At 63.1% G+C, this 112,486-nt stretch carries 111 protein-coding genes and 6 pseudogenes (1 of these 117 cut by a window edge); 44 read left to right on the top strand and 73 right to left on the bottom strand.

Annotated elements, in window-relative coordinates:
* The 8 genes from U5A52_RS31905 to U5A52_RS31870 form a co-directional block, all read right to left on the bottom strand.
* Nucleotides 1-561: the 5' portion of a zinc-dependent alcohol dehydrogenase family protein gene (locus U5A52_RS31905; protein WP_321937841.1), read on the bottom strand. Its footprint begins 477 nt before the window's first position; only the first 561 of its 1,038 coding nucleotides appear in the window; it begins with the start codon at nt 559-561; the stop codon falls past the left edge of the window.
* 125 nt (nt 562-686) lie between these two features.
* Nucleotides 687-2,021 (bottom strand): nitrate/sulfonate/bicarbonate ABC transporter ATP-binding protein, encoded by a 1,335-nt coding sequence (locus U5A52_RS31900; RefSeq protein ID WP_321937840.1) that lies wholly within the window; start codon nt 2,019-2,021, stop codon nt 687-689.
* 25 nt (nt 2,022-2,046) lie between these two features.
* Nucleotides 2,047-3,789, bottom strand: coding sequence for an ABC transporter permease (locus U5A52_RS31895; protein WP_321937839.1), 1,743 nt, complete (start codon nt 3,787-3,789; stop codon nt 2,047-2,049).
* Nucleotides 3,790-3,856: 67 nt separating this feature from the next.
* Nucleotides 3,857-5,647 (bottom strand): PHA/PHB synthase family protein, encoded by a 1,791-nt coding sequence (locus U5A52_RS31890; RefSeq protein WP_321937837.1) that lies wholly within the window; start codon nt 5,645-5,647, stop codon nt 3,857-3,859.
* 134 nt (nt 5,648-5,781) lie between these two features.
* On the bottom strand, nt 5,782-6,609 hold the full coding sequence (locus tag U5A52_RS31885; RefSeq protein WP_321937835.1) for a potassium channel family protein: 828 nt from the start codon (nt 6,607-6,609) through the stop codon (nt 5,782-5,784).
* A 180-nt stretch (nt 6,610-6,789) separates the two neighbouring features.
* Complete coding sequence (gene ppk2, locus U5A52_RS31880) at nt 6,790-7,557, bottom strand: polyphosphate kinase 2 (protein ID WP_415774083.1); 768 nt, start codon at nt 7,555-7,557, stop codon at nt 6,790-6,792.
* Between the two features lie 149 nt (nt 7,558-7,706).
* Nucleotides 7,707-8,726 (bottom strand): hypothetical protein, encoded by a 1,020-nt coding sequence (locus U5A52_RS31875; protein ID WP_321937831.1) that lies wholly within the window; start codon nt 8,724-8,726, stop codon nt 7,707-7,709.
* Nucleotides 8,727-8,838: 112 nt separating this feature from the next.
* Nucleotides 8,839-10,260: a DUF2252 domain-containing protein gene (locus U5A52_RS31870; RefSeq protein WP_321937829.1), complete on the bottom strand. Its 1,422-nt coding sequence runs from the start codon at nt 10,258-10,260 to the stop codon at nt 8,839-8,841.
* Nucleotides 10,261-10,658: 398 nt separating this feature from the next.
* Here U5A52_RS31870 and U5A52_RS31865 point away from each other — a divergent pair, with 398 nt between their 5' ends.
* Entirely contained in the window at nt 10,659-11,483 is an 825-nt protein-coding gene (locus tag U5A52_RS31865; protein WP_321937827.1) for a potassium channel family protein, read from the top strand.
* Nucleotides 11,480-12,319 (top strand): universal stress protein, encoded by an 840-nt coding sequence (locus tag U5A52_RS31860; RefSeq protein WP_321937825.1) that lies wholly within the window; start codon nt 11,480-11,482, stop codon nt 12,317-12,319. The genes U5A52_RS31865 and U5A52_RS31860 overlap by 4 nt, the downstream gene beginning before the upstream one ends.
* Before the next feature lie 215 nt (nt 12,320-12,534).
* On the opposite strand, the gene U5A52_RS31855 is transcribed toward U5A52_RS31860, so the two are convergent.
* A complete protein-coding gene (locus tag U5A52_RS31855) occupies nt 12,535-14,772 on the bottom strand; it encodes an ATP-binding cassette domain-containing protein (RefSeq protein ID WP_321937823.1) in 2,238 nt (745 codons plus the stop codon).
* 8 nt (nt 14,773-14,780) lie between these two features.
* Nucleotides 14,781-15,824, bottom strand: coding sequence for a sugar ABC transporter substrate-binding protein (locus U5A52_RS31850; protein WP_321937822.1), 1,044 nt, complete (start codon nt 15,822-15,824; stop codon nt 14,781-14,783).
* Between U5A52_RS31850 and U5A52_RS31845 the strand changes: the two genes are divergently transcribed.
* A complete protein-coding gene (locus U5A52_RS31845) occupies nt 15,823-15,954 on the top strand; it encodes a hypothetical protein (protein ID WP_321937821.1) in 132 nt (43 codons plus the stop codon). The two genes, U5A52_RS31850 and U5A52_RS31845, sit on opposite strands and share 2 nt — an antisense overlap.
* Nucleotides 15,955-16,281: 327 nt before the next feature.
* On the opposite strand, the gene U5A52_RS31840 is transcribed toward U5A52_RS31845, so the two are convergent.
* Both U5A52_RS31840 and U5A52_RS31835 read right to left on the bottom strand, forming a co-directional pair.
* Nucleotides 16,282-16,473: a CBS domain-containing protein gene (locus U5A52_RS31840; protein WP_321937819.1), complete on the bottom strand. Its 192-nt coding sequence runs from the start codon at nt 16,471-16,473 to the stop codon at nt 16,282-16,284.
* Nucleotides 16,461-16,661 carry a CBS domain-containing protein gene (locus U5A52_RS31835; protein WP_321937817.1) on the bottom strand — a complete coding sequence of 67 codons (201 nt, stop codon included), beginning with the start codon at nt 16,659-16,661 and terminating at the stop codon, nt 16,461-16,463. The genes U5A52_RS31840 and U5A52_RS31835 overlap by 13 nt, the downstream gene beginning before the upstream one ends.
* A gap of 339 nt (nt 16,662-17,000) precedes the next feature.
* Here U5A52_RS31835 and U5A52_RS31830 point away from each other — a divergent pair, with 339 nt between their 5' ends.
* On the top strand, nt 17,001-17,537 hold the full coding sequence (locus U5A52_RS31830) for a hypothetical protein (protein ID WP_321937816.1): 537 nt from the start codon (nt 17,001-17,003) through the stop codon (nt 17,535-17,537).
* 45 nt (nt 17,538-17,582) lie between these two features.
* Nucleotides 17,583-18,302, top strand: coding sequence for a Bax inhibitor-1/YccA family protein (locus tag U5A52_RS31825; protein WP_321937814.1), 720 nt, complete (start codon nt 17,583-17,585; stop codon nt 18,300-18,302).
* 242 nt (nt 18,303-18,544) lie between these two features.
* On the opposite strand, the gene U5A52_RS31820 is transcribed toward U5A52_RS31825, so the two are convergent.
* A complete protein-coding gene (locus U5A52_RS31820) occupies nt 18,545-18,994 on the bottom strand; it encodes a CBS domain-containing protein (RefSeq protein WP_321937812.1) in 450 nt (149 codons plus the stop codon).
* Nucleotides 18,995-19,011: 17 nt separating this feature from the next.
* Nucleotides 19,012-19,308, bottom strand: coding sequence for a hypothetical protein (locus tag U5A52_RS31815; protein ID WP_321937811.1), 297 nt, complete (start codon nt 19,306-19,308; stop codon nt 19,012-19,014).
* 391 nt (nt 19,309-19,699) lie between these two features.
* Between U5A52_RS31815 and U5A52_RS31810 the strand changes: the two genes are divergently transcribed.
* A complete protein-coding gene (locus U5A52_RS31810) occupies nt 19,700-21,334 on the top strand; it encodes a bifunctional aminoglycoside phosphotransferase/ATP-binding protein (RefSeq protein WP_321937809.1) in 1,635 nt (544 codons plus the stop codon).
* Between the two features lie 50 nt (nt 21,335-21,384).
* On the opposite strand, the gene U5A52_RS31805 is transcribed toward U5A52_RS31810, so the two are convergent.
* Complete coding sequence (locus U5A52_RS31805) at nt 21,385-22,353, bottom strand: hypothetical protein (RefSeq protein WP_321937808.1); 969 nt, start codon at nt 22,351-22,353, stop codon at nt 21,385-21,387.
* A gap of 411 nt (nt 22,354-22,764) precedes the next feature.
* Between U5A52_RS31805 and U5A52_RS31800 the strand changes: the two genes are divergently transcribed.
* From U5A52_RS31800 to U5A52_RS31790, 3 genes are all read left to right on the top strand, one after another.
* Nucleotides 22,765-23,730 carry a ribose-phosphate pyrophosphokinase gene (locus U5A52_RS31800; protein WP_321937805.1) on the top strand — a complete coding sequence of 322 codons (966 nt, stop codon included), beginning with the start codon at nt 22,765-22,767 and terminating at the stop codon, nt 23,728-23,730.
* A 516-nt stretch (nt 23,731-24,246) separates the two neighbouring features.
* Nucleotides 24,247-24,921 (top strand): lipocalin family protein, encoded by a 675-nt coding sequence (locus tag U5A52_RS31795; protein ID WP_321937803.1) that lies wholly within the window; start codon nt 24,247-24,249, stop codon nt 24,919-24,921.
* A gap of 400 nt (nt 24,922-25,321) precedes the next feature.
* A complete protein-coding gene (locus tag U5A52_RS31790; protein WP_321937801.1) occupies nt 25,322-25,873 on the top strand; it encodes a universal stress protein in 552 nt (183 codons plus the stop codon).
* On the opposite strand, the pseudogene U5A52_RS31785 reads toward U5A52_RS31790, so the two are convergent.
* Both U5A52_RS31785 and U5A52_RS31780 read right to left on the bottom strand, forming a co-directional pair.
* A pseudogene (locus U5A52_RS31785) lies at nt 25,860-27,153 on the bottom strand (NRAMP family divalent metal transporter). The gene U5A52_RS31790 and the pseudogene U5A52_RS31785 overlap by 14 nt on opposite strands.
* Nucleotides 27,154-27,276: 123 nt before the next feature.
* Complete coding sequence (locus U5A52_RS31780; protein ID WP_321937799.1) at nt 27,277-27,519, bottom strand: hypothetical protein; 243 nt, start codon at nt 27,517-27,519, stop codon at nt 27,277-27,279.
* A 311-nt stretch (nt 27,520-27,830) separates the two neighbouring features.
* On the opposite strand from U5A52_RS31780, the gene U5A52_RS31775 reads away from it, so the two are divergent.
* From U5A52_RS31775 to U5A52_RS31765, 3 genes are all read left to right on the top strand, one after another.
* Complete coding sequence (locus tag U5A52_RS31775) at nt 27,831-28,442, top strand: hypothetical protein (RefSeq protein WP_321937798.1); 612 nt, start codon at nt 27,831-27,833, stop codon at nt 28,440-28,442.
* A gap of 38 nt (nt 28,443-28,480) precedes the next feature.
* Nucleotides 28,481-30,076: a chaperonin GroEL gene (groL, locus tag U5A52_RS31770; protein ID WP_321937796.1), complete on the top strand. Its 1,596-nt coding sequence runs from the start codon at nt 28,481-28,483 to the stop codon at nt 30,074-30,076.
* Between the two features lie 81 nt (nt 30,077-30,157).
* Complete coding sequence (locus U5A52_RS31765) at nt 30,158-30,751, top strand: hypothetical protein (RefSeq protein ID WP_321937794.1); 594 nt, start codon at nt 30,158-30,160, stop codon at nt 30,749-30,751.
* A gap of 21 nt (nt 30,752-30,772) precedes the next feature.
* Here the strand turns inward: U5A52_RS31765 and U5A52_RS31760 are convergent, their stop codons facing one another.
* From U5A52_RS31760 to U5A52_RS31750, 3 genes are all read right to left on the bottom strand, one after another.
* A complete protein-coding gene (locus U5A52_RS31760) occupies nt 30,773-32,095 on the bottom strand; it encodes an erythromycin esterase family protein (protein WP_321937792.1) in 1,323 nt (440 codons plus the stop codon).
* Between the two features lie 97 nt (nt 32,096-32,192).
* The gene (locus U5A52_RS31755; protein WP_321937790.1) at nt 32,193-32,885 is read right to left on the bottom strand and encodes a phosphoribosyltransferase; all 693 of its coding nucleotides are present in this window, start codon (nt 32,883-32,885) and stop codon (nt 32,193-32,195) included.
* Between the two features lie 93 nt (nt 32,886-32,978).
* Nucleotides 32,979-33,632 (bottom strand): dienelactone hydrolase family protein, encoded by a 654-nt coding sequence (locus U5A52_RS31750; RefSeq protein WP_321937788.1) that lies wholly within the window; start codon nt 33,630-33,632, stop codon nt 32,979-32,981.
* A gap of 295 nt (nt 33,633-33,927) precedes the next feature.
* On the opposite strand from U5A52_RS31750, the gene polX reads away from it, so the two are divergent.
* The 4 genes from polX to U5A52_RS31730 all read left to right on the top strand — a co-directional run bounded on the left by polX (nt 33,928) and on the right by U5A52_RS31730 (nt 38,708).
* Entirely contained in the window at nt 33,928-35,685 is a 1,758-nt protein-coding gene (gene polX / locus U5A52_RS31745; RefSeq protein WP_321937786.1) for a DNA polymerase/3'-5' exonuclease PolX, read from the top strand.
* A gap of 27 nt (nt 35,686-35,712) precedes the next feature.
* Nucleotides 35,713-36,978, top strand: a complete 1,266-nt coding sequence (gene phaZ, locus U5A52_RS31740; RefSeq protein ID WP_321937784.1) for a polyhydroxyalkanoate depolymerase — start codon at nt 35,713-35,715, stop codon at nt 36,976-36,978.
* A gap of 112 nt (nt 36,979-37,090) precedes the next feature.
* Nucleotides 37,091-37,891: an ATP-binding cassette domain-containing protein gene (locus U5A52_RS31735; RefSeq protein WP_321937782.1), complete on the top strand. Its 801-nt coding sequence runs from the start codon at nt 37,091-37,093 to the stop codon at nt 37,889-37,891.
* Nucleotides 37,848-38,708 (top strand): ABC transporter permease, encoded by an 861-nt coding sequence (locus U5A52_RS31730; protein WP_321937780.1) that lies wholly within the window; start codon nt 37,848-37,850, stop codon nt 38,706-38,708. The genes U5A52_RS31735 and U5A52_RS31730 overlap by 44 nt, the downstream gene beginning before the upstream one ends.
* A gap of 68 nt (nt 38,709-38,776) precedes the next feature.
* Here the strand turns inward: U5A52_RS31730 and U5A52_RS31725 are convergent, their stop codons facing one another.
* From U5A52_RS31725 to U5A52_RS31635, 19 genes are all read right to left on the bottom strand, one after another.
* The gene (locus tag U5A52_RS31725; RefSeq protein WP_321937779.1) at nt 38,777-39,739 is read right to left on the bottom strand and encodes an acetyltransferase; all 963 of its coding nucleotides are present in this window, start codon (nt 39,737-39,739) and stop codon (nt 38,777-38,779) included.
* A 35-nt stretch (nt 39,740-39,774) separates the two neighbouring features.
* Nucleotides 39,775-42,114 (bottom strand): FAD-dependent oxidoreductase, encoded by a 2,340-nt coding sequence (locus tag U5A52_RS31720; RefSeq protein ID WP_321937778.1) that lies wholly within the window; start codon nt 42,112-42,114, stop codon nt 39,775-39,777.
* Nucleotides 42,111-42,647, bottom strand: a complete 537-nt coding sequence (locus U5A52_RS31715) for a flavodoxin (protein WP_321937869.1) — start codon at nt 42,645-42,647, stop codon at nt 42,111-42,113. The genes U5A52_RS31720 and U5A52_RS31715 overlap by 4 nt, the downstream gene beginning before the upstream one ends.
* 29 nt (nt 42,648-42,676) lie before the next feature.
* Nucleotides 42,677-43,126, bottom strand: coding sequence for a CBS domain-containing protein (locus U5A52_RS31710; RefSeq protein ID WP_321937776.1), 450 nt, complete (start codon nt 43,124-43,126; stop codon nt 42,677-42,679).
* Nucleotides 43,123-43,353: a hypothetical protein gene (locus U5A52_RS31705; RefSeq protein ID WP_321937774.1), complete on the bottom strand. Its 231-nt coding sequence runs from the start codon at nt 43,351-43,353 to the stop codon at nt 43,123-43,125. Before U5A52_RS31705 ends, U5A52_RS31710 begins: the two co-directional genes overlap by 4 nt.
* A gap of 16 nt (nt 43,354-43,369) precedes the next feature.
* Nucleotides 43,370-44,020, bottom strand: coding sequence for a BON domain-containing protein (locus U5A52_RS31700; RefSeq protein ID WP_321937773.1), 651 nt, complete (start codon nt 44,018-44,020; stop codon nt 43,370-43,372).
* Nucleotides 44,021-44,070: 50 nt separating this feature from the next.
* A complete protein-coding gene (locus U5A52_RS31695; RefSeq protein WP_321937771.1) occupies nt 44,071-44,766 on the bottom strand; it encodes an NAD(P)H-dependent oxidoreductase in 696 nt (231 codons plus the stop codon).
* Nucleotides 44,767-44,794: 28 nt separating this feature from the next.
* On the bottom strand, nt 44,795-45,445 hold the full coding sequence (locus U5A52_RS31690; protein ID WP_321937769.1) for a BON domain-containing protein: 651 nt from the start codon (nt 45,443-45,445) through the stop codon (nt 44,795-44,797).
* A gap of 79 nt (nt 45,446-45,524) precedes the next feature.
* Nucleotides 45,525-46,391, bottom strand: coding sequence for a FoF1 ATP synthase subunit gamma (locus tag U5A52_RS31685; protein WP_321937767.1), 867 nt, complete (start codon nt 46,389-46,391; stop codon nt 45,525-45,527).
* Nucleotides 46,388-47,917 (bottom strand): F0F1 ATP synthase subunit alpha, encoded by a 1,530-nt coding sequence (locus U5A52_RS31680; protein ID WP_321937765.1) that lies wholly within the window; start codon nt 47,915-47,917, stop codon nt 46,388-46,390. The genes U5A52_RS31685 and U5A52_RS31680 overlap by 4 nt, the downstream gene beginning before the upstream one ends.
* Complete coding sequence (locus U5A52_RS31675) at nt 47,898-48,647, bottom strand: F0F1 ATP synthase subunit B (RefSeq protein WP_321937763.1); 750 nt, start codon at nt 48,645-48,647, stop codon at nt 47,898-47,900. The genes U5A52_RS31680 and U5A52_RS31675 overlap by 20 nt, the downstream gene beginning before the upstream one ends.
* Nucleotides 48,648-48,659: 12 nt before the next feature.
* On the bottom strand, nt 48,660-48,905 hold the full coding sequence (locus U5A52_RS31670; protein WP_321915692.1) for a F0F1 ATP synthase subunit C: 246 nt from the start codon (nt 48,903-48,905) through the stop codon (nt 48,660-48,662).
* Nucleotides 48,902-49,600, bottom strand: a complete 699-nt coding sequence (locus tag U5A52_RS31665; protein WP_321937867.1) for a F0F1 ATP synthase subunit A — start codon at nt 49,598-49,600, stop codon at nt 48,902-48,904. The genes U5A52_RS31670 and U5A52_RS31665 overlap by 4 nt, the downstream gene beginning before the upstream one ends.
* The gene (locus U5A52_RS31660; protein WP_321937761.1) at nt 49,600-49,872 is read right to left on the bottom strand and encodes an ATP synthase subunit I; all 273 of its coding nucleotides are present in this window, start codon (nt 49,870-49,872) and stop codon (nt 49,600-49,602) included. The genes U5A52_RS31665 and U5A52_RS31660 overlap by 1 nt, the downstream gene beginning before the upstream one ends.
* Nucleotides 49,865-50,170 (bottom strand): AtpZ/AtpI family protein, encoded by a 306-nt coding sequence (locus U5A52_RS31655; protein ID WP_415774081.1) that lies wholly within the window; start codon nt 50,168-50,170, stop codon nt 49,865-49,867. Before U5A52_RS31655 ends, U5A52_RS31660 begins: the two co-directional genes overlap by 8 nt.
* Nucleotides 50,167-50,622, bottom strand: coding sequence for a F0F1 ATP synthase subunit epsilon (locus tag U5A52_RS31650; RefSeq protein WP_321937759.1), 456 nt, complete (start codon nt 50,620-50,622; stop codon nt 50,167-50,169). Before U5A52_RS31650 ends, U5A52_RS31655 begins: the two co-directional genes overlap by 4 nt.
* A gap of 9 nt (nt 50,623-50,631) precedes the next feature.
* Complete coding sequence (gene atpD, locus U5A52_RS31645; protein WP_321937758.1) at nt 50,632-52,098, bottom strand: F0F1 ATP synthase subunit beta; 1,467 nt, start codon at nt 52,096-52,098, stop codon at nt 50,632-50,634.
* Nucleotides 52,099-52,115: 17 nt separating this feature from the next.
* Complete coding sequence (locus U5A52_RS31640; RefSeq protein WP_321937756.1) at nt 52,116-52,766, bottom strand: BON domain-containing protein; 651 nt, start codon at nt 52,764-52,766, stop codon at nt 52,116-52,118.
* Nucleotides 52,767-52,811: 45 nt separating this feature from the next.
* On the bottom strand, nt 52,812-53,306 hold the full coding sequence (locus U5A52_RS31635; RefSeq protein ID WP_321937755.1) for a hypothetical protein: 495 nt from the start codon (nt 53,304-53,306) through the stop codon (nt 52,812-52,814).
* A gap of 259 nt (nt 53,307-53,565) precedes the next feature.
* Here U5A52_RS31635 and U5A52_RS31630 point away from each other — a divergent pair, with 259 nt between their 5' ends.
* Nucleotides 53,566-53,772 (top strand): ChaB family protein, encoded by a 207-nt coding sequence (locus U5A52_RS31630; RefSeq protein WP_321937753.1) that lies wholly within the window; start codon nt 53,566-53,568, stop codon nt 53,770-53,772.
* 22 nt (nt 53,773-53,794) lie between these two features.
* Nucleotides 53,795-56,674, top strand: coding sequence for an AMP-binding protein (locus U5A52_RS31625; protein WP_321937751.1), 2,880 nt, complete (start codon nt 53,795-53,797; stop codon nt 56,672-56,674).
* A gap of 82 nt (nt 56,675-56,756) precedes the next feature.
* Here U5A52_RS31625 and ppsA read toward each other — a convergent pair whose 3' ends face one another.
* Complete coding sequence (ppsA, locus tag U5A52_RS31620; protein ID WP_321937749.1) at nt 56,757-59,192, bottom strand: phosphoenolpyruvate synthase; 2,436 nt, start codon at nt 59,190-59,192, stop codon at nt 56,757-56,759.
* Nucleotides 59,193-59,250: 58 nt separating this feature from the next.
* A complete protein-coding gene (locus U5A52_RS31615; RefSeq protein ID WP_321937748.1) occupies nt 59,251-59,703 on the bottom strand; it encodes a universal stress protein in 453 nt (150 codons plus the stop codon).
* A 218-nt stretch (nt 59,704-59,921) separates the two neighbouring features.
* On the opposite strand from U5A52_RS31615, the gene U5A52_RS31610 reads away from it, so the two are divergent.
* A complete protein-coding gene (locus tag U5A52_RS31610; RefSeq protein ID WP_321937746.1) occupies nt 59,922-60,413 on the top strand; it encodes a carboxypeptidase regulatory-like domain-containing protein in 492 nt (163 codons plus the stop codon).
* 117 nt (nt 60,414-60,530) lie between these two features.
* Nucleotides 60,531-60,719: a hypothetical protein gene (locus U5A52_RS31605; protein WP_321937744.1), complete on the top strand. Its 189-nt coding sequence runs from the start codon at nt 60,531-60,533 to the stop codon at nt 60,717-60,719.
* 109 nt (nt 60,720-60,828) lie between these two features.
* On the opposite strand, the gene U5A52_RS31600 is transcribed toward U5A52_RS31605, so the two are convergent.
* The gene (locus U5A52_RS31600; RefSeq protein WP_321937742.1) at nt 60,829-61,479 is read right to left on the bottom strand and encodes a BON domain-containing protein; all 651 of its coding nucleotides are present in this window, start codon (nt 61,477-61,479) and stop codon (nt 60,829-60,831) included.
* Between the two features lie 322 nt (nt 61,480-61,801).
* Here U5A52_RS31600 and U5A52_RS31595 point away from each other — a divergent pair, with 322 nt between their 5' ends.
* Nucleotides 61,802-63,352, top strand: a complete 1,551-nt coding sequence (locus tag U5A52_RS31595) for an NAD(P)/FAD-dependent oxidoreductase (RefSeq protein ID WP_321937740.1) — start codon at nt 61,802-61,804, stop codon at nt 63,350-63,352.
* Between the two features lie 195 nt (nt 63,353-63,547).
* The gene (locus U5A52_RS31590) at nt 63,548-64,129 is read left to right on the top strand and encodes a hemerythrin domain-containing protein (protein WP_321937738.1); all 582 of its coding nucleotides are present in this window, start codon (nt 63,548-63,550) and stop codon (nt 64,127-64,129) included.
* A gap of 162 nt (nt 64,130-64,291) precedes the next feature.
* On the opposite strand, the gene U5A52_RS31585 is transcribed toward U5A52_RS31590, so the two are convergent.
* From U5A52_RS31585 to U5A52_RS31565, 5 genes are all read right to left on the bottom strand, one after another.
* Nucleotides 64,292-64,513 (bottom strand): hypothetical protein, encoded by a 222-nt coding sequence (locus U5A52_RS31585; RefSeq protein WP_321937736.1) that lies wholly within the window; start codon nt 64,511-64,513, stop codon nt 64,292-64,294.
* A gap of 11 nt (nt 64,514-64,524) precedes the next feature.
* The gene (locus tag U5A52_RS31580; RefSeq protein ID WP_321937734.1) at nt 64,525-64,902 is read right to left on the bottom strand and encodes a hypothetical protein; all 378 of its coding nucleotides are present in this window, start codon (nt 64,900-64,902) and stop codon (nt 64,525-64,527) included.
* Nucleotides 64,903-65,155: 253 nt separating this feature from the next.
* Nucleotides 65,156-68,047 (bottom strand): EAL domain-containing protein, encoded by a 2,892-nt coding sequence (locus U5A52_RS31575; RefSeq protein WP_321937732.1) that lies wholly within the window; start codon nt 68,045-68,047, stop codon nt 65,156-65,158.
* A gap of 159 nt (nt 68,048-68,206) precedes the next feature.
* The gene (locus U5A52_RS31570) at nt 68,207-68,572 is read right to left on the bottom strand and encodes a hypothetical protein (RefSeq protein WP_321937730.1); all 366 of its coding nucleotides are present in this window, start codon (nt 68,570-68,572) and stop codon (nt 68,207-68,209) included.
* A gap of 83 nt (nt 68,573-68,655) precedes the next feature.
* Nucleotides 68,656-69,741, bottom strand: a complete 1,086-nt coding sequence (locus U5A52_RS31565) for a transporter substrate-binding domain-containing protein (RefSeq protein ID WP_321937728.1) — start codon at nt 69,739-69,741, stop codon at nt 68,656-68,658.
* Between the two features lie 412 nt (nt 69,742-70,153).
* Between U5A52_RS31565 and U5A52_RS31560 the strand changes: the two genes are divergently transcribed.
* The 4 genes from U5A52_RS31560 to U5A52_RS31550 are packed head-to-tail and all read left to right on the top strand — an operon-like array spanning nt 70,154 to nt 73,114.
* Nucleotides 70,154-71,884, top strand: coding sequence for a SulP family inorganic anion transporter (locus U5A52_RS31560; protein WP_321937726.1), 1,731 nt, complete (start codon nt 70,154-70,156; stop codon nt 71,882-71,884).
* A gap of 48 nt (nt 71,885-71,932) precedes the next feature.
* Nucleotides 71,933-72,295: a hypothetical protein gene (locus U5A52_RS43350; RefSeq protein ID WP_415774082.1), complete on the top strand. Its 363-nt coding sequence runs from the start codon at nt 71,933-71,935 to the stop codon at nt 72,293-72,295.
* On the top strand, nt 72,262-72,675 hold the full coding sequence (locus U5A52_RS31555) for a hypothetical protein (RefSeq protein ID WP_321937871.1): 414 nt from the start codon (nt 72,262-72,264) through the stop codon (nt 72,673-72,675). The genes U5A52_RS43350 and U5A52_RS31555 overlap by 34 nt, the downstream gene beginning before the upstream one ends.
* Nucleotides 72,608-73,114: a GGDEF domain-containing protein gene (locus U5A52_RS31550; RefSeq protein ID WP_321937723.1), complete on the top strand. Its 507-nt coding sequence runs from the start codon at nt 72,608-72,610 to the stop codon at nt 73,112-73,114. The genes U5A52_RS31555 and U5A52_RS31550 overlap by 68 nt, the downstream gene beginning before the upstream one ends.
* 53 nt (nt 73,115-73,167) lie before the next feature.
* Here the strand turns inward: U5A52_RS31550 and U5A52_RS31545 are convergent.
* The 9 genes and pseudogenes from U5A52_RS31545 to U5A52_RS31505 form a co-directional block, all read right to left on the bottom strand.
* Nucleotides 73,168-73,463: pseudogene (locus U5A52_RS31545) on the bottom strand (AMP-binding protein); the annotation flags it as partial.
* Nucleotides 73,460-73,816, bottom strand: coding sequence for a Rieske (2Fe-2S) protein (locus U5A52_RS31540; RefSeq protein WP_321937721.1), 357 nt, complete (start codon nt 73,814-73,816; stop codon nt 73,460-73,462). The pseudogene U5A52_RS31545 and the gene U5A52_RS31540, both read right to left, overlap by 4 nt.
* A 4-nt stretch (nt 73,817-73,820) precedes the next feature.
* Nucleotides 73,821-73,979 (bottom strand): annotated as a pseudogene (locus tag U5A52_RS31535) (alpha/beta hydrolase); the annotation flags it as partial.
* A gap of 91 nt (nt 73,980-74,070) precedes the next feature.
* Nucleotides 74,071-74,454: a BON domain-containing protein gene (locus U5A52_RS31530; RefSeq protein ID WP_321937720.1), complete on the bottom strand. Its 384-nt coding sequence runs from the start codon at nt 74,452-74,454 to the stop codon at nt 74,071-74,073.
* Nucleotides 74,455-74,485: 31 nt separating this feature from the next.
* The gene (locus U5A52_RS31525) at nt 74,486-75,640 is read right to left on the bottom strand and encodes a porin (protein ID WP_321937718.1); all 1,155 of its coding nucleotides are present in this window, start codon (nt 75,638-75,640) and stop codon (nt 74,486-74,488) included.
* 112 nt (nt 75,641-75,752) lie between these two features.
* Entirely contained in the window at nt 75,753-76,613 is an 861-nt protein-coding gene (locus tag U5A52_RS31520; RefSeq protein WP_321937715.1) for an SDR family oxidoreductase, read from the bottom strand.
* Between the two features lie 13 nt (nt 76,614-76,626).
* Nucleotides 76,627-77,931 (bottom strand): MFS transporter, encoded by a 1,305-nt coding sequence (locus tag U5A52_RS31515; RefSeq protein WP_321937713.1) that lies wholly within the window; start codon nt 77,929-77,931, stop codon nt 76,627-76,629.
* A 105-nt stretch (nt 77,932-78,036) separates the two neighbouring features.
* Nucleotides 78,037-79,086 (bottom strand): 3-keto-5-aminohexanoate cleavage protein, encoded by a 1,050-nt coding sequence (locus U5A52_RS31510; RefSeq protein ID WP_321937711.1) that lies wholly within the window; start codon nt 79,084-79,086, stop codon nt 78,037-78,039.
* A gap of 73 nt (nt 79,087-79,159) precedes the next feature.
* Nucleotides 79,160-79,555 carry a carboxymuconolactone decarboxylase family protein gene (locus tag U5A52_RS31505; RefSeq protein WP_321937709.1) on the bottom strand — a complete coding sequence of 132 codons (396 nt, stop codon included), beginning with the start codon at nt 79,553-79,555 and terminating at the stop codon, nt 79,160-79,162.
* 162 nt (nt 79,556-79,717) lie between these two features.
* Between U5A52_RS31505 and U5A52_RS31500 the strand changes: the two genes are divergently transcribed.
* Nucleotides 79,718-80,737, top strand: coding sequence for an AraC family transcriptional regulator (locus U5A52_RS31500; RefSeq protein WP_321937707.1), 1,020 nt, complete (start codon nt 79,718-79,720; stop codon nt 80,735-80,737).
* A gap of 111 nt (nt 80,738-80,848) precedes the next feature.
* Here the strand turns inward: U5A52_RS31500 and U5A52_RS31495 are convergent.
* A pseudogene (locus tag U5A52_RS31495) lies at nt 80,849-81,316 on the bottom strand (bifunctional aspartate transaminase/aspartate 4-decarboxylase); the annotation flags it as partial.
* A 264-nt stretch (nt 81,317-81,580) separates the two neighbouring features.
* Nucleotides 81,581-83,071, bottom strand: coding sequence for a PAS domain-containing sensor histidine kinase (locus U5A52_RS31490; RefSeq protein ID WP_321937706.1), 1,491 nt, complete (start codon nt 83,069-83,071; stop codon nt 81,581-81,583).
* A gap of 1,094 nt (nt 83,072-84,165) precedes the next feature.
* Between U5A52_RS31490 and U5A52_RS31485 the strand changes: the two genes are divergently transcribed.
* Nucleotides 84,166-84,582: a universal stress protein gene (locus U5A52_RS31485; protein WP_321937704.1), complete on the top strand. Its 417-nt coding sequence runs from the start codon at nt 84,166-84,168 to the stop codon at nt 84,580-84,582.
* Between the two features lie 299 nt (nt 84,583-84,881).
* Here U5A52_RS31485 and U5A52_RS31480 read toward each other — a convergent pair.
* A pseudogene (locus U5A52_RS31480) lies at nt 84,882-85,076 on the bottom strand (hypothetical protein); the annotation flags it as partial.
* A 67-nt stretch (nt 85,077-85,143) separates the two neighbouring features.
* Nucleotides 85,144-85,995, bottom strand: a complete 852-nt coding sequence (locus U5A52_RS31475) for an aldo/keto reductase (protein ID WP_321937702.1) — start codon at nt 85,993-85,995, stop codon at nt 85,144-85,146.
* A gap of 213 nt (nt 85,996-86,208) precedes the next feature.
* Between U5A52_RS31475 and U5A52_RS31470 the strand changes: the two genes are divergently transcribed.
* From U5A52_RS31470 to U5A52_RS31455, 4 genes and pseudogenes are all read left to right on the top strand, one after another.
* Entirely contained in the window at nt 86,209-87,180 is a 972-nt protein-coding gene (locus tag U5A52_RS31470) for a LysR family transcriptional regulator (protein WP_321937700.1), read from the top strand.
* Between the two features lie 220 nt (nt 87,181-87,400).
* Nucleotides 87,401-87,565: pseudogene (locus U5A52_RS31465) on the top strand (integrase); the annotation flags it as partial.
* 401 nt (nt 87,566-87,966) lie between these two features.
* Complete coding sequence (locus U5A52_RS31460; protein WP_321937699.1) at nt 87,967-88,572, top strand: GGDEF domain-containing protein; 606 nt, start codon at nt 87,967-87,969, stop codon at nt 88,570-88,572.
* A gap of 405 nt (nt 88,573-88,977) precedes the next feature.
* The gene (locus tag U5A52_RS31455) at nt 88,978-89,289 is read left to right on the top strand and encodes a high-potential iron-sulfur protein (protein ID WP_321937865.1); all 312 of its coding nucleotides are present in this window, start codon (nt 88,978-88,980) and stop codon (nt 89,287-89,289) included.
* Between the two features lie 151 nt (nt 89,290-89,440).
* On the opposite strand, the gene U5A52_RS31450 is transcribed toward U5A52_RS31455, so the two are convergent.
* The 7 genes from U5A52_RS31450 to U5A52_RS31420 all read right to left on the bottom strand — a co-directional run bounded on the left by U5A52_RS31450 (nt 89,441) and on the right by U5A52_RS31420 (nt 95,195).
* Nucleotides 89,441-90,826 carry a cytochrome C gene (locus tag U5A52_RS31450; protein ID WP_321937697.1) on the bottom strand — a complete coding sequence of 462 codons (1,386 nt, stop codon included), beginning with the start codon at nt 90,824-90,826 and terminating at the stop codon, nt 89,441-89,443.
* 195 nt (nt 90,827-91,021) lie between these two features.
* Nucleotides 91,022-91,636 (bottom strand): c-type cytochrome, encoded by a 615-nt coding sequence (locus U5A52_RS31445; RefSeq protein WP_321937695.1) that lies wholly within the window; start codon nt 91,634-91,636, stop codon nt 91,022-91,024.
* A gap of 1,045 nt (nt 91,637-92,681) precedes the next feature.
* Nucleotides 92,682-93,122 (bottom strand): helix-turn-helix domain-containing protein, encoded by a 441-nt coding sequence (locus tag U5A52_RS31440; RefSeq protein WP_321937693.1) that lies wholly within the window; start codon nt 93,120-93,122, stop codon nt 92,682-92,684.
* A 369-nt stretch (nt 93,123-93,491) separates the two neighbouring features.
* Nucleotides 93,492-93,752 (bottom strand): hypothetical protein, encoded by a 261-nt coding sequence (locus U5A52_RS31435; RefSeq protein WP_321937692.1) that lies wholly within the window; start codon nt 93,750-93,752, stop codon nt 93,492-93,494.
* 29 nt (nt 93,753-93,781) lie between these two features.
* Complete coding sequence (locus U5A52_RS31430) at nt 93,782-94,384, bottom strand: helix-hairpin-helix domain-containing protein (RefSeq protein WP_321937689.1); 603 nt, start codon at nt 94,382-94,384, stop codon at nt 93,782-93,784.
* A gap of 7 nt (nt 94,385-94,391) precedes the next feature.
* On the bottom strand, nt 94,392-94,901 hold the full coding sequence (locus U5A52_RS31425; RefSeq protein ID WP_321937688.1) for a BCAM0308 family protein: 510 nt from the start codon (nt 94,899-94,901) through the stop codon (nt 94,392-94,394).
* A 63-nt stretch (nt 94,902-94,964) separates the two neighbouring features.
* The gene (locus tag U5A52_RS31420; RefSeq protein ID WP_321937687.1) at nt 94,965-95,195 is read right to left on the bottom strand and encodes a CBS domain-containing protein; all 231 of its coding nucleotides are present in this window, start codon (nt 95,193-95,195) and stop codon (nt 94,965-94,967) included.
* 500 nt (nt 95,196-95,695) lie between these two features.
* On the opposite strand from U5A52_RS31420, the gene U5A52_RS31415 reads away from it, so the two are divergent.
* The 3 genes from U5A52_RS31415 (at nt 95,696) to U5A52_RS31405 (ending at nt 98,049) form a co-directional block, all read left to right on the top strand.
* Nucleotides 95,696-96,343: a response regulator transcription factor gene (locus U5A52_RS31415; RefSeq protein ID WP_321937685.1), complete on the top strand. Its 648-nt coding sequence runs from the start codon at nt 95,696-95,698 to the stop codon at nt 96,341-96,343.
* A gap of 313 nt (nt 96,344-96,656) precedes the next feature.
* On the top strand, nt 96,657-97,442 hold the full coding sequence (locus tag U5A52_RS31410; RefSeq protein WP_321937683.1) for a helix-turn-helix domain-containing protein: 786 nt from the start codon (nt 96,657-96,659) through the stop codon (nt 97,440-97,442).
* 205 nt (nt 97,443-97,647) lie between these two features.
* Complete coding sequence (locus U5A52_RS31405) at nt 97,648-98,049, top strand: cytochrome C (RefSeq protein WP_321937682.1); 402 nt, start codon at nt 97,648-97,650, stop codon at nt 98,047-98,049.
* A gap of 79 nt (nt 98,050-98,128) precedes the next feature.
* On the opposite strand, the gene U5A52_RS31400 is transcribed toward U5A52_RS31405, so the two are convergent.
* The 3 genes from U5A52_RS31400 to U5A52_RS31390 all read right to left on the bottom strand — a co-directional run bounded on the left by U5A52_RS31400 (nt 98,129) and on the right by U5A52_RS31390 (nt 101,235).
* Entirely contained in the window at nt 98,129-98,458 is a 330-nt protein-coding gene (locus U5A52_RS31400) for a hypothetical protein (RefSeq protein WP_321937679.1), read from the bottom strand.
* Nucleotides 98,459-98,964: 506 nt separating this feature from the next.
* The gene (locus U5A52_RS31395) at nt 98,965-100,311 is read right to left on the bottom strand and encodes a polyhydroxyalkanoate depolymerase (RefSeq protein ID WP_321937677.1); all 1,347 of its coding nucleotides are present in this window, start codon (nt 100,309-100,311) and stop codon (nt 98,965-98,967) included.
* Nucleotides 100,312-100,929: 618 nt separating this feature from the next.
* Nucleotides 100,930-101,235, bottom strand: a complete 306-nt coding sequence (locus U5A52_RS31390; protein WP_321937675.1) for a GYD domain-containing protein — start codon at nt 101,233-101,235, stop codon at nt 100,930-100,932.
* A gap of 322 nt (nt 101,236-101,557) precedes the next feature.
* On the opposite strand from U5A52_RS31390, the gene U5A52_RS31385 reads away from it, so the two are divergent.
* The 9 genes from U5A52_RS31385 (at nt 101,558) to U5A52_RS31345 (ending at nt 109,519) form a co-directional block, all read left to right on the top strand.
* Nucleotides 101,558-101,920 carry a hypothetical protein gene (locus U5A52_RS31385; protein ID WP_321937673.1) on the top strand — a complete coding sequence of 121 codons (363 nt, stop codon included), beginning with the start codon at nt 101,558-101,560 and terminating at the stop codon, nt 101,918-101,920.
* Nucleotides 101,921-101,960: 40 nt separating this feature from the next.
* On the top strand, nt 101,961-103,727 hold the full coding sequence (acsA, locus tag U5A52_RS31380; protein ID WP_321937672.1) for an acetate--CoA ligase: 1,767 nt from the start codon (nt 101,961-101,963) through the stop codon (nt 103,725-103,727).
* Nucleotides 103,724-104,746: a pyruvate dehydrogenase (acetyl-transferring) E1 component subunit alpha gene (gene pdhA, locus U5A52_RS31375; RefSeq protein WP_321937671.1), complete on the top strand. Its 1,023-nt coding sequence runs from the start codon at nt 103,724-103,726 to the stop codon at nt 104,744-104,746. Before acsA ends, pdhA begins: the two co-directional genes overlap by 4 nt.
* Nucleotides 104,743-105,717 (top strand): pyruvate dehydrogenase complex E1 component subunit beta, encoded by a 975-nt coding sequence (locus tag U5A52_RS31370; protein ID WP_321937669.1) that lies wholly within the window; start codon nt 104,743-104,745, stop codon nt 105,715-105,717. The genes pdhA and U5A52_RS31370 overlap by 4 nt, the downstream gene beginning before the upstream one ends.
* Before the next feature lie 28 nt (nt 105,718-105,745).
* The gene (locus tag U5A52_RS31365) at nt 105,746-106,930 is read left to right on the top strand and encodes a dihydrolipoamide acetyltransferase family protein (RefSeq protein ID WP_321937667.1); all 1,185 of its coding nucleotides are present in this window, start codon (nt 105,746-105,748) and stop codon (nt 106,928-106,930) included.
* Nucleotides 106,927-107,178, top strand: a complete 252-nt coding sequence (locus U5A52_RS31360; protein ID WP_321937665.1) for an acyl carrier protein — start codon at nt 106,927-106,929, stop codon at nt 107,176-107,178. Before U5A52_RS31365 ends, U5A52_RS31360 begins: the two co-directional genes overlap by 4 nt.
* An 89-nt stretch (nt 107,179-107,267) precedes the next feature.
* Entirely contained in the window at nt 107,268-108,209 is a 942-nt protein-coding gene (locus tag U5A52_RS31355) for a DnaJ C-terminal domain-containing protein (protein ID WP_321937662.1), read from the top strand.
* Between the two features lie 6 nt (nt 108,210-108,215).
* A complete protein-coding gene (locus tag U5A52_RS31350) occupies nt 108,216-108,533 on the top strand; it encodes a chaperone modulator CbpM (protein ID WP_321937660.1) in 318 nt (105 codons plus the stop codon).
* A 578-nt stretch (nt 108,534-109,111) separates the two neighbouring features.
* Complete coding sequence (locus tag U5A52_RS31345) at nt 109,112-109,519, top strand: response regulator (protein WP_321937658.1); 408 nt, start codon at nt 109,112-109,114, stop codon at nt 109,517-109,519.
* A 34-nt stretch (nt 109,520-109,553) separates the two neighbouring features.
* Here the strand turns inward: U5A52_RS31345 and U5A52_RS31340 are convergent, their stop codons facing one another.
* The 3 genes from U5A52_RS31340 to U5A52_RS31330 all read right to left on the bottom strand — a co-directional run bounded on the left by U5A52_RS31340 (nt 109,554) and on the right by U5A52_RS31330 (nt 111,616).
* Complete coding sequence (locus U5A52_RS31340) at nt 109,554-110,660, bottom strand: PAS domain-containing sensor histidine kinase (protein WP_321937656.1); 1,107 nt, start codon at nt 110,658-110,660, stop codon at nt 109,554-109,556.
* Nucleotides 110,661-110,783: 123 nt separating this feature from the next.
* Complete coding sequence (locus U5A52_RS31335) at nt 110,784-111,020, bottom strand: hypothetical protein (protein ID WP_321937654.1); 237 nt, start codon at nt 111,018-111,020, stop codon at nt 110,784-110,786.
* Nucleotides 111,021-111,259: 239 nt separating this feature from the next.
* Nucleotides 111,260-111,616, bottom strand: coding sequence for an STAS/SEC14 domain-containing protein (locus U5A52_RS31330; RefSeq protein ID WP_321937653.1), 357 nt, complete (start codon nt 111,614-111,616; stop codon nt 111,260-111,262).
* Nucleotides 111,617-112,486 lie beyond the last annotated feature (870 nt).

The following is a 112,486-nucleotide window of genomic DNA, read 5'->3' as shown; positions in this document are numbered from 1 at the left end:
CTGCGCGGTCAGGAGCGCGGCCAGCCCAATCGGTCCCGAACCGACGATGGCGATCGTGCTGCCGGGTTCGACTCGGCCGTTGAGCACGCCGCACTCGAAACCCGTCGGCAGGATGTCCGAGAGCATCACGAGCGCTGCCTCGTCGAGGCCTGCGGGAATCCGGTACAGGCTCGTTTGCGCGTGCGGGGTACGGACGTATTCGGCCTGCGTGCCGTCGATGCGATTGCCGAGAATCCAGCCGCCCGTTTTGCAGTGCGAGTACATCCCGCGCCGGCAGTATTCACATTGCCCGCAACTCGAAATGCAGGACACGAGTACGTGATCGCCGACTTTCAGCGTTGACACGCCGCTGCCGACTTCATGAACGATGCCCACGCCTTCGTGGCCTAAAATGCGGCCCGGCTCGCAGCTCGGCACGTCGCCCTTGAGAATGTGGAGGTCGGTGCCGCAGATCGTCGTTTTCGAAATCTTGACGATGGCGTCGCCAGGCCCCTGCAAAGCGGGCATGGGCCGCGATTCAACGGCGAATTTGCCCGGACCGTTGTAGACCAGTGCTTTCATGGTTCCTCCAGGAGATTTCGGAACGACGGCCATTGTGGCCGTGACGGTATTCACGCCTGTCCCATGATGAGCGGCGGCAAGGCCGCACATTTGATATTGATCAAGCATTTGCCGCCGCGGCAGATTCAATCGCCAAACGTACGCGTGTGGTCGTCGTAGCTGAACAGACCCGCGTACCGGCCCCAGTCAATCCCGGTCCGCAACGTCGTTTCGGCATCGGCGCGATGGAGGTGGTCCTCCAGTTCGAGCTCGAAGCGCGCACGCGGCGCGCGGTGCCCTTCCCGTTCGTCAAGGACCTCGCGGATGTGGGCGATGAGCGGCACGAACTGCACCACATGTTCGCGAAAAAGCTGTTTGCGCTCGTTGTCGTTGGCGTGGGCGAACATGCGTCCGGCCGCCGTGAGCTTGATCGTGCGTTCCTGCAACTCCGCGAATGCCAGCAGGTGCAGCGCCGCAGCTACGGGAAAGAGCTCATCGGGTTTGAGCATCAGCGCCGCGGCCATCGAGGCCAGTTCAGCGTGGCCGTCGTGCGTCGCCGCCGCGAGCGTGTCGAGGAAGCCGACGAGACGATGGCTCGACACCGCCGGCAGGCGCAGGCCAAACGCGCCGCACACGGCGCCTGTGCCGTTGGCGGTTTCGGCCAGGCGAGCGGTCAGGATTCCGTACAGCGTGTCGACGATGACGCGAAACGCCGGGTCGAGCCGGTTGCGCGGGCGCGACAGCGGCACATTCAGCGTTGCCACGACATGGCCCGGATGGCCGCCCAGCACATCGATGCGGTCGCACATCAGCACCGCTTCCTCGATATTGTGCGTGACCATGAGCACCGCCTCGATCGGCGTTTGTCGCTGGGTCCAAAGGTCGAGAAAGTCACTGCGCAGCGTTTCGGCGGTGAGAACGTCGAGCGCCGAAAACGGTTCGTCCATGAGCAGCAGTTTCGGCTCGCTCACCAGCGCCCGCGCAAAACCCACACGCTGGCGCATGCCGCCCGACAGTTCGCGCGGAAACGCGGATTCGAAGCCGTCGAGCCCGATCATTTCGATGGCGGACATCGCGCGCTCGCGCACCACGCCGGGCGCAAGCCCAGACGCGTCGAGCCCCAGCTCGACGTTGGCGAGCACCGTGAGCCACGGATAGAGGGCGAAGGTTTGAAACACCACGGCGATACCCTCCGCAGGGCCCTCGAGCGGCGCGCCCTGGTACAGCACGCCGCCCGACGTGGGGCGCGCGAGGCCTGCGGCCACCCGCAAGAGCGTTGACTTGCCTGAGCCCGAGCGCCCGAGCAGGCCAAGGATTTCGCCCTTGCGCAGCGTGACGTCAATATCCACGAGCACCGGCAGCGGTTCGCCGGAGGGACGCGCGAACGCCATGCCTACGCGGTCGAGTTCCAGTATTGGAGCGGTCGGGCCAACGGGCTTCGCGCCGTCGAGTGCCATTGCGGGATGTGCGAGAGCTGGCATTGGGGCGATTTCCATGGCGACAGGTTCAGGCGAGCCGCGTGCGGCGTTCGGCGAAGGCGTAGAGGGGCCGCCATATCAAACGGTTGGCGGCGACGACCATGATCGACATGATGGCGATGCCGAGGGCGATGCGCGGGTAGTCTCCTTTCGCCGTCATCTGTGCGATATAGGCGCCGAGTCCGCCAGCGCTCAGGCTGGTCGTCCCCCAGCTGACGGTTTCGGCCACGATGCTTGCGTTCCAGGCGCCGCCGCTCGCGGTAATCGCGCCTGTCACGTAATACGGGAAGATGCCGGGCAGCAGCACCTGGAGCCACCGCGCGCGGCGGCGCAGGCGCAGGCTCGTCGCCGCCTCGCGCAAATCGCTCGGCAAGGTTGTGGCGCCCGCTATCACATTGAAGAGGATGTACCACTGGGTACCGAGGATCATTAGCGGGCAGAGCCAGATATCCGGGGCGAGCCTGAAGCGCACGATGCAGAAGGCGACGACGGGGAACAGCAGATTCGCCGGAAAGGCAGCGAGAAATTGCGCAGCCGGCTGGACCCAGGCAGCCAGCCGCGGACGTAGCCCGACCGCCACGCCAATGGGAACCCAGATCACGGAGGCGAGCGCAATGAGCACCGCGACCCGCAGCAAGGTGAGCAAACCACTGTGCACCGCTTCCACCACATCGGCCCATGTGAGAGCCGGCGCAGCGAAGCGCAGCACGGCTACGGCCGCAGCGGCTACGGCCGCGGTGCACAGCGCGAACCAGAGTGCGTCGCCGGCGCGCCGCGAAGAGGCGCGGTGTGCCCATGCGAAGCCGCCCCAACGGGCGCCGGGCGACAGCCGCAGGTGTGCGGCGCGCGTGAGCGCGGCGCCAGCCGGGCGGCACGCGCTCTGCATCCACGGAGAACGATGAAAGAGGTCGAGCAGCCAGCTGCGCGGGCAAGCCTGAGCCGCGATATCGCCATAACGAAACCGGTCGGCCCACGCCACCAGCGGGCGAAACAGCAACTGGTCGTAAAGCACGATCGCGAAGCTCATCGCGAGTATTGCCCAGCCCACTGCCGTAAGATTGCGTTTGATGATCGCCTGCGCGACCCACGAACCCACACCGGGTAGCGCCACCTGCACGTCGCCCACCGAGATGGCCTCCGAAGCGACCACGAAGAACCAGCCGCCCGACATCGACATCATCGCGTTCCATATGAGCCCCGGCATGGCGAACGGCACTTCGAGCCGCCAGAACCGTTGCCAGCCGGAGAGGCGAAAGCTGCGGCTCGCCTCGTCCAGATCGGAGGGCACGGTGCGCAGCGCCTGATAGAAGCTGAACGCCATGTTCCACGCCTGGCTCGTGAAGATCGCGAATATCGAGGCCAGTTCGGCGCCGAGCACGTTGCCCGGACAGAGCGACATGAAGAACACCACCGTGAACGACAGGTAGCCGAGTATCGGCACCGACTGCAGCACGTCGAGCAGCGGGATGAGGATGCGCTCCGCCCGGCGGCTCCTCGCCGCGAGCGTCGCGTACGTAAACGTGAAAATGAACGAAGCCACGAGCGCGATCAGCATGCGCAGCACGGTGCGCAGCGTATAACCCGGCAGCGCCGCAGGCGAGAGCGAGATGGCCGCGCCGTGGCCGCCCGTCAGCGGGCCGCTCATCTGGCGCGCGCCCTCGCCCAGTAACACGATCGTGCCGAACACCAGAACCACGGCTGCCACGTCGCGCCAGCCCGGCATTCGTGGGTACCAACGCTGTCCTCTTAGTACTTCAGCATGGTGTTCCACAGCATTCCTCTGCTTGCCCGGCTGCGTTTGACCTCGATCCGCCGGTCCGCTAACCCGCTGCGCCCGCTCACGGCTCGAGCACGTATTCGCCCGGCGCCGGCCCGAGTCCTGCCTCCGGCGTGCGCGCCGGCACTTCGCCAGACGAGTGCTCGTGCAGCCAGTCGCACCAGCAGGTCCACCAGGAACCGTCGATGACGGGCGTGTCGCTCACGTACTCATGACGGCTGCGGTACGGCGCGTCGGGTTCGCGCGTCGCGCACCGGAAGTAACGCCTCGCATGACCGGGCTCGGACACGATGCCAGCGTTGTGACCGCCCGCCGTGAGGACGAACGTGAGCGCGTTGTGCGTGAGCAGATGCAACTTGTAGACCGAGCGCCACGGCGAAACGTGATCGCGCTCGGTCCCGACGACGAACATCGGCACCTCGATGTCCGACAGCGCGATGGGCCGTCCGTCCACGCAATAGCGCCCCGCCGCGAGATCGTTGTCGAGAAAGAGATGCGTGAGGTATTCGGTGTGCATGCGGTATGGCATGCGCGTCGTGTCCGCGTTCCACGACATCAGGTCGTTCGGCTTCGTACGCCTGCCGAGCAGATACTCGCTCATCATCCGGGACCAGATCAGGTCGCGCGCATTGAGCAACTGGAACGCCGCCGACATCTGCGCACCGTCCAGGTAGCCCTGGCGCCACATCAGCGCATCGAGCGCGGCAAGTTCGCTTGCGTCAATGAACAAGCCCAGCTCGCCGGGTTCGCTGAAATCGGTGAGCGCGGCCAGCAGCGTAACGGAGCGCAGCGTGTCGTGCCTTGCGTCTCGCGCCAGCGCCGCCGCGCCGATCGAGAGCAGCGTGCCGCCGAGGCAGTAGCCGACCGCGTGGACCGGCTCACTGCATCGCGCGCGAACAGCATCGAGCGCCGCGAAAAAGCCGTCGCGCAGGTAGTCGTCGAGGCCCAGATCGCGCGCTTCGGGGCCCGGGTTGCGCCACGATATCGTGAACACCGTATAGCCCTGTTCGACCAGATAGCGGATTAGCGAATCGTGCGGTTTCAGGTCGAGGATGTAGTACTTCATGATCCACGACGGCACGATCAGGATCGGCTCGCGCGCGACGCCGGGCGTCATGGCCGCGTACTGCAGCAGCTCGCACAGCGCGTTGCGCCAGACGACCCGGCCCGGCGTTACCGCGACGTCGCGACCCGGCAACCAGGGCTGCGCCAATCGCGGACGTGCACCCCGCATCGTGTCGGCCGCGGCGGTCGCGTCGTCGAGCCAGTTGCGCATGCCCATTGCGAGGTTGGCGCCGCCCGTGCACCAGGTGGCCTGCAGCACCTCCGGATTGGTCGCGATGAAGTTGCCCGGCGAACACGCGTCGAGCCACTGGCGCGCCGCAAAGCCAACCATTTCTTCGTGGTGCCGCTCGACGCCCGGAACGCCACTCGCCGCCTCGCGCCACCAGCGTTCGGCCGCCAGAAACGCATCGCGGTACATTCGGAATGGCCAGTTCGACCAACCTGGGGCCGTGAACCGAGGGTCGGCCTGACCTGCATACACCGTCGTCCCGCCATCATCCGTATCGGTATCGGAGCGGCTTGCCACAAGCCACGCATCGGAAGCAAGCTGGAAGCATTTTCCGGGAGAGACTGCGAGGTGCCCAGCCCAGTCGAGCGCGGCCAGCGCGAGCGCCAGCGGCGAAAGCCCGAATGTCGCCGCGGCCACACTGGCATGGGCCGCCCGGTTCCATTGATCGGCGGGAGAGTTGTCCGGCCGCCGGCCGCACTCCACGGCGCGCACAGGCGCCCCACGAATTGCCCGGCTCGCATGCAAGGGTTCAACATCGCTAACGGCGGAATCGGTCATGATGGGCGCGCTCTTCTTTCGTCAAGCCGTCCGAGCGCGGTATGGCGCGGCGGCGTCAACCGCATCACTGTGCGTTGGTGGCACGGGTACGCGATTGATCTGAATCAAGTACACGAGCAAGGCCAGCCCCGTTGTCATGCTGCCCTGTGGCCACCACCCTGCGAACCGCTATGCCCGGACGCGAGCCCATCGCGCAACCCTTCGAGTTCGCGATGCAGCAACAGAATTTCCGCATGCAGCGTTTTGATATCCCGGTGCATCTCGCGCCTGAGCCGCCGCTCCTCCTTGCCGATTAACCAGGCGGCGATACCCGCAAATGCCAGCGAAAGCATCCCATAGCCGAGCAACACGACGAACACGGCAAAAACACGCGACGCTGGCGTCGTAGGCGCGTAGTCGCCGTAGCCGACGGTGGCGCTACTTTCAAATGCGAGCCACAGCCCTTCCGCGTAGCTGTGCACGCGCGGCTCCAACGCGTAAAACCCCGCACCGCCTAGTAACACGACAATCGCGCCCACAAGTGGCAGCAGCACGAGCCGGTTTGGCTCGAAATACGCACGCAGGGCAAAGACGATACGTAGCGCGATCATCCCCATGAACGCGAGTCTGAGCGCCCATTCGAGCGAAGACCACGGATTCACTCCGCCGATCATGCTGACGAGCGCGCCACAAGCGATCGCTACATCGAATGCGTTGCGATCCAGAAACCGTACAGGTTTGCGGCTCGACCACGCGGTTCGCGCAATGGCGCCCGCGCAAGCCACCGCCATGCCGCCGTACAGTGCCCGTGCAATCGAAAGCATGAAACTCGAGGTCGCGAGCAGTTCGAGATAGAAAGCGGGTATGGCAATCAGGCAGCCTGCAAGCAAAATCCAGCGGGCGTGTGACCACGCGTGAAGCGCAGCTGCCCCGTCATGTGAATCGACGCCACCGAGTCCTGCCTTGTGCCAGCCGACACTCATTTACCGTATCCCTCGTTATGGAAGACTCGGCGGCCTGGAGGTTGCGTTTGCGCTTCAGGCCGGATTTCATCGCAGGGCACGCCTCGAACTCCGTGCAGCGAGATGCACCCAGCGTCTCACCGCTGCCGGACCGTGCTGTGACCTGGATCAATTCAGGTCGACGGGGCATCGGAACTCAGCTTAGAACCGCTCCTCCACAAAACGAAACGGGTAGTCCCGCTCCTTATATCCACGTGCCTTATCGCGCTGAGGCAGTTTCACCACGGTGCGCGGCACCCGCTTGTAGGGAATTCTGCTTAGCAAGTCACTGATGACATTGAGCCTCGCGCACTTCTTGTTATTCGAGTTCACGACGAGCCATGGCGAGAACTCGGTGTCGGTCGCGACAAACATGTCATCGCGCGCTTTCGAGTAGTCATACCAGCGGTGATAGGATTCCAGATCCATCGGTGAAAGCTTCCAGACCTTGTGCTCGTCGTGAATGCGCGCCTCCAGACGACGCGTCTGTTCCTCCTGGCTCACCTCGAGCCAATACTTAAGCAAGATCACGCCTGAGTCGATGATTGCCTTTTCGACGAGCGGCACATCTTTCAGGAACGTTTTCACCTGCTCCTCTGTGCAAAATCCCATGACCCGCTCGACGCCCGCGCGGTTGTACCAGCTGCGATCGAAAATCACCACTTCGCCCGCGGCTGGCAGATGCGGCAGATAGCGCTGCACATACATCTGGGACTTCTCGCGCTCAGTAGGCGCAGGCAGCGCGATCACCCGGAAGACGCGCGGACTCACGCGCTCCGTGATCGCCTTGATGACGCCACCCTTGCCCGCGCCGTCTCTCCCTTCAAAGACAATGCAGATCTTCGCTCCAGTATGCACAACCCATTGTTGAAGGCTCACCAGCTCCGCGTGCAGCCGCGCAAGCTCCTTCAGGTAGTCCTTGTTGCGCATGGTGCCACTCTTGTCGCGTTGCGCGTCAGCGGTTCGTTTCGCTTTTTGGGAATCACTCATGATCTCTCCAGCGCGGCAAAAATCGGCGTCGAGGGCCGACCACGCGCCTGCCGCATTGCGCGTCGCGTGAATGTCTCCTCGCTCGAAGATCAAATGAGCGGGTGGTTTGCCTGATCGGCCATGCGCGGCACGGGCAGCAGGTCGCGTCGTGCAAATCGAATGAGATCGAAGCCCCTGAATTTCCCCGGCAACGCGGGAACGCGCGCCACCGGTAGATCGAGCACATGTGCAGGCGCCGAAGACGTTTCATCGACGACCACGTTCATTGCATCGAGCCGTACCCGTCTGATCGTCACGTCCATGTGCGCAGCGGGATCGTCCAGCACCTCGCTGATCTGTTCGAGCTCCTGCTGCAGCGCCTCGCTGCGCAGTCCCAGCTTCGCGAGATGCTGCGCATTTTCCTCGATCTGCGTCTTCAGCCTCACTCGTTCCGCGGGGTCGGCGCTCGCCGCACCTCCCACCACCTGCCCCATCCCTACGCCCTGTCGCTCGAGTAGTTGCAGCCGCGTTTTCAGGAGCGCGCGTTCCTGTTCCAGCGCGTCACGTTGCGCGGCGGAGGCGGTGATGCGTGAAAGCCCTTCCAGAACGAGCTGTTCGAGCATACGCAGCACGATTTCCCGCCTGAGCCCGGAGTCTGTGCACCCGCAGATGCGTATCTGGTGGTCAGTAAAGCTGACGGTGGTGCGCACCGCATCCGTGCGCACCATCTCGCCTTCCTGCTTCGCACCCAGCGTGCTGCGTTCGAGGATGACCATGCCCAGCACCGCGAAGGCCTCGTCCGCGCCGGGATTCTCCTCGAAGAAACGTCGCAGATCTTCCGAGCGACTCGACACCTGCGCCACGTCGTCCGGCGCAGCAAAATAAGCGTGAATACAAGGATCCGCCGACCAGGTCTCGCGGCTGGCTTTGCGCGCCGTCGGCAACTTGCCGATCATTTCGTTCAGATGGCGCAGAGAAACGCGCACAGCGCGCGATAGCCGCCGTTCGAATCCGGCGGCAAGGCGCAACTGCGGGTGCAGCCTTATCACCCGTTCGACACCTTCGCGCACGATCGCGTCGTCCTCAGCGCCCGCTTCCTTGTGGCGCGTCAGCCGGCTCAATATACCCATGACCGTTGCCCCCTGCGTGCGGTTATCAGCGCATTGCCCGTGGGAGAGTCCGACTGGCGGTTGCGCACATCATTTCGCGAGTGGCAGTTGATGCGGTGCATGGCTCCCTCGCTCAATCCTCTACCACAGCCTGAATCCGGCCTTCGCGGATCGCCTTGATGAACTCGCGATAGTCCCGCCGGTTCTGGGTGCTGTATTCCGTAGCGAACTCGGTGATGGCGTCGTCGAAAGTCCCGCCCGAGCCCATGTATCCGGCAATCATCGCGGCGTCGCCCGAGCGGGCATGGGCGCGCGCGAGCGCATGTGCGCACATGCGGCCATATTGCCGCAGCAATCCCGCGTCGAGCGCCTCGATCACGACCGACATTTTCATGTCGCGAAGCTGCCTGACATAGAAGTCGCGCTCGTTCTTCCCACGGCTCCAGCCGAGAAACACATCGCTCGCGGACTGCATGATGCGCTGACCCGCAATGACGCGCTGACCGTGGTTCGCGTACAAGCTCTTGCCCGCATAGGGCTCCAGCACCGAAGCTTTCGCTTCCTTGATCTGCAGGAACAGCGGGTCGTTATCGGAGGCCATGAAGAGACCGACACCGCACATCGTGCCGACGCTGCCCACACCCACTACCTTGACCGCCAGGTCGACCAGATGGAACCGGTCGAACAGTACGCGCACATGGTCGGCAAGCGTCTCGCGATACGATGCGAGTGCCTCGGCGTAGCCCGACTCGAGGCCAGGCGCAAGGTCCGCATCAGGATGGAAGATGATCGGCGGCTCGTCCTTGATACGCGGCCGGCCGCCCTCCTCGGTAACGAGCCTGGGATAGAGATGATCCGGTACGGTCTTGCGGCGCTCGACTTCTATCCGCTGGGCGATGCGCTTGCGGGCGTGCTCGACGACATCCGGATCTCCCGACTTGTCCTGATACTTTTGCAGATCGATCCGGTCGTACCAGACGTCCAGCGCACGCATGTAAGCGTAGTCGTGCATATGCTCCCGATATCCACGCGCGAGATCGGTCGTGAGACGCACGGTATCGCTGTAAGGCAGTTCGAGATGCTGGGCCGCGATCACGACGCTCGCGGCGAGCCGCTTCAGGTCCCATTCGAACGGAGCAGGCAGGGTTTCATCGAGATCGTTGATGTCGAAGATCACATTGCGCTCGGGAGTCGCAAACCCGCCGAAGTTCATCAGATGCGCGTCACCGCACGCCTGTACGCGCAACCCGCTGGTGGGCGTCGTCGCAAGATCTGCGGCCATCAGCGCGGCCGCGCCTCGATAGAACGAAAACGGTGACGCTGACATCCGACCGAAACGTATGGGAATCAGGCGTGGCAAGCGGCCCGCGTTGGACTGCTCGAGCAGGTCGACGACATCACGGCGATGCTCAGGCAGCTTCCACCCGGCCTGGGACGAGCGGGGTACCGAGTCGCGAATGAGCCGGCCCTCGGCCGATCTCTCGTCCGGCGTGCGATATGGCGCTGCCGTGGCATTGGCAACGTGCGTAGCCTTGCGTGAAACCGCTTTGTCCATGGCGTCCGCTCCTTTCGCGTGTCATACGTGTGTCTTCATGCGCGATCTGCGCCGGTCGTAGGGAAGGTCATCCGTGCACGCCCCTCTCGTTGCATAAACATTAGCGAAGGGAAAAACGTTGATAATTGACTTGGATCACAGCCCCTGAGAAAGTGATTTCTATGTGCGCTTCAAAAAAAAGCGGCACAGACGATGGCGCATTTCGTCCGACGAGCGAGAGCCACCGCTCCGCCGCAAGTCACCAGGACGATTTGGAATGCTGGCCGCAAACCGGCGCTTGACCTATGTCAATCTGCGCTCCGACGGCCGCCCTAGCCTTCACACAGGCTCCGCGAGATCTGAGCTGGGAACGGTGCGATCACGTTTTCAAATCCGCAACGCTTGACGATGAAGCCGCGTTGAGCACGCCTGAAGCTGACGATATGTGGATCTACCGTGTCAACGAACCGCGCCTCGGCGCGGTTCGGGTGCGTGAATGGCGTCGTCGTGCGCGGCACGCCATTGTCATGCTCGTGATGCTGCTCGCGGCCGCCACCGGCGGCCTCATGTTGCTGGACCAGTCGGCGGCCCCTCTTCATACGCGCCTGTTCAATGCGCTGTGGAACGCGGCCAATCTGACGACGACGCTTGGGGACTTTTCTGACTTCGACGAGCGCCAGAAGATCTTTGTGCTCGCGGCCATGTTCGTGACCATGTTCGTCGCCGCGTTTGCGATATCGAGGCTGACCGGAATTCTGTCCGGCGACGATGTGCTCGCATACAGGGAGAATCGAGCCATGGAACGACATTTCGAACGGCTTGCCGGACATATTGTGATCGTAGGTTACCGATCACTCGGGCAACGCATCAGCGCGAAACTGCGCGAGGCAGGTGAAACCGTACTGGTACTCGTAGCCGATGAGTTGCTCGCGGACAAGGCTGCGGAGAGTGGCAACCTCGTTATCCTCGGCACCGCTGACGCATTTGACGACGCACTCCGGCGCGCCCGGCTCGACAGCGCGAAGGCCCTCATTGCGACGAGCCCCGACGGCGACGCCAATCTGGCCATCACGCTATTGGCGAACACGCTGAACCGGTCGCTTCCGATCATCGTCCCCGGCGAAAACAATTTGAGAAAGACACTGCTGGAAAACGCCGGCGCTACCGAGGTGGTCATTGGCGATGAGATTCTCGCCAACGCATTGATCGGAAAACTCGGTGCTCATGCGGAGGTCGCGCCGTGACCTACAAGACCATGATGGTCCACCTCGACACAAGCAGAGGCGCCAAAACTCGGCTCTCGTTCGCGCTGAAGCTCGCCAGAAAATTCGGCGCCCATCTCGACGGCGTATTTGCCATGCTCGATCCGCATCCGGTGGGGTTTTACGCCATGACGGGCGCAGCAGACTACTATGAGGCTCATCGCAGATTCCTTACGCAAAAGCGCCGTGAAGTTGAGGGGCTGTTTCGTGCAGAACTGACGCGTGCCCGGGTGCCGGGCCGATGGAATGCACCAGACGGTTATCCAGTTACCACGATCGTGCAGCGTGGTAGAACCGCTGACCTGGTGGTCCTCGGGCAATCCCGACCGAAGGATCCAGAGTCCTATGTGGCCGATCATTTTCTGGAAACGGTTCTGCTGGGTGCCGGCAGCCCTGTTCTGCTGGTACCGGAAACCAGTTCCCTGGAGGTGGTCGGCGACCGCGTGCTAATCGGATGGAACGGCAGCCGCGAAGCCGCCCGCGCCATTCACGACGCGATTCCATTTATCGCGCGGGCGACACATGTGACGGTTGTCGCCATTTCCACGGTGGTCAAAGCGGGGCCGACCGAAGCGTCGTGCGCGGACGTCGTGACGATGCTCAGGCGACACACTACGCACCCAGTGGACGTTGCCCGCTTCGAACGTTCGTTGGCGGTATCGACGGGTGACGCGCTGCTCAGATTCGCAATCGATGGCGAATATGACCTGCTCGTCACCGGCGCCTACGGTCACGCCAGGTTTCAGGAGTTCGTCCTGGGCGGCGTCACGCGCGCGATTCTTGCTTCGATGGCGCTACCGGTACTGATGTCTCATTGACCGGCCGTGCGCGAATGGGTCGCTGCGCCGCTCTGCTCATCTCGGCCAGCTGCCCCACGCTTGCCCGCGCCGGAGCAAAAATGAGTTTATAGGGACGCTTCGTAGTGAAGCCTCGCATCGAGTGGCTTACCCTTACCTCTTGCGTCTTGCCACGATCCCAGCGCGCTTCGGTAGCGCAGGCGACGAAAATGCTCCGCCACGCATGACCCAGTGTTTCAGCGAGTTGTCTGGCCGCGACGGCGCACGACCACGTCGACGAAAATGGAAACGAGCAGCACGACGGCGGTCGCCATCAACTGGATTGCGGCAGGCAGCCCAAGCAACGCCATGCCGTTGACGATCGCCGCGATGACAATGCCGCCGAGCACCGCATGCAAAGGCCGGCCGCGTCCGCCAAAGAGGCTCGTGCCGCCAATCACCGCGGTCGCAACGACATAGAGCACGATGGTCCCGCCATCAAAGCTTGTCGAAATCGAACGAAGCCGCGAGCCATAGACGATGCCGCCGACCCCGGCGGTCAGCCCGCCGAGCATAAACGCTAAGGTGCGGATACGAGCGAGATTGATGCCTGCGCGCCGTGCGGCTTCCGCATTGCCGCCTATCGCATAGACACAGCGGCCAAATCGAGTGCGCCCGAGGAGTATCGACCATGCCACCAGCACGACGAACACAATGGGGATCACCCAGGGCATGCCCTTCAGTGGAAAAGCCGCCACACCACGATCGACGTTCGTAACCATGCCAACGACCACACCCGCAGCCACGGCAGCCGCAATCTTGATCCCGGTGACCGTGCGCGGGGGAACCACGAGACCAAGGCGCCGGCACCGACGGTCGCGCGCAAGCGTGAGTCCGCCATAGATCGCGACGGCGGCCCCTATCAACGACCAGCCGCCTATGGTGCTGAGCGTGCCGTTCGCGATGTTGTTGATCGTTTCGTCGGCAATGGGAATGGTACCACCGGTGCCGAGCAGCTCGATCATGACGCCCTGCAAACCCAACAGTCCCGCGAGCGTGACGACGAACGAAGGCAGGCGCAGCCGCGTAATCAACGTACCCTGACATGCGCCGAGTGCAGCAGTCACGGCGAGAGCGACGATGATCGCCGCCCACCAAGGCCACGCCATGCCAGGCTGCACGAGCTGTGTTACGACCGTCGCCCCGATACCCGCCACGTAGCCGAGCGAGAGGTCCATTTCGCCCAATAACAGCACGAACACGGCGCCCATGCCGATCAGCATAAAAACCGAGCCCTGGACGAGCAGGTTCACCATGTTGCCCGCGGAGAGGAAATGCGCGTTCTCGAACTGAAAAATGGCGGCTATGAGGACCACCCCGAGCACGACGGGCAACACTCCGCTCTCGCCCGCCAGTACCCGCGAGCGCAACGCCACCAGATACGCGCGCAGTGTCGTGGGAGCGACTAGCTGATCCGTAGACGGCTCGCGATTGTCGCCCCGTCCGAATGGACGTGAGATTTGACTCCTCTCGCCGGCTTCGCGCTTGTCGCCTCGTTCGACGCACGCGAGCACAGCGGAACCGGCGGCACCGCCGGCGCGTGCGTGAGCGCACTCGCCAGGCTGGGGCTCAGCGCCGCGCGCCGGCCCAGCCACTGCCTGCCCCCCGGGCTGGACTACTGTGGCCGCAGTCGTGTCGAGGTCGGCGTGCTCCCCTTGGTGTCCGTGTCCTTTAGCGCGCCCGAGCGTCATGAGCTCGACCACCTCCTGCGCATCGAATGCCGACGCTTCTCCGACCTGCACCAGCTTGCCGAGCCGCAGGATGGCGAAGCGGTCGGCGACCTCGAAGACATTGCTGAGGTTGTGCGAAATGATGACGACCGCGAGGCCGTGGTCCGCGAGGCGACGCACGAGTTCGAGCACCTGCTGCGTCTGGGCGACACCGAGCGCGGCCGTGGGCTCGTCCAGAATCACGAGCTTCGAGTTCCACATGACGGCGCGCGCAACCGCCACCGACTGGCGCTGTCCGCCAGAAAGCGAGCCGACGGTCTGACGCACCGAGCGCACGGTCGTGACATGCAGACCGGCGAGTGTTTTCACCGCGGCCGTCTCCATCGCATCCTCGTCGAGCATGCCGTACTTCATTCGCTCGCGGCCAAGAAACATGTTCTGGACCACGTCGAGGTTGTCGCACAACGCCAGATCCTGGTAGACGACTTCGATGCCGAGCGCCGACGCATCGCGCGGGGTGCGGATCTGGATGGGTTGCCCCTCCCAAAGAACCTCGCCGGCGTCCGGCACATGAATGCCCGCAATGCACTTGATCAGCACGGTCTTGCCGGCGCCGTTGTCGCCCACGAGTGCGGTGACCTTGCCCGCGGGCACGTCGAGATCGACGTTCTCCAGCGCCTGTACGGCGCCGAAGTGCTTGCCGATGCCGCGCAACTGGAGCAGAGGCGTCGCGGCGGCCGCTTCGCCTCCTGGATTCGCCGCCACGGCGTGCGCTACCGTGTGATACCGGCTGCGTCGCAGCGGCTTGCGAGTCCGGCAGCGCACAGCTTGCCGGCATCCACGAAGTGGTCCTTCACGACGCTCGCCGCCATATTTTTCGGCGTGACCCAGACCGGCGTAAGCAGCACCGAGGGAACGTCGGCGTGCCGCGTGGTGTCGGCGGTCTTGCCGTTCACGAGCGTGGCGGGTGGCTGCACGCCTGCGCGCAGATAGAGCGCCAGCGCTGCCGCAGCTTGCGCCTCGAGATAGATGGGCTTGTACACCGTGCCGCATTGGTAGCCTGCCAGCACGTTCCGCAGCCCTGTGAGCGTGGCGTCCTGTCCCGTGGTCGGAAACGTGGAAGGCGGAACGTGCATGGTCTTCAGATAGGAGATCACGGCGTTCGCATTGTCGTCGTTGGGCGTGACGACAGCGTTAATGTTGGAGTGAGCCGTGTATTGCTGCTCGAACGTTGTGCGGGCCGTAGCCGGATCCCATGTGCCGGCGGGCTCGCCAACCTTCACGTAGCGCCCGGCATCGAAGGACGCACGCAAAACGCCGTTATAGCCCTGTGCGAACAGGGTCGCATTGTTATCGGTCGGCGCTCCGCGCATCACGAGAATTTGTGGCTTCGCGACCCGCCAGGAACTGAGGCAAGCGTTCATGCCTTCGCCAATCAACCTGCCCACGGCCACATTGTCGAAACTGACGTAGTAGCTGCGGTCGCCGCCGAGCGTCAGCCTGTCGTAATCGATCACGGGCACGCCGTGCGACTGCGCGTAGGTTTCGATCGCACCGCCTACGCCGGACGAAATGGGATCGACGAGCAACACCGTGGCGCCCTGCGAGATTGCCGACTGAGCCTGCGTCAGTTCAGTCGCCTCGCTCCCTTGCGCATTCGTGATGATGGATTGATCCGGCGTCAGGCCCGCTGTTTCGAACGCCTTTTGCAGGTATGGCGCGTCGAAAGACGTGTAGCGCGCCGATGTCGTGGTCTCGGGCAACAGCACGCCGATCTTGCCCTTGCCCTGCGCGGCGAGCGCCTTGAGCGAGGCCATGGCCGCGAAATCGGACGTAAATGAGTCGGCCGACAAGGTCGGCGTCTGCCCGACGACAGGCATCGCCAAGAGCGCGGTGACTACCGCCGCGCAACGGGCGAGCGTGCGTAACGCCGGCGTGCGGGGCTAAATAGTGGGACGACCGGCGCTTTCGCGCGAGCCCCGCTTTGACGACCGGCCGTGACGGCCATTGTTCGATCCCATGTCTCCTCCTTTTGGAGGGGCGAGGCGACGCTAAACACGCGCGCTCATGGGAGAACTGTGGAATCGTCGCCGATCTAGACGATGATCTGAATCAAATGGAGTGCATACAATCGAGCCCGGGCTTTCCCGCCTTGAGTCGACCTCGGTCCGCATGACATGCGCCCCTGGATCACGTTGCGTGAGCCACGCCAGACATGGAGCGAATTTACGTCACGAATCGAACCGATACTTTGCGTTCCTTTCTATTGTCGCGCTACACGTGAAGCGGTGTCTGCACGCTGCCGGTGCGTTCGCGATTTTGCCCGCTACGCAAAATAGCGCTCAACATGCTCCAGTCCCGGCCCAGCGCGTCGATCACGTCGTCGAGCGAGAGAACCCCGACGATTTCGCTGCCATCACGAAGCACCGCGAGCCGCCGCACCCCTTGCGTAATCATGATCTGCATGGCAGTGCTGATATCGGTTCGACCGTCACGACGCCCTGAGTCATCAGCTCGCCAACCATCGTTTCACCGGGTAATCTTCCGGTCGCCACCGCATTGAGCACGATGTCCCGATCCGTCACGATCCCGACAATGCGGTCCTGCCGCCCGACATCGGTCACGACCAGTGTGCCCACGTGTTGCGCGGCCATCTGCCTCGCAGCGTCCTGCAAATTGCACTACATCGGGATGTGCACGGTACCGTGACTATGGCATTCCTCGACTCTCATGATTTCACCTCCTGCGGCGTGTCAGCATGGGAAGGGCTGCCTGCCGGGCGTGGCCGGACGGCAATCCATAGGCCAATGATCATGGGCCGGGGCGGCCAGACGATTGATTTCGATCAATTGAGTAACGCCCTGCAGAAATACAGCAGTCGCGCAGGACGTTGATGCAGGTCAAGCGTCGCAGCGCCGGCCGGCGGTCGAATGGGTTAGCCGCGGCGAATCGCCAAATGCCTCAGCCAGTCAGCCTTTACCGGAGACCCGATCGTGCGAAATCTCCCTGTCATGCCCAAGATCACGGCCGCCGCCGTCGGCGACCCCGCAACATTCTGCTTTCGCTACCGCAGCGGCCGACGCCACCACCGACTCTACGATGTGCTCATGACGCTGAACGATCCAGGCGGCATCTGCCATATCGAAGTGTGTCACGCGCTGCCGGCAGGCGCCGACCTTCCGCCGCTCGCGGCGGGCCGTCTCAATGCTGCACGTCTGACACGCGCGGTCGACCTGCTTGGACTCCTAAAACAAGTCACTGCACACGACCACACGAGATTGCAGCCGGGCCGTCTTGTGTTCGACGCGCACATGCAGTTGCCATGGCGGCCCACAGGCGCCCCGGCAAGCGCAGGCGCGCAGCGGGCGGCGGACTCGACCGCTGCACGCCATACGCCTTCGGCCTTCGGCACCGTCGACGTCAACGCTCAGAGGTCCACGGACGCAACGCTTGCGCATCGCCGGGTTCGTTACCCGTTGCACGGGCTGGGGCGTGGCGCACAACTGCATCGACGTGCCAAGGCCGGTTGACCTGAGTGTATTCACGCCGGCTTCACGAACGAAAGGGGATCGACGATGGGAAACGACTTCGCTGGCCGTGCGGGGCCAGGAAACTTGCCACGCGAGTGGGAAGAAGGCGATTACGGCCGCAGGCGTTACTTGCTGCGTGTCTACAACTACATGGCCGGTGGGCTCATGCTGACCGGCGTCATTGCCTATGTCGGGGCAGTGAGCGGAGTCTATGTCTCCATCGCCGCAACACCCCTCTTCTGGATCGTCCTGCTCGCGCCGCTGGCCCTGGTCGCATTGTTGAGCTGGCGCATCGAGCGCATGACCGAGACCGCAGCGCAGATTAGCTTCTGGACCTATGCCGCTCTGGTCGGCCTGTCACTTTCAGGCATCGTTCTTGTCTACACCGGTGAGAGCATCGCGCGCGTGTTCGTGATCGCTGCCGCTACCTACGCCGCAACGAGTGTCTACGGTTACACCACGCGAGCGGACCTTGCACGCTTCGGCTCGTTTCTGTTCATGGGGCTGCTCGGCATCGTGGTCGCAGGTCTCGTGAACCTTTTCCTGGCTTCCACTGCACTGCAGTTCACTGTTTCCGTGATCGGCGTGCTTGTTTTCACAGGTCTCACCGCATACGACACGCAGCGAATCAGGAACCTGTATGTCGCGGACGAAGACGATGTCATCGCTGGCAAGAAGGCGATCATTGGCGCGCTCGCGCTCTATCTCGACTTTCTCAACCTATTTCTGATGCTGCTACGCCTGCTGGGCTATCGGCGACGCTAGGCACCTCGCTTGCCATTGAATGTCACCCTGGTGCTTCTTTCTAGCGCGTCTGCCATACCAGACCAGACGCCCGAAGGCGTCGACATGGAGAAGCTCGAAGCGAGCTTCAAGAAGGGCGCGTGGCCGCGATGCTCCTCGGGAACTGCCGTGCGCACGTCTGAGGCGCACAAGTCTCTTGCCTCGAGCGCCGCAAGCGCGCCGGCTAACGTTCAGCCGGTCGCGCCAGTGCGTCGATATCGGTTCTACGTACGAAAACGTTGCTCTTCGATTCTTTGCAGCTTGCTGACTTGTGCAATCCCGCCGAGCAGCGAGGCGAGGTAGTCGACGATATCGTCGAGCGTGACAATGCCGGTGAGTCGCCCTGCCTCGTCGACGACCGGCAGGCGGCGTATGCCCGAACGACGCATCTCGTCGAGCGCCACACTGATCTCGTCGGACTCCGAAACCACAATCAGGCCGCGCGACATGATCTGTCCCGCCGTAAACTGGTCGGGATCCTCGCCGGCCGCCATCACTGCGACAACGAGATCGCGGTCCGTCACCATTCCAACGGGCGTGGCGTCGCCGTTGCGATATTCGACTACCACGATGTCGCCGACGTGCGCGTGGCGCATGCGTTCGGCCAATACGAGGGCGCTGCAATCGCCCGTGCAGGTTTCAACTGGCTGGGTGCTGATCCTTCCGATGTGCATGATCGACCTCCGGTTCGCTAGACGGTGGCATGCTGTGTCTGCACCTCGTAGCCGTCGGCCACGATGGTCCAGTCATTGACACGCCGCGCTTTTTCGAATTCGAGAATGGCTCCGGCAATGGCCTCGTCGACGTCCGCTGCCGCGTTTGGGACGCGCATCAACGCGCATCGGTGCGCAAAACCGCGGTGATCGAGGATTTCCTTGTAGAACACAACGTCCACGGCCGCCATCACCAAAGCCGATTCTCGTGCGGCGCGGGTGCCCCCGGCGCTGCCACGGCACGGGTATACGTCTGCATTTTCGATGCTCGACATAACGTCCTGACCTCTGAAACGAAACCGGTGCTGCGCGCCACGTCGACGCCACACGCTCATCATCTATTGCCGCTTCGCCGCGCCATTGATTCAGGTCAAGCGCGAACGGCGGCGGACCGGTTCGAATAGACACAGCAACCGTAAAAGCACGGCAGGTCTTCACCGTTTGATGCTACGGATTACGCGTCACCCGATCTGTCTGAACAGCGCGTGACTTTGCCTTTAGCACCTCACACGCCCATCCTGCCCAAACCGGAGTACCGAACATGTCGAAACTCTCTACCCTGCACATGCTGCTCTTCGGCATGCTTCGCCTACGCCTCATTCGCACCCGGCATCTGAACCTCACGTGGCAAACGCGTGCATTCACGCCAGTCCTTGTTCCCGTCCCATGTCGCGCGCGCAAGACACCCCGTTCGCGTTGAGCGCCGGCAAGAGGCGGCGCGATGCCCGCCTTGTCGATCGCGCGCTGCGGCGAGCCGCCACCTACCCGCACCCCGCCGCGCAAATCCGGCGAATCGAGACGCATCTGTCCCTTGTGTATCTCGCCGGGCGCTATGCATACAAGATCTTCAAGCCGGTGCACTTCAGCTTTATCGATCTCACGCGTCTCGCACGGCGCCGCCAATGCGCGCTGGCTGAGTACACACTGAACCACCGGCTGGCCGGCCCGCTCTATCTGGACGTATGGCCGCTTTTCGTGCAAGGTTTGCGCTGCAACTTCGGTCAGGCCGCTCCTACGAGGGCACGCACGCGAGAAACGCGCCCCGCGCCGCTGGAGTACGTGGTGCGAATGCGGCGCTTCAATGCGAGCGCTGTCCTATCCGCACGCAGCGCGAACCATGACGATGGCATTGAAGATGCAAACGCACTGGCCGCGCGTCTCGCCCACTACCATCTCCATGCTCCCCGCCACGCACCGAGTCCGCGCTACGGCAGCGTGGCCTGCATGACCGCCCAGATGCATCCGCTTATCGAAGCGCTCGACGCCGGGGTGCCGCAGGAGGCCGCGTTGCGCGCATGGTGCGAGGCGGAACTGAAGCGCACCGCGCCGCGCTTTGCCGAACGGCAAGCGGACGGCTTTGTGCGCGCCTGTCATGGCGATCTGCATCTCGACAACATCGTGCGGTGGCGCAACCGGCTGCTGATGTTCGATTGCATCGAGTTCGACGATGCCCTGCGCTGGATCGACATGGCGAGCGATCTCGCGTTCGCTGCAATGGACTTTGCCGCGCACGCACGCGAGGACTGCGCGCACCGGCTGCTATGCGGATGGCTTGCGCAAACGGGCGACTACGGCGCGCTTCGCCTGTTCCCGTTCTACACGGTCTATCGCGCCCTCGTGCGCGCGCTCGTGGCCCGGTTGCGCGGCGATAGCGCCGAACGCGCGCGTTATCTGCGTGTCGCGCAAGCTGTCGTTGCGCGGGTGCGCGACACGCGACCCTGCCTGCTGTTGTGTCACGGGGTTTCCGGTTCGGGCAAATCGCTTGCGAGCCAGGCGTTGGCGGACCGGCTGGGCGCGATCCGCCTGTCGAGCGACGCCGAACGCAAACGCCTCGCTGGCATCGCCGACACGGTCCGGCTGCCCGCATCGTCATATGCGGCCGCCAAGACCGACGCGATTTATGACAACCTCCGCGCGCACGTGCAAACCGTACTCGAAAGCGGCTACACGGCCATCGTGGATGCGACGTTCCTGCGCGAACGAAACCGGGCCGGGTTCATCGCGCTCGCGCGACGCCTGGACGTACGGATCGCCATTCTCGATTTCGCCACGGCCCGCGCCACACTTTTTGCCCGCGTGGCCGCGCGCGCCGCCTTGGGACGCGATGCATCCGATGCCGACACGGCGGTCCTTATCGGCCAACTCGCACAGGCCGAGCCCCTAAGCGCCGCGGAGAGCATGCTGGCGATCGCCTTCGACACTGGCGTCGAACCCGGTGCGTACGAAGGCAAGGCGTTCTGGCTGCCGCTACTGGAATCAATCGGACCCCGGCGTTTTGGTCGCGATGCTGCGACGGCGTGACGACCGCACGCGCCATCACACGCGACGACTGGCATCGGGCCCGCTCGCTTTCAGTCGGGTAATCCCGCGCGCGTATCCATCAGCCGCCTGCAGTGTTGCAGATGCATGTGTGCAAGACGCAGATAGCACCGTGTGCGCGCAATCCAGTGCGACGAGCCGCAATACGCCTTCTCGCGCAGATGCAGCCCCGCAAGCCGTGCGCGCACGGCAGCGCGCACGCTTTGATAGAAGTGCACGAGCGCTGCCTCGGGCCGGTCGCCACTCGCTCGCCGCCACTCGCGCAACAGGGCTTGGGCGGCCTGCCGTGAGCCGAGCCGCTCGCATTCCAGCGCCAGAAAAGCGGCTTCGTCTGCGCAATCGACAGTGCGCAGCACCTTCGAGAGCGTCAGGCAGTCGATAATCTGTATCGGCCTCACGAGGCACACATGCTCCGGGCGCAAATCCCCGTGACCCTCCACGATGCGCCCCTCGCGCACGCGCCGTTCGAGACAGGGTTGCAATCGCTCCAGCGCCTCGCGCTGGCAATCGCAGAGCGCCGCGACCGCCGCGACGTCCTGTTGCAGCGCTGGGTCGCACAAGTCGCGCTCATTCGCGTCGACGAGGTCGCCGAGGTAGCGCAGATAACGCGCGCCGTCGATTTCCAGTCGGGGCAGTGCACCATAGAAGGCAGCAAGCGTAGCCGAGACGGCGCGCAAATCCTCCGCACTTGCCGTATGCGCGCGCAGCATGCAGTCAAGCATCCGCGAAGCCGGCAGCCGGCGCATCTGCACGAGCCAGTCGACCACACGGCCGCTGCCATTCACCGCGAGCGAGCGCGCCCGGTCGCGCGTGAGCGGCACCACAGCCAGATACACGTTCGGCGCGAGCCGGCGGTTGAGCCTGAATTCCCTGCGGCAATCGCGCTCACGTGCGCCGAGCGAGCGCAGATCCGAACCGGCGTGCCGCACGGGCTTCTTCATTTTCCAGGCGAAGCGCGACGTGAGAAACACCCACGACAGATGCGTCTCAATGACGCTCACGCGACGCGGCTTGTCCGGCCAGATATCGGGCGAGCGCAGACACTCGAACAATTCGCGTGGCGTCAGCCGCGAGAGGCGGCGCGGGTTCGATCTTCGCCGCGAACGCACCCGCCTGCGCGCAGGCGCTTTCCGGGCGGCATGGGCAAGGGGCATGAGCAGATTCCTCGCGCCGGGAGGGTGCTTGCCGCGCCACTCTTCCTGGCACGGCTCGCAAACGGCGGGCTAGCGATCACTGTCCACTGCTTCCCCCATAGCGGCTTGATTCAGATCAGCGAGCGTCCGAAGCGCACCTTGCCGCCCCGATTGACGTGCATCAAACACGACGCCCATTACCACACCGATGATGAAAATCGAGCGCGCGCAGCCTACGGCCTCGGGGCCAGACGTGACGCTTGCACACCGGGAGCCCGCATGATGAACACCGCGCCGATGCTTTTTTCTCCGCCAACCTCCCATGCGTTCGCCGAACGCGTGGCCTCTGCGCTGGGCGTCGCGCTCGGCGAACACGAATGGCGCCCCTTCGAAGACGGCGAGCACAAGATGCGCCCGCTGGAAAGCGTGCGCGGCCGCGACGTTTATGTGATCCATTCGCTGTACGCCGAACCCGGCCATACCGTCAACGACAAGCTGTGCGAGTTGCTCTTCTTCGTGGGCGCGCTGGTGGACGCCGCTGCGGCGCGTGTGAGCGTCGTCGCGCCCTACCTCTGTTATGCGCGCAAGGATCGGCGCTCGCAGCCACGCGACCCTGTGACTACCCGCTATGTTGCCCAGCTGTTCGAAGCCGTGGGCGCCGCTCGCTTCGCCACGCTCGACGTCCACAATGTGGCGGCCTGGCAAAACGCGTTTCGCATACCGACGGAGCATCTCGAATCGAACGCGCTACTGGCGCAGTGGTTCGCGACCCACTTGCGCGATACGGCACTCGTTGTCGTTTCGCCCGACGCGGGCGGCGTGCGACGCGCGGAGGACTTTCGGGCACGGCTTGCGAAGCTACTCGGACATCCGGTGGAAGCGGCATTCGCCGGCAAGCTGCGCGCGGGTGGCATCGTGACAGGCAAGCCGATCGTCGGCGATCTGGAGGGGCGATGCGCCATCATCGTCGATGACCTGATCGGCACAGGCACGACGCTCGCGCAAGTTGCGGGCCATTGCCGCGCGCTCGGCGCCACCGAAGTGCATGCGGCCGCGACGCACGGCCTTTTCCTCGGCGACGCGTGCGCGAAGCTGGGCGACGGCGCGATACGGAGCATAGTCGTGACCGACAGCGTTGCGCCCTGGCGGGTGCCGGAGGGTCCGTTGCTCGAACGCCTAACCGTGCTCGACAGCGCACCGCTCATTGCCGAAGCCATCGCCCGCATGCACGCGGATGCGTCGTAGCGTCGTGAAGTCGCGAGCGCTTCCGCCTTCTGACCTGCTGCGCACACATCGTTGAGGAATTCGGCACGCCGCACACCATGCGCTCAAATGACAATGCGCTACATGATTGACCTGGATCAGTCCGTGCGCCGCGATCCGATCCATCCTGACTTCAAGCGCCACGTTTCTGCGCATTCAAGCGGTCCCGGCAGCGGCAAGTTACGGGAACGCACGTTCGCTGGCCCCGCGGGGCCTGACATGCCTTAGCATCGAAGGATGCACCCGTCACACTGTGCTCGAAGCGCGGTTGTGAGGCGGTCCTTCCGCTAAAGGCGTGCGGCCCGGCCATGCGACGCGCGTACCGATCGGGCCTGCAACCGCGTCGCGGAGACCTACCAGACGGTAGTCCGATCGTGAAACGTGGCGCCCCCTCCTTTTCGGAACCCGCTGCGTGCGTGTCGTGCGCAATGGCCGCTGAGTGTGCATTGCACCTCGCGCGGCCGACCTTCCTCGCGCAACGGCCACGGTAGCAATACGATGCCAACGCACAGCGAATCTTCAGGCAAGCAAAACATTGCCGGCACCGCAGCCGGGTCCAATACCGCTACCGGCTGTCTCCTGCACCTTGCGGCAATAACAGGACTCGCTTTTCTCCTTGCGGCCTGCGCCACCCAAAACACGGGCAACGCTCCGGAAGCGATCTCCGGAAAAACGCCGCCGGTGCTGCAACCCGTGCCGGTCGACCTGACGCGTTACATGGGGCGCTGGTACACCATTGCCACCGTGCCTTATTTAAACGAACGCGAGTACGTTGGCAGCTACGCGGACTGGGAACTGCGCCCGGATGGCAGGATCGACGACAACTACTACGGAAGACGCTACGGCTTTGACCAGCCGTTGACCGGCGGCACACTGGTCGCGCACACCGTGCCAGGCAGCGGCGGCGGGAAATGGCGAGTCACGATCTTGTGGCCATTCGATGTGGTCGTCCTCACGGTCTACGTGGATCCCGACTACCGCTACACCGTGCGCTGCGCGGAGGATGGCAGCCCCATCTGGATTCTGTCCCGTACGCCGGACATGGACGACGACGTGTACGCCAGCCTGGTACGCCGGCTTGCCGCAATGGGTATCCACACTGAAGGTTTGCGGCGCGTTCCGCAGCACCCCGAACAGGTGGGCTTGCCGGGATTCATGGCGCCCCGCCAATAAAGCGCGCGTCAAGCACAAACGGCGCGCCGTTGCGCGCCCGACGCATCAGGACGCGCGATCCATCTGCGCGACCAGTGCCTCGAGCTGTCCCTCTAACACGGGAACTGTGGGAGAAAAATGCCGGGCATCTCGCTCTCCGGTTAGAACGTACCGATCGACGCAGCCGTGTACGCCTGCATGTCTGGCACAGGCAAACCCATTTTCAGGCGCGCGGACGCCTGCGGGTTGATATACGTCAAGCACCCACTTGCGCGCAGCGACAAGATTCCTGGCATGCATTGCACCCCGGCCGTGTGTGACGGAACTTCATGTCGGCACGCCTGACGGGTCACGCTCGCTCTCGCTTGCCTGGCGCAGCGAGCAACCGCACTCCCCACCCGCATTGAGTCAGGAGGACACCATGTATTCCCGAATTCTTGTCCCGCTCGACGGTAGCGAGACGGCCTGCGCCGCACTCGATGCCGCCATGGATCTCGCTCACGCTACCGGCGCGGCACTCCAGCCGCTTTACGTGATCGACATCCCCGTTATCGTGTACGAGGTACCGGGCTTTGATCCGTCGGTCGCGCGCGATGCGTTCATCGAACAAGGCCGCATCGTCTGCACCGATGCTCAGGCGCGCATGACAAGCGAGGCGGTAACCGGCACGCCCCGTACGGCCGAAGTCGAACTGGGTGCCGAAGACGTCGCGGAGTGCATCGAGCGCATCGCCGCAGACTGGCATGCAGACCTGATCGTCATGGGCACGCACGGCCGGCGCGGCGTGCGTCGGCTGATGCTCGGCAGCGTAGCTGAGCGCGTGCTGCGCCTCGCCCGTCGCCCCGTGCTTCTCGTGCCGTTGCGGGCGGCGCAGCTGCAGCATGAAACGCCGGCTATTCGCGCGGCGACCGTGTCAGCTGGACTCGTCTCGCGAGCGAGCGCGCCGACCACGGCATCCGCTAACGCGGAATGAACATTGAGAGGGCCGCGACTCCCATCACGGCGGTCGCGGCCCATCCGAGCGCGAGCACCGGCCGGCTTGCGGTGAACGGACCCATTACCGTGCGTTTCGACACGAGGACGATGACCACGACCATGAGCGGCACGGCGACCATTCCATTGATGACCGCGCTCCAGAACAGCGCGCGCATGGGGCTGATTGGCGAGTACTGTAGGGCGAGCGCAACGAGCACGCTCACCGCGATGATGCCGTAGAAGCCGCGCGCGTCGGCCACCCGGCGCTCGAGTCCCTCCTTCCATCTCACCGCCTCCGAAAGTGCGTAGGCGCCCGATCCGGCAAGCACAGGCGCGCCGATCAGCCCGACTGCGAAAATGCCCACCGCGAAGAGGAGATAAGCGAAGTCGCCGGCAAGCGGGCGCAGCGCGCTCGCTGCCTGTGCCGCCGTGTTGATATCGGTTATGCCGGCAACATGCAGCGTCACACCCGTGGCGAGAATGATGAACCACGCCGTGATGTCCGAATAGAACATGCCGCTCCATGTATCCCAACGAATGCGCCGCAATTCGGTGGAAGCGGCACCGGGATCGGTCACGAGCGGCGCACTATCGCGTATTGCCTGCATGTCCTTCGGATGCCTGCCAGAAAAACAGGTACGGGCTGATGGTGGTGCCGAACACGCCGAGCACAACGGCCGCCGAAGACGCATCGGGCGTGAAGTGCGGCCACACGGTGCGTAGTGCCACTTGCCGCCAGGGCACGTGAACCGTAAATAGCACTGCGGCGTAGGCGAGCAGCGAAAGCGTCAGCCACTTCAGGAAGAACACGTACCGGTGATACGGCACGAATACCTGAAGCAGCAGCGTCGCCAGAACGAAGGAAGTCGTCATCAGGTGGCGGTCTACGCCGGTCACCAGTTCGGCGGCTTCGCCCATGGCGGCCACGTCGGCCGCGATGTTGAGCGTATTGGCGGCGAGCAGCAGCGCCACCACGCTGTAAAGCACGATCGGCGGAAACACGGCCTTAATGTTGGCGGCCAGTCCCTTGCCCGTGACCCTGCCGAGATTGGCGCACATCGACTGAACCGCCGCCATCAACGGGAAGGCGAGCGGCATCGTCCACAGCATGCCAAGCCCGAACTGCGCGCCCGCCTGGGAATACGTGGCAATGCCACTGGGGTCGTCGTCCGCCACCCCGGTGATCAACCCTGGCCCGACCCGCGCGAGCGGGTGCTCCTTCAGGCGGGCGAGCCACTCCTTCAAGATGCCGGACCGTGTCCTGTTTTCGACGTGCATCGGTTCTCCCCGGTTCTTGCCTACTCACGCAACGGCACGCCGCTTCGGGGGAGAAAGGTCGGGCGCCGCACACGCCGCTTCGACCACACCTTGTGCCGCGAATGGCGTACGACGTGTGTGATCTCAGCGCAGATCGTATTCACGCATCATTTCGGCGATCACCGCCTTCAAAGGCGCCATGCACTCCTGCGCAATCCCGCGAAACTCGTCGATGACCCAATTGCAGCCTCCGTTCTCCACCGGATCGACTCTGCGCGGAATCGGGATCTCGCAATCACGGCACCTATCACCAAGATCCGCGTTTTCCTGAACTCGGCGCAGTATCTCCGTACGGATTTTTTCAGCTGTATCAACGTTCTTGATCATGTCTACCTCCATCGGTCCACGAGCATGTCTTTCTCGATATTTCACAAATGGGAGAGCGACGCGAGGCGTAGCCGCTCCGCCACCTGCTGCTCCATTCTTTCCCTGCGGAGACCCGGAGCGTTGATGCACGTCAATCGACACGCCTCTTCCCGGGATAAGGTTGGCTTACATGCAAGGTCTGGACGTCAAGCGAAGCCGCGACGATTGAATTGATGCAGGTCAAGCGCTCGCCTGCTTCCCGGCGGTCGAATGACTTTGAACACCGGCACGGCCGCGCTCGAGCTGGCTATAGCAAACACGGAGAACGCACCATGAGCCGTGGATGGCGATGCAGTTTCCTTCTTGGCGCGGCGGCGCTCGCAATTGCCACGGCAGGCACGCCGCCCGTGCAGGCTGAGCCAGGCGACAAAACCGCGCCGAACGCCGAGTCCGCGAACGCGTTTTCGGGCACCAGCATCAAGCATGCGAAAGCGGTCGTCATGGCAATCGACACCGGCCGCAACAGCATCACCCTGCTCGAAGGCAATGGCGAGTCGTATGAAGTGATGGTCGACCGCAATATCGGCAATGTCGGGAACCTGCAACTCGGCGACATGGTGTCCGCAACGTTCAGCCGTGCGTTGCTGCTACGCGCCGACAAGTCCAGTTCGAGTGGCATTCGCGAGCGCGTCGACAAAGGGTACGCAACGGAGCCGTCCTTGCGGTCGTCGCTGTCCATGTACCGCATCGAAGCGGTGACGACCGTGGTAGAGGTCGATCGCGACAAGCGCCTGCTTACCTTGCGCGGCCCAACGCGCACGGTCGTATTGCAGGCGTCGTCCGACAGCCTGCTCGACGGACTCCATCCAGGCGACAGCGTGCGTGTCGACTACGTCGAGGCAACTGCTGTACAGATTTTGCGCGACGGCGAGCCGTTGCACTGACCCCTATGCTCCGCAGTCCCTAATCAGCGAGATCCATCGTGACAGGCAAAACGCTCGTATTTCACCAGGCAGCCCGCCAGCGCCTTCTCGACGGCGTCAACGCGCTCGCCGAGGCCGTAAAGGTCACGCTCGGCCCAGGCGGGCGCAACGTGATCGTCGAACGCCGAGGCGACACGCCGTTGATCGCGAACTCGGGCGTCGTCGTGGCCGGTTCGGTCGCCGTGCCCGATTCGTTCGAGGAAATGGGTGTGCGGCTTCTGCGCGAAGTCGCCACGCGCACGAGCGAACTCGCCGGCGACGGCACGACGACCGCGACCACGCTCGCTCAGGCCATCATGGTCGAGGGCAACAAGTATGTTGCGGCGGGCTTCGATGCGATGGCGCTGCGCCGCGCCATCGAGTCCGCCGGCCAGCGTGTCGTCGCGCGGCTGCGCGAATTGTCGCGCCCTTGCGCCGGCACCGACGAAGTGCGCCACATCGCCACGATTTCGGCAAGCGGCGACGCGAGTATCGGCGGCATCGTCGCTCAGGCTGTCGAGCGAGTGGGCCGCGATGGCGCGATCAGCATCGAAGACGGTTCGAAGCTCGAAGACGAACTGGAAACCGTGGAAGGCTCGCTGATCGAGCACGGCTACGCCTCCCCGCTCTTCGTCGGCGACGACGCGCGCGAAGTCGTGCTCGAAGAGCCGCGTATCCTGCTGTGCGACGCAACCATCAGTTCGATTGCGCAAATGCTGCCCTTGCTCGAAGCGCTCAGCGCCACGGGCAAGCCGCTGCTCGTGGTGGCGAACGAGATCGAAGGCGAAGCGCTGGCCACGCTCGTGGTCAATCATCTGCGCGGCACGCTGAAGTCGTGCGCGGTACGCTCGCCCGGATTTGGCGAGCGGCGCAGCGAAACGCTGAACGACCTCGCCGCGCTGACCGGCGCCACCGTCATCTCGCCGCAAGCGGGCCGCAGGCTCGAGCACGCGACGCTCGACGATCTGGGAACGGCGCGCCGCGTCGAAATCGCCCGCGAAACCACGACAATCGTCGAGGCGCGCGGCGACCGGACGCGCCTCCAGGAGCGCGTTGACGCGCTGCGCGCACGCGTCGAACGGCTCGGCCCCGGCAACGAACGCGACGCGCTGTCGCGCCGCCTCACGCGGCTCGCGGGCGGCGTGGCCGTCATTCGCGTCGGCGCGGCGACGGAAACGGCACTGCACGAGCGCAAGAATCGCTTCGAAGATGCACTCCATGCCACGCGCGCGGCGGTCGAGGAAGGCGTCGTGCCGGGCGGCGGCGTTGCGCTACTGCGCGCGCGGTCGGTTCTCGAAGACTTCGGCGCCGACGAAACGGAGCGCGCCGGCGCGAAGATCGTCCATGATGCGCTGGCCGCGCCGCTGGCCCAGATTGCCGAAAACGCCGGCGCCGATGCCCAGGTGATCGTGCACACCGTGAGCGCAGCGAAGGACGCGTGGGGCTATGACGCCGCGCGCGGCGAGTTCGGCGACATGATGGCCGCGGGCATTGTCGATCCGCTGAAGGTCACGCGCACCGCGTTGCAGAACGCGGTATCGATTGCTTCCCTGCTGCTGACCACGGACTGCATGATCGCCCGTCCGACTGATTCGGGATACGAAACAACCGAATGATCGTTGACTTCCGCGTTCCGGTCACCGGAGCGCGGGTCGCGGATACTGCCCGCCTGACCTGGCGAAAAATGAGGTATCGACATGGAAGACGCTTTCGAAAGACGCGCGCTGCTGCTTCACCTGGGACGCACGCTGCAGTTGCTGGCCCGCATTCTCCAGACGCAGCCGGCGGTCGAGACCGTCGGGGACCTGATCGCGCGGAATCCGATCCTCGAAAACGAGGTCCTGCTCGGGCATGTTTCGCGTTCCATGAGCTTGCAGGAATTCATTGCGCGCACGCAGCAGGCATTCTGTGGCTGGCCGCAGGCATTGCTCGAGGAGAAACTCGACCACGACGCATTCGCCACATCCGTTCGCAACCGCTTGTTCGCTCAGAACCCGCGCGGCTGGCATGCCTATACAACAACCCTGCGTCCCGAGGTCGCCTGGTTCGGCCTGGAGCTGGAGCCGACGCCGGCAAGCCGTTCGCACGGGCGCCATCGCAGGAACAACCGTACAGTCGCGCGCGCGCCTATCAGCGCGGATATGGCTGGCGTGGACGCCGTCGCAGCGCCGGCCCGGGAAATCGAGCGGGACAAGGATGACGCGGGGCGCACTTTGGAGAGCGTCGAAGGGCTCTCCTCACCATACGGCAGCGGGCGCTCAAACGAGCAGTCCCTGCCCGATTTCGAATAAACGCGTGCGCGGCGAATTCGCTCACACCCAGGGTGTCTCGGAGCGCGCCTCGCGCCTGTGCCAGGCCGCCGCCGGTTCGAGCGGCTCGAGCGCGCTGGTTTCGTCGAGGTGGAAAAGCGCATCGAACTGCGAGGCGAGTTCCGCTTCGAAATAATGACTCTGCCGTTCCGTCTGCGGCAGATACAGCACGCCGATCGCGCGTTCGAGCAGGGGTTCGTCGAGCGTGCGCGAGGTGTCGTCGCGCAACGGCAGGAAGAAGCGGTCGTAGCCCGTGGTATGGAGCAAATGCTCCCAGCTCCCGTGCAGCGCGGGACGCACCCATTTCTGCTCGACCTCGCCGTCCCAGTGCGATGCAGCCGACACATGCCCTGTGTAGGTCGTGAACCCCACCAGCAACGCCCGGTGCTGCGCGCTCTCACGCACGATCTGGCCGAGGTTCCATTCGCCGCGACGCCGCGACTCCGTTGCGCGGGCGTCGCCGAGATGCGAGTTGTGTGCCCAGACAACCACCTTGCCGCTGCCACCGCGGCGCACGCGGTAGCGGGCCAGCGCGAACAGCGTGTTGGCCATATGGGCGTCGCGCAGATTCCACGTGTTCAGGCGGCTTCCGAACATCCCACGGTAGTACGCTTCTGCATTGACCACCACCTGCGCGTTCTGCTCGGCGAAGAACTGCGCGTCGAGCGCGTCGGTGCCGTCGCGCGAGAGGTAGTCGAATTCGTCGGCGCGCAATTGCAGGAGTTGACGCACTGCGCCGGCCTGCGCGGCGGGTCGCGCGCCAAGCGCCACCGCATAACCGTAGGCCTGGGGCTCGCGCACATGGTCCAGCGCCGCGTAGCGTTCGCGCGCCAGGGCGGCTTCGCCGGGGTCCACGTCTTCCAGATAGTGGATCACCGCGTCGGCGGACCGGTAGAGGCTGTAGAGATCGAGACCGTAGACGCCCACCCGCTGCCGCAGCGGACGGCTCATGTTGATTTCGCGTAGCGCGGCAACGAAATCGCGGACTTCCTTATTGCGCCACATCCACACAGGGAAGCGCTCGAAGTCGTCGAGCGCCGTCGTGGCGTCGTCTGCGCCCTCGCCCTGCACGTAACGGTTGATGCGCCACGCGTCGGGCCAGTCGCCTTCGATGGCGACGGTGTCGAAGCCGCACTCGGCGATGAGACGCAGCGTGATTTGCGCACGCATGCGATAGAAGTCGGCGGTGCCGTGGGTCGCCTCGCCGAGCAGAACCAGATCCCGGCCAGACGCCATTTCCATCAGTGCATCGTAGTCCGTATTATTCCCGTTCAGGCGCTGACCAAGCGCGCGAACGGCAAGGAATGGTGTTTTTGATGGCTGCATGATGAAGTCTCTCCATGCGGGATACGAAAGCGCCTGGGCGAGGAAACCTGCTTGCTCACGCGCTGCGGTTGGGTGCCGCGTAGAGCCGGTACGCCGCTCAGGCCGCGCCGTCTTCTGGCAAAGCGGCACCCATGTCCTTTTGTTGCCAGTCCTGCGCGGCGTGGAGGCACGTTCGTACCTCGTCGTCGCCCGTCTGCGTGAAGTCGGCATAAAACTGCCCGATGCCCATGAACCAGTCCGGCTGCATCACATAGACAAAGTCGTCCGCGACCGACTCGAAGCGGGCTTCGGAATTGGCTGGACACACGGGCACCGCCACGACGATCTGCTTCGGATTCCGTGTGCGCAGCGTATTGAGGGCGGCGTGCATGGTCGATCCTGTCGCTATGCCGTCATCCACGACAATGACGGTCTTGCCCTCCACGGCGGCAGGCGGCTGCCGCCCTCGGTAGGCCAGCTCGCGACGGCCAAGCTCAACGCGTTCGCGCGCGATGGCGTCCAGAACCTGTTGCTCGCTAACGTGGAGTGCGCGCAGCACCGAATCGTTGAGATAGATTGCCTCGCCGGAAGCGATGGCCCCCATCGCAAGCTCGGGGTTATGAGGCGCGCCGAGCTTGCGCACGAGCAGAACATCGAGCGGGCAGCGCATGGCCCGCGCCACTTCATAGCCAACCGGCACGCCGCCACGCGGCAGCGCCAGCACCACGACGTCGGTGCGCCCGGCGTAACGAGTCAATGCCGCCGCGAGCTGTTTGCCGGCGTCAGCGCGATTGCGAAATATGCCATTCATGGTCGATGTCCTGTATGCGATGCGTCGCCAGTCCTGTCTATGGCGGCGAAGCTCCAATCGCGGGCCTGCACGCGGCGCAACTGCGCTCAGTGTTCAGGGCGAAGCACTGCCCAGCCAGCGTCCAAACCAGCCGGCAGCAAGCCGCGTCACTTCATCGAGCGCGCCGGGTTCCTCGAAGAGATGGGTCGCGCCAGCCACGATCGCCGTGCTGTGCTCGCAGGTCAGTTGCCCGGCGGCCTTCTGGTTCAGGCCGATCACGTCCGTGTCGAGTTCGCCGACAATCAGCAGCGTCGGCGCGCAAACCGAGGCGAGCGCTGTCCTCGCGAGGTCCGGCCGGCCGCCCCTCGACACGATGGCGCTCACGGTGTTCGTCTGGGCCGCCGCGACGAGCGCGGCCGCGGCGCCCGTACTCGCTCCGAAGAGCCCGACCGGCAGTGTTGCGACGTCGGCCCATTGCCGCAGCCATACAAGGGTCGCTTCTAACCGGCGCGCCAGCAGTGCGATATTGAAGCGGTACGTGGCATCGACGTCATCGTGCCGTTGCTCGACCTCCGTCAGCAGATCGAACAGCAGGGTCGCGAATCCCGCGCGCTGCAAACCGGCGGCCACCAGCCGGTTTCGCGGGCTGAAGCGGCTGCTGCCGCTGCCGTGCACGAACACCACGACGCCGCGCGCGTCATCGGGAATCTCCAGAATTCCGCCAAGCTTCACGTAATCGACGGGAATGGCCACCTGCAGGGTTTGCATCTGTCTCTCCTGGAAACGCAATCGCACGCCGGTATCGGCTGTCGGGCACGATAGCGTTCTGCATGCTCCGTGCCAGTTCATTACCTCATTCACGAGGAGGTGCTCATGCCTGGATCATCGTGTCTCCCTTGATCTACCCATTGACCTCGATCAATCGCCCGTTCCGCCCTGCCAGGAGAGGACACGCTGACCTGGATCAACGCTTGTGGCGCGCCGCCGTCCATGCTGTGGTCAACCCGGGGACGAACGCATACCCGGCCTCGCCATGTTTCCAGTGCCGCCGCAAGTGAATCCCATGCCCATTCACAATGTCGATATCGCCGAGATATTCAGCGAGATTGCCGACCTGCTCGAAATTCAGGGCGACAACCCATTCCGGGTGCGCGCGTACCGCAATGCGGCGCGATCGGTCGGCGAGCATGCGCAAAACGTACGTACGATGGTGGCCCAGGGCGCTGACCTGAAGGCCATCCCCGCTATCGGCGACGACCTCGCGCTCAAGATCCGAGAAATCGTCACCACCGGCTCATGCGCGCTCCTCGCGAGCCTGCATGCCCAGGTGCCTTCGGCGGTCACGGCGCTGCTGCGCGTGCCGGCTCTCGGGCCAAAGCGTGTGCGGCGGCTGTACGAACAACTGCACGTGCATTCGCTGGAAGAGCTGGAGCAGGCTGCCGCCCAGGGCAGGATCCATACATTGCCCGGATTCGGCGCGCTGACCGAGGCGCATATTCTCGCGAGCGTCCAGACGCGCCTCGACAAATCGCGCCGGTTTCCGTTCGCGCTCGCCAGCGAGCGCGCACAATCGCTGCTGGCCTGGCTTGCCGCGTCTGCCGACGTGGTGCACGTCGAAGCGGCGGGCAGTCTGCGGCGCCTGCGCGACACGGTCGGCGACATCGACATCCTCGCCACGTCGCGCGACCCGGCCGCGGTCACACGGCGGTTTGCCGGCTACGAAGACGTCACCGAAGTGCTCGCGCAAGGGCCCACCCGCGCGAGCGTCGTGCTGCGCGGCGGCCTGCAAGTCGACCTGCGCGTGGTCGCCCCCGAGAGCTTTGGTGCCGCGCTCGCCTACTTCACCGGCTCGAAGGCACACAACGTGGCGCTGCGCCGCCTCGCCCAGGAGCGCGGCCTCAAGATCAACGAGTACGGTGTCTTCCGCGCGCAAACGCGCATCGCCGGCGCAACCGAGGAGTCCGTTTACGCGAGCGTCGGGCTGCCCTGGATTCCACCGGAGCTGCGCGAAGATCGTGGCGAGATCGAAGCGGCGCGCGGCGGCGCGCTGCCTGCGTTGATCGCGCGCGCCGATCTGCGCGGAGATCTGCACGCGCATACCGTGGCCAGCGACGGACGTGCGTCGCTGCTCGACATGGCGCTCGCCGCCCGCGAGCGCGGCCTGTCCTACCTCGCCATAACGGATCACTCGAAGCGCCTCGCGATGGCGCACGGACTGGACGCAGCGAGGCTCGCGACGCAGTGCGACAAGATCGACCGGCTCAACGCGCAACTCACGGGTATCACGCTGCTCAAGGGCATCGAGGTCGACATACTCGAAGACGGCCGGCTTGATCTACCCGACGCCATGCTTGCGCGGCTCGACCTCGTGGTCGGCGCGATACACAGTCATTTCAATCTGCCGCGCGAACGTCAAACCGAACGCATCCTGCGCGCGATGGACCATCCCTGTTTTACCCTGCTCGCGCATCCAGGCGGGCGCCTGACCGGCCGTCGCGAATCGTGCGAGATCGACATGCTGCGTGTGATGCGCAAGGCGCAAGCGCGTGGCTGCTTCCTGGAGCTCGATGCCCAGCCCGAGCGCCTGGACCTGATCGACACGGCCTGCCGCATGGCGAAAGATCACGGGGTTCTGGTTTCGATCGACTCCGACGCGCACAGCGTGGCCGAACTCGACAATTTGCGCTACGGCGTCAACCAGGCACGCCGTGGATGGCTGGGAAAACCTGACGTGCTGAACACGCGCTCGCTTGCGAGGCTGCGGCCGCTGCTTGCGCGTACGATGCGCTCCTGTGCTCACGAAATCCCGGAAAGCCGGTAATCGGGATCGGATAGTCCGAGGCCAACAATGTGGTACGCCCTTCTCGAACAACAGCGTGAATGGCTGCGTGCATGGCGCGCCGCGGCGCAGTACGCGCGGCATGCGTGCGAGGCGTGGCCCGCGCCGCCGCTCGCGCATGCCGCCTCGTCCTGCTATGCGGATCTGTTCGAGCCCCTGCTCGGCCTCGCGGAGCAGCCGCCGCCGTTTGCGATCCGCTCCATCGCGCTCGACGGGCGCCATTGCGAAGTTGACGAACATATCGTTGCGCATACGCCGTTCTGCGACCTGCGGCGCTTTGCTCGCGCCCGGTCCGCGCGCACCGTCCTGCTGTGCACGCCGCTGGCAGGCCACGCGGCCGTCATGATGCGGGAGACCGTTGAGACGCTGCTTGCCGACGGCGACGTCTACCTCACCGACTGGTTAAATGCGCGCGATGTACCGCTGTCCGCAGGCCGTTTCGGTCTCGGCGAATACGTGGTAATGCTCGACGCCTTCATCGACACGCTTGCGCGGGACCCGCGGCCCCTGCATGTCGTGGCCGTGTGCCAGTCCACGTTTCCTGCGCTCGGCGCGCTGGCGCTGCGCGCGCAACGCGGTTGTGCGCCGCCCGCGAGCGTGACGCTGATAGGCGGCCCGCTCGACGCGCGCGTCAATCCGAGCACGCTCGGCATCGCGGCCGCATCGCACTCTCTCGACTGGTGCCAGCGCCACCTGATCGATATCGTACCGGCCGGGTTCGCCGGGCGTGGCCGGCGCGTGTTTCCAACCTACCTGCAGCGGGCCGAGATCGCGATCGTCTACCCGCATCGCTATGTGGCGCTGGTCGACCGCTATGCAAAGGCCACCGCGCACGGCGACCCCAGCGCGCTCGCCGAGGCGCGCCGCGCATTGATCGAGTACACCGCGCTGCTCGACATGCCCGCCGAATATTTTCTCGATACCGTGGACATCGTGTTCCATCGCGCCATGCTCGCACGGCACGCATGGCGTGTAAGCGGTACGCTCGTCGACCCCGCCGCGTTGCGGGACGTCGAGTTGCTGACCGTCGAGGGCACGCGCGATGCCGTCACGGGCGCCGGACAAACGCATGCGGCTCTGGGGATGTGCAGTGGCATCGCGGCAGCAGCGCGCCAGCGGCTTGATGTAGAGGGTTGCGATCACTATGGACTCTTTACGGGCGATCGCTGGCGCGACGATGTGCATCCGGCGCTGCTGGCGCTGTTCATCCGTGCGGACGCGGCCCGGCTCCGGCAGCGCGCCATGCCGCGCAAATCCGGCGTCGTATCGGGATGACACCGCACGTGCGTCGCGGAGGCAGCTCTCGGTTGAGCCAGATCAACTGACCCACACCGGCAACTGCCACCATGCAAGCACCGTATCCCTACACCCGACGCGCCAGCGAGCCATGCCCCATCCCGTCATCGAAACCCACGCGCTTTGCCGCCGCTTCGGCGAGGTGACGGCGGTCGATGCGCTGACGCTTTCAGTCGACGCCGGCGAAACCTTCGGGCTCCTGGGCCGCAACGGCGCCGGCAAATCGACGGTCATCAAGATGCTCACCACCTTGCTGCCGCCAAGCGCCGGCTCGGCGACGGTATGCGGCTTCGACATCGTGCGGCAGTCCGCCCGCGTGCGGCAGATGATTGGTTACGTTCCGCAGGCCCTCTCCGCGGACGGCGATCTCACCGGCTACGAAAACCTGCTCGTGTTTGCCCAGCTCTACGATATTCCGCGCACCGAGCGGGCCGAACGCATTGGCCGCGCACTTGCCTTCATGGGGTTGAAGGAAGCCGCGCACCGGCTCGTGAAGACCTACTCGGGCGGCATGATCCGCCGGCTCGAAATTGCGCAGTCCACGCTGCACCGCCCGCGCGTGCTGTTTCTCGACGAGCCTACGGTCGGCCTCGATCCCGTCGCCCGGCAGTCGGTCTGGGAGCAGGTCGAGCGCCTGCAGTCGCGCTTCAATGCCGCGATCCTGCTCACCACGCACTACCTGGAGGAAGCCGAGCACTTGTGCCGGCGCGTCGCCATCATGAGCCGTGGGCGCGTGGCTGCCATCGGCACGCCTGCCGCGCTACGCGCGGCGATCGGTCCGAACGCGAGCTTCGAGGACGTGTTCGAGCACTACACGCGCGACGAGGCCCCCCTCATCGGAGCTTACGATGAAGCCTCCCAGACCCGCCGAACCAGCCAACGCCTCGGGTAACCCGATACAAGCCAGTGTGGGCGACGCGCCACGCGCGCCGCTGGTTTCGCTCGTGGCCAAGACCCTTGCGATCGGCGCGATGGAGGTGCGCAAGCTGCGCCACGATCCGACCGAACTGGCGACACGCGCGGTGCAGCCCGTTCTGTGGCTCCTTGTGTTCGGCCAGGTCATGAGCCGGGGCCGCGTGATCGACACGGGCGGCGCACCTTATCTCGACTTCCTCACGTTTGGCATCCTCGCGCAAAGCGTGCTGTTCATCGCGATCTTCAACGGCATTTCGGTGATCTGGGAGCGCGATCTCGGTATCGTTCACAAACTGCTCGCCAGCCCCACGCCGCGCGCGGCGCTCGTGCTCGGCAAGTCGCTAGGCGGCGGCGTGCGCACGCTCGTGCAGGCCGCGGTCGTCATGGTGCTCGCGCTCGCGATCGGTGTGCATTTGCGTGTCGACCCGGTTTCGATAGCAGGCGTCGCGTTCTTCGTCGTGCTCGGGGCGGCGGTCTTTTCGAGCTTCTCGCTCATCATTGCCTGCATCGTGAAGACGCGCGAGCGCTTCATGGGCGTCGGACAGGTCCTCACGGTGCCGCTCTTTTTTGCGAGCAATGCGATCTATCCGACCTCGTTGATGCCGCGCGCGCTGCAGATCGTCTCCGAGGCAAACCCGCTGAGCTATCAGGTCGACGCATTGCGACGGCTATTGCTGCCGGGCTTCGCGAGCGTCGCAGGCTCAGGGCTCGTGCTGGACGCCGCTGTACTCGCGGCGGCCGTTGTCGTGCTCGTCGCGCTGTGCGCGCGGCTCTATCCCGATCTGGCGCGCTGACGCCCGCACGCGCGCAGCCACACATTGCGCGTGCGGCTAGAGGATCATGCGAGCCCGGTCACGCTGACTCACGCCGACATTTCGTATGCCTGACGAAACGCAACAACGAACGCATCGAACGCCGCGTAAGGCAAGCGGCCTATGCCTGCAGCCCCCGCGCGCCCCGCTCCGCCAAAACGGCGGCAAAAACTGTCCGCGCCAAATGGCCTTGCAAGTGGCGCGCGCACGCTCACGGTCCAATCGCCCTCGGCTGTGGGAGTGAATACCGCATGCGCGCGCTCGGGGGCCGCCAGCGCGAGCTGGTTCGCGAAGGCACCACGCACCCGGCGCGCCCAGCGCTCGCCCGGCAGAGTAAAGACCTCGATGCCCGCCGATGTTGCCGCCGGGCGCTGCGCGCAAGCGAGTGCCACGTCCTCGCGCCGCGCTTGCCCAAGCGTTGCGAGCAGCGCGCAAGCCCCGGCGAAGTCGAGCGGCTGCGCGTACGGCTCGAGCAGCGCGTAGAGCGCCGCAGGTTCAATCAGCAGATCGTCGATCGAGTCTCCGTAGCCCGCGTAATTCACGTTCTCACCCAGTTCGCGCAGGGTTGCTTCGTCGTCCGGATCGATGCCCGCGAGCTGTGCGAGCCGGTGAGCTGCGCCCGGCAGATTGTCGCCGAACGCCGCGGCAACCGCCCACGCGCGATAGCGCCCGCGGAGCCGCCGGTCGACGAGGATGCTCGTGCAGACGTCGGACGCCGTATCGATATCCGTATGCAGCAACGGGTGCCGCGGCAATTCGCCAGCGACGTGATGGTCGATATAGTCGATCGTCACGCCGCGCGCCAGCAGCGCGAGTACGGCGGCGCGATTGGTGTCGAAAGAGAGGTCGAGGGCAGTCACATGGTCGCCGGGGCTCGCGGTGACCCGCGCAAGCAGCGCGTTATCGCGCTTTGGCCCCGTGATCAACACCGCATTGCGCGGCGTTGCGAGGCGCAGTTGATGCAGCGCGAACAGACCGTCCGCGTCGCCGTTGCACACGTCGAAGTATCGCATCGGGTGCCTCGCATGCGCGTGCGTGTTGGCGGCCGCTATTTGCACACCTCGTCTTCGTAATCCGAGGCCGTCTGGCCGATGCTCGACCTGGCTTTGCCCTCGTCGAGTACCGCCAGCGCCGCGGCATGGCCAAGCGCCTGCAGCGACGCGATCGACTCCGCCGAAAAATCGAAGTCGCGCGCAAACGTCGACCTGTCCAGGGCTGCGCCATCGAGCGAAATGCGGTGGATCTGCACCGGCGCGTGGTTGCCCATCAGACGAATGTACTCCGGAGACTGCCGTACGCGCGCGGCAGCCGCAGCGTCGAGCTGGGCCGTGACACGCTCGACGAGATCGCGGAAATCGTTGGCGTTCTCCTCGAAGCGCAAATCGTTGCGCACGCGGTCTGCATAGACAATCTCGTCCCGGCGCAGCATCACCTCGAAGAGATTCGACGGGAGCGGGCGGCCCCCGGAAAACAGATCGACGACGAATACGCGTCCCGCGACCTGGCCGCAACGCTCGATCACGAGGTCGAGCGGCGAATTGCTGACGACGCCGCCGTCCCAGTATGCGCGGCCCTCCACCGTCGTCCACGGCATGGCAGGCGGCAGGCTGCCGCTTGCGAGCAGATGCTCGGGCGTCAGCCGGTCGACGTAGCTGTCGAAAATGCGCCGCTCGCCGCTTGCGACATCCACGGCGCCAAGCAGCAGGCGCGTCGGGCTCGCAGCCAGCGCATCGAAGTCGACGTAGCGTCGCAAGAGCGCGAGCATCGGCTGCGTGTCATAGTAGCTCGTCCACCACGGCGAGATGCTGCCGATGCCAGGCGCCCCCATCCACCAGCGCGGGCGCATGAAATTCGGTACGCCAAAAAGCGCGAGATGCCACGCCAGTTCGGTCTGTCGCAGATGCGCGCACGTGCGCGGCGAGGCGAGTCCCTCGATCGACAGGTCGCACCAGAAGGCATTGAGCGCCGCAACCGCCTCGCCAGGATGGCTCGCAACGACTGCGCCGTTGAACGCACCAATCGACACGGCCGAGACGATGTCGGGGCAAACCCCGTGCGACTCCAGCGCACCGATCGCCCCGCTCTCGAACGCGCCAAGCGCGCCGCCGCCCTGCAGGATGAGCACGGTCTGCGTAGGCAGCGCGCCGAGCCGCGAGTCCGCATGCTCCAGCGCCGCGCCACAATGCGCCAGATTGCGCCGGTGGCGGATCATCTCTTCGGCGGCAACCGCGTCGTCGGCCGGCGCGCCGATCGAGAACATCGCCCGCAGCACGTTGTGCTTCATGAACAAGAGCGTATATGGCGGCCGCGCAAACTCGCCACGCTCGACAACCTCCTGCGCATCGGAGGGGTCGCCGATAAAGTTATAGGGCACGTCGAAAACGTCTCCATAGAAGATCGAAACATCGCGGTACGGCATACGTGCGCCGCGCATGTTGCGAGCGGCGACGCGCCCCTGACGCACCGCATTGTCCCAGTGCTCGACACGCCGGCGCGCACCTCGCACCGCATCGGGAAAGTTCGCCACATCGCCCGCGGCATAGATGTCCGGGTCGGAGGATTGCAGGCACTCGTCGACGATCACACCGTCGTTCAGCTCGAGGCCACTGCCGGAAAGAAATCCGCAGTTCGGCTCCACGCCCGTCGCAACGACGGCCAGCTCACACTCGAGCGCGCGGCCGTCGCTGAGCACCGCGCCGGCGAGTGCGTCGTTGCCCGTAAAGCGCTCCACGGTGAACCCGGTCAGCACCTCGATGCCGTGGTCCGCGCAGAGTTGACTGAAATGCGCCGAGAGCAAGGGGGAATGCAGTTGCGGCAGCATCTGCCCGCCGCGTTCGATGAGCGTGACCTCGAGGCCCAGCTCGCGCAACGCCGCTGCGGCCTCGACGCCCACGAATCCCGCGCCGACCACGAGCGCCCGGCGTTTTCCCGCCGCGTCCGTTCGCAACGCCGCGGCGTCCCCGATATCGTGCAGGCCGTGCACGCCCGCAAGCGCGGCTCCCGGAACATCCAGCACGTGCGGGGAGGCACCCGTCGCGATTAGCAGCTTCCCGTAGCCCACCGCGGTGCCGTCTTCGAGCTGCACGAGATGCGCGTCGCGATCGAGCGCTGCGGCCCGAGCGTGCAGCAGCAACACAATGTTCTGATTCTCGTAGAAATCCGCCGGGTGGATTGTGACCCGCGCGGCGCCGACTTTCCCGGTAAGGAAGCCCTTCGTGAGCGGCGGCCGCCGGTACGGGAGAACGGGTTCGCCACACAGGATCGCGATGCTCGCACCCGGCTCCTCATGGCGCAGCGAGCGCGCTGCGGACACGCTCGCAATGCCGCCACCTGCCAGCACATAATCGAAACGCTGCTCGGGCATACCTTGCTCCTGCATATGGCTCATCTGGGCGCCGCCTCATGCTCGCGCGCGGCAAACGCATCCTTGATCGCCAGCACGAAGCGGGAAACCTTCTCGACTGCCGCGTCGGTGCGCATGTCTCGCGCGGAGATCGCACAGGTCGCTATCGGCGCCCGTCGCGCGAGCTGCGCCATCTGCGCGAATGCATCTTCACTGCCGCGGCCGCCCATCGTGCAAAAGAACGCCACTGTGCGCATCTGGTGCCAGTGCAGCGAGAGCCACGTCGCCACCGGCGTCGACGCGCGCGCCGCCCATACCGGCGTACCGACCAGGATGACGTCGTAACTGGCCAGCGCATGGCTCATCGGTTGCAGGTGCGCGGGGCGCTTGCGGACCACGTCGAGGATCGAAAGCAGGAAGCCCAGGGGACCGGCACGGCGCCGGAATTCGACTTCGTACAGCCGCTCGTAATCCCCATCGAGTTCGGCAGCGAGGCGTCCGGCAACCTCTGCCGTCGTCTCGCTGCGCGAATAGCTGACCACGAGGATGCGTGATGGTGCGTTCAAGGCGACCTCCATCAAGTTTCACCGATGCAAACCACGTCGCACTATGAGCGGCGCTTCACTTCAAGATGAGGCTGACGCGCCGAAATAAGGCGCAGTTCGTCAAGCAGGTTAGCGGCTGCGTGCAGCAGATCGTCGAGCGAAACGATGCCTATGAGTCCGCCGTCTGCACCGACCACGGGCAACCGGCGCACGCCATGCAGGCGCATTCGTCTCGCGAGCAGCCAGATATCGTCGCCGTCATCGGCGACCAGCGCAGGCGTCGACATTACGTCGCCGGCGTACAGCCTGTCCGCGGCCGCGTCCGGGCTCACCACCGCAAGCACGATGTCCCGATCGGTCAGCACGCCGAGCGGCACGCGCACGCCTCCGTCATCTCGCACGACAACCAGATCGCCCGCGTGCAGCGCGCGCATTCTCGCCGCGACTTCGACGATGGATGTTTGCGCGTCGCAGGTGGCAACTTCACGTGTACAAAGCGTGCCAGCGTTCATTGCACGTCCCTCCATGCGGTAAGCAACTGTTCGCACGATCCAGCGTGACTCCCCTCTTTACATACGAGCGCGAACGGGGCGCCCGCGCTCGTCGCGTGCCATGGCTCGACGTCCGGCACCAGCGCGTCGCCGAACCGGTGAACCAGAAGGACACCGGCACAGACGACAGCCACGGCCGTTACCATGCCGAAAGCCACGCGCTCGAATCGGCGGAAGAAGCGTTCCATGTCAGTGTTTCAGGTTTCACTCGACGTTCAGGAGGTTGACGATCGTATGCACGCCCGGCGTGGCTTTGGCCGCCCCGTAGATGAGTTTGCGCTCGGCGTGCGACGCTACCTTGCCGGTCAGGGTGACCGTGCCGCCGTCAATCTTGATCTCGACATGCTTCGCCTCCCGCTCCCCGTGCCGCCCGATCGCGGCGCGAATTCCGCGTGCTATATCTTCGGCTGAGGTCGCACCGCGAATGCGGACCTTGTTGTTCACGCCCGTAACACCGAGCAAATGCGCTATCGCCTGCTGTGCGGCGTGGCTCTGGTATCCCCACTCGCACTCGCCAAACAACGTGACGCAGCCCTTCTCGACCTCTACCTGGACATTCTGATTGTTGACGCCAACGGTCCACTCGAGGATCGAGCGCGCCGTGTTCGCTATATCCTCGTCGCTACGTAAGTCGCGAACCGACAGACGCACCTCCATCTCGACGACGATCCCGCGTACGCCCGCGACCCGAGCAGTCGCCCTTTGCGCCGCAAGCTTCGCCGCGTAGCTTGCGGGGTGGCCCGACAGCGTCACGACCCCGTTCGAGACCTCCACGCCGATTGTCGCCGGCTGGATCGACCGGTCGCACGCGATCTCGGCCTCTACATCACGCTTCAATTCCAGATCGGATTTCATTACATTCGACTCCTGATTTCTTCCCGCCGCGATTTCACTACGCCAACGATTCATGCCGCCGGGACCAAAGCGAAATGTCCGCGAACAAATTCACGCACCCGCGCGAGGTTGGTGGATGCCTTAGCAGGAAGCATTGCCGGGCCGACTTCGTCGAAGTGCAGGTGCCCGATCACGTCGAAACCGGACGCACGAAAAACATGCGTATCCTGCAACAACTGCATTGCCTGCCACCGGCCGTCTGCCACGAACGAGGCCAGCGGCGCGGCCGAGACCGTCACCACGACGGCGCGGCGCCCCGACAGCAAGCCGTGTACACCGTCCGGTTGGGTCTCGTACGCGAAGCCACGGCTGAACACGCGGTCGATATAGCCCTTCATCATCGCAGGCATCGCCATCCACCAGAGCGGATAGACGACCGTCACGACGTCGGCCGCGAGTACATCTTTCTGCGCGATCACGACGTCGGCCATGCGAACGTGCACGTCGCTTCCCTCAGTCAGTTCCTCAGCGGAGAGCACGGGATCGAACCCCATCCGGTACAGGTCATGAACGCGCACGTCATGGCCAATGCGGACCAGTTCGCCAACGTAGTCACGCGTCACGTTCATCGTGAAGCTGTCTTCCACCGGGTGCGCGACCACGATCAGATGTTTCTGCATGGCGGTAGCTCCTTTTAAAAAGACCGCTGCACGAATAAATTCATCCTGCGCGCGCCAGCCGCCATCCGATTGACACACATCAATCATGCGAGGATCGCCTTGCCGGCTGCCCGGTTCACTCGACGACCAGTTCGTCCACTACGCGCCGCACGCCGCGCGTCGCCCAGGCGGCGCCACATGCGGCGCGGCGGTCGCGCAGCGAAGACACCTTGCCGCTGAGCGTCGCCACGCCGCCTTCGACCGCGACATGAATGCCGGCAAACTCCCGCTGTGCGCGGCGCGCGAGCGCCGCCGAAATGTGCCCGGCAACATCAGCCACGGCGTCGCTGTTGCGCACTGCGATCCGGTTCACCACGCCCATCACGCCGCGCATGCTACTAACGACCTTCTCGGCCAGATTGCGTTGATAGCCCCAGTCCACTTCGCCCACGAGCGTCACGCAGCCGCGATCCACCTCGATATGAACCTGGCTTTCGGCAAGACCTGCCTGCCAGTGCAGTGCGATCACGATAGCTTCGGCGAGATCGACGTCCGAATGCTGAACCTTCGGCGGCGGGGCAACCGTAAGCTCGAAGACGATCGCTCGGCAACCCGCCACCCGCTCGACGGCTCGCTGGACGGCCATTTTTTGCGCGTAACCGGGCACCGTGCCCGACAACGTCACGATACGGTCCTGTACGCTGACATCGACGCGCGAGATATCCACCTCGGGGTCCCACGCGAGTTCGCGCGCCACCTCGTCTCTCAGTGCTTCATCGGATTTCATTGCGGCCTCCTCTCGAGCTTTCCGCCCGGTTGCTCCGCCTCAAGCATCGCTCGGCGCGACGCCGCGCGGCTGATATCGATCAATCCATTGCGCGCCGCGCCGCCTCGCGTCCGGTGGTCAGTTCGACGATTTCCGCGGTGATCTCGTCCTGGCGCATCGCACGATACTGTTGCGAAAGGCTGGCGAGCCGCGCTTGCACGTTCGTGCGCGCAGCAAGCATGGCGCGTACGCGTGCCTCGTTCTCGGCCGCGAAGGCGAGCATCAGCGCCTCGCACAGTTCGAACGACACATAAAGTCCGACGAGCCTCGCAAGAATCCGCGTGGGCGCCACGTTGACGAGCGGCGGCAACGCACGCGGCGTGACGTGAAAACGCGCGAAATCGAACGGAATGAGTGTGCGCTGCACGACGCACAGGCGCGACTCGCCAGGCAGCGCGTAAGTGAGCGTGACGCGTGTCGCGCGCTCGCCATCGGCAAGCCGGGCGTAAAGCGCATCGGACACGCGGGCCGCGAGACGGGGAACGGCTGCCGGATGCGCGGCCATTGGCGCTGACCAGGCCTGCGCGAGACCACGCTGCGCGCATGCGCTCACGAGCCGTGTACCGACCAGCAGCCAGTGACTGACGCGCTCGCGAGGGCGGAGCAGGGCTTCGTCCGCAATCCGGTCGTTGAGACCGCCGACGAAACCCTGCTCCGCACCGATGACGATGCGCACCTCGGCGCCGTCGCCCGAGTTCGCAGCGCCCGGCAACGCACTCGAGGGGTCAAACGCAAGGACGTCCCCAATCGCTGCTCCAGCCGCTGCTGCGCACGCGCGGATACCGGCGAGCCGCGCATGGGCGTCGCGCGAGCGCGCCGCGGCAATCCCGCGCATGGCGCCGACCACGGCTTCCAGCTGATGGGTCGCGCCGATCCGGGCTTCGACCTCGCCGAGCTTTCCGCTCATATCGCCTCCTCGCCAGGCGCGACACGGCCCGCGCCGGCTTCGTCGCGCACAATGCCCGCGATGCATTCACGCACCCGTTCGCGCAACGCGGCAACGTTTTGGGATGATTCTCCATCCGAATCGTCAACTGCAAGACGCTCGCGGATCTTTGCAACGGCGCTCACGGGCAGCGCATCGAACTCGCCATCGGCGAGCGCTCCGAGCAGCGCGACCTGCCCGGCAGTGCCAAGCGGGTTGAAGCGCGGCTGCGCGAGCAACGCGCGAATGCGCTCGCCGCGCACAATTTGCGCACTCACACGCACGTCCGTGAGGCCGCCAAAGCGCGCGAACATCTCCAGCTCGAGAAACTGCGCGTAGTCGATCCTCAGCCGCCCCGCCACCTGCCGCAGTGCGCTCACTTGCGCCTTGCCGCCCACGCGGCTCACGCTCAATCCCACGTTGACCGCAGGGCGCTGGTTCGACGCGAACAGCGCCGCATCCAGCACGAGCTGGCCGTCGGTGATCGAAATCAGGTTGGTTGGAATATAAGCCGAAAGATTGCCCGCGTCGGTCTCGGCAATCGGCAGTGCAGTGAGCGAGCCGCCGCCCAGTTCGGGGCTCAACCTCGCCGCACGCTCCAGCAGCCTTGCATGCAGATAGAAGATGTCACCGGGGTAGGCCTCGCGCCCGGGCGGCTCGCCGGTAAGCAGAGCCAGTTCGCGGTGTGTGGCGGCGTGCTTCGAAAGATCGTCGATCACGACCAGCGCGTGCCGGCCACGGTCGCGAAAATACTCGGCGACCGAGAAGCCCGCGAACGGCGCGATCCATTGCATGCCAGGCGAAGCCGAAGAAGGTGCCGCCACGAACACGCAGCGCTGCGGCGCGCCGCGCGCGCGCACGGCATCGATCACGCGCTGCACCGCCGTGGCGCGCTGCCCCACGGCGACGTACACGCAGATCACGTCGCTCGCGCGCTGGTTGACGATCGCGTCGACCGCAAGCGACGTCTTGCCGGTAGCGCGGTCGCCGATGATGAGCTCGCGCTGACCGCGCCCGATCGCGAACAGCGCATCGACGATCAGCACGCCAGTTTCCAGCGGCTCGCTCACAGCGCCCCGCTCGACGATGGCGGGTGCGGGGCGCTCCACAGGCAACCATGTCTCGGCGGCGAGCAACTCGCCGCCGTCGAGCGGCCGCCCAAGCGGATCAATCACGCGCCCAAGCAGCGCCTCGCCCACCGGCACCTGAAGCACGGCGCCGGTGCGCTCCACACGCTCCCCGGCCTCCACACCTGTCGCGCCGTCGAGCAGCACTACATTCGCCAGATGCGCGTCGAGCGTGCGCACGTAGCCCGTCGCGCCACTCGCGAAGCGCACCGTTTCGTCGAGTGCGACATCGGTGAGCCCCGCGATGCGCGCAACGCCGTCGGCCACGCTCTCTACGCAGCCGTTGGTTTGCGCCTCCGCCGCGATGCGCACGCGAGCGAGCGCGTCTTGCGCTCGCGATAGCCAGCTCGGCGCTCCGGACTCAGCCGCGCACACCACCATGCTCCAGCAATGTCTCGCGAATGGCGTCGAGATCGTGTCGCAGATGATTGCGCACCGCCGCGTGCGCGCCCATGAGTTCGAGCCCGGCGATCAGCGTGGGGTCAGCGCGCACGCGCAGCGTGACGTCGCGCCCGAGCACCGCGCCGAAAGCCGCCTCGCAGGCTTGCTGTTCGGCCGCGCTCAGCGCGCGCGGCGCAGCCAGCGCAAGCGGCTCGCCCTGGGCGCCGAATTCGGCGCGCGTCTCGGGCGGCAGCGTTGCCAGGGCCTCGGCCGTCGCGCCAATGAAGCCCTGCACACGCGCCTCCGGTGGCATGCGATCGAGAAGACGGCCCGCAATCACTACCGCAAGCCGTACGGCGTCGTCCTCGATGTCGCGCGCCTGCGCAGCGCGCCCGCGTTCGATTTCGCTCTCAGCCTGGGCACGCAGTTGCGCGGCTTCGGCTCGCGCCTGCACAAGCAGGGCCGCCTTGTGCGCTTCGGCGTCTGCCTGCGCGGCGCGAAGCGCTGCGTCACGGGAGGCCGCAAGCCGCGCGGTTTCGTCGCGCGCGGCGTCGTGCTCGGCCTGCGCTGCCAGGCGGTTTGCCTCGGCATCCGCAAGCAGCGCCTGCGCCGCTTTCTGACGCGCGGCAACGATATCCGCCACGGGGCGGAACAAGAAGCGCGCGAGCAGCCAGACCAGCACGAGGCCATTGACCGTCTGCAGCGCGAGCGTCGACCAGTCGATATGCATGGTGCTGCCCCGCTATTTGACAAACGGGTTGGCGAACAGCAGCAGAAGCGCCAGCACGAGGCAGTAGATCGCCATGGTTTCGATCATCGCGAGGCCGACGAACAGCGTACGGGAGACGGTGCCCGCGGAATCGGGCTGCCGTGCGATGGCGTCCATGGCGGCGGCAACGGCGCGGCCTTCGGCGAGCGCCGGGCCAATGGCGCCGAACGACACCGCGAGCGCGGCGGCCGCAATGCTGACGATTTCGATGAGATTCATGACTTTCCCTGTACGCGATGTCCGGGACCCGAGCGCTCGCCACCCGCCGCGGCGCCGACGAACACCATCGCCAGCACCGCGAATATGTAGGCCTGCACGGCACCGGTGAGGAGGTCGAGCGCCATCAGCGGAATGGGCACGAGCAACCCCGCGAGCGAGAGCACGATGCCGACCACGAACACGCCGCTCATCACGTTGCCGAAGAGGCGCACGACGAGCGAAAAGGTGCGCGTGAGCTGCTCCACAACGTTCAGCGGGATCATGACCCACGTCGGCTCGGCGAAGGTCGCCAGATAGCCGCGCAGCCCGCGTGTGCGCAGACCGTGAAAGACGGTTGCTGCAAGCACGATCAGCGCGAGCGCGGCGTCGGTTTCGAGATGTGCGGTCGGCGGCTCGATACCCGGCAACAGTGACGACCAGTTCGCCGCCAGCACGAACACAAATAGCGTGCCGATCAGCGCACGGTACGGGGCGGGGTCGCCTTCGATCGTGTCGCGAATCTGGGCGTCGAGCGTGGTGACGAGCAGTTCCAGCACGGTCTGCGTCTTCGAAGGCGCAAGCGCGAGCCGCCGCGTGAGCAAGACCGCAGCGGCGGCCATGCAGGCCATGATGGCCCACGTGACCACGACCGGTGCCGTGATCGAGAGCGCGCCGAGGTGCCAGAGCGGTGTGGTGGCGAGCGGCGAGGCTTTCATCATGTCTGCACCGCCTGGCGTAGCACGACATGGCGAGCGAGCAGCAGCCCGGCCATCCCCGCGAGCAGCGCCGGGAAGCCCGCGCGCGCGAATGCGAACAGGATAAACGCAGTCAGCACGCAGCGCACGGCCTGTGCGCCGAGCGCAATACCCATGCGGCCCGCCGCAAAATACCGCGCGTTCCACCGCAGCGCGGCGAAGTGCGCCGCCCCGGCCGCGACTCCAGCGGCAAGAGCCGCCGCGCATGCCCAGATCGTCGAGTGCTCAGTCATCCTGATGACCCCGCTCCTGTCGATGCATCCACTTCCATGCGAACCAGAGACCCGCCGCCGCGCCAAGCATGAGCATCGGCGCCGAGAAGAACACGCGCGTGCCGAAAAAGCGGTCGAGCATGTGGCCGATCGCGAGCCCCGCCAGCGTCGGCAACACGATGGTCCAGCCGAGAATGCCGATCTGCCCGAGCCGGCTGCCGAGCGACGGCTCCGGTTGCGCGCGGCCACGCGCCTCGCGCTGCGCGGCGTCGCGCGCCGCCTGCGCCATGTGGTTGCGCTCACCTGACGGATCACTCATCGCCCTCGCTCCTGCGGCGCTGTAATCTCCTGTCCGTCCGGCACCCCTGGGCCGCGCAGATAACACAGCATCTGCCGCACCGCCTGGGCATGCAGGCGCACGGTCTCCACGCGCATTCGCCGCTCGGCGTCGATCTGAGCCGCGCGCACACGGGCGACTTCGCGCTCGAGGCGCTCGAGCGAATCGCCGACGATCGCCTCGCGGCATGCAACGGCCACCGTGCGTCCGCCGGATACCGTCAAGAGGCCGCCGTCCACTGCGCAATAGCGCCGTTGCCCGTGCGGCCCGACCCAGCGCACCACCGAAGGCACGAGCATCGTGATGAAGTCCGCGTGTGCCGGACGTATGCCAAACGAGCCGCTCTCGTCCTCGGCGCGCAAGGAGCCGGCGACCTCATGATTGACCACCATGTCCAGCGGCGTGGCGATCGTCAGGTCGAGTAGCACGGCCATGCTTGCCCCCTATGCGAGTGCGGCCGATGTGGCCGCTGTTGCCGAAACGCGCTCTTTCTCGCGCACTTCGTCGAGCGTGCCGACCATGAAGAACGATCGCTCCTGCCAGTCGTCGCACTCGCCGGCGAGTATTGCCTTGCAGCCCGCCAGTGTGTCGGCAATCGAGACCGAGCGGCCCGGCTGTGCCGAGAATGCTTCCGTGACCGCGAACGGCTGCGTGAGAAAGCGCTGCAAACGACGCGCGCGTTGCACGAGCAGACGGTCTTCGGCGCCCAGTTCCTCGACACCAAGCAGCGCGATCACGTCCTGCAGTTCGCGATGGTGCTCGATGAGCCGTCGCACTTCGATCGCAACCGCCGCGTGCTCCGCGCCGACAACGAGCGGATCGAGCAGCACCGACGACGAAGCGATCGGGTCAATGGCCGGATACATGCCCTCCGCCGCCATGGCGCGCGAGAGTACGACCATGCTGTCGACGTGCGCCGCGATTGTCGTCACGGCGGGATCGGTGAAATCGTCGGCAGGCACGTAGACAGCCTCGACGGCCGTCACCGCCGCATCGCCCACCGAGACGATGCGCTCCTGGAGCGCGGCCACTTCGCTCGCGAGCGTCGGCTGATACCCGACCCGCGAAGGCATGCGCCCAAGCGACGCCGACACCTCCGCGCCCGCCTGCACGAAGCGAAACACGTTGTCGATCATGAGCAGCACGTTCTGGCGCTTCTCGTCGCGAAAGTGCTCGGCGATCGTGAGCGCCGTGAGTGGCACGCGCCAGCGCGCGCCCGGTGGCTCGTTCATCTGACCGTACACCAGCACCGTACGCTCGAGGACGTCCGATCCGCGCATATCCGAGAGCATCTCGTGGCCCTCGCGCGAACGCTCGCCGACCCCCGCGAACACCGAGATGCCCTGGTAGCGCTCGACCATCGCATGTATCAGCTCCATCAACAGCACGGTCTTGCCGACGCCCGCGCCGCCGAACATCGCAGCCTTGCCGCCCTGCGCGAGCGGCGCGAGCAGATCGATCACCTTGATGCCGGTAGTGAAGATCTCGGTGGAACCGCGCAGCGCCGCCAGCGGGGGCGACGTGCGGTGAATGGGGCGGCGCGGAACGTCTGCGTCGAGCGGCGCGCCGCCGTCGTGCACCACGCCGCTCACGTCGAGCAGCCGGCCGAGCACCGCGTCGCCCACGGGAACCTCGAGCGGCCCGCCGTACGCTTCGACGCGGGCGCCGCGCCGCAGACCCGCCGTGGACTGCAAGGCGAGCGCGCGCAGCACGGTGGTGCCGAGATGCGCTTCGACTTCCGCTGTGAGGCGAGAGCCGTCGTCGCGAATGATCGACAGCGCGTCTTCGACGGGTGGCAGCGGCCCAGCTTCGAACACGACGTCCAGCACCGCACCGCGCAAGGCGCTCACGCGTCCGACGGCGCGCGTGGCAGAAGCCGCAGTGTCGTTTGAGGGATGGTTGTTGGGCACAGGGCTTCTCCGCGGCATCATGCGAGCACGAGCTCGTCGATGACCGCGCTCACGCCGGGCTGTGCCCACGCCGCACCGCGCGCCACGGCACGTTCGGCTTCCGATGCAACGGTACCCTTGAGCGTCACCACGCCGTCGCTGATTTCGACATGGATGCGAGTGGCCTCGTCCTCGGCGTAGTGCAGCAGCGCCCGACCGATACGCTCGCTGATCTTGCTGGCGTCCGTACGCCGGTGCGCCTCCACACGGTTCGTGATCCCCGTCACGCCACGCAAGCGCACGAGCGAGCGAATCGCAAGTTCGCGCTGCCACTCCCATTCGACAGCGCCCCGCAGGAAAAGATGACCGTCCTTCACTTCAACTTCCACGGCCCGCTGCGGCACCCCTGCCGTCCAGTGCAGGACGGCGCGCACCATATCCGCGATCTCTTCGTCGCCGGGCGAGTCGGTAACCGGCACGTCGACCCGCATGCGCGCGACAACGGAACGCACGCCGCTCACGCGCCATGCGGCGCGTTCGGCGGCATGCGTCTGGGCAAGCGACGGCGCCGATCCCGTAAGAGTCACTACCCCGTTCGCCACTTCGGCACGAATGCGCGATGCGTCGAGCGCGGGGTCGAACGTCAGTTCGTCCAGCACGTCCTGCTTCAGTTGCGTATCGGCTTTCATGGTGCGCTCGCGCCGGCGTCATCTATCGAATCGGCATCCTGATGATCACGCACTCGAGGAAACGGAGCCGCTCGCGGGCTTGGCCGGTATCGCCTCGCCGTTCGGGCGCAAGCCGACGAACTGGCCGAGATACGTCATCCAGTCGGCCGCTGGCGGCAGGACGCCTGCCGGGTGCGAGGCCTGCGCCTGCGCGTGCACGCAAGCTTTTTCGAAATCGACTGCTGCCTCTCGCATCAAGGCCCCAAATGCCGCCTGGCTTCGCGCAGCCAGATCCTGACCTTGCTCGCATAGCGCCGTGCTGGCCGCGAAATATTCGCGCATCAAGGTTTGCCACGTCTGCACGAATGCCCCCGAATCGTACGTGCGAGCATCCAGAAGGGCCTCGCAGGCATGTTGCACAGCCACACGGTCGCGTTCCACGCACTTCGCCTGCAGGCCCAGCGCGGCCTGCAGTTCCTCCAGACCCAGCTGCACCATGCGTGTGCCCACGCTCATCATGCACATTGGCGCAAACTGCATGTTCTGAGGGGTGTCTGTCATTTCGATCTCCTGGTCGATTGAACGCCGTTGCGTGATCTACCGCTCGCGGCGTTGCACGGCAGCCCGGGTTCTTCGTTCAATCTAATGGGGGCGCTTCCCGTGCAATTGACCTGCATCAGAAGTTTTTGGGGCAGGTTGGCGGCGCAGGCGCGCAGACAGGATCCGGCTTCTCTTGATTTGAATCAGAAGCGGACCTGCCCGGGCGCGCGAGCCTTTCCATTGCTCCGATTGACACGCGCGCAATCCGCGCCTCACCGCCATGACTTACCCGACCAATAGCGACTTGCCTCTGGGCGTACGCAATCATTTGCCTCCGCATGCCCAGGACATCTTCCGGGCCGCATTCAATCGCGCCTACGCCGACCACGCCCTGGACCCGCGCCGGGAGGAAGCCGCCCGCCGGATTGCGTGGGCAGCCGTGAAGCGCCTGTATGGCCGCGACGGGATGTACTGGGTACCACGGTAGACGATCCTTCCCCACGGCCTCCATGAATACGCTCGCCGAAGATACCCTCGCTGTGCGCCTTCTGCGTCTTGTCGATTCGCTCGCCGCAGAGTTGCATGGCGAAGCGCTGCATCCCGTGCGCGTTTCGATGACGACGCAGCTCGAACGGGATCTCGGCTTCGACAGCCTCGCGCGCGCCGAACTCGCAGAGAGGATCGAACACACCTTTGCCGTCCGCCTGCCACCCGATGCGTTTGCAGCCATTACACCTGCGGACCTGCTCAAGGCGATCGAACAAGGCGCCCAGCGCGCGCCGCATTTCCAGGCGCAGGCCGAAGTGCGAGACGAACCCACGCTGGCGGTGCCCGAGCAGGCCCAGACGATGGCCGACGTGCTTCGCTGGCACGCGCTCCGCCACCCTGACCGGCTGCATCTCACGCTGATCGAGAACGGCGCTTCTACGGTGCTCACCTATGGCGCGCTCTTTCGGCGTGCGTCGCACGCGGCCAATGCCCTGCGCGCGCTCGGCGTCGATCCTGGCGCGCGAGTTGCGATCATGCTGCCTACCGGCGCCGACTATTTCGTCGTCTTCGCGGCGCTGATGCTGTGCGGTGCCGTTCCTGTGCCGATCTATCCACCCACGAGCCTCGCCCAGGTCGAGGAACACGTCGAACGCTATGCTTTGATCCTTGCCAATGCGCAAGTCTCGGAGCTGATCGCTGCGGCATCGCTGGGCGCGGTGGCACACATGCTCAGGTTGAACGTGCCGACGCTGCGTCAAGTCGTCACGAGCGCGGCACTTGCCCCGTCACCGACTGAAGGTAACGAGCCTGCGCCATTCGTCAGAACCGCACCGAACGACCTCGCGTTACTCCAGTACACCTCGGGCAGTACAGGCGAGCCCAAGGGCGTGATGTTGAGCCACGCGAACCTGCTTTCAAACATCCGCGCGATGGGCGAGCGCATGCAGGTGCAACCCGGCGACAAACTGGTGAGCTGGCTGCCCCTCTATCACGACATGGGACTCATCGGCGCGTGGCTCGCCCCGCTCTACTTCGGTTTTCCGCTCGTCGTCATGTCGCCGCTCGCATTCCTCGCGCGTCCCGCAATCTGGCTGGAAACGATCTCGCAATACCGTGCGACGATCACCGCTGCGCCTAACTTCGCATACGAGTGGTGTGCGCGGCGCGTGCCCGAGCGCCAGCTCGCCGGGCTCGATCTTGGGTCATTGAGATTTGCGTTCTGCGGCTCCGAGCCGGTGAATCCCGACACGCTGCGGGCGTTCGCTGACCGCTTCGCCCCGTTCGGGTTCGACGCGCGCGCCATCACGCCGGTCTACGGGCTCGCCGAAAACACGCTCGCCGTCACGTTCCCCGCGCCGTCGCGTGGCCTGCGCGTCGACCTCGTGCAGCGCGAGGCCCTGAGCATGTGCGGTGAAGCCATAACGGCGGGCGCACAAGACGGGCTGCTTGCGCTTGTCGCGTGCGGCTATCCGCTCGCGGATACCGGGCTGCGCATCGTGGATGACAACTGGCAGCCGCTCGCCGAGCGCCGTATCGGGCATATCGAGTTTCGCGGCGCGAGCGCGACGACGGGCTACTACCGTAACCCCGGGCAAACGGCACGTCTCGCGCACGATGGCTGGCTCGACAGTGGGGATCTAGGCTATCTCGCCGATGGCGAGCTGTTTGTGACGGGGCGGACGAAGGATCTCATCATTCGCGCCGGCCGCCACATCTTCCCCGATGAGCTGGAACATGCGCTCGGGCAGCTAAGCGGAGTCGAACCAGGCGGCGTGGCGGCCTGCGGCGAGCCGGATCCCCTGGCCTGCACCGAGCGCCTCGTCCTGATCGTCGAAACGTCGATGAACGAGGCCGCCGGGCGCACCGACCTTCAGGCCCGAGTCAACGCTGTCGCGAGGCGCCTGTGCGGCGCGCCCGCCGAACGGGTCTTGCTCGTTGTACCACAAAGCATTCTGAGAACGCCGGGTGGCAAGATCCGTCGCGCCGCGACAATCGAGCGCCTGCGCCACGGCGGTGCCCCTGAGCAGCCGACGCGTGCGCTCTCGCCGTGGCGTCGGACATTGGCGTTCGCCGCCGCCAACGCAGTTCCGCTCGTGCGTGCGGCCGGCGCGTGGCTGCGGCGTGCTGTCCGCGGAACCTGGTGCTGGTCGCTCGTCGGACTCGCGTTTTCGGCAGTCTGGGTACTGGTCACGCTCGATCGCGAGCCCGCGCGCCGCTGGCGCATGGCCGCTCGCGCGTGCCGGATGGTGCTGCGCGCGGTCGGCCTGCGCACGACGCTGCGCGGCGCCGAACATCTCGATGCTGCAACGCATCCCGTACTGGCCGCCAATCACGCGAGCTATCTCGATGTGGTCGTGCTGCTGGCCATGCTCCCCGAGCCGGTGTATTTCGTCGCGAAGCGGGACCTCGCGCGCCGCCCGTTCGTTGGCGGCGTGCTGCGCGCGCTGGGCACGCGCTTCGTCACGCGCGAGGACTACGGCCAGAGCCTGGCCGATGAAGCGAAGCTGGTCGAATGCGCCCGCGCTGGCGACGAAACGCTGCTGTTCTTCCCCGAAGGAACATTCGTAGCTGCCGCCGGGCTGCAGACGTTCAGACTGGGCGCGTTTCGCGCGGCTGTCCTGGCAAGCCGTCCGGTACTGCCCGTCGCCCTGCGCGGCACACGCGCTGCGTTGCGCGATGGACGGTGGATACCGGAGCGCGGCGAAATCGAGATCGAAATGCTGGACCCGATATACCCTGAGGGAAGCGATTTCCGCGCGATGGTCAGCTTGCGTGAGCGTACCCGCTCGGCGCTCCTCGCGAAATGCGGCGAGCCTGATGCAGGCGCTCAGGCCGCTTCCGTGGAATCACCGTTGGACGCTCACAGCCTGACAAGCAGTGACGCCAGCACGACACGTTGAACTGGACCCACTCGAGGCGGTAGACGTTGTCGTCCTGCGCCGCGATGTGCCGGACTCTGCGCGCCTCGACACCGTGCGCCCGTCACAGCGGCAAGCGTTCCGCCAGGGTCACAGGCATGCCGGCGTCCGCATCGAGCGCCGGCTCGCTGGCCGCGACGCGTCGCTTGACCGCAACGAAACTGTCGGGGCTCACCGAAATCGAGTCGATACCGCACTCGACGAGAAAAGCGGCGAACTCGGGATGGTGTGCGGGAGCCTCGCCGCATAAGCCGACCTTCGCGCCAGCGTGATGCGCGTCGGCGATCACCCTGCGCACCATCCATTTGACCGCTTCGCTTTGCTCGTCGAAGAGCCCGGAGAGCTGTGCCGAGTCGCGGTCCACACCCAGTGTGAGTTGCGTGAGATCGTTGCTGCCGATCGAAAAGCCGTCGAAGCGCTGCGCAAACTGGCGCGCAAGCACGACATTCGACGGAATCTCACACATCACATAGATCTCCAGACCATGGCCCCCGCGCTCGAGGCCGTTCTCCCTCATCACCGCCAGCACGCGGTCGGCTTCCTCGGGCGTACGGCAGAACGGAATCATCACGACGACATTGGTGAATCCCATCACCTCGCGCAGGCGGCGGATGGCGCGGCATTCGAGGGCGAAACCTTCGCGGTACAACGGCGAGTAGTAGCGCGAGGCCCCTCGAAAGCCGAGCATCGGGTTGGCTTCCTTCGGCTCGAACTGGGCACCGCCCACGAGATTTGCGTATTCGTTGGTCTTGAAGTCGCTCATGCGCACGATGACGGGTCGCGGATATTGCGCTGCCGCGATGCGCCCCAGTGCGCGCGAGAGATGCTCGATGAAGTACTCCGTGCGGTCCTCATAACCGGCGGTCAGATCGCGGATGGTGCGCTTCGCCTGTTCGTCCTTCAACTTGTCGAAGTGGACGAGCGCCATGGGATGCACGCGGATCTGGTTGCTGATCACGAACTCCATTCTGGCGAGCCCTATCCCATCGGCCGGGATACGCCACCAGCGAAACGCCGCCGCCGGATTCGCGAGGTTGAGCATGATGCCGGTGCGCGTAGGCGGCAGATTCGAGAAGTCGATCTCGTCAGCGTGAAACTCCGCGATGCCCTCGTACACCATGCCTTCCTCGCCCTGCGCACAACTCACCGTAACCGCCTGGCCGTTGCGCAGCACGCGCGTCGCGTTGCCGGTTCCAACGATCGCCGGCAGGCCGAGTTCCCGGCTCACGATCGCCGCGTGTGAAGTGCGGCCGCCGTGATCCGTGACAATCGCCGAAGCGCGCCGCATGATCGGCACCCAGTCCGGGTCGGTCGTCTGCGCGACCAATACCGCGCCGTCCACGAAGCGCGCCATGTCGCGGGGTTGCTCGATCACGCAGACCTGGCCCGCGCCGATGGCCTCCCCGACACTCACGCCCGAGAGCAGCTTCGGCCCGGTCTTGCCAATGCGCCATGTCTTGAGCGCGCCGGCATCGCGCCGCGACTGTACCGTTTCCGGACGCGCCTGCACGATGAATAACTCCCCCGTGATGCCGTCCTTTGCCCACTCCATGTCCATGGGGCAGCCATAGTGCGCTTCGATCAAGCACGCCCAGCGCGACAGATGCAGGATTTCGTCGTCGCTCAGCACGTAAGCCATGCGTTCCGCGCGCGAGGTCCGCACATTCTTCGTCGGCTGCATCCGGCTACGCGCGCAGGTCATCTTGACCGTCTTCGCGCCGCACGTCTTGCCGACGATGGGCGTGAACGCCGGGTCGTCCAGCAAGGGTTTGAAGACCTCATACTCGTCGGGGTCGACGATGCCTTGCACCACGTTCTCACCCAGCCCCCAGGCCGCGTTGATCAGAACGACGCGGTCGAACCCGGTTTCGGTATCGATCGAAAACATCACGCCCGCGCCACCCAGATCGGCGCGCACCATCTGCTGCACGCCAACCGAGACTGAGACCTCAAGCGCGTCGAAGCCCTTGGCCTGGCGGTAGCTGATCGCCCGGTCGGTATAGAGCGACGCGTAGCAGCGCCGGCAGGCGTCGAGCACCGCGTCGGCACCGCACACGTTCAAAAACGTTTCAAACTGGCCCGCGAAGCTTGCCTCTGGCAGGTCTTCGGCCGTCGCGCTCGAGCGCACGGCAACGCTCAGTCTCTCGTTGCCAGTCTGGCGGCAAAGGTCCGCGTATGCGGCACGGATACCCTGAGCGATCGCAGCAGGCCAAATGCCTCGCAGGAATGCCGCGCGGATCAGCGCACCCGTTTCTTTGAGCGTGCGACGTTGGCCCGCGAGATCATCCAGCGCGGCGGCGATGACGTCGGCGAGACCGTTTGCTTCGAGGAAGTCGCGATACGCCTGCGCCGTAGTCGCGAAGCCGGATGGTACTTTGACCCCGTGCGGCGTAAGTTTGGCGATCAGCTCGCCGAGCGACGCGTTCTTGCCGCCCACACGTGCAAGATCGGCGCGTGTGACCTGTGCGAGCGAGACAACGGGTGAGGAAGTGCTTTCCATGGGTTGCTCCGCGTAGAAACAGGAAGACATCGACAGAATGAATGTGGGCCGCAGCGGTTCACGCGGGCCCGCCCCGCACGAGCAGCACCGGGCACGGCGCGTTGCGCACGAACTCCTCGGCTACGCTGCCGAGGAAGGCGCGCCTGACGCCACGCCGGCCATGTGTACCAAGCACCACGAGTTGCGCGCCAAAACGCGACGCACAGGCTTGCAGAGAGTCCGCAACGCTTTGCGTGACGCTGCCCACATCCTGCATTTGCGTCTCGCAGTCGACACCCGCCGCCTTCGCTTCGGAGCGCGCCGCTTCGAGCCGCGCTTTGGCCTCTTCGCGATACGACGCGAGCAACTCCACCGGAACGTAGGTGAGCCCCATGCCGAACGGCGCAACGGCGTCGATTACGTGCGCTACGCAGAGCCGGGCGCCGGTCAATTGGGCCATGCGCAGCGCCTCGTCGAGGGCCAGCTTCGAAGTCTCACTACCATCGAATGCAACCAGAATCTTCTCGTACATGCTCCGCCTCCTGACCCGCGGGATATCCCGCGCCACAGCACCGCCTTGCCTGACGCACATCTTCGGAGCGCACCACGTCACACGATTGATTTGCATCAAGAGACATCCAACGGCGCGGCATCGGCATAGCTTGATTTGCATCAGTAGCGGCGACGCGAGAAGCGGGATGCTGCTGTTGCCGGGACAAACCCGGCTGCTTCCTGTACGAGGAGAGTTCCGTGAAACTTGTCTACGAAATTACTGTGACCGTCGCCCTCGTCGTGGCAGCGACTCTTGGCCCTACCTATTGCGCGGCGCAGAGTGCCCCGGCTGAAACAGAGACCGCCGCGACGCGGACCGTGCAGAACGGCGTGGCCTACATCACCGGGGGCGTGGGCAGCGATGAAGCGGCTGCGGTGCGCAGCGTCGCAGGCAAGTACAGCCTGAGGATGACCTTCCTGACACAAGGCGGACAATTCCTTTCGGACGTGGATGTGGAGGTCATCGGGCCTTCCGGGGCCCCGGTGCTTAAGACACGCACGCTCGGTCCGTTCCTCTATGTCTCGCTGCCAGCCGGCAGGTACCAGGTCACCGCGTACGCGGCGGGAACGAGGCAGACTCGCGTGGTGCTCGTGAATGCGCGTCAAGGCGCGAATGTCCAGTTCGATTTCCCGGCGCTCGTGCGCCGTGCCGCTGCACCGTGTTGCCAGGTTGGCCCCGTGCGCGAATGAGACCGCGCGGGGCGATGGCGGCGCAGCCAGCTGGATTTCCCTGATACAGGTCAAGCCGGAGACTCGCTCCATGCCTAAGCTGATTTCATATTCGTTGCCCCATTGGCGAGATCCATCATGTACAAGCGACTGATCTTCCTGGTCATCCTCGCACTGCCCGGTTCGTTCTTCGTCATCGCCGCCGTTGGCGCGCATCCGCGTGGCCGCGCCCTTCTCGCGCAAGCCGCGGGCTTGCCCGTGCTGCGCACGAAATACGCCGCCTTGCGCGGCGGCATCACCACCTTGACCGTTGATGACCATTGTTGACCGTTGGCATTCGCCGCTCAACCGCTCGCAAAATCGCGCCGTCTCGCACTAGCGCGCGCCGTCGGCAAATCGTGCTGAACGGCACGCGCACAAGGCAGCAACCGCTGCCTCACTCCACAGTCAGATCGTCCACCACGGCGCGCACGCCCGGCGCGGCCCATGCCGCCCCTCGCGCCACGCAGCGTTCGGCGAACGAGTGAACCGTGCCGGACAACCTGACCGTCCCCTCATGCACAGTAACCTGAATGTGCCGCGCCTCGCGGTCGGCATGCCGCCGCATCGCGTCCAGAATGTCATGGCTGATCTTTTCCGGCGCCACCTTATTGCGAACTTCGATGTGATCCGTCACGCCCGCTACACCGCGCAGCTGGGCAATCGCGCGCACGGCGCTCTGGCTCTGCCACGGCCAATCGACCGTGCCCCTGAGCGCCACGTGACCGTGCTCAACCTCCACCTGGACTGCGTCCGCGCTCAGTCCGGCTGTCCAGCGCAGGACCGAACGCGCGATGTGCGCGATATCCTCGTCGGTGCGGACGTCATCGCCCGGAAGGCGCACATCCAGTTCGACCACCAGTGCGCGCACGCCGCCTACACGGCGCACCGCCTGTTCGGCCGCGATTTTCTCGCCAAGGCTTGCGAGGTGCCCGGCGAGCGTCACGATACCGTCCCTCACCTCGACCCCGATATTCGCGGCGGTCACTGCAGGTTCCCACTCCAGCTCCGCTTCCACGTCGTGCTTGAGTTGCAAATCGGTCTTCATTGTCGCCTCCATCCAATGGCCCAACGCGGGCCGTTGAGGCGAGCCTGACATGAAGCGCGTTTCTGCGACTGATCTGCATCAACTGGCGGATTGCGCCCCCTCGTATCGTCGCTCGATCGACTCAGCATTTCACCCTCCCTGGCCCTTCTTACACTGTTAGTCTGCAAACCAATCCGCACTGGATACTCGCGTCTTGCGCCAGCACGATCGCGACCGCGAATTGACATGAATCAACAGTTCCAGCCTTCAGCTGACATAGCGTTCCGGTACTGGCTTGATGGCTGGCAGCGTGCCTCGCCCTCGGCCCGCGACGGAGAGGAATATGTCAACAGGCTGGAATCGCTTTGACGCGATCGTCATTGGTTCGGGAATCGGCGGCCTCGCTTGCGCCGCCGCCTTGGCTCGATGTGGTAAAGCCGTCCTGGTGCTGGAACGCCAGCACGTGGCCGGCGGGCTGACCCAGTCATTCAGCCGCGACGGCTTCCAGTGGGACGTAGGTCTTCATTATCTCGGGGAGATGGGTCCCGAAGGCGAAGCGCGCGGCGTACTTGACTGGCTCACCGGCCGGGCCATGACGTTCGCGCCACTCGGCAACGCCTACGATATCGTCCACTTCCCCGACAATCTCACCGTGCCGTTCACGCGCCCGAGGGCCGCGCTCGAGGGCGAACTGAAATCGCGATTCCCGGACTGCGCGGCAGAGATTGACGCATTTTTTGCTGCACTCGATGAGGCCGTCCATGCAGGAAGGGCGCTCTTTACCCGCAGAGCACTATCCGGACTGCTCGGTGATGTTTATGGACTCTGGCACCGTCGCGCTATTCACAAGTGGTGGGGCCGCACCACCGCCGACGTACTCGCCGATCTCGTGAGCGATCCGCGACTGCGCGCCGTCCTCCTTGCACAACAGGGAGACCATGGCGGCACGGACCCTGCGAAGACCAGCTTCGGCATACATGCGGTGGTGATGAACCATTACCTTAACGGCGCATGGTATCCGTTGGGCGGCGCGAAAGTCTTCGCCGATACGCTGGTTCCCATCATCGAACAGGCTCGCGGCTCGATCAGGCTCGAAACCAGAGTCGAGGCGCTGCGCATCGAGGACGGAGAGGCAACAGGTGTGCTGCTCGATGATGGAACCGTATTGCACGCCCAGGCAATCTTCTCTGATATCGGCGCGCACAATACGGTTGGCTTGTTGCCGGCAGAACTGCAGCAGAGCGCCTGGGCGAAGGAAATACGCTCTTTCCAGCCCTCGGTCTGCCACGTCACGCTATACGTCGGACTCCAAGGCGAAATCAGCGCGCATGGTGCATCCGCATCGAACCACTGGTTCCACGAAACCTGGGGGACGAGCGACGGCGTATGGCAATTGACGAATCAGGAAACAACTGCCCCCGTGCTATTCGTCTCTTTCCCATCGCTGAAGGATCCGGGGAGCGCTTCGGATGACCATCAACGGCACACGGCCGAGGTCGTGGCGCTCACCAGCTGGGAGCCATTCGCGCGTTGGTCCCGTTCTACGCTACAGGATAGACCAGGCGAATACACAGCGTTCAAGGCATTCATTGAGCAAAGCCTGCTTGCACAGTTCGCACGGCATTTCCCTGAACTGGCGCCGATGGTGGTGTTTCATGAAGTCTCCACGCCCTTGAGCCTCGCGACCTATTCAGGAGCGTATCGGGGCGCAAGCTACGGGCTCGAAGTCAGTCCTCGCAGATTCCTTTCGGAGAGTCTGAATGTCCGGACACCCATTGCGCGACTATTTCTCACCGGCCAGGATGTCACAAGCCCCGGCGTTACAGGGGCCATGATGGGCGGTGTGATTGCCGCTGCCTCGATTGCGAACCAGATCTACTCCCATCTCCATTAGACGACCGTACCCGCGCCGCCGATCGCCTCCCGCGGTGTGCGGCGAACAGGAACGCGATAGCGTGCAGGACCTGTACAGATTGACAAGGATCAATGCTTCCTGCAGCACCAGTTCCACAGTGCAAGAGGCGCCGCCCAGGTGCGGCCCCAACTTCGCATCCCCACCCGGTTGGCCGAGCCAGCCACGGAGCCCGACATGGCACCCGCCACGAGACGCAACGCGATACAAGTGATACTGAGCGAACACAGACGTCTTACTAGCGTCGTCAACGGCATGCTTCGGGTGACCAATCGCATGGCGTCCAATGCCGACTCATCGGGAGCAATGCTCATGCGCGCGATGCTCTACTACATACACGAGTTCCCCGAGCAGATTCATCATCCGAAGGAAGAACGACATCTGTTCGCACGGCTTCGCGAGCGAACTGACGAACTGGCCGCCACAATCGAGGAGCTTGGGCATCAGCACGAGGCGGGCGAGCGGCGTATACAGGCACTCGAACGCGCTCTCACGCGGTTTGAACTGGAGGGCGGCAGTGCGTTGCCGGCGCTACGCGCCGAAGTCACTGCCTATGCCGACTTCTACGCCAAACATCAACAGCTTGAAGAGACCGTCATCCTGCCTGGCGCGCAGCGCTATCTGACCGTAGCCGACTGGGTGGAGATCGATCAGGCATTCGGTGCGAATCGCGATCCGTTCGAGAGTCTCGAGACCGAAGACGATCTTGACGATCTCTATGCGCTGATCGTCCAGACAATGCCCGACGTGCGATCCTGAATGCCGTAATGCCGACCGTGACGGACATCGCGCTCGCACGCCCTTCGTGTGACAGGGCCCAGAATGCGCGCGAAGTTCTTTAACATGAGTTTCTGCTCCTGAGGCTGCGTGTGGCCGCTCGCAGTCCTACCGGTGCCGCGAGCGCCAACACGGCCGGCAACGTCACTGATGACCACCGTGTATATTGCCGGCCACGCCGCCCGCGACACCGCCGATAACCGCGCCGGTCCACGCATTACCACCTGCGATCGCCGCAATGCCCGCGCCGCCGGCCGCTCCGATCGCCGCTCCGCTCATCGTGCCCTGTTGACGAGGGGTCATATCCGTGCAGCCGATGATCGCAACCAGGGTCCCCATACCTGCGAACCATCCAAAGCGTTTCATGATCGGCATCCTCACTGACTCTTGTTCAGGCCGGGCAGGACCATTTGAAACCAGAGGGTTTCAATCACCGGGTGCTGGATCATTGTGGGATTCGACGCGTAATAGTTGTCCAGCCCCTGGCGCACGCTGTCGAGTGTCTGGCCTTGCATGCCTTTACCGAAGCGCTGCGAGATATCGCTGCTGCTCACACTATTGCCGGCGTAGGCACGCTCGATCTCAAGCAGATTGGCGATGCCGACGAGATACGCTTTCTTTTCACTTTCCGAGGATGCCGTCCACTGCTGCCCCGTGACAATGGGGATGGTCTGTGCGTGCGCGACATTGCCCAGCATTGACAGAGGCAGGAGGCTCAGAGACAACAGCGATCGCCATTGCGGTTTGATTGCCATCATTGACTCCATGAGTGTTGTCCCGAAGTACGCTGCCAGGTTGCGAACATTCCCGTACGCAGCATGCGATGGCTAGTGGTGCACTATCGAGATTCATCATCGGGACACCTGATGAACGTCGCAAAATACAAATGGAGCACGACCTGTTCAACCCTGCCATCTATTCGAGAATAGATCAGAAACTCAACGAAACACGCATTTTTTATCGATGATTTCGGCGTTCACAATACGGCAATGTCGAGTCAGAGTCTCCTTATGATTTGCTGTTGTATGCGACGCTGAGATAACGGGGAAGCAACGAAATTTCAGTCTTCGGCAATGGCTTGCTGTAGAAGTAGCCTTGTGCGACCTCGCAACCATGAGCATCGAGGAAGGCAGCCTGCTCGATCGTCTCGACGCCTTCAGCAACGACCCGCTGTCCAAGGCAACGTGCAATGGAAAGGATCGCCTTCACGAGCTCCGCATGACGTCGGTCGGAGGTGACGCGCTGAATGAACGTCCGATCGATCTTGAGCGTATCGATAGGGAAGCGGGTCAAATAGCTGAGCGCGGAGTAGCCGGTACCGAAATCATCGATAGCGATCGATAACCCCATGTCTTCGAATGCCAGAAGCACACTCATGACCGAGTCGTTCTCCGCCAGCAGGAGACTTTCTGTAATCTCGAACTCAAGCCATTGGGGTCGGCAGCCTGTTTCCTCCAGGATCTCTTTTATCACCAGCACCAGGTCGCGCGACTGAAACTGTCTGGCCGACAGATTGATCGATACCTTGTGCCGAACGCGACCCTCAGCATTCCATTCAGCGGCGGCGCGACAGGCCTCGCGAAGCACCCATCGTCCGAGATCGACGATCAGGCCTGTTTCCTCCGCAAGCGGTACAAACTGCCCAGGGCGAACGAACCCCTCGCCGGGACGCTTCCATCTCAACAACGCTTCCGAGCCGATGACCTCCGCCCCCTGGAGCAAAACCTGAGGCTGGTAGTGCAATTCGAGCTCCCCTTGGTCGATCGCGCGACGCAACTCCGACTCCAGTAACAGACGCGCAGTGGCCTCGATGGTCAACTCCTTCGTGTAAAAACGAAAGCCGCGCCTTCCCGAGCGCTTCGCCTGGTACATTGCCGAGTCTGCGTATCTGAGCAAATCCTTCGCATCCGCGCTGTCGATCGGGTAGAGCGCGATGCCAATGCTGCACGAAATGAACACTTCTCGTCCGTCGAGCAGGAACGCCTCATCGAGCCGCTTGATGATCATCGCGCAGATCTCTTCGAGAATGCCTTGATCGGAAACCTCAGGCAGCAGAATGGAGAATTCATCTCCTCCAAAGCGCGCGACCGTGTCGCCGGGACGCACGCAGCCGAGCAGACGACATGCCGCCTCGCGCAGCAACTCATCACCGACCGCGTGGCCCAACGTATCGTTGACACCCTTGAAACGGTCCATATCGATCATCATGACCGCCGTGAAGCAACCGTCTGAACGGGTGGTAACCGCCTCGCGCAACCGCTCGTTGAAGAGGACGCGGTTGGGCAACGCCGTGAGCGCGTCGAAATACGCCATACGATGGATTTTCCCTCGCGACGCGTGGAGTTCCGAGATGTCGCGCCCCACGGCAAGCACCGTTTCCACCGCACCATTCGCACCCAACTCCGGCGTCAGCCGGAGCAGGTGTGTGAGTTGTCTGCCGTCGGAAGCCTCCCACGTCAGCTCGAACTCCCTGTCGCTTGCCGTTGCGAACACTTCGCCGAGTTGCCGCTCGTAGAGCACAGTAGCGCGCCCGCCTGGAAATTCACTCGGCGTCTTGCCGAGCAGCGCGCCTGCTCCTCCCCGGGTGAGCGATGCAAACGTTGGATTGACGTAGAGCCGTCTGAAGTCCCTCCCATAACGGGCGACTGTATCGGGCGAGTTTTCAACGAGGGTTCGGAATTCGCGCTCGCGACGAGCCAGTCTTTCGTCGAAGCGGCGCCGTTCAGTCATGTCTCTTGCCACGCCCAGCACGGCAGTCACCGTCCCTCCTGCGTCGAATACCGGTAGCCGACGAGTCTCGAGCAACGTGCGTTCACCAGTCGCGGGGGCAACCACCCATTCTTCGTCTAGGCAAACATGCATGACGTCGATGGCCGCCTTGTCGCGTTCCCGGAAGAAGTCGGCAAGCTCGGCATCGAAAATTGCGTAGTCTGTTCTCCCAAGAATCTCAGCTTTCGACTTGCCAACAAACTGCTCAAAGCTTTGATTGCACAGCTGGAAAACGCCCGTCGTGCTCTTTAGCCACACCATGTCGGGAATGGTATGCAACACGGTGATCAGCTGCGCCCGCGCATCGGACAATTCGAGCGCCTTGTCTTCGAGGCTTTTGTTGAGCAGAAGAATCTTCTCGTATTGCAACCTCAGTTCGAATTCCGCACGCTTACGTTCGGTAATGTCCTGAATCGCCCCAATCAACCCGGCCTGGCGGCCCTGATCATCGTGGAAAACCGCCTTGCTGAATTCAACGTCGCGTATTTCCTTACCTGCGTTCTGGACCTTGAATTCGTAACGCTGGATCCCGCCCTTTGCAAAGAGATCCTCGTCCTTGTCGAAATAGGTCTGCGCCAGCTCTTTCGGACTCGTCTCGAAGACAGTCTTGCCGACGAATCGCTGCTTTGGGATACCTAAAAACTCTTCAAACGCACGATTGAGGTGCAGGTACCGCCCCGCTCTATCCTTTGAGAAGACGGGAATCGGAATGGTATCGAGCAGCGATTCGAGGAACGACTCGCGCTCGCGAAGCTTTGTCTCCGCCCGTTTGCGCGCAGTGATGTCGAAATAGATCGCAAGCACCCCAGAAGGGCCGTCCTGGATCGGGTCCCGCACAAACTGCACGAGGTAGTGTTCGCGCTGCGCCTCGGGCGCGCCATCGAACGACAGCTCGAGCTCGCGCGAGATGCCCGTGCTCGCGACCTCGCGAATGGCGTCACGGTACTGCTCCAGCGCCATCGGCGAAAGTGATCCGGCTTCTGCGTACAACGCGCGGGAGCCGCCCGATGCGGCCCCGATCATCGCCCGGGCCGCGCTGTTCATGTAGCGCCGCGTACCCTGCCCGTCATAACGGATGACCGGCATCGGCAGGTCACTAACCGGCACGCAATAATCGTTTCCAGCGTCCATTCCAAGGTTCTTTATGCGGTCAGAGAGACTGTGTGCCCGTACAACGCCATTGTCTACGCAGTCGTCCCCGGAATCGGCAATTCCCTCAACGCGCAACACGGCATGCTCTCATGCCAAGTATCGGCCGGATACGGAAATTCTGAAGTGTGTCATCACAATCTAGTGAACGCCGGAGATATATTCCGGGTGCAGGCGTACAGGTGCAACGACAATCTCGACTTTGCCAGTCGCAACATCGTAGACGGCCCGCGACACCGTATTGCCGCCGGGAACATCCTTGCTGGCCGTAAGTGCTGCGACGTCGAGCGCCACGGCCCCGTGGGCAGCCGTGATCGCTAGCGAATCGAGTTCCTCCTGCGCGACGCCCGCTTGCTGTGCAAGCAACTTCGGAGCGTGATGATAGCAGTGCTTGATGCCGCAATCGGTACGGTGCAGCGCTATCAGAATCGAATCGGAACCAAAGTTCGGGCGTGACGGGCAGTTTGCAGTTGTCGAGGTCCAGCCACACGTCGCGACCAATGACACGGCGGGGGCACTCGCGGCTGCCACCAGCGGCCGTGGCATCTCACCTACAACCTCGTGTGCGGTCTGGCCCAATGCTTCGGCGGCTACTGAGTGCCGAACCATTTATCGTAGATCTGCTGATATGTGCCATCCTCACGCAATGCCACCAACGCGCTGTCAACACGTCTACGTATGCGGCTACCCATCGGAAATACGAAGCCAACATCGTTTTTGTTGAACTCAAGCCCTACCATCCTGACAAGCCCCTTGCCCTCGTGAGCGGCGTAGTCGTCAAGGCCCGCTGCGCCTAGCACCACGGCGTCCACATCGCGATTTTGCAAGGCCTGGTATACGTGCGAAAGGTCGTCGAACTCCTGCACATCAACCTCATGTTGCCTGAGATAACCAACGGCAGACCCACCCTTTAGCGTAGCGACACGCTTCCCGGGCAAATCCTTTGGACCTTTGATGGCACCCTGTATCTGCTCTACTGTAAGCGTCGTCGTCAACTGCGCGGTATAAAGCGCAACGAATACGATACCGACAAACATCCACAGCACGGCAAGGGCTCGGGCAGCCCAGTGAGGAGGCGGGGCGTCGTCGGCTTGCGTCAGAAGTGTCGTGGCAGCCCAGTACATCATGCGAAATATGGCAGGAAAGTATTTTTGACTGGAACCGGCAGCATCGTCCCTGAGGTGTCGCTGGACAAACCACATGAGACGCGCGGCGATCAGCGCGATCAGCGCGGCGGCCCCGACCCAGTAGAGAGTCACTCTCGAAAACAACAGGTTCATCAGGTCGCGCAGCGGCTGGGGTGTTGACGACTGTCCCGTGCCCCGAACCATGATCCGCAGTCCAGCCTCCATGATTGGGTATGAGAAGTCGAATTCGCGATCCCGCTCGATCGAGTAGAACAGCCCGGAAACAGCAACATCCGCTTTCGCGGAACGTAAGGCATCAAAGACACCCTTTACGTCCGGCGTCATCTGGTAGCTGCACGAGACGTCGAGCTTCGCCGCTACAGCGTTCCACAGATCGATGCTGAACCCACTCAGAGCGCCCCCCTGCTCCATCACGAATGGCGGAAGAACCAATGTGGCCACCCGTACCGGTACGCTCGCTGGCTGAGCGACCGCTGTCGCCACGGCCGTTATCATCATCAGCAGTGCTGCGCACCACCGGCTCAACATAACAATTCCTCTTTACGTCGCGAACGGGCAATCCCCCCGCGTTTTTGGCTCTCCAAGATGGAATGGAGTCTTTCTTCTGCGGTGGAGAATAGCAACGTCACCACCTTATAGGGCACTCGTCAATCAAACTTGACCTGGATCAGTCAAATGACCGCCATCAAGACTTTTATTCGGTGAGTGATTCATTCCACTAAAAGCAAGGTGCTTGAAATGTCCCGGTGACCGGAAGTAGTACCGTCGATGGGAACGAAGCTCCAAGCAGTTGACCTGTATCAATTCTGTGACCGATCGCGTAGCTATTCTGAGTTTCCGGTCGCTCAATAACTACCGGAAACAACAGGTTGACGCGAGCGACTCGATGGGCAGTATGAGCATCTGCCGGTCTGGCTCCGGCATTCCTGGACATACGATCATGCACGGTCAGTCCTTGCAGCAACGCAATTCTCGCTTTCGTCTTCCGGTTCTCGAATGGGTGCGCGGATATCAGAAGTCGTGGATAAAGCCGGACATCGTAGCCGGGGTCACCGCAGCGGCTGTCGTCCTTCCGAAGGCGATGGCTTACGCGACGGTTGCCGGCCTGCCTGTCCAGGTGGGTCTATACACGGCGTTTGTGCCAATGGTGATCTATGCGATCCTCGGTACGTCCAGACCGCTCAGCGTCAGCACGAGTGCAACGTTGGCGATCCTGACTGCAGCCGCCCTTGCCCAGGTTTCTCCCGGCGCCGATCCAACCAAACTTGCCGTTGCGACCGCGACGCTAACGGTATTGGTCGGCGCCTTTCTTGTGGTTGCTGGATTGCTCAGGTTCGGCTTCGTCGCGAATTTCATTTCCGAGCCCGTGCTAACGGGTTTCAAGGGTGGGATCGCCATTGTCATCGTGCTGGATCAACTGCCTAAACTCATTGGCATTCACGTGGTGAAGGGTTCGTTTTTCCACAATGTGTACGCGCTCGCTTTGGGGCTGCCTCACGCGTCGGCGGCAACGGTCGCGGTCGGCGTTGCGACGATTGCGATTCTCGTCACGCTTGAACACGTTTATCCAAAGTCACCTGCTCCGCTCATCGCGGTGGCGTGTGGAATAGCCGCAGTCGCTGTTCTCGGGCTTCAAAAATACGGCGTCGGGGTCGTCGGACACATTCCGACAGGCCTCCCAAGTCTTACGATGCCAGATATCTCGCTTGTCGAATCGCTCTGGCCCGCGGCGGCCGGGATTGCGCTGATGAGCTTCACCGAAACGATTGCCTCTGGGCGCGCGTTTGTCCGTAGTGGAGAAGCCATACCATTACCTAATCGGGAATTGCTGGCGACGGGCCTCGGCAATGCGGCGGGGGCGCTACTCGGCTCCATGCCTGCAGGCGGAGGAACGACACAGACCGCGGTCAATCGGCTCGTTGGCGCGCATTCGCAGCTGGCGGAACTCGTGACGGCTGCCGTTACCCTGGGCACGATGCTGTTGCTCGCGCCGCTCATCGGACTCATGCCGTATGCGACTCTTGCCGCCGTGGTGATTGTCTATTCGATTGGCTTGCTCAAGCCCGCAGAATTCGCAGCGATTCTCGCCATCAGACGCACCGAGTTCGTCTGGGCGCTAGTAGCCCTCGTAGGCGTGGTGCTAGTCGGTACGTTAAACGGCATTCTGATCGCAATTCTCGTGTCGCTCGCGGCGCTCGCTTACCAGGTATCCAATCCGCCTGTCTATGTTCTGCATCGCAAGCCAGGCACGAACGTCTTCCGCCCGGTGTCCGATGAGCACCCTGCCGATGAGGCATTTCCGGGGCTGCTGCTTCTGCGGCCGGAGGGTCGGATTTTCTTTGTCAATGCTTCGAACATCGGGCACAAGATTGCGCCGCTTGTCGATGAGGCTCATCCCGAGGTTGTCGCGATCGACATGAGGGCCGTCTTCGATCTGGAGTACACGGCCCTGCAAATGCTGACCGAGGGAGAGAAGAAGTATCGCGAACAAGGAATCGCGCTATGGCTCGTGGGCCTGAGCCCGGAAATATTCACTATCGTCGATCGGGCGCCGCTCGGCAAGATACTCGGGCATGAGCGCATGTTCCTGAATCTGGAACAGGCGGTTGCTGCATGGCAGGCACTGCAGCAAAGTCAGAAGGTGTCGCGTGATATCGGGACCGAGAGGTGAGTCGCGCCACATTGGATCGCGCCGACAACATAAGTCAAGCGAAGGTCCCTGAGCAACGGCTGGTGTAGTCTGCTGCGAGACGGTTATCTTGCCAATGCCGACTTGCATGAAAATATTGTTGGAACTGCGGCGCGTGAAGAAGGCGAATTGTATAAACTGCACTGTTTCATGCGGCAGTCCATCGATGCTGCGAGTCCGACGAACTGTGCTGCACCCTATCCGGCGGTGATTCGTTCGGCCATCGAGTCAAACCGTGAGAGTGATGGACTGTGCATCGATCTGTGTCAAGCCGTGACTGCTCGCAGTTCGGTAGCAGGTAGCGCCGCCAACTACTTGCGTATGGTATACAAACGCGACGCTACCCTCGTTGAATCCGCATGCCGCCCTTCGATTTACGCACGGTCATTCTGATGTCTTCGGTCATGCCGGGACTCATGGCAATCGCTCTGTTCTCGCTCGCCCGAGGCTTTCCTCAGAACATACGCGGAGTCCGTCACTGGGCTTCGGGTGCGCTAGTGGTCAGCATATCGGCGATCCTCCTCGCGTTGCGCGGCAGCGTATCTGGCTGGCTTTCGATCCTCGCAGGGAACTGCGGAATCATCCTTGGTACGGGGCTGGGTCTCGTTGGCTCACAGCTTTTCTTCGCGCGCCGACCGAGCTGGCGCCTCGTCGAACTGCTCCTCGCGATCGGCGCGACCGGCACGGCCTGGTTGTGGCTGGCCCATGACTCGGTCGTGGGTCGCACCGTTGACTGGTCTTCTGAACCGCCGGGCGCTCGCACTCGCGTTTGAAGATGAGCAGGAGCGGGCGAAGCGCAACGGAAGTGTATTGTCCATGCTCCTTATCGACCTCGACCACTTTAAACATGTGAATGACGAGCACGGGCACGATATGGGAGATCGCGTCCTGATCGATTTCGCGGGGCGCGCGAGCGGGGTCTTGCCGGAATCTGCCTATCTCGCTCGCTGGGGAGGGGAAGAGTTCGCCGTGTTGCTGCCGGCCCTTTCCCTGCAGAGCGCCTGCCGGCTGGCCGAGGCAATCCGCACGCGAATTTCCGAGCCAGCGCTCAAGGCACCCGTTCGCTGCACGTGTAGCGTGGGTGTAGCCTGCCTTGCCGCCGCCGAAGCGACGATCGAACAGCTCGCGCGTGATGCAGACAATGCGCTTTATCGCGCCAAGCATCTCGGCCGCAACCGCGTCGAGATATGCGACCGCGCGTTTGCCGCTTGACAAGTGCATGACCCAGACTTCGCCCAAGGACGAACTGGTGGCGGCGGTCATTGCAGCCGCGAATTCAGCGTATGCAGCCCAGACCCCAATCCCGATACCGCAAAGTACAACTTCGTATGCCGGTAGCCGTTCCATGCCAGCGTCCCGACCCGCTCGCCCTGCTTTACGCCATGGGTTGCGAGGGCCGTCGCCATCCGGCGCGCACGTTGCGCAAAGATCCCCGGTATGTGTAGCGATGAATGTCCCCTTCGGCCCGTCGCGACACGATTACCTGACTGCCGTGATGGCTTTCGACGTGCCTGAGCGTTTTTCCCTGTGCGGGTGCATGGAGCTCGCGCTCGCGGGTCAGGTTGCGGCCGGACACGCCTGCGCGCCAGCGGGACCGGTGACCTGCCCGTCCAGGCTCACGACCAGCTTTCCATCGGCTTCATGCACGGAAAATTTCGTCAGGCTCAAGCTGCCGGCGCCCGCTACGCAGCCGGTGCGCAGGTCAAAGCGCAGGCCGTGTGCCGGGCAGCGCAGAACGCACCCCTCGAGCTGCCCGCTCGCGAGCGATGCGCCGCTGTGAGGACAGGAGTTGTCGATCGCGTGGATCGTGCCATCGACGTTGATCAAGACAATGCTGCGACCGTCGACAAAAGCAAGCTTGCGCTCGCCGGGTGCGGGGTCGCCGGCAAGGCCAACAACTACTTGATGCGTCATCTGAAATAGACTCGCGAATCAGGGTTTCTGCGATTAGGCATTCACCGTAGCCCGTGGCGGGGTTCAGGTGGTCCACTTCGCCAAGGTCGACAAGGCCGCTGCCCCAGTCTTTCGCCATCTCCGACACACGCTCAAACTGTGAAAGCGGATCGTTTCGGCCGGCAGCGGCGTCTCAAGGTCGACCGGCGCGACGGCACCGCCCGGAAGCTGGACGACGACGCCGCGTTCGTGGCGTGGACGCGTTTGTTTGCAGCCTACTGGCCGCCAAACGGCTTCTTGACGCTCAGCCGGTTGGTCACGGACGTCACACCCGCAACGCCACGCGCGATCTCGGCAACCTTGTCGATCTGGGACGCGTCCACGACCGTGCCGTCGAGCGTCACCGCCCCGCTCCTGGCAACAACGCTGATGTCGCCCGCGTTGATCTCCTTGTGCTTGACGATCTCTGCGTAGACTTTCCTGCGCAGCACGCGATTGGCCTTGCGGATGTCCTTTGACGTCATGCCGCCGGAGGTGGCGACCGCGGCAACGTTCGACGTGCCACTCGCTTCACTCGCGCCCGGCTGCGCCCACGTGTGAACGGATGCCAACGCGATCAAGGCGGCGCCCGCAATCCTGATCACCTTCTTTGTCTTCATGGAATGCTCCAGTTTTTCAAGCGGATTGGTATCAGAAGCTATGGCGGATGCCGACCATCACCGCCGTGCTCGACCGGCCTTCTGGAACCGGTGCGCCATAGGTGATCGTCTGGCTCATGTTGCCGTGGTTGTCGACGTAGCCGACCTGCGTGTAGCCGAGGGTACGCTTGGACAGGTTGTACTCGGCGCCCAGCGCGTACTCGGCCGAGTGGTTGGCGCCTATATTGCGGTCATGCAGGTAATAGAAACCCGAGGTGATCTTGAAGACAGGACTGAACCTGTAGCCGAGTCCTCCGGAATACATCTCCAGGTTGAACCCTTTGGGCGCGCTCATATTCGAGGGATTGCGAGCACGGCTGTATGACGTCGAGACCGAGAAACCGTGGAAGGTGTACTGCCCGCCGAGATAGTAGAACTGGTTGTTGTTCAAGCCCGTTGAGGGCGCCGTAACGATCGTCGTGGGGCCTGTTTGTGTGAACGGGCTGGTATCGTGCCCGTTGTAATAGACAGCCGCCAGGTTAAGGCCGTAGTTTGAGTACTGCAACACGGCCGACTCACGTGTGCCGCCCTGGAATTGCCCAGGCACGCCGCCTGGCGCATATTCGAGCGCGAGCGACGCGCCGTAGAACTTCGGCGAGCGATAGACGATCGCGTTGTCATCGTAGAGCGCGCCAATTGGCCCGTTCGTGCTCAAGCCCTGCCAGCGCGCCGCCTGGTTCAGGCCGAGCCAGCCTGTCAGGATGGAGCCGAAGTACTGGGCGCTGCGAACGTCGGTGTCGGCCATCGCGTAGATCATCGGCACGATTTGACGGCCCGCATCGATCGAGCCGAGCGGGCCTGACAGGCCAATGGTCGTCTGCTGGTTGAACACCGCAGTCGCCCCCGGCGCGTCGGCCAGACCAGTTTTGCCATTGGCGGTGTTGAAAGATCCTTGCAACTTGAAGTTGACCTTATAGCCGCCGCCGATATCCTCGGTGCCCTTCAAACCCCAGATGCTCGAATAGATCCCACCGTCCTTGAGTTCGTAGACATGTCCAAGATTGGTTTTGGACTGAAAGTTCGAGGCGTTCGCGCTTTGATACAGGAACCCGGAATCGGCAACGCCGTAAAACGTAACCGATGATTGCGCGTGCGCCGCACTGGCGAACACGACAAGCGCTGCAGCGCCACTCCACTTCAACTTCATTGGGTCTCCGAATTAGTTTTGAAATTACCGGACCGTTCCGGCGGGCGTACTTCGGGGTCAGTTGAAACTTCTCAGTCAAATTGCTTGATGCTGCTGTCCGACGCAACGGCTTTCAGATCACCGCTCCGCCATTCGGGCTGATCACCTGCCCGACCAGATAGTGGTGATCGCCGGCCAGATGAACGACGGTGGCCGCGTATTCCTCGGGCGTGCCAAGGCGCCCCGACGGAACCATCTGCCAGAGCCGGTTGCGGGCCTCGTCGCCGATCGCGCCGAGGTACGCGTTGAACTCGGGCGTCGCCACCCCGCCTGGCGCCAGCACGTTGACGAAGACATTCGCGCCGGCCACCTCCGCTGCCAACGCCTTGCTGAACGCGACCACCGCGCCCTTGGTCGCGCTGTAGTGGGGACTGTGCGCGCTCATTGCGCTGATGCCTGCAATCGAGGCAACATTGACGATCCGCCCATAACGCTGGGGCTCCATCAGCTTGAGCGCCGCACGCGTGCAGTAGAAAACGCCATGCACGTTCACGCCCCAGTAGCGATGCCAGTCCTCGTCGCTCATGCCGCTGGTGAAGCCCAGCGACTGCCTCGGCACGGGCGTCGTGATGTACGCGTAGTGCTGGTTGCGGCGCTGGGCATCGGCAGGTCGATTCGGCACGAGGGCTGCGTTGTTGACGAGGACGTGAAGCGTGCCGAAGCGCTCGGTCACCTGCGAAAACATGCGTTGCACGTCGGCACTCGACGACACGTCGCAGCGCACCGCGAGACATTGCGCGCCCTCGGCCTCCACTGCGGCGCGCGTCGCCTCGAGAGTCCCAGTGTCGACATCGCAGATCGCAACACTCGCGCCTGCCCTGGCCAGCGCGACCGCGCATGCCCGGCCAAGGCCGGGGCCAACGCCCGTCACGAGCGCCACGCGCTGCGCCAGCAGGCCCGCGGCCGCATGATATTGCTCGGGAGCGCTATTCATGATTGGACCTCCTTCAGTTTTGAGGTTGTTGCTGTGATGACCCGACGCACGCCTTCTCCGCCCCCCTATCGCCGGGTGCCGCTCGTGAGCGGGCACACCGCGCGAGTGCAAGGAAGCACGGCAACGACGCGATGGCGAACAGGTCGGTCCCAAGCAGAACCCACGTCAGCGGCGTATGAACACCTGCCTTCGCGAGACGGTCGCTCTGCGCGCCGGCAACATAATTTCCGAGGGCGAACGCGAAAAGGTTGATAAGCGTCATCGTCAGCCCCGTGATCGTCGAGCGCATGCGCGTCGGCACATGGCCCTGGATCACGCTGATGGCCGGCCCATAGACCGCAAGCGGCAGGAAGGCGCCCGCGCACATGCCCGCATAGAACAACGGGGAGCCCGCGGGCGCGAACCGGTAAGCGATCATCAGCGGCGCGCATACGGCTACAAGCAACACCATGAAGCTAGCGTGGCCGCCGGCGAAGCGCCGTGCGCAACGGTCACCTCCCGCGCCGCCGACGAGGGCACCCAGCGTGCCGAACATGATCTGCACGGCGCCGATGAGGCGCGTGATTCCCGCCGGGTCAAGTCCCCGTTCCCTCACGAGCCATAGCTGAGCAAACGAGAGGCCGGAAAATATCAGGTGTACGAGGACGAACCCCGTGATCGCCAGCTGCAACGCGGGGCTGCCACGCACCACGCCCAGCATCTCGCGCAGTTGCCCGGCGAATGGCGTGCCACGCGCGGCGGCCGCGTGTTGCTCGCGCTCATCCTTGAGGAACGCGAGGGCCACTGCCAATAGCGCACCGATCACGCCAAGCCCGTGGAACGTCGCGCGCCAGCCATAGACGGCGCCGACGGTACCGGCCAGCACGAAGCTCGAACCGACGCCGAGCGGGATGCCGATGAAGAACAGGCCGAGCGCCGTGGCACGCCGGCGCGCTGAGAAGACCTCGGCAAGAATCCCAACTGCCGCTGGCACCAGGGCCGCTTCACCGGTCGCCACGAGCAGGCGGGCAGCTACCAGTTGCCCGAAGCTGTGAGCGGAGCCGGACGCCGCCGTACATACGCTCCAGATGATCAGTCCCGCCGCGATGACGCGTGTGCGGCTGAAGCGGTCGGCGCAGGCGCCCATGACAATGGCCATGACGGCATAGCTCAGGACCCATACGGCGCCCACGAGAAGCCCGTAGTGGGCGTTGCTGATGCCAAGTTCAGCAACGAGACTCGACGAGAAGCCGAGCAGGATGTTGCGGTCGATCTGCGCGAGGATATGCGTGACCAGCAATGTCGCCAGTACCGCACGAGGGTAGTTCTTCCATGCCATGCATGTCTCCATGAACCGCATCGCCGCAGCGGTGTCGTGTCACGTGCTTCATCAACTGGGTGTGTGGCTGCGAGGGGGCCAGCCCGCTTCACAGCCCTGTGTGCATTACGCCGCGATCTGGAAGCCGCGCTGGCCGGGGCGGCGATTCGGCCTGTAGCCCAGTGCGTCCAGGGTCTCGTCGACGCTGCCGTAGTGCTCACCGATCCGGTAGATACGGCGCGCGTCCTCGCCGCTCGCCACATCGCGGTGCAGTTCGCGGGCAACGCGGACCATCTGCTCGACCTGCTGCACCGAGGTCATGCGCTCGCCTGCCCTGCCCCAAAGGTTGTCCTCGATGCCGACGCGCACGTGCAGGCCCATCGCGATGGCCATCGTGTTGAGCGGCAGCACGTGGCGCATCAGGCTTTCGACGGTCAGCACGGTGTTTTGCGGGCAGCGGTTGATGAATTCCATCAGGTTGCGCGGGTTGGGGCCGTCGGCCCCGCCGCCGATGGCGACCCAGTTCAGCACCAGCGGACCGGTGTAGTGCCCGCGCCGGATCAGCCGCTCCACCGTCTCGAGCTGGCCGACGTCGCCGAGCATGAAGTGCGGCTGGATGCCGGCGGCCTGCAGGCGCTTCAGGTGCTCCTCGACGAACGCCGGGCCCGACGGGATCCACATTTCCTTGTAGGCCTGGAAGTAGGCGGGGTGGCCCATCGAAGTGTCACCGCAATCCTCGGCGGTGAGCAGTTCGGTGACGTTCATCTGGTTGGTGTTGATGGCGATGGTCACCTGGTCCGGCGTGGGCGTGAGCGCGGCCAGCATGTGGCGCGTGTCGTCGTTGAGCCACTTCGCGGCCTCACCTTCGCCTTCGGGCGCGAACGAGATCGAGCCGCCCACCTGCAGCACCATATCGGGCACCGCCTCGCGCAGGCGCGCGAGCATCTCGTTGAACTTCGACAGGCGCTTCGAGCCCTTGCCGTCTTCCTCGCGCACGTGCACATGGAGCACGGTCGCACCGGCGTTGTAGCAGTCGACGGCCTTCTGGATCTGGGCGTCCATGCTCACGGCGATGTCATCAGAGTCGCTCGGCAGGAACTGCGGGCCATAGGGCGCGACCTGGATCACGAGCTTTTCCTGGTTCTCGGGCAGGAGGGAGTCGTCAAGGAATTGCATGATGGTGTCCTTCTGGATTCGAATGTTGTTCGCTTGTGGTGGGTTTGTGCACAGCTCTCAGGTCGAATGCTGTTTACTTCTGGTGGGTTTGTGCGCGGCTCTCGTGTAATTTCGCTTCCTCAATCAGGATCGGAGCCGCCAGGCTCATTGTGTGGATCCCGAGCACGGAGACACACTGCAGCACGGCGGTGATTTCATCTTTCGTCGCGCCCAGTTCGAGCGCCTTGCGAATGTGGCGCCGCACGCCCGGTGCGTACATGTGCGTGCAGGAGGCGTCGACGGCAATCGCGATGAACTCGATCGTCTTCGCGTCGAGCGCGCCGGAGAGCATCGGCGCGGTGCCCATCGCCATGAACTTCTCCGTCCAGGCGGCATCGAGTTCCGCAAACGGCTCCCAGTTCGGGTTCCAGTTGCCGCTCGCACGCAGCGCATCGCAAATCGGCGTTGCCGTGGCGTCGTTCGTATTCATGGGAAGACTTCCTCGTTCCATATTCATTGTGTATAGAGACTTGCACCTCACGCCTTGGCGTGGCTGTGCGGGACATATATGGATTTTAGGAAGGCGGCTTCGGGAACGCTTGACTTTGCGGGCCAATTTATTAACATTAGGGGACAACACGGGAAGACCCTGATGCCGAAACTTGTCCGCAGTGCGAGCCTCACCCACTACGCAGAAATTGCCCGCGCGTCCGGGCTCGACCCCTTTCTCATGCTCGCAGAGGTCGGGTTGCCGGCTGACAGCCTGAGGAATGCCGACCTCAAGATTCCGGCCGAGAAGGTTGCGCTACTGCTCGAGCTGTCGGCTCAGGAGAGCGGGGTCGAAACGTTCGGGTTGCGCATGGCGGAGACACGCCGGGCGTCGAATCTCGGACCCCTTGCCCTCGCGGTGCGCGACGAGCCGACGCTGCGCCACGCGCTGAATGCCGCAGCGCGCTACAGCCACCTGCAGAACGAGGCGCTGTTCATCAGCGTCGAAGAAGAAGGGAACACGGCGATCATCCGGGAAGAACTGCTGGCGAGTGAAGGCGTGCCGGTGCGTCAGGGGGCCGAACTCGCGCTCGCGGTCATGTTCCGCCTGTTGCGCTTTTTCCTCGGCGACGAGTGGCACCCGAAGTCCGTCTGCTTCACGCACGGCCCGCCCTCCGATCGCACGGTCCATGCGAGGGTCTTCGGGCCGCACGTCGAGTTCGGCCACACGTTCACGGGTATCGTCTGTGATGCCAACGATCTCAAGCTGCCGCTGCCTTCGGCCGATCCCGTCATGGGCCAGTACGTACGCCAGTATCTCGGCAGCGAAGCGGTCGATCTCACGCTGTCCGATGACGTGCGCAAACTCGTCTTTCTGCTCCTGCCACAGGGTCGTAGCACGATCGACACGGTTGCGCGGCATCTGGGCATGAGCCGTCGCACGATGCACCGCCATCTCGCGGCGGAAGGCGTGACCTTTTCATCGATCCTGGAGGAGGTGCGCGGCGTACTGGCGCTGCGCTATCTGGAGCGGCGTGAGCGGCCATTTTCCGAAATCTCCGGCTTGCTGGGATTTTCGGAACCGAGCGCATTCACGCGTTGGTTCAGAACGCGGTTCGGACGCAGCCCGAGCCAGTTCGAGACGTCTGCGAAGCATCCGCGTGCGAAGCGGAGAACGGGCTAGCCATCGGCCGGTTACCGGCGTGAACGCGAGATCGTCGAGCCGCGCCCGCACCCAAGGCCGGGCGCGGCCCGGACCGCAGATTCAAGGTGGCGGCCTGCAAGCCGCCGCCCCCTACTTTTTCAGCGCAGGCAACGCGGACGGATCGAGCTTGTTGCCGGTCTCCTCGTTGTAGCGCCGCACATACTCCTCGGTGAGCTTGCGCACCGCGCGGCCGATCTTCCGGTAGTCCGACTCATTGAGGTTAGCAAGCGAGACTCGCCCTGACGGATGCGGCGTGCCAAAGCCCATGCCCGGCAGCAGCACCACGCGCGCCTCTTTGGCGAGACGGAACAGCAGTTCGTTGGGCTTCACCCGCTTGAGCAGCCAGTCAACGAAGTCGCGCCCGAAGCGCCTTTCGCCCATGTACTCCATGTCGAGGATCGTGTAGTAGTCGACCTGGTTCGGATCGCCCTCTTCGCAGGGAATGCCCATTTCCTCAAAGAGCGCGCGCTTGCGATGGCGGATCAGGCGCTTGAGCGCATTCTTGTACGCGTCGGGCGTATCCATGAGGGAGAACAGCACCATCTGCACCTGCTGCGCCGCCGCGCAAGCCCGTGCCGACATTAAAGGTTGTGTTCGCTCTTGAGGATTCCAAACGGATCGAACAGGAACACAGACGCTGAAGAGTACGTGTCGGCACCGCCGACTAGTGTCCCAATAAACGGGAGAAGATATTCGGGGTCCGGCCGTGCTATGACGTGTCATCAACTTCGGCCATAGACATAGACAGGATCATCGCCGCTGGTTAAACCTGTCTACGGCCCCCGCAAACTGAGTGAGGCGGCTTGCGCCGACCGCATCTCGTTAGATGCGCTTAACCGCACTGATTGGCAGTGTCACACTAATTTTGAATCCCCCTTCCTGAGTATTTGCGAATCTCGCGCTCCCGCCCAACTGCCTGACACGCTCCCCTATGCCAAGAAGGCCAAATGACTTCTCCTTTTTTGGCTCATCCGGATTAACGCCAATGCCGTCGTCTTCAACGTTAATCTTGCACTCGCCCCCCACAACCTCGATGCTGACGCAAACGCGGGTGGCGTGGGCGTGCCTGGCCACGTTAGTCAGGGCCTCCTGCACGATACGAAATATCGCGGTGGCGGCCGTCTCGTTGAACTCCAGGTCCCCGATATTCAGACGCGTTTGGACGTTGACCCGAAAGCGTCGGCTGAAGTCTTCAGCGAGCCACTCGACTGCGGGCACCAGCCCGAGGTCATCGAGCAGAGTCGGACGAAGATCAGCCGCGATGCGTCGGACCGCCGTCATCATTCCGTCGATCTGCGAAGCAAGCGCGTGAGCCTTCTTCGCGTGGTCCGGCATCAGCACTCCAGATTCAACCGCGCGCTCGTTTTCAGCAGCGTACAGCTTGAGCGCCGCCAGTTGCTGCCCGAGATCGTCGTGCAATTCCCGGGCAACGCGTGCCTTCTCGGCCTCGCGAGCACGTTCAGCGGCGGTAGCGATTTCCACTGCGCGCTCCAGCTCATTCAAGCGCCGGCGTTCGGTGAGATCGCGCGTGACCTTGCTGAAGCCCTGCAGCGTGCCGGAACTGTCCCGGATCGCCGAGATCACCACGTCCGCCCAGAAGCGGGAGCCGTCGCGCCTCACACGCCAGCCTTCGGACTGCGCCCGGCCTTCTGCTGCTGCCGTGGCAAGCAGCTGCTGCGGCAAACCAGCCGCCTGATCCTCGGGCGTATAGAAAACGGAGAAATGGTGGCCAAGGATCTCATCCGGTGCATACCCCTTGATTTTCCGCGCCCCGCTGTTCCAGGAAATGACGATACCAGCGGTGCTCAGCATGAAGATAGCGTAATCCTGTACGCTGTCGATCATCAACCGTAGCTTCTCTTCGCTCCGACGCAGTCTGGCCTCGTAGAGAAGACGTTCGGACGCATCCAGCGCAACGGCGGCGAACCCCGCCAGGTCGCCTTGACCATGACGCTGCGCGCTGACGACAACATTGGCCCAGAATCGGGCGCCGTCCTTGCGGACGTGCCAGCCCTCATAGCGGGTCTGCCCCTTCGACGCTGCGGAGAACACGGCGTCCATCGGCTGTGCCCCCTCAGCGAAATCAGGTGCAAAAAGGACGGTCAGCGGCTTGCCTACAATTTCCCCGGCGCCGTAACCTGTGACACGTTCCGCCGCGGTATTCCACGTTTCGATGCAGCCGTTGGAATCCAGCGTAAAGACTGCGAAATCCCCGTCGAGATCCAGCATTAGCTGGAATCGGTCCCGCGCGTTTTCCAACCCGCCCGATGTCGGTGCTTCGTCAGGATTTCCTGCACATTCTTCGCTGCTCATTGCTGCCTCCACTACCGGACACCGACGGGCCGATTCGAATTTTCTCGATACACGCAGGTCAGCAACCGGTGATAGACGGTCGCGCGGGATCAATCCATTATGCAACTGTCTCACAAACCCAGGCACCTCATGCTCACAAGCGCATGGCTGCAAGAGGAGGGAATCGTAGAGTGGTAAGTGCGGGCTCCGCCTTGAAGCCATTGATTCCGCACCATGCAAGAACGCAGCCGGGGTCAGAATTCGCCGTAGTGTCAAATTCGCAGTTCATGTAGACGCATGTCACCCTCAGCACGGTTCTCCGACACGTCGTCAGCTATGCGCAACGTCGCAGACAGCAGTCATGCAGGCTTGATATTCAACTGACTGATCAACTGACCGCGACGCGCTGGTTTCCGTTGTCCGTTCGGCTTCAGCTGGCCGCTGAACGTTGTACGAAGTGATTAACGAATGTGGCGCCGCGTCGCCGTGGCTGGGCACGGCAGGACCTTGCGTAGCCATGCTGCTCGCAGAGCGCGAGACTCAAGGTAATAGCACCTGCGCTCGCAAGGTAGCGTGCGTTGTGAGCCTTTTGGGCCGGTAGCCCTCAGAACCACCCAGGGCATATCAGCGCGACGAACAGGTACACAAACGTCGCGGCCGATAGCGCCGCGACACGCCATGCCACGGCGGTGTCCTCAAATGCGCTCGCATGGATCGACGAACACCACGCACAGCATCAGACTGCCCAGCCCGAGCGCAAACAGGATCGGCACCCAGACGACCAGATTCATGATGCGACTCCCCGTCTCTCAGTCTTGCGGCCGGGCGCTCCCCTGCGCTTTTTCGCACAGTGTTCACGCCTCTCCGGCAAGGTGAATAGGGTATAGGGCGGGGCAGATAAAAATTGCGTAAATCCGGAGGGAGTTTGTGCATAGGCGGGATATACGGCGACGCTGTGAGTCGCGATCGGGCGTTGCCTGACGCCACAACACGCTGAACTTTTGCACCATATTTACGGGCATCACTCTACGCTACTCGCAGAAGATCCACGGATCGATCATCGTGCTTCCGCCCTCACGCCATATTGCGGATTCCACTTTCCAACGAGAGCAATCGTGCTCAAAATACTGATTCCCATCTTTGACCGCCGCGGTGCTGCCGAGGCTGCGCGTCACAGCGCTTTCCTGTTCGCCGAGCACTGCGTTGCCGAAGTCGAAATCGTCGAGGTGCTCGAAGACGTCACGATCGAACGCACCAGTGCGTTCTGGTCGGAAGATGAGTTACGGGAAAAAAGCCAACGTTACCTGAGTCACGCACTGGGCGAAACCTGCGCAATTCTCGCCGATGCCGGGGTCCCGTACACCGCAAGCTATATGTGCGGCCCGTTCGTGCGAAGCGTGTCCCGATGCGTCGAGCGAGGCCATGCCGATATCGTCGTCGTCGACGCGAGTCATCTCGGCATGCTGAGCAAACTCGGCATGCTCGTGAAACTTTGGCGGCTTCGCACGACACCCGTCACGCTACTAAATTAAGGCGCCAGCCCTGGCCGAGTGCCAGGAATGCTTCCTCCGGGCCGTAACAGGACGACGACAGGCCATCGGCGCCCAGCCCTACCTAGGCCAGTAACGGCGTGACGGCTATCGCGTGCCGGGTGCGCGGGTCGAGTGGATCGAGCGGCGCGCCGGCGATAAGGCGCCAGACTTCGTGCAGGGTGGCCATGGCTCCTCCATGACAGAGGCAAACCATCAAATCATGATGCCAGAGTCAGTGCGTAAGGTTGGTAGGTGCCAATCCCGAAGGGGGTAATCGCCCCTCTTCTCATTCATGAGACTTACAACTTACCTTGCACAACGAAAGATGCTGCAGTGAAGGCGATGCGAAGGTATCGGATTGTGCTTTCAATCCTGCTATGGCCAAGCCCCGCCCGGAGATTCTTCGTTCGTTTGTAAATCAGGGTTGCCTTCGTACAGCACATCGAATGTGTGCCGTACGCTGTCGGATCAAGCCCCGCCGCATCCGCCCATCGACTCCCACCGCCCTCGGGTAAGAGGTGACCTGCCCGGCACTTCACATACGGTGGTGCCGATTGCGTTTCACAGGCCGAGTTTTCGTTCGCTCATCCACTTCACGATCGATGGATCGCGATGCGAGAAGAAACTGCTTTTACCCGTTTCCAGCATTGCGACGGCCTGCATGTCTGCCTCGGACAATTCGAAGTCGAAGACGGCCAGGTTTTCCAGCATGCGCTCCTTGCGCACCGATTTCGCGAGAGCGACGATACCTCGTTGAACCAGCCATCGAAGCACAACCTGCCCAACCGTTTTGCCGTAGCGCTGCGCAATGGCCACCAGGTGCTCGTTCTGAAAGAGGTTGTTTCGTCCTTCAGCAAAGGGCGCCCAAGCCTCCGGTTGCACGTCAAGCTCACGCATGAAATCGATGCTTTCAGCCTGCTGGTGGAAGGGGTTGACTTCGATCTGGTTGACGGCTGGCTTCACTTCATTGAACGCCGTGATGTCCATGAGGCGATCCGGCTGGAAGTTGCTCACTCCGATCGCACGCAGCTTGCCAGCGCGGTGCGCCTCCTCCATCGCTCGCCACGCCCCATGAACGTCCGAGAACGGCTGATGAATCAGAAACAGGTCGAGGTAATCAAGATCGAGTCGCCTCAGAGATTTGTCAATGGCCACGCGAGCGCGCTCATAACCAGCATCCTCGACCCACAGCTTGCTGGTGACGAACAGTTGGTCACGCGGTACTCCGCACCGTTTGAGACCTCGTCCGACGGCCTCTTCGTTCTTGTACGAGGCAGCCGTGTCGATCAGGCGATAGCCCGCCTGCACCGCGTCCAAGACGCATCGTTCACATTCCGCCTCGTCGGCGATCTGGAAGACGCCATACCCGACGATCGGCATCTTCATTCCATTGTTCAGGGTCACGTGCTGCATGGTCAGTCCTTGATGGGAGGGTCGATAGCGGCACGAGCTCTGCCGAAAATACGCCACATCGATAACAAGGGCAATTGCCCGATGTCCGTAACTTTATGCAAATCGGTTTCAAGTGAATAGGCGAATTAACCTTACATCAGTGTCAATTTTTAGTTGATACTGGTGGACCATGCGACGGTTCCACCCGCGCTTACTTGATCAGAAGAGTTCTCCATGTCCACCAATGACTTCAAGGCCATCGCGACGTTTGCCAGAGCCGTGGAACTCGGCAGTATCCGACAGGCTGCGCTGGCCCAAGGCGTAACGCCGCAGGCTGCCAGCCAGGCCATCGCACAGTTGGAACAGCATCTTGGAGTGCGCCTGTTACACCGGACGACGCGGAGTCTGGCCCTAACCCAGGAGGGCCAACGGTTCCTTGAGAACACACTGCCCGCCCTGGCGATGCTGGACAGAGCGCTAGCCTTGGCGCGAGAGTCCAAGGATGAGATTGCGGGACCGTTGCGGATCGTTGGGCCAAAATCGTCGTTCGCCGCAATCCTCATGCCGTTGCTCGACGAATTCTGCCGAGAGCACCCCGGTATCCAGCCGGATGTCCAGCTCGACGACGGTATCGGCAACTGGGTGCTGGATCGCGTCGATGTCGGGTTCCGGATCGGGGCGTCGCCCGGCGAGGGCCTGATTGGTCGACAACTCTTCCCGATCCAGATGATCGTGTGCGCGGCGCCCAGCTACCTAAAGGCGTACGGCACGCCATCGACACTCGATGAGTTGGCGGCGCATCGATGTAGCGTGTTCCGGCATTCTGCCACCGGCAAGGTAGCGCCCTGGTACTTGACCGTAGAAGGCAAGCTCGAACATCGGCAGATGTCCCCCGCGTTCGCGACGAACGACGCGGAACTGGAACTGCAAGCCGTACTTGCTGGGCAAGTCATGGGGCAGCTCGCGAGCTTTTCGGCGGCACCCTATATCCGTGCGGGACGACTGCAGCCGGTTCTCGTGAAGCACATGAGCGCGCACATCGGTTTGCACGTGTACTACGGCAGCCGCACGGCTCAGCCCAAACGTGTACGAGCATTCCTGGACCTCGCCCTCTCTCGTCTCCTTAACTGCAGCGACTATGTGCTTGCTGACAAAGAACTCGCCCAGTTTGAGTCGCGTTCTCGACGGTCCAGCCGCGTTCGCTAGTAGCTCTGGTTTATGAAGAACGAATCCGGCACTTTCAAATCGAACGGCCGTAGTCGACTGTGAACCCGTTGTTCGATGTGAGCGATCCGAAGTCTGACTTCATTCACCACATATACGGTACGCAATCTGGCCATACCAGCCCTCGCTGTTGCCGCTTCCAAAGTTGTGCTGATAGCCGCCGTGCCCGTACGGTTCTCCGTGTTTGCCCGCCGCGGCGGTTACCGCGTACGCCTCGCACACCATGCGTCGCACAAAGGCTTCATTGATTTGCCGCCGAACGAAGAACCTCCGCGCGGTGCAGTTGCCGCTCGGCCATACCAAGCTCGAAAGCACAGTTCGCTACCTCGGCATTGAGGTGGATGACGCTCTCCAAATGGCGGAGTAAACCGAAGTTTGAAGGTGAACTGGCCAGCGAGCAGACACTCGTCGGCCACAAGCGGCCAGTGGCCGCTCCCAATGTGCGGACGTTGAACTGTCAGCTCCGCACCCCGTAAGCTGCCCATGACATGACGTCAAAGCGAATGGCAGCAAGGGGGTACGGGCAACAATTACCTGATCCCAATCAACTTTTTGCCAGTTCGCCCTTACGCGCACTAAGCCTGACTGCCCCAGCTGGTTGTTGCTTGGGCACCGCATTCATCGTGCATAAATCCCGTCATAATTCAGGTAAAGAAAAGATTACGGGGTAATGATTCGATGGCGCAACGGGAACCTGCGCTGAGCACGGTTTACGCAGAATGGTGGACAAGGGTGGAGTGGTTCGGAGCGCTTATCCTGGTTTTCACCATGATCAAGGCAGCGGGGACGTGGCTCTTTGTGCGAGAGCTTCGCCGCAGGCAACGTGCGGAAGCTTTGATGGAGCGCATGGCGCATCGCGATTCGCTCACCGGACTGGAAAACCGCGGCACGTTCGATGAAGTTCTGGAAATGGAATGGAAACGCGCCCGGCGCGATGGAAAGCCGCTCTCCCTTCTGTTCATCGACATCGACAGGTTCAAAGCCTACAACGATCACTATGGTCATCAGGCCGGCGACGTCGCATTGAAAACGGTAGCTAGACAAATATCCAAGTGTATCGACAGACCAGGCGACCATGTCGCGCGATACGGTGGCGAGGAATTCGTCGTCGTATTGCCGGATACGGATACCGCTGGCGCGATCCTGATCGCGGAGAGAATCCGGACCGCAATTTTTGACCTGCATGTTTCGCATTCGCAAACGCCAACAGGGTTTCTAACGGTGAGCGTTGGAATATCTCCAAAAGCTATCGCGACAGTCACCTGTGCCGCCGACCTTCTGAAAACAGCCGATGCGGCGCTGTACGAGGCCAAAGGCCTGGGGCGCGACCGCGTGTGCGTGGTGCAACAGCCTGAAGCAGAGCTGACCTCTTGAAGCCCGCGCCTGTTGACCAACGAGTCGCCCCCCGCGCTTGCATTAGTGGGCAAAAAGTAAGAACGCTGCGGTATTTGAACCGGTGCAGCGGGCACGAGCGGGCCATGAAGCGACGGTCGCCACCCAGCGGCCAAAGGCCAGAGTTTGTCCAGACGCGACCATCGATGATTCCTATGATAGGCGCCACTGGCGCGGGAGCTCACCGTGAGAAACATCGACGCCGCGCAATAATGTAACCTCGCTGCCGCGTGATGTTGGGGCGATTCTCGTACCGAACGTTGATGCAAATCAAGCGCGCCCGGGTTGCCGTCCCGATAATTCTCGAAGGGGCACGGTGGGCGTCGGTAACTCCACGCGTGAGCCGTTACCTCGCATCAGTATTTCCCCTTTGAAAAGGAGTGCATGATGCAAATCTCACGCCGTCACTTCATTATTGTCGCCGCATCTCTCGCGTCAGCGTCCGTGCTCCAAACTGAGTCACGCGCGGCTTCCCCAGAAGTCTCTGAGAGCGACCCCACCGCCCAGGCCCTCGGCTACAAATCTGACGGCGCGACTGTCGACACCGCCAAGTACCCGAAGTATCAGGCAGGGCAAGCCTGCGCCAATTGTCAGTTCTATCAGGGCAAGTCAGGCGAGACGTCCGGACCTTGCACGGTGTTTGCTGGCAAACCGGTCAGTGCCAAGGGTTGGTGTAGCGCTTATGTGAAGAAGGCTTGAGCGGCGCTTTAGGGTGTGGATAGCGGACCTAAAATCCCAGTGGAGGGGAATGCAAAGGCAAGTCCACATCGCGCAAGCGATGCTCGACGCTGACGCGGTCATCAAAGCCATGTTGTTTTGGGCCACGCGGCGTGCCGAAGCGAAACCCGTGTCACCAGGACGCAGCCCACAAATATAGAAACAGTGTGTCGTTGGAACTTGCGTTGCGTCCGTTACCATCGTAGTTGGTGCTCGCGCCAAGGTATTTAGTGAAATGCGTGTACTGCAAGCCAATGCGAAGGTATTGCACCGGGATCCAGAAAATCTCGGGTGTCCAGCCCTGCGTATTCGGGGAAAAATTCGCGCTGCCGGCGTAAGCGACGCTGTCTGGACTGCCCGTCGTATTGAAAAAGGAAAGACTTATGCCGTATTTGTTCTGGTAGACGTACGACGCCTTAAGCCGCAGGCTGTTCAGATTCCCCGACGTGCTGTCGCCCAATACGAAATTGTTCGGGTCGTGGATGTTCTCTCTTACATAGAGCGCCTGTGCGGTGATCGTATGCGGGTCGAGGATGTACTCATACTGGGCGTCCGCGCCAATATCCCGATAGCGGGTTACGCCCTGTACGAATATCGGGAAAGAGTTTGCGTCGTTGGGATAGACGTCCACGTTTAACCCGAACGCGCCTAGCATGACACTATGCGGGCCCCAGTCGCGGGTAAAGGCGATTCGCGCGTAAGGGTTGTACCCGCGCAGATAGATCTGCGGGTGAGCGGGATCGCCCGCACTGTTGCCATGGCTCAGGAAGGACCAGATGCCATCGGCCGTTTTGTACGCCGTCAATTCCGCGTAGATCGTCTTGTTCCAGTACAGGTAGCCACCCATGCCTACGACCTGTTGGGCCAATGCCCCATCGATGATCGGCAGGTTCTGGATGCGAGCGACCGGGCTAATGGTCGAAGAAATGTAGGGATAGCTCCATGCAGGGGCGCTATTCCAGACGTCCTGCACGGTCGGATTGTTATGCAGGGTCAGGCCGAGTATCAGGTCGCTGGCGTCCCCGATGATGCTGTCCACAAAACGGAAGTCGGTGTTGTCCGATCCCCACCGCCCCTCCCACTTGCCGTCACCGTTCTGGTGATCGTAATTCGAGTACGTGAACTGGGCGAATCCGCCGATATGATCGGTAATCTTCCCCGCGAGGAAAATACTGGCCGAATCGAACATCGGAAGGCCGTTTTTGGGATTGATGGGCATCCCGTTGGAGTCGAGGTTGTTTCTGGTGTTACTCAGATCGACAGTGGCCATTGCGGCCAGCGGAATCGTGCGTTGGCCAAGGGTATAGCCATTCAACTTGAACCAGCGACCATAGGGTGTCAGTTCAGGAAATTGTCCGCCCGCGTGACACGCCACGCAACTTTGTCCCGTCTGTCGCGCGAATATCGGCAACGCGTGGGCTGCAGAGGCCTGGAACAGGCAAAGCGCCGCCAGTACAGCGATGCAGGCGCGACGGAACAGGCCCCAGGATGTTCGGTCGTGCGCAAGCGCGGGCGTCATGATCGTTTCTCCGTCTGCGGTGTCGCACCGCGTCGCACTTTTCCTTAAGGAAACCTTAAGACTATAGACAGCGAAGGTGAGTCATTTGGCCACGAATGAATCTTGCTGCGCCTTGCCAGTGACGCATTGACCGAGATCAACTGACGGACGGAACAGCTCGTTTGGAGTCCGCCGATCCGCAAAGCGGGGGAAAACTCATCTGGATTGCAGATAGACGGCCACGGCCCTGGCCTGTTCGTCATTCAGGGTGTGCGCCACTGCGCTCATCACGGGCGCATTGCCACGCGTGCCATTTTTGAAAACTTCGATCTGATGCAACAGATATTCCTTGTGCTGCCCGGCCAGCCGCGGGAATGTGCCAGCTCCCTGAGCCTCGGCGCCATGGCATGTCGCGCAAGCCGGCACGCCCTTATCCGGCACGCCGTGCTCGAAGATCTCCTGCCCCTTGGCGGTCAAGCCGGCATCTCCAGTCGCGCCTCGTGTTGCCGGCTGGTGGGAAAAATAGTCGGCCAGTGATTTGACCGCGGCGTCATCCAGCAGTGCAGCCATGCCCCACATGTAATCGCGGGCTGTGTTTTCGCCACGCGCGTGCTCGCGGAATCCCTTCAACTGGGCTTCAATGTATTCGGGCGTCTGCGCATTGAGCTTGGGAAACATCGGCGATTCGCTACGCCCGCCCACACCGTGGCAGCCGGAACAAATCTGCATGGCAATGCGGGCGCCGTCCTCGCTCTGTGCGAGGGCTGGCGTCAACGTGAGGCCGGCGGCGGCAAGCAACGCGATCACGGGCAGTCGTGTACCGAGGATCATTTATTATCTGCGTTGTCTTCAAGTCGAACGGATGGAAGATGTCAACCTGTCCGGTCAGCGTAGGATATTTTAGGACTCGACACAAAGGGAAAGTCAAAGGCGGACACGTTGTCCCGCACACGCGACCGGTGCAGGTACGTGGCCTCAGGCAGCGGCGCCTGAGTGCGAATCCCAATGATTTCGATCACGATCAAGGTGGTGAGCGAAGCGCTTTGGCATGACACACCCCTCCAAACAGGCTCAGCCTGTTCGTTTTCGCGGTGCAGCAGAAACTGCCCGACCGTCTCGTGTGCGCTCGGCGGACAGCCGTGACCATCGGCGGACGCCAAGCATATTACGCGATTGCCCGGTTCGGCCGAGCATCAGCCGGCTGGTGGGGGTAGAGCAAATGGCCGTTATACCTTTGTAACCGGGTGGTGGGACTTCGCCCGGTCGGAGAGCAGTTCAGGGTCGGCTGCGGCCGACCGCATCGGGCAGCGTTCGGCCATCTACAGTCAACTCCCACGTGTCTATGGCGACGTTCGAGCGTGGCTTGAGATCGAACAGAGGGCTTTCACGCATTCCGTGTATTCGTCACGTCTTGGCCGAGCTGCAGCCAATTGCCGTGATTCAAATGGGCAGGAGCAGCTTCAAGCTGGCGCCAATCAATACAACGCCCAGCAAGACACGAATTTGACGAGCCGATAGCCAACGGCTGCCTAGCCTAGGATGCTTCTCCCATCTGCGGTATCACGCAGTCATATTTTTCACACGTAGTCAGGAATGCATATCAAGTGTTGTTAAATAGTGGTAAATGAACAAACAGGCTCAAGAGGGACGTATTATGTCGAATTTCGGGGCGCCTCATTAGCCCGATCGGCCTGCGTTTGTCGGCCAAGGCTAACGACCGTTTTTACAAAAAAATACAGTGGTCAAGGTCCCATCTAGTGCTGCCGAGCAGAGTCGTTCGCCCGCCGCTTTTGCAGGCGCGTGATGGGTCCCGTAGCGTGGGTTCGTGACGTCACAGACATGGCAGGCGCCGTCGAAATCGTGTGGCAGAGGCGCGTCATCCCTCGCCCGCTAGGGCATTGCTTATCGGAACCCGCACCTGCTGCATGAGAGGCTGCAGGCCGTGATCGCGCAAGAGCCGGTTGACGTGGGAATACGAATAGCAGACGCCAAACTCGCGCTGTATGAAGCTGCGCACCAGTTCGGTTGTCCAGCAATCCTCTGCCAGTCCCTGAAGCTTTGGCACTTGCCTGATTGCACTGATCAGCCGGTCAATGCCGTCAGAGGGGAGTTGCTGGCGACGACCGACGTCACCGAGCCTCAACAACGCTTCCGGACCGCCTTCCATGAAGACTTGATGGTAACGCCGCGCCGTCGTGCGACTCAGGCCAAGTTCCGTCGCAACGCACGCGATACCCATGCCGGACGCGAGCATTTCCGCCGCCCGCGCGCGGCGATCCGACCACGGAGGGCTGGGAATCTTGCCGTTTGCACTCATGGATCATTCTCTCACTGTATATTTGGTCTGGTGACTGGCCGCAAACTTCCCCCATTATCCAGAGTAAGCCGTAGCGGGCCACGGAGGCAAAAACTGGTTTCGCATGACGAATAATGTGAATCCGTTACGGTTTGCACGGGCAGTCGGTCTACGGCCGGCACAGCACGGGTTAATTTCTGCGAGCGCAACGCGCGACGAGCCAAACCTTCTAAACGCGAGGCCGTGAGGTCGATTCTGCCAGCGTGGCCCCGCATTTATGCAGCGATTGGCTACTTGCGTCCAATGCGGTTGAACATGCGTCGATCCAAATCTGGCAGCGCGAAAGCGGCGCGTGCTGGCTCGCCTCACCGATTGCGTTAAGTGAGCGCATCAATTGCGGGGCCGGCCCTTGGCGTGCACCCCCGCGCGATCTGCCTGAAGGCGCTTCAGGCGGTCGCACAGATCCGCAACCTGCCGCTCCAAAATCAAGTCGCCAAGGCGTGCATCCAATATCGCACTGAGCCTGGATTTCCAGTACGCGGGGTCATCGACTGACACGCGGGCGCAAAGGTGTGCACGTGTATGCTCAAGGACAGAAATGGCAGCCTCGATGTGCGACAGTTCACGTTCCAGTTCAGTGTAAGCTTTCATGCTCATCTATACCTCACAGCGATTGGATGTTAACGAATTCCGGCGGCCGCCTGTCGACGATATTCGGAGTCAATCTCAAGTAGCAGCGCAACGGAAGGCTCCGCCATCGCTGTCGCGTTGCCACGAAGATAATTGCGGCGGCCTCTGTCCAGAATCTCACCGACCACGGCCCGAATGGCCGCGGCCCGCCGCGAGCCAACGCCAGCGAGCGCAGCAAGGCGGCCGTCTCGTGACGCGACTTCGAGCCCTTTTAGCGTATGGATGCCGAGCACGTCACGGATGCGCGCGTCGAGCGCGGGCCCTATTCCCGGTATGCACTGAAAGCCCTCGCCGGACCTTACCCCGGCACGCAGCCGCCGCAACTCCTGCCAGTTCCCTGTGATCAGCATCTCCTCAATCGCCCCCGCAATTCCAGGACCGATATGCGGAAGTGCATCAAGCGCCTGCGTCCCGCCGGTGTCAAACAGCTCGCGCACGCCGCCTTCCAGTTCGCCAATCGTTCGCGCCGCTGCGCGATACGCGTTGGCGCGCCAGCGAATCGTGCCCTCGGCCCCCAGGAGTTGCGCGGCCTCTGCCAGGCAGAAGGCGATGTGCTCGTTGTCGCTATGAGGACGAAATCGTTCGGAGACCACGCTATATTCAGCCCTGGTGGGTCCAGTTCGCCCGCGCTACCGCTTCGCCGTCCCGGTATTCGATCGAAAGCTCACCATGGTGCGCCCGCAGCATGGCCGAACCCAGCCTGCGCAGCATGTGCGGACCGGAAGTTGTGACGCGCACGCCGCGAGGTTCAACGTTGATGCCGGTGATGCGCTCCATCGGGTGGCACTCTTTTTCGTGCTGCGCCTCGTTCGACAGGAACGAAATAATCTGGGCGAGATGTTTGTGCAGGTAGCCGCACGAGTCTAGCCACAGTTCCCCCGCTGGCGCATGCTCGAGAATCCTTCGGCAGGCCGGGCACAGTAGCTGGCGCGTCACCCGCGCAGTGGCGCTCCAGATCCATCGGCCGCTTTCGTAGACGGCTCCGCATTCGCGGCAGCCAGTACCGTTCATCACACGCAAAGGCATGCGATGGCTGTCTTCACTGTGCGAGTGCATGCTCTTTTCGCGCGGCGCGCCCGCCGTCGCCCGGTCATTGCCGTTTGGATTCATATCATATGAATACTGCAGAATCAGGTTATGAAAAGTACTTCGTACTCCTTTTCGATTGGCGAGCTACACGTGAAGAGGTGTCTGCACGCTACCCGTGCGCTCGCGGTTTTGCCCGCCGCGCAAGAGCACGATGTCCCGGTCCGTCACGATCCCTACCATGCGCTCCTGCCGCCCGAAATCGGTCACGATCAGCGTGCCCACGTGTTGCTCTGCCATCTGCTTTGCTGCCTCCTTCAGATTGCACGACATCGGAATGTGCACTGTCCCGTGGCTATGGCATTCCTCGACCTTCATGAATTCACCTCCTGCTGTCTGCGAGTGTGAATAGGCTGCCGTGCTTAACGGCCAGCAAACCATCCGTTCTGTATTTTCCCGTTCTGGGGGCCGACACATCCCGCGATCAGAAAATCATCATGCGCTCGCGCATCCAGACTATTGATTTCGATCAACGGCATAAGGACCGGCCTCAATCCACACAGGGCGTTTGCAAACGCCATATTTTCTGGCAGTACTTCATGCGAAACGACGAAACTACCGGCTGCGGTGATGGACCACGCGATATCTGGGCGAATGCTGGCCAAACTGGTCCATACTGATCTTAGTTGATGCCGTTCGACTCACGACAGCGTCAAGCTGATTCGATCCTGACGCGTGGCTTGCAAGAATGAAATCGTGAATCATTCATCAGATGAAATTGACATAGAGCCATAGAAATTGATACGGTTTCACCGAGGAGCTGCCATCCCGCGCCTGTTAAGGCGGCGGGGTGCGCTTCAGCCCGGAGGGATCACGACATGATTGAAGTAATCATTGCCGACGACCACACGCTCATGCGAGAGGGATTGCGCCGTATCCTCGAGGACGCGCGAGATTTCGAGATTGTTGGTGAAGGCTGGGACGGCGCATCCACTCTCGCTCTCGTACGCTCGCGCGATGCAAAGGTTCTTGTGCTCGATCTGTCAATGCCGGGGCGCAGTGGAGTGGATCTCATCAAGCAGATCAAGGAAGAGAAGCCCGCCTTACGGCTACTCGTACTGACGATGCACGCCGAGCAGCAGTACGCCGTGCGCGCGTTCAAGGCGGGTGCCTCTGGCTATCTCACGAAGGAAAGCGCGAGCACGGAACTCGTGGGTGCGGTGAGGAAAGTTGCGACCGGCGGTGTCTACATCAGCATGAGGATGGCCGAGCATTTTGCGCAAAGCCTGAATGAACCTGCCGACGCCCTGCCACATCAGCGGCTGTCTGATCGCGAATTCGAAGTCTTCCGCCGCATCGCTGCTGGACAGACGATCAGCGAAATCGCGCAGTCTCTCTGCGTCAGCGCCAAGACCGTGAGCACCTACAAGATCCGTATTCTCGACAAAATGCAGCTTCCGCATGAGGCTGCCCTTGTCCGTTACGCACTAAACCACAAGCTTCTGGATGACGAGGACAATCCTTAAGGCTTGCGCCGCGCTGTTCTTCCACATGATTGTAGGAATCACCCTACAAACCTTCCTCCCTGCGTACGGCATTTTCAACCGCCGCTGATTTGTTTCCGGGACGGCGCCGCCGATACTGTCTGCAAGACGATCCGATCCGCCCAAACGACGTGTCCGGACTCCGGACTTCCCCAGCACCATTCCTTCGGGGCAGCAACCAGTGAGCGGGGGGCGACGCCTTATCTGACGATGCGGCCGAGGGCAACGCGGCCGGCACCAATTGCCAGGTTTGTGAAACAGCGTGCGTGCGCCGCACGCTGAACTGGAGAGAGTCATGTATGCCGAGCACGTGTACGATCCCTCGTTGCCCACGCCATCGCAGATGCGCTGGGTAACCGACGCTACGAACCCTGACGCTAACGCTGTGCCTCTCCCGGCCGTATCGCCCGGCCCCGTGCGCTCGCTGCGGTCCGTCGACATGCCGACGAACCTGACGGTCACTGAAATCCAGCAGCTTGACTCTATCGTCCTCACGACCCGTCATGTCCGGTGTGGCGAAAAGCTGTTTCGCGCGCGCGATGTTTTCCAGAGCCTGTATACCGTGCGCACCGGGTCGTTCAAGACTGTCGTCCTGCATCGGGACGGCCACGAGCAGGTCACGGGGTTCCAGATTCCCGGTGATTCGCTCGGACTCGGGGGCATCTGCGCCGGCATGCACAACTGCGATGCGATTGCACTCGAGGACAGCACGGTCTGCGTCATGCCTTTCAGCCAGCTCGAATCACTGTGCTCCAGAAGTCATCGCATGCAACGCTATCTCCACCAGTTGATGAGCAGGGAGATCGTACGCGAATCGAGCCTCATGATGCTGCTTGGCACGATGACGGCGGAGCAACGGCTCGCGTTCTTTCTGCTCGATCTCGCTGCGCGCTTCAGGGCGCGCGGTTACTCCGGCACCCACTTCAACCTGAAGATGAGCCGCGAGGAGATCGGATGCCTTCTCGGCATGAAGCTCGAAACCGTGAGCCGGATGTTTTCCCGTTTTCACAAGGAGGGCATGGTCGAGCCGAACGGCAAGGAAATCCGCATCATCGACGCGGAGCGTCTCTCACGGGTATGATCTCAGGCAGCCCGGACAAGCCTGCCCAGCAGTCTTGCAAGTCGGCTGCCGCATTCGACGCGCACCTGTCTCGCAGCGCCCATTGTGCAGTTCACAGGCGGACTCCGCGGCACCTTTTCCCGTTACCCCAGGTCAAGGGTGCCGCACCAGGCAACGCGAGGTTACTGCCCCTCGGGGCATGTCCGCCGGTCGAAGGAGACGATCCATGCCCCGCAAAAGACTTCCCCCTGCTTTCACCGCATCGCGCTCACCTGGCCGCCCGCGCGCGGGCGCATTCCGCCTGCGGTTCATCGCGGTGTCTGCGGTTTCGACGCATGCCGCAATCGCACTCGCAGCGCTTCCTGAACCAACTGAACTCATCGAGCAGCAGCACTGCATGTTTTGCCACACGGCCGATGCACCCGCGCCGTTTCTCGCGCCTTCGTTCCACCAGATCGCAGAACGCTACCGCGACAAGCCCAACGCTCATACGCAGCTCGAAGAAAAGCTCAGGCGCGGCGGCAAGGCACACTGGGGCGACCTGCCCATGCCTTTGCCGGTCGAGCGCGGCGCACCACTTTCGGCTGAGGACGCCCGTACACTCGTTAAGTGGGTACTGAGCCAGTAGACCGGAAACATCCAGAGGAGCGTCTTTGGCGTTCTGCATGACGCTTCATCCTGGGACTTCAGACGTTTTCACATTTCATTCAATGGCCGCGCCGCGCGTGGCCGTCTTTCCTGGCCGAACGGGGAGCGCCCGCGAGTTGCAGCGTGCGCTCGGCGGCTTCGAATACCACCCGGATCGCGACGAGAGGATCTTCGTCAGTACAGTGGACCACAGGTTTGAGCTCCTCCGGCGCCATGAAAAGATCCAGGCGCACACCGTACGCCGCGCGATTGTCCTCGCAATGCAATGATTCGATCGCAAGATGACAGGATTTCAGCAACCCGCCAAACGGCTCGAGACGCAACAGCTGAACAGCGGCCTCCGCTTCTATATTGGCAGAGCCCGAAAAGCCCAGATAGACAATCTGCATTCCAAGTCCCATTGCCTCCCCCGACCTGGTCATCCTTTTCCCCGGGCCCATCAACGCGACTGCGCTTCGCTCTGAACGTTGTTTGCATGCCCGCTCCTGAGGTCGATTCCCGAAAGATCATCAGGGGAATCTCCCGACACCGCGATCGCCCTGGTTGCGAGACCTTCTTTATTTTTCAGGCGCACGGCTCATCCGCTGCCGAGACCTGCGTGATTCTGATCTGGGTGTCGACATCCGTTCGGGCCAGCGACCTGATCAATTCGGCATTTTAGATTTCGGTCCGATCCTGTTCCTCACCCGTGCCGCCCGCAAGCCAAGTCGTCGACGATCAAATTCAGGATAGGGTTCGGAACGACCGGCCTTTTGACGCATATCAACTCAATGAATACGGCACGCAGGTGCGACCTGCAAGGTCGCTGATGATCTACAGCCCGATGCGGCATTTGGACCCGCACGGCTCCCCAGTACCACTTTCAGCGTTACGTCTTCTCGACGTCGATGATTCATTACATAGAGCACGCCAGAATGAATTCCGTCACCTTCGGCACGACTTCGGTGCGAAAGCGCTCGCCGTTGAAGACACCGTAATGGCCCACGCCCGGCTGCAGCCAGTGAGAACGCCGCGGTGCCGGGATGTTTGGACAGAGCTCGTGCGCAGCCTCTGTCTGTCCTACGCCCGAAATGTCGTCATGTTCTCCTTCGACCGTCATCAGGGCAACCCGGCGTATCCGGGAGGGGTCAACCGGATGCCCGCGGTGAGTCATCTCGCCTCTCGGTAGTGCATGACGAATGAAGACCGTATCACAGGTCTGCAGGTAAAACTCGGCGCTGAGATCCATTACGGCGAGGTATTCATCGTAAAATTCCCGATGCCTTTGAGCCGAATCGTGGTCGCCTGCAACAAGGTGCTGAAACAGTCTCTGATGCGCTTGCATGTGCCGGTCGAGATTCATGACCATGAATCCGTAAAGCTGAAGAAAACCTGGATAGACATCGCGCAAGAAGCCAGGATTTGGAAAGGGCACTTTCGTAATCACGTTACGTCGAAACCACTCTAGCCCACGCTGTTCCGCAAGTCTGTTCACGGAGGTAGGGTTAATGCGCGTGTCTATCGGGCCACCCATCAGGATCATGGAGCGAGGCACCGCCGGATCGCCGGCAGCCTCCATGAGAGCGACCGCGGCCAGGACGGGGACCGACGCTTGACATACGGCCATCAGGTGAACGTCGCCTTTCAGGACGTGCAACATTTCGATCAGGTAGTCGATGTAATCATCGAGGTCGAAATGTCCCGCGATAATGGGCACCAGACGTGCATCCACCCATTCCGTCACGAAGACATCATGGCTCGGCAAGAAGGCCTGGATCGTCCCGCGGATCAGGGTCGGGAAGTGACCCGACATCGGTGCGACGATCAGAAGACGAGGCTGTGGCCGCACAGGGTCGTCAAGCAAGCGCTCAAAATGAATGAGGCGGCAGAAGGGCCGCTCCCAGAGCGGCGTAATACCCACGGGCACAGTCTGACCGTCGATGACTGTCGACGTAATGTCCCATTCCGGTTTCCCGTAGTGGCGGGTGGCGCGCTCGACCAGTTCACAGGTAGCGGCAACCAGTTTGCCCGAAAAGGTAGCCGCGAACGGGTTGGCGGGATGCTGGAAAAGGAATTGGCCGGCGCCGGCTAACGCTCGTGCGGGACTAAGCGCCGCATGCGCCGTTTCGTAGAGCCAATAGGCGGGCAGCGCGCGTGTCAGACCGCGCTCGCCGAAGTGCCCCGGCCCACTGCAATATTCTCCAATGATCGGTGCGCAGTCCGCTGGGTTTGGCCGGGGCGCAGCTTTCCGTTCTCTGGTCATCAACTGTCTCCTGTACTCCCACGTTCGCCTCGACCGATTCAATGGATCGAACGGATCTGTTTGAACAGTAGGACTGCGGGAACATCGGCAGGTTGATGCAGATCATCGCCCGGCAGGCGCGGAGCGGCGGCGAATGGCAGAGGCCAGTCCGCGTGCCGCGCCATGGTCCGTTCTGTCTCGACCGCCACATGTCTGCGTATTCACGCGGTCCCGGCAGCGGCAAGTTACTGGAACGCACATGCGCTGGCCGCTCCAGACCATACATGCAAGGGCACTCAAGCTTGCACGCCTTGCGCAGTGTTCGAAGCGCGGTTGTGAGGCGCCCCTGGTGCCCCGACGCACGGCTCGGTCAGGTGAAGCGCGTACCGATCGGGCCTGTAATCCCGATTACCGCTACACGGTTCGCTGCATCGAGCATGGCGCTGCACCTTGATCCTCTCTCCCGCGCCCGACATGGACTAAGACGTGTACGGCGCGATGGCGCGCAAGCTTGCCGCAATGGTATGCATACCGAGCGTTTGCGGCGCGTTCCGCAACATCCGGAACAGATCGACCGGCCGGGCTATGCGGCGCGCCACCCGTAAGCGGCACTCACGTACGTCGGGCGCGTCACGGGCGTCAGGCAATCGCTTCGATGATCGCGTGAAAATCCTTTCGCGAGATCGCCGGCCACACCTCGGAGTGCGACCGCCCCAGCGTCCGCATCAATGCCGACACCCGCATCGCTGTTTCAATGTCGGGTGCCGAGAATACGTCCAGGAAATCGTACTGTCCGAGCATGGCGAAACTATGCTTCCACTCGATGCCCGGGCACGCGCCAGCGATCCGCTCAAGCGCGCGTTCCTCATTGGCCTCGGCGTTCACCCCGGAACGAAGTGCTTCGGCCGAAAGCCGCGTCATCAGAATGAAATCAGGCTTGATCATTCCTCAACTGAAAATGAGCCGCGAGTCGACTCTTTGCCGTCCCGGTGAAATGTGAGCGCGTGCTCTGCGGTCGCCTTCGCCCTGCTGCACGCGCTGACTGTGTCCAGCGCTGCACATCATCACGCCCCTATCGGCACTCTCATCCGCGTGCCGTCGCGGCAATTTGATACATGTCAATAATTGTCGGGCGACGCATCGCGGCCCACCCCCTTCGTCTTTGACCTGTCTCAAATTTTGCAATCGATTGAGGGATACCGTTACAAAGAAACGCTGCGAAAGCGCAGCTTGCGAGTACGGGGAACCGTTCATGCCGGAGACGCTCATGCCCAGTCCCACTTCACCCTCGCCTACACCTTCCAGCGCCCCGACGCCGCCGCAAGCGCTCGCGGGCGCCTGGATGGCGCTCGCGAATCTCCAGACGCAAGCGTATGCCGACTGGCTGGCGCTTTGTATGGAAACCTCGGCGCGCTGTGCACTCACACGCAGCGCGCCCGAATACATGGCAATCGGCAGCTTGATGCTGCCCTCCTGCCTTTCGCACGCGATGCATTACTGCAAGAGCGTGTCGGAGGTCGTCGTGCAGGCGGGCTTACCCGCTAGCGCATCGCCTGCCAGTGCGCAGCGCGATGTCGCCGGGCCCGATGGTGCGACGCAACGCGTCACCACCGGCGTGGGCCACGCGTAGGGACGCGCCCTGCACCCGCTTCAGGATGGAAGTCGCAGAGATGGACGTACAACCTGTCATCCGCAAGACCGCGGCCGACTTGCGGGTCGCACCGAATTTCGCCGACTACGAGGGCGAGCGCGGCCGCTTCTCGTGGGAAGCGGCCGCGCATGAACTGGGCGCGGAACCCGAAGGCGGCATCAATATCGCCTGGCAGGCAGTGGACCGCCACTGCACCGGGCCACTGCGCATGAAAACCGCCCTGCGCTTTCTCGCCCGCAACGCCCCGGCCAGGAATGTCAGCTATGCCGAACTCGAGGCGCTCACGAACCGGTTCTGCAACGTGTTGCGCAAGCTCGGCGTGTGCAAGGGCGACCGCCTTTTCATTCTGAGCGGACGCATTCCCGAGCTCTACGTCGCGCTGCTTGGCGCACTCAAGAACGGCACCGTCGTCTCGCCGCTCTTCTCCGCGTTCGGCCCCGAGCCCATTGCGACGCGCGTGAACCTCGGCGCGGGCACGGTGCTCGTGACGACCGACGAGCTCTTCGAGCGCAAGATCGCGCACTGTCTCGACCAGATGCCAGGCCTGAAGCACGTGCTGCTGGTGGCGGAAGACGGCGGCACGACCGCCATTCCCGGCACGCGCGACCTGGCCACGCTGATGGCGCATGCGCCCACCGTCTGCGCCTACGAAGCCACCTCGGCCGACGACCTCGCGCTCATGCATTTCACGAGCGGCACCACCGGCACGCCGAAGGGCGCGCTGCATGTGCACGGTGCCGCGCTCACGCACTGGGTGACCGGCCGCTACGCGCTCGACCTGCACCCCGATGACGTCTACTGGTGCACCGCCGACCCGGGCTGGGTGACGGGCACGTCGTACGGCGTCATCGCGCCATTGCTGCAGGGCGTCACTTCGGTGGTCGAGCGCGAAGAGTTCGACGCCGAGCGCTGGTACGGCATCCTGCAGGACGAGCGCGTTTCGGTCTGGTACACCGCGCCCACGGCGGTCCGCATGCTGATGCGCGCCGGTGCGCCGATCGCGAAGCGGTACGCATTCCCGCAGTTGCGCTTCGTTGCGAGCGTCGGCGAGCCGCTGAACCCCGAGGCCGTCTGTTGGGGCAAGGAGGTGCTGGGCCTGCCGATTCACGACAACTGGTGGCAGACCGAAACCGGCGGGATCATGATCGCGAACACGCCGGCGTTCGACATCAAGCCAGGCTCGATGGGCCGGCCGCTGCCGGGGGTCGATGCCGCGATTGTCGAGCATGTGGAGGGCGGTGGCATGCGGTTGGTCGAAACGCCCGATACCCAGGGCGAACTGGCGCTCAGGCGCGGCTGGCCGGCCATGTTCCGCGGCTACCTGAACAACGAAGCGCGCTACCTGAAGAGCTTCGCCGGCGACTGGTACCTGAGCGGTGATCTCGCGCGGCGCGACGCCGACGGCTACTACTGGTTCATCGGCCGGGCCGACGATGTGATCAAGTCGGCCGGTCATCTGATCGGGCCGTTCGAAGTCGAAAGCGCGCTGATGGAGCATCCCGCTGTCGCGGAGGTCGGCATCATCGGCAAGCCAGACCCGGTGGTCGGCGAGACGGTCAAGGCATTCGTCGCCCTGAATCACGGCTACGAGGCAGGCGAAGCACTACGCATGGAATTGCTCGGCTACGCGCGTAAGCGTCTTGGCGCGGCGGTCGCGCCCAAGGAGCTGGAGTTCGTCGCGCAACTACCGCATACGCGCAGCGGCAAGATCATGCGCCGCTTGCTGAAGGCGCGTGAACTAGGACTCGCCGAAGGCGACACGTCAACTTTGGAGTCCGGATCATGACTGCCGTTGATCACCCCGCTCCCGCGCCTCCCACCGGACCGGTCCCCTACGACAAGGCGCGCTCGCTCGCGCTGCTGCGCGGCATGCTGCGGGTGCGCCGGCTCGAGGAGAAGTGCGCGGAGCTTTACGGCGCAGGCAAGATCCGCGGCTTTCTGCACCTGTACATCGGCGAAGAGGCGACCGGCGTGGGCACGATTCACGCGCTCGACGCCGACGACAATATCGTCGCCACGTACCGCGAGCACGCGCATGCGCTCCTGCGCGGCATGGACATGGGTGTGCTGATGGCCGAGATGTACGGCAAGATCGAAGGCTGTGCGCGTGGTCGCGGCGGCTCGATGCATCTGTTCGACCGCAAGACGCGCCTCTTCGGCGGCAACGCCATAGTCGGCGGCGGCCTGCCGCTCGCGGTGGGCCTTGCGCTCGCCGACACGATGCAGCACGCACAACGTATCACCGCGTGCTTTTTCGGCGACGGCGCGGTTGCTGAAGGCGTGTTCCACGAGTCGATGAACCTCGCGGCGCTCTGGAAACTGCCGGTGCTGTTCTGCTGCGAGAACAATCTGTACGCGATGGGCACCGCACTCGAGCGCTACCAGTCGCAAACCGATCTCTGTGCTAAAGCCGCCTCATACCGCATCGAAACGCGGCGCGCGGACGGCATGGACATCGTGGCCGTGTGCGAAGCAACGGCGCAAGCGGCAGCGTACGTGCGCAGCGCGCATCAACCGCTGTTTCTCGAATTGCAGACCTATCGCTTCCGCGCGCACTCGATGTATGACGCCGAACGCTATCGCGACAAGGCGGAAGTCGAGCAATGGAAAGCGCGCGGACCGATCCACACGTTCACCGAACGACTCAAGGACGAAGGCAAGCTCAGCGAAGCGGAATTCCAGGCGCTCGACGCCGAAGTTGAAGCCGAAGTCGCGCGAGCAGTCGGGTTTGCCGAGGCTGGCGCCTGGGAGCCAGTCGAGGACTTGACGAAGTACGTCTATACACAAACGGGAGACGCACCGTGACGCGCCGCCTCAGCTACCGCGAGGCATTGCGCGAGGCATTGCGCGAAGCCTTAGCCCAGGATGCCCGGGTCTTTCTCATGGGAGAAGACGTGGGTCGCTATGGCGGAAGCTATGCAGTTTCTGCCGGACTGCTCGAGACGTTCGGTCCCGAACGTATTCGCGACACACCACTCTCCGAACTGGCATTTACGGGCGCGGGTATCGGCGCCGCGCTCGGCGGCATGCGTCCCATTGTCGAAATCATGACCGTGAATTTCAGCCTGCTGGCGCTCGACCAGATCGTCAATACCGCCGCGCTCTATCACCATATGTCGGGCGGTCAGTTCTCGGTGCCTCTCGTCGTGCGCATGGCCACCGGCGCCGGCCGCCAGGTCGCGGCGCAGCATTCGCACAGCTTCGAGGGCTGGTACGCGGGGATTCCCGGCATCAAGGCACTCGCGCCCGCCACTGTCGAAGATGCACGCTACATGCTCGCGGCGGCGCTTGCTGATCCCGATCCGGTGCTGATCTTCGAGCACGCAGGGCTCTACAACATGGAGGACGAGTTGCCCGAGGTGACGGGCGTCGACATCCGCAATGCGAAAGTACGGCGGGTGGGTAGCGACGTGGCGATCTTTGCCTATGGTGGATGTCTGCACAAGGCGCTGGACGCCGCGGACCAGTTGGCAAAGGACGGCGTGAGCGCCGAGGTGGTGGACCTGCGCGTGCTGCGGCCGCTCGACGATGCATCCATTATGGCGTCGGTGACGAAATGCCGGCGCGCGGTGATCGTCGACGAATGCTGGCGCAGTGCGAGCGTGGCCTCGGAGATAGCAACGCGCATTGTCGAACAGGCGTTCTACGAGCTTGACGCGCCCGTTGCGCGCGTATGCGCCGAGGATGTGCCAATCCCGTACGCGCGCCACATGGAAGAAGCCGCCCTGCCCCAGGCCACGACGATTGCCGACACCGCGCGCAGGCTGGTGTCGTGATGGCCGCGGCGCACCGGGAGCACGACGCATGATCGAATTCAAACTGCCTTCCATGGGTGCCGACATGGACGAGGGCACGCTCCTCGAATGGAAGGTCAAGCCGGGCGACGCCGTGAAGAAGGGCCAGGTGGTGGCGATCGTCGACACGAGCAAGGCAGCCGTCGATATCGAGAGCTGGCAGGAAGGCACCATCGATGAGCTGATGCTCGAACCGGGCGAAAAGGTTCCGGTCGGCACGACCATTGCAACGCTGCTGGAGCGAGGCGAAGCGCCACCTGTCACACGCGCACCGCGCAGGACGCCGCATGAGGCGCGCGCGCCGGGCATGCAAGCCACGCCTCGCGGTGCGCTCGCTGGTGTGCCCGGTGGCGCACCCACCACGCGCCGCAAGGTCTCGCCCGCCGCGCGCAGGCGTGCACAGCAACTGAAGATTGAACTCGATGCGGTGACGGCCACCGGCCCCGATGGTGCGGTGCAGCTCGAAGACGTCGAGCAGATGGCCACCACGCCCGCTGGCGCCTCGCCGGCAGGAACGGGCGACCGGCTCGCCGCGATGCGCCATACGATCGCCGCTGCGATGGAGCGTTCGAAGCGGGAAATTCCGCACTACTATGTGTCGGAGACCATCCCCCTCGGGCTCATGCTGGCGTGGCTCACCGCGGAAAACGCCAGGCATTCGATCGAGGACCGGCTATTGCCCGCCGTGCCGCTGATCAAGGCCGTTGCGCTCACGTTAAGGCGCTTCCAGGATCTCAACGGCTTCTATCGCGACGGCGAATTCCATGCCGCGCCGCGCATCCACGTTGGCGTCGCGATCTCGTTGCGTCAAGGCGGACTCGTGGCCCCTGCGCTGCTCGACGCAGACACGAAGCCGCTCGCACAATTGATGCGCGAGCTGGTCGACCTGACGAGCCGGTGCCGCGCAGGCTCGTTACGGAGCTCCGAGCTGTCTGAACCCACCATCACGCTGACAAGCCTCGGCGACCAGGGCAGCAGCGAGGTGCTCGGCGTCATTTATCCGCCGCAGGTCGCGCTCGTCGGTTTCGGGCGCATCGCTGAGCGGCCATGGGCAGAGAACGGCGGACTCAAGGTCATGTCCGCCATCACCGCGAGCCTCTCGGCCGATCATCGCGTAACCGACGGTCACCGCGGCGCGCGCTTCCTCGTCGAGCTGAGCGAGACGTTGCAGCATCCCCAGGAGCTGGATTCATGAGTGAAACCGACATTCGCGTGGTCGTGCTGGCCACGCTCAAATCCATCGCGCCCGAAGTCGAGGAGGCGACGTTGCGCGCCGATCGGCCGCTTCGTCGCCAGGTTGACCTCGATTCGATCGACTGGCTCCACTTCCTCACGCAGTTGCACGAGAAGCTGAAGGTCGAAATTCCCGAGGCCGACTATGCGCGGTTGGTGACGCTCGATGACCTGGTCACGTATCTCGCACGAGCACGCAAACCTTCGTAGAGGCTTTCGACACCTACCGCACGGCCCCTTAGGTTGAGTTATCGATTGCGAACGCAGTTATTCCCATACCTCGTTGACGTATCTTTCAAATGAAATACAAGGACTATTACGCGATCCTGGGCGTGGAGCGTACGGCGGCTCAGGAGGACATCAAGCGCGCATATCGAAAGCTCGCGCGCAAATACCATCCGGACGTCAGCAAGCACACGGACGCGGAGGATCGCTTCAAGGAATTGGGCGAGGCCTATGAGGTGCTCAAGGATCCAGAAAAGCGCGCCGCCTATGACCGCATGGGCGCTCATTGGCGCAGCGGAGAGGAATTCCAGCCTCCCCCCAACTGGGACGAAGGCTTCGAATTCAGCGGCGCGGGCGAGGATGCCGCCACTCATGCCAACCTCAACGAGTTTTTCGAAGCGATGTTTGGCGGTGCGCGAGCAGCGCATGCCCGGCACGGGCCCTCGCACGCGACGGGACAGGATCACCACGCGAAGGTGCTCATCGATCTCGAGGATGCCTATCACGGAGCAAAGCGCACGATTTCGCTGCAATTGCCGGTCATTGATGCGCACGGCCATGTCTCGGTGCAATCACGTACCTTGAACGTTTCCATTCCGCAAGGCGTGCGGGCCGGCCAGCATCTGCGGCTTGCCGGCCAAGGAGGAACCGGCGTAGGGGGAGGCCCCGCAGGGGACCTCTACCTGGAAATTGCGTTTCGCGAGCATCCGCGCTTTCGCGTCGATGGAGCCGATGTCTCGCTCGAGTTGCCGGTGGCGCCGTGGGAAGCGGCACTTGGCGCGCACGTGACGGTGCCAACGCCCGATGGCTGGGTCGAAATGACCGTGCCCAAAGGCTCGGCAGGTGGCACGCGCTTGCGGCTCAGGGGCAAGGGAATTCCCGGGAACCCACCCGGGGATGTGTATGTGATCTTGAACATCGTGTTGCCCCCGGCCGACAGCGAGCCGGCCAAAACGGCCTACGAGACGATGCGGCAAGCGTTCAACTTCGACCCGCGTGCGCGGTTTTATGGGTAGTTCAACATGAAAGAATCTGAGACGACCTATCTGGCAGGTCAGATAGTCGATGCAAACGTCGAGTTCACGCTCGTCGAGCTGAGTCGGGTCAGCGGCGCATCGGAAGAGGAAATCACGCTTTGGGTTGCTGAGGGCGTCTTCGAGCCGAAGGGCACCGTTCCGCAGGAATGGCGGTTCAGCGGCGCCTCTTTGCGGCGCGCGCGTGCCGCTTTCCGGCTGGCTCGCGACCTTCAGATCAACGCATCGGGCATCGCGCTCGCGCTCGATCTACTCGACGAAATCGAGGCGCTGAAGGCACGCTCCAAACGTTCGCGTGGCTACTGAACGTCCAGTACGCATTGGACCAGACCAGGAACGATCCTATGTCCTGCCTGTCGAGTGTCCGCTTTGCATGTGCATTCTCGAGCATTCGCATCAGGAAACCAGCGTGGTCCCGCTTTGCACCTCGGTGCTGCCGTAGACCGGCGACCACCACTTGTCGGCTGCGCTGCTGTACCGCGAGCCGTCGAACATGGCGGTATTCCCGACGTCCCGGGGGTGCTCCTCTGGCTGACAGTGATCTGCCTGCCGTCCCGCTGCAGCTTTAGGTCGTCGAAAACCGTCGACGGTTCGTCGAGCATGCGGGGCGGTGCGCGGGAATGATCCACATCAATCCTGGCCTCTCGGATCCGCCTGACACTGGATTGGCTAGTTGCACGGTAGTCGTGAAACAGGGCCGGCGCGACGCGTTTCCGGAACGCCTGTTTTTGCTGTTTCGCTTTTGGCGGCCGATGCGCGGACACGCCGGCCGGAAGCGGGCGAGCGAGGCATTTGCAGTCCATGATCTGCCGCAACCGGAAAGATCAGCGGATACCGGTTCCGCCGACCTTTAAAGCCCACCAACCGGCAGGAAAACCCGTCGAATGAGCCTCGTTCTCCCCAAACTCTCGGTGTACCTGGCGGAGGACTCGGCGCTGGTGCTGCGGCGACTGGTGGCCCTCCTCGAATCGCCAGGGCTGGCAAGGGTCGTCGGTGTTTCTGATGACGCCACGGTCGCCTTCGATGAAATTCTCAGGCTCCGTCCAGACGTGGTGGTGGCCGATCTGCACCTGCGCGTCGGAAACGGGCTGGAACTCATTGGCAGACTGAACAGCACCCGTTGCACGGCGACGAAGATCATGTTGACCAATCATGCTGCGTCGACGGCTCGCCGCGCTGCCCGCATCGCTGGAGCCGATTTCTTTTTTGACAAGACGACCGAATTCAGTCAAGCGGTCAGCGAAATCGGGAAACTTGCGGGCAAACGGAGCGCGTACGCCAGGTCGCACTGAGGCTGAGCGGTCCGGCAGCCGTCACAACGCGCACCTAGTCCTGCAGCGTGACTCGCGATAGCGGCACTCTTGCTGCGACCGTGACACCGTTACCGGGGACGCTCTCAATGGACAGGTCTCCGCCCAGTTGCGCGATGCGCTCGCGCATGCTGCGCACCCCGAAAGCGTCCGGTCGCAGCTTCCATCCTCCTGGAAAGCCGACGCCATCGTCATGGATACGCAGATTGCAGTCCTCTCCGTTTCGGGACAGTATGATTTCAACCTGTGTCGCCCTCGCATGCCGTGCGACGTTTGTCAGCGCTTCCTGCGCCACCCGATAAAGTGAAATGGTAGCGAGCTCATTGAATTGCAAACTGCCAGCCTCAATCTCGCACCGTGCAGGTACGCCGTACTGCTTCTCGAAGCGTTCGGCCATCCAGTCCAGCGCGGCCTCCAGTCCGAAGTCATCCAGGACGGGCGGCCGAAGGTCGGCCGCGATCCGCCGCATCGACGTAGCCATTGCGTCGAGCTCGCCGGCAACTTCGCGAAACGCACCAAAGTGCCCGTGAAGGGCCTTGGGAACGTGTTCGAGCACGTCCGCCTCAAGCAGGGCGAGCGACATTTTCAGTGCGGAGATCCGCTGACCGAGATCATCATGCAGCTCGCGGGCAATTCGCTTTTTTTCGCTCTCCTGCGCCTGCTGGACCAGTGCCGCATCGGCAGCGATCCGTTCCAGCTCATCAAGGCGGCGTTTTTCCGTCAGGTCGCGCGTAATCTTCGCAAAACCGATCAGTGCTCCCTGCTCATCGCGAATGGCCGTGATGACCACGTTGGCCCAGAACCGGCTGCCGTCCTTGCGTACACGCCACCCTTCGTCTTCCACCCGTCCACGAGCCTTCGCGGCAGCCAGCAGGCGCGTGGGTTTTCCGGCTGCGGTGTCCTCATCGGTGTAAAAGATGGAAAAGTGTCGGCCAACGATTTCGTCTGCAGAATAACCCTTCTCCCGTTTGGCGCCAGGATTCCAGCTTGTTACGTTACCCGAACGGTCGAGCATGAAAATTGCGTAATCGCACACCGCATCGACCAGCAACCGATACCGGTGATCAATGCCGACCTCGCTGAGGTTGGCAAAATCGTCGGGCGGGAAAATGCCGGGTGCCATTGCCGCCTCCTGGACAGTTGACTGGACCTTGGCTCTTGTGAATCATCAGTCGAATGAGATTGAGCACTTCGGTGGCCAGGTCGGCAAATGGGCGAGACGCCCGGAGACCAGCAAAAGTTACAGCTACACCGCGGCCTGACAGGAAAAAATCTCATTTTTGATGGTAGAAGGAATACGTGAAAAGAAAAAGTCGAGGACGACCCGAGCTTCGCGATGAAGGCGCGGCGAAAGCTCATGAGGCGCAATCCGGCCGGTGAAAGAAGGCACGGGGGTCGATGCAACCATTGCTGCAAGCCAGACCATCCGGTAGCCACGCACCAAAACATTCCCGTTCGCGCCCGCCTTTTTGCCGGCCCCCATGCGTTGCTTTAAGCGATCACTTGGGGATCGCGAGAGGCGTGCGTCTTTTCAGCCCGGCCCCAAGACAAAGCGCAGTGCGAAATACCGCTGCCGAACGCTCGCAGTGCCACACAACTAGATGCATGACCGCCCCCGGAAGCTACCGCAGAGGCCGTGCTGTCGAACGGAGTTCCGGGTCGATTAGAGGCGCACGGGCTCTGACGGGTAGCCGGACTGCCACGAGAATCGCCAGGCGGCGCTCAGGTGTTGATCCAGATGCGCGCCTGCTCCAACTCGTTGACATGGAACGCCTTGACTTCCGCCTTCGTAAAGAAGCGCGCCAGATGCATCGAAGCGCGGATCCAACCCGCATCGGCCACCACGGCGGCGCGCGTAACCTTGCGAGCCACAGAAACGCCAAGCGTTATATCGGTCCACAACGCCTTCGGCTCGATACCCGTGAAATGCTCGATGCGTTCGAGCACGCGGGTCTTGCCATTCAGTTCGAGATCGCCACGCAGATGCTCAATGGCTTCGCGCAGATCGTGGTCGGTGATCTTTCCTTCGACGGAAATTTCGACGACCGGAGAATCGGGCTCGGTGTGATACAGGATCATGGCAAGACCACCTTACCAGGGAGACGTTACACGCTCAGGCGCGAATGAGCCTGGCACTCGATAACGCCCTCATCCTACCTCTTTTCACACGGCTCGGTTCGCCTGGTAGAACGCCCAGACAACCGATCTGGTCGCCACGCTGGCTCGTTACATCGGCGAAACGCTCGCGCAGGGCAACGATCTGACTGTCCGTTCGTGCCTTATTCCCGTGGATGGCATCGCAGTCCCGCAATACTGGCATTCACGCAGAATACGACTGTTGTCCCTCTGTAATCCGCCGTTGACAGCGTGTACAGGCTAGCGTCCGCCCTCTTGTCACTCCTGCGACACGACCGGGTATTGCCGAAGCGCTTGCGCGCCCGCCCCAGAAGTTGTCTCCAACCATCATGCCTCACGCGCATGCGAATGGACGAACGGCCAGCTGAACCGCTTACGCATCGGCATTCCAGCAGAAGTGTGCATTGGCTGTCCGGTAGCTGTCGCGCTCTGCGACGATGTCGCGAAATGCTGCTGAAGTTGGGTAATGTAGTCAGAAGGGCCGTGCGCGTTCGAACCAGCTTTCGACATCATGTCGCCTCCGTGTTCGAGGTGAATTCGAGACCCGACTGCCGGGACAGCGATGTGGCATGTCTAGCAATTGGCATTGTCAGGTTGTTGGGCCAGTCGCGTAAGATGCCCTGACGAAGAACGCAAAATCGCTTTACCACGGTCGTCCGCCGGTTCCCGACAGCAGCGATCAGCCACTCCGTTCGCTACCATTTTCGGTTCCGGTCACGCCTGCCTTTATGGCCATCGGGGATGGGTCTGGTCTATGTCCCGCTACTGGTCTGTCCTGCGCGTCCCTCTGGTTCCCGGGTTCGCGTATCCCAC

This window comes from Paraburkholderia sp. J8-2 (assembly GCF_905220195.1).
GTDB lineage: Bacteria > Pseudomonadota > Gammaproteobacteria > Burkholderiales > Burkholderiaceae > Paraburkholderia.
The sequence above is the reverse complement of the archived record's forward strand: the minus strand, read 5'-3'. Positions and strand labels throughout refer to the sequence as shown.

Coding starts and splice junctions, on each gene's coding strand:
- U5A52_RS31900 (WP_321937840.1), bottom strand. CDS start 2,021: ATGCCAGCTCTCGCACATCCCGCAATGGCACTCGACGGCGCGAAGCCC.
- U5A52_RS31890 (WP_321937837.1), bottom strand. CDS start 5,647: ATGACCGATTCCGCCGTTAGCGATGTTGAACCCTTGCATGCGAGCCGG.
- U5A52_RS31885 (WP_321937835.1), bottom strand. CDS start 6,609: ATGAGTGTCGGCTGGCACAAGGCAGGACTCGGTGGCGTCGATTCACAT.
- ppk2 (WP_415774083.1), bottom strand. CDS start 7,557: ATGCGCAACAAGGACTACCTGAAGGAGCTTGCGCGGCTGCACGCGGAG.
- U5A52_RS31875 (WP_321937831.1), bottom strand. CDS start 8,726: ATGGGTATATTGAGCCGGCTGACGCGCCACAAGGAAGCGGGCGCTGAG.
- U5A52_RS31870 (WP_321937829.1), bottom strand. CDS start 10,260: ATGGACAAAGCGGTTTCACGCAAGGCTACGCACGTTGCCAATGCCACG.
- U5A52_RS31845 (WP_321937821.1), top strand. CDS start 15,823: ATGGCCGCGAAATCGGACGTAAATGAGTCGGCCGACAAGGTCGGCGTC.
- U5A52_RS31850 (WP_321937822.1), bottom strand. CDS start 15,824: ATGGCCTCGCTCAAGGCGCTCGCCGCGCAGGGCAAGGGCAAGATCGGC.
- U5A52_RS31840 (WP_321937819.1), bottom strand. CDS start 16,473: ATGCAGATCATGATTACGCAAGGGGTGCGGCGGCTCGCGGTGCTTCGT.
- U5A52_RS31835 (WP_321937817.1), bottom strand. CDS start 16,661: ATGGCCGCGCAACACGTGGGCACACTGGTCGTGACCGATGTCGGGCGG.
- U5A52_RS31825 (WP_321937814.1), top strand. CDS start 17,583: ATGGGAAACGACTTCGCTGGCCGTGCGGGGCCAGGAAACTTGCCACGC.
- U5A52_RS31820 (WP_321937812.1), bottom strand. CDS start 18,994: ATGCACATCGGAAGGATCAGCACCCAGCCAGTTGAAACCTGCACGGGC.
- U5A52_RS31815 (WP_321937811.1), bottom strand. CDS start 19,308: ATGTCGAGCATCGAAAATGCAGACGTATACCCGTGCCGTGGCAGCGCC.
- U5A52_RS31810 (WP_321937809.1), top strand. CDS start 19,700: ATGTCGCGCGCGCAAGACACCCCGTTCGCGTTGAGCGCCGGCAAGAGG.
- U5A52_RS31800 (WP_321937805.1), top strand. CDS start 22,765: ATGATGAACACCGCGCCGATGCTTTTTTCTCCGCCAACCTCCCATGCG.
- U5A52_RS31795 (WP_321937803.1), top strand. CDS start 24,247: ATGCCAACGCACAGCGAATCTTCAGGCAAGCAAAACATTGCCGGCACC.
- U5A52_RS31790 (WP_321937801.1), top strand. CDS start 25,322: ATGTATTCCCGAATTCTTGTCCCGCTCGACGGTAGCGAGACGGCCTGC.
- U5A52_RS31780 (WP_321937799.1), bottom strand. CDS start 27,519: ATGATCAAGAACGTTGATACAGCTGAAAAAATCCGTACGGAGATACTG.
- U5A52_RS31775 (WP_321937798.1), top strand. CDS start 27,831: ATGAGCCGTGGATGGCGATGCAGTTTCCTTCTTGGCGCGGCGGCGCTC.
- U5A52_RS31765 (WP_321937794.1), top strand. CDS start 30,158: ATGGAAGACGCTTTCGAAAGACGCGCGCTGCTGCTTCACCTGGGACGC.
- U5A52_RS31760 (WP_321937792.1), bottom strand. CDS start 32,095: ATGCAGCCATCAAAAACACCATTCCTTGCCGTTCGCGCGCTTGGTCAG.
- U5A52_RS31755 (WP_321937790.1), bottom strand. CDS start 32,885: ATGAATGGCATATTTCGCAATCGCGCTGACGCCGGCAAACAGCTCGCG.
- U5A52_RS31750 (WP_321937788.1), bottom strand. CDS start 33,632: ATGCAAACCCTGCAGGTGGCCATTCCCGTCGATTACGTGAAGCTTGGC.
- polX (WP_321937786.1), top strand. CDS start 33,928: ATGCCCATTCACAATGTCGATATCGCCGAGATATTCAGCGAGATTGCC.
- phaZ (WP_321937784.1), top strand. CDS start 35,713: ATGTGGTACGCCCTTCTCGAACAACAGCGTGAATGGCTGCGTGCATGG.
- U5A52_RS31735 (WP_321937782.1), top strand. CDS start 37,091: ATGCCCCATCCCGTCATCGAAACCCACGCGCTTTGCCGCCGCTTCGGC.
- U5A52_RS31730 (WP_321937780.1), top strand. CDS start 37,848: ATGAAGCCTCCCAGACCCGCCGAACCAGCCAACGCCTCGGGTAACCCG.
- U5A52_RS31725 (WP_321937779.1), bottom strand. CDS start 39,739: ATGCGATACTTCGACGTGTGCAACGGCGACGCGGACGGTCTGTTCGCG.
- U5A52_RS31720 (WP_321937778.1), bottom strand. CDS start 42,114: ATGAGCCATATGCAGGAGCAAGGTATGCCCGAGCAGCGTTTCGATTAT.
- U5A52_RS31715 (WP_321937869.1), bottom strand. CDS start 42,647: ATGGAGGTCGCCTTGAACGCACCATCACGCATCCTCGTGGTCAGCTAT.
- U5A52_RS31710 (WP_321937776.1), bottom strand. CDS start 43,126: ATGAACGCTGGCACGCTTTGTACACGTGAAGTTGCCACCTGCGACGCG.
- U5A52_RS31705 (WP_321937774.1), bottom strand. CDS start 43,353: ATGGAACGCTTCTTCCGCCGATTCGAGCGCGTGGCTTTCGGCATGGTA.
- U5A52_RS31700 (WP_321937773.1), bottom strand. CDS start 44,020: ATGAAATCCGATCTGGAATTGAAGCGTGATGTAGAGGCCGAGATCGCG.
- U5A52_RS31695 (WP_321937771.1), bottom strand. CDS start 44,766: ATGATTGATGTGTGTCAATCGGATGGCGGCTGGCGCGCGCAGGATGAA.
- U5A52_RS31690 (WP_321937769.1), bottom strand. CDS start 45,445: ATGAAATCCGATGAAGCACTGAGAGACGAGGTGGCGCGCGAACTCGCG.
- U5A52_RS31685 (WP_321937767.1), bottom strand. CDS start 46,391: ATGAGCGGAAAGCTCGGCGAGGTCGAAGCCCGGATCGGCGCGACCCAT.
- U5A52_RS31680 (WP_321937765.1), bottom strand. CDS start 47,917: ATGGTGGTGTGCGCGGCTGAGTCCGGAGCGCCGAGCTGGCTATCGCGA.
- U5A52_RS31675 (WP_321937763.1), bottom strand. CDS start 48,647: ATGCATATCGACTGGTCGACGCTCGCGCTGCAGACGGTCAATGGCCTC.
- U5A52_RS31670 (WP_321915692.1), bottom strand. CDS start 48,905: ATGAATCTCATCGAAATCGTCAGCATTGCGGCCGCCGCGCTCGCGGTG.
- U5A52_RS31665 (WP_321937867.1), bottom strand. CDS start 49,600: ATGAAAGCCTCGCCGCTCGCCACCACACCGCTCTGGCACCTCGGCGCG.
- U5A52_RS31660 (WP_321937761.1), bottom strand. CDS start 49,872: ATGACTGAGCACTCGACGATCTGGGCATGCGCGGCGGCTCTTGCCGCT.
- U5A52_RS31655 (WP_415774081.1), bottom strand. CDS start 50,170: ATGAGTGATCCGTCAGGTGAGCGCAACCACATGGCGCAGGCGGCGCGC.
- U5A52_RS31650 (WP_321937759.1), bottom strand. CDS start 50,622: ATGGCCGTGCTACTCGACCTGACGATCGCCACGCCGCTGGACATGGTG.
- U5A52_RS31640 (WP_321937756.1), bottom strand. CDS start 52,766: ATGAAAGCCGATACGCAACTGAAGCAGGACGTGCTGGACGAACTGACG.
- U5A52_RS31635 (WP_321937755.1), bottom strand. CDS start 53,306: ATGACAGACACCCCTCAGAACATGCAGTTTGCGCCAATGTGCATGATG.
- U5A52_RS31630 (WP_321937753.1), top strand. CDS start 53,566: ATGACTTACCCGACCAATAGCGACTTGCCTCTGGGCGTACGCAATCAT.
- U5A52_RS31625 (WP_321937751.1), top strand. CDS start 53,795: ATGAATACGCTCGCCGAAGATACCCTCGCTGTGCGCCTTCTGCGTCTT.
- ppsA (WP_321937749.1), bottom strand. CDS start 59,192: ATGGAAAGCACTTCCTCACCCGTTGTCTCGCTCGCACAGGTCACACGC.
- U5A52_RS31615 (WP_321937748.1), bottom strand. CDS start 59,703: ATGTACGAGAAGATTCTGGTTGCATTCGATGGTAGTGAGACTTCGAAG.
- U5A52_RS31605 (WP_321937744.1), top strand. CDS start 60,531: ATGTACAAGCGACTGATCTTCCTGGTCATCCTCGCACTGCCCGGTTCG.
- U5A52_RS31600 (WP_321937742.1), bottom strand. CDS start 61,479: ATGAAGACCGATTTGCAACTCAAGCACGACGTGGAAGCGGAGCTGGAG.
- U5A52_RS31595 (WP_321937740.1), top strand. CDS start 61,802: ATGTCAACAGGCTGGAATCGCTTTGACGCGATCGTCATTGGTTCGGGA.
- U5A52_RS31590 (WP_321937738.1), top strand. CDS start 63,548: ATGGCACCCGCCACGAGACGCAACGCGATACAAGTGATACTGAGCGAA.
- U5A52_RS31585 (WP_321937736.1), bottom strand. CDS start 64,513: ATGAAACGCTTTGGATGGTTCGCAGGTATGGGGACCCTGGTTGCGATC.
- U5A52_RS31580 (WP_321937734.1), bottom strand. CDS start 64,902: ATGGCAATCAAACCGCAATGGCGATCGCTGTTGTCTCTGAGCCTCCTG.
- U5A52_RS31575 (WP_321937732.1), bottom strand. CDS start 68,047: ATGGACGCTGGAAACGATTATTGCGTGCCGGTTAGTGACCTGCCGATG.
- U5A52_RS31565 (WP_321937728.1), bottom strand. CDS start 69,741: ATGTTGAGCCGGTGGTGCGCAGCACTGCTGATGATGATAACGGCCGTG.
- U5A52_RS31560 (WP_321937726.1), top strand. CDS start 70,154: ATGCACGGTCAGTCCTTGCAGCAACGCAATTCTCGCTTTCGTCTTCCG.
- U5A52_RS31555 (WP_321937871.1), top strand. CDS start 72,262: ATGCCGCCCTTCGATTTACGCACGGTCATTCTGATGTCTTCGGTCATG.
- U5A52_RS31550 (WP_321937723.1), top strand. CDS start 72,608: ATGACTCGGTCGTGGGTCGCACCGTTGACTGGTCTTCTGAACCGCCGG.
- U5A52_RS31540 (WP_321937721.1), bottom strand. CDS start 73,816: ATGACGCATCAAGTAGTTGTTGGCCTTGCCGGCGACCCCGCACCCGGC.
- U5A52_RS31530 (WP_321937720.1), bottom strand. CDS start 74,454: ATGAAGACAAAGAAGGTGATCAGGATTGCGGGCGCCGCCTTGATCGCG.
- U5A52_RS31525 (WP_321937718.1), bottom strand. CDS start 75,640: ATGAAGTTGAAGTGGAGTGGCGCTGCAGCGCTTGTCGTGTTCGCCAGT.
- U5A52_RS31520 (WP_321937715.1), bottom strand. CDS start 76,613: ATGAATAGCGCTCCCGAGCAATATCATGCGGCCGCGGGCCTGCTGGCG.
- U5A52_RS31515 (WP_321937713.1), bottom strand. CDS start 77,931: ATGGCATGGAAGAACTACCCTCGTGCGGTACTGGCGACATTGCTGGTC.
- U5A52_RS31510 (WP_321937711.1), bottom strand. CDS start 79,086: ATGCAATTCCTTGACGACTCCCTCCTGCCCGAGAACCAGGAAAAGCTC.
- U5A52_RS31505 (WP_321937709.1), bottom strand. CDS start 79,555: ATGAATACGAACGACGCCACGGCAACGCCGATTTGCGATGCGCTGCGT.
- U5A52_RS31500 (WP_321937707.1), top strand. CDS start 79,718: ATGCCGAAACTTGTCCGCAGTGCGAGCCTCACCCACTACGCAGAAATT.
- U5A52_RS31490 (WP_321937706.1), bottom strand. CDS start 83,071: ATGAGCAGCGAAGAATGTGCAGGAAATCCTGACGAAGCACCGACATCG.
- U5A52_RS31475 (WP_321937702.1), bottom strand. CDS start 85,995: ATGCAGCACGTGACCCTGAACAATGGAATGAAGATGCCGATCGTCGGG.
- U5A52_RS31470 (WP_321937700.1), top strand. CDS start 86,209: ATGTCCACCAATGACTTCAAGGCCATCGCGACGTTTGCCAGAGCCGTG.
- U5A52_RS31460 (WP_321937699.1), top strand. CDS start 87,967: ATGATCAAGGCAGCGGGGACGTGGCTCTTTGTGCGAGAGCTTCGCCGC.
- U5A52_RS31455 (WP_321937865.1), top strand. CDS start 88,978: ATGCAAATCTCACGCCGTCACTTCATTATTGTCGCCGCATCTCTCGCG.
- U5A52_RS31450 (WP_321937697.1), bottom strand. CDS start 90,826: ATGACGCCCGCGCTTGCGCACGACCGAACATCCTGGGGCCTGTTCCGT.
- U5A52_RS31445 (WP_321937695.1), bottom strand. CDS start 91,636: ATGATCCTCGGTACACGACTGCCCGTGATCGCGTTGCTTGCCGCCGCC.
- U5A52_RS31440 (WP_321937693.1), bottom strand. CDS start 93,122: ATGAGTGCAAACGGCAAGATTCCCAGCCCTCCGTGGTCGGATCGCCGC.
- U5A52_RS31435 (WP_321937692.1), bottom strand. CDS start 93,752: ATGAAAGCTTACACTGAACTGGAACGTGAACTGTCGCACATCGAGGCT.
- U5A52_RS31425 (WP_321937688.1), bottom strand. CDS start 94,901: ATGAATCCAAACGGCAATGACCGGGCGACGGCGGGCGCGCCGCGCGAA.
- U5A52_RS31420 (WP_321937687.1), bottom strand. CDS start 95,195: ATGAAGGTCGAGGAATGCCATAGCCACGGGACAGTGCACATTCCGATG.
- U5A52_RS31415 (WP_321937685.1), top strand. CDS start 95,696: ATGATTGAAGTAATCATTGCCGACGACCACACGCTCATGCGAGAGGGA.
- U5A52_RS31410 (WP_321937683.1), top strand. CDS start 96,657: ATGTATGCCGAGCACGTGTACGATCCCTCGTTGCCCACGCCATCGCAG.
- U5A52_RS31405 (WP_321937682.1), top strand. CDS start 97,648: ATGCCCCGCAAAAGACTTCCCCCTGCTTTCACCGCATCGCGCTCACCT.
- U5A52_RS31400 (WP_321937679.1), bottom strand. CDS start 98,458: ATGCAGATTGTCTATCTGGGCTTTTCGGGCTCTGCCAATATAGAAGCG.
- U5A52_RS31395 (WP_321937677.1), bottom strand. CDS start 100,311: ATGACCAGAGAACGGAAAGCTGCGCCCCGGCCAAACCCAGCGGACTGC.
- U5A52_RS31390 (WP_321937675.1), bottom strand. CDS start 101,235: ATGATCAAGCCTGATTTCATTCTGATGACGCGGCTTTCGGCCGAAGCA.
- U5A52_RS31385 (WP_321937673.1), top strand. CDS start 101,558: ATGCCCAGTCCCACTTCACCCTCGCCTACACCTTCCAGCGCCCCGACG.
- acsA (WP_321937672.1), top strand. CDS start 101,961: ATGGACGTACAACCTGTCATCCGCAAGACCGCGGCCGACTTGCGGGTC.
- pdhA (WP_321937671.1), top strand. CDS start 103,724: ATGACTGCCGTTGATCACCCCGCTCCCGCGCCTCCCACCGGACCGGTC.
- U5A52_RS31365 (WP_321937667.1), top strand. CDS start 105,746: ATGATCGAATTCAAACTGCCTTCCATGGGTGCCGACATGGACGAGGGC.
- U5A52_RS31360 (WP_321937665.1), top strand. CDS start 106,927: ATGAGTGAAACCGACATTCGCGTGGTCGTGCTGGCCACGCTCAAATCC.
- U5A52_RS31355 (WP_321937662.1), top strand. CDS start 107,268: ATGAAATACAAGGACTATTACGCGATCCTGGGCGTGGAGCGTACGGCG.
- U5A52_RS31350 (WP_321937660.1), top strand. CDS start 108,216: ATGAAAGAATCTGAGACGACCTATCTGGCAGGTCAGATAGTCGATGCA.
- U5A52_RS31345 (WP_321937658.1), top strand. CDS start 109,112: ATGAGCCTCGTTCTCCCCAAACTCTCGGTGTACCTGGCGGAGGACTCG.
- U5A52_RS31340 (WP_321937656.1), bottom strand. CDS start 110,660: ATGGCACCCGGCATTTTCCCGCCCGACGATTTTGCCAACCTCAGCGAG.
- U5A52_RS31335 (WP_321937654.1), bottom strand. CDS start 111,020: ATGGGGGCCGGCAAAAAGGCGGGCGCGAACGGGAATGTTTTGGTGCGT.
- U5A52_RS31330 (WP_321937653.1), bottom strand. CDS start 111,616: ATGATCCTGTATCACACCGAGCCCGATTCTCCGGTCGTCGAAATTTCC.